97 protein-coding genes (2 of these 97 only partly in view) are annotated in these 115,343 nt (G+C 69.8%); 41 read left to right on the forward strand and 56 right to left on the reverse strand.

Going from position 1 to position 115,343, the window contains the following annotated elements:
- From DMC64_RS33595 to rsmD, 14 genes are all read right to left on the reverse strand, one after another.
- Positions 1-292, reverse strand: the beginning of a protein-coding gene (locus DMC64_RS33595; protein ID WP_125736766.1) for an MAB_1171c family putative transporter. 893 nt of this gene lie to the left of the window's left edge; 292 of the gene's 1,185 nt are visible here — the first part of the coding sequence; it begins with the start codon at positions 290-292; its stop codon lies beyond the left edge, outside the window.
- Positions 289-852, reverse strand: coding sequence for a hypothetical protein (locus DMC64_RS33600; RefSeq protein WP_125736767.1), 564 nt, complete (start codon positions 850-852; stop codon positions 289-291). Before DMC64_RS33600 ends, DMC64_RS33595 begins: the two co-directional genes overlap by 4 nt.
- Complete coding sequence (locus tag DMC64_RS33605) at positions 853-1,293, reverse strand: helix-turn-helix domain-containing protein (RefSeq protein ID WP_125736768.1); 441 nt, start codon at positions 1,291-1,293, stop codon at positions 853-855.
- A 67-nt stretch (positions 1,294-1,360) separates the two neighbouring features.
- Entirely contained in the window at positions 1,361-2,221 is an 861-nt protein-coding gene (gene mutM, locus DMC64_RS33610) for a bifunctional DNA-formamidopyrimidine glycosylase/DNA-(apurinic or apyrimidinic site) lyase (RefSeq protein WP_037342130.1), read from the reverse strand.
- A 42-nt stretch (positions 2,222-2,263) separates the two neighbouring features.
- Entirely contained in the window at positions 2,264-3,622 is a 1,359-nt protein-coding gene (locus DMC64_RS33615) for a polysaccharide lyase 6 family protein (protein WP_125736769.1), read from the reverse strand.
- Positions 3,623-3,733: 111 nt separating this feature from the next.
- Positions 3,734-4,480, reverse strand: a complete 747-nt coding sequence (gene rnc, locus DMC64_RS33620) for a ribonuclease III (RefSeq protein ID WP_081975895.1) — start codon at positions 4,478-4,480, stop codon at positions 3,734-3,736.
- A gap of 15 nt (positions 4,481-4,495) precedes the next feature.
- Positions 4,496-4,678 (reverse strand): 50S ribosomal protein L32, encoded by a 183-nt coding sequence (gene rpmF, locus DMC64_RS33625; RefSeq protein ID WP_005160412.1) that lies wholly within the window; start codon positions 4,676-4,678, stop codon positions 4,496-4,498.
- A 72-nt stretch (positions 4,679-4,750) separates the two neighbouring features.
- Positions 4,751-5,368, reverse strand: a complete 618-nt coding sequence (locus DMC64_RS33630; protein ID WP_037342128.1) for a DUF177 domain-containing protein — start codon at positions 5,366-5,368, stop codon at positions 4,751-4,753.
- Positions 5,369-5,714: 346 nt separating this feature from the next.
- A complete protein-coding gene (locus tag DMC64_RS33635; RefSeq protein ID WP_125736770.1) occupies positions 5,715-6,440 on the reverse strand; it encodes a DivIVA domain-containing protein in 726 nt (241 codons plus the stop codon).
- A gap of 119 nt (positions 6,441-6,559) precedes the next feature.
- On the reverse strand, positions 6,560-7,318 hold the full coding sequence (locus tag DMC64_RS33640; protein ID WP_125736771.1) for a hypothetical protein: 759 nt from the start codon (positions 7,316-7,318) through the stop codon (positions 6,560-6,562).
- Positions 7,318-7,833 (reverse strand): SigE family RNA polymerase sigma factor, encoded by a 516-nt coding sequence (locus DMC64_RS33645; RefSeq protein WP_037342126.1) that lies wholly within the window; start codon positions 7,831-7,833, stop codon positions 7,318-7,320. Before DMC64_RS33645 ends, DMC64_RS33640 begins: the two co-directional genes overlap by 1 nt.
- Before the next feature lie 67 nt (positions 7,834-7,900).
- Positions 7,901-8,593 carry a ribonuclease domain-containing protein gene (locus DMC64_RS33650; protein WP_125736772.1) on the reverse strand — a complete coding sequence of 231 codons (693 nt, stop codon included), beginning with the start codon at positions 8,591-8,593 and terminating at the stop codon, positions 7,901-7,903.
- Between the two features lie 99 nt (positions 8,594-8,692).
- Positions 8,693-9,175 carry a pantetheine-phosphate adenylyltransferase gene (gene coaD, locus DMC64_RS33655; RefSeq protein WP_125736773.1) on the reverse strand — a complete coding sequence of 161 codons (483 nt, stop codon included), beginning with the start codon at positions 9,173-9,175 and terminating at the stop codon, positions 8,693-8,695.
- Positions 9,176-9,227: 52 nt separating this feature from the next.
- The gene (gene rsmD, locus DMC64_RS33660) at positions 9,228-9,782 is read right to left on the reverse strand and encodes a 16S rRNA (guanine(966)-N(2))-methyltransferase RsmD (RefSeq protein WP_199755179.1); all 555 of its coding nucleotides are present in this window, start codon (positions 9,780-9,782) and stop codon (positions 9,228-9,230) included.
- A gap of 122 nt (positions 9,783-9,904) precedes the next feature.
- Between rsmD and DMC64_RS33665 the strand changes: the two genes are divergently transcribed.
- Positions 9,905-12,019 (forward strand): AAA family ATPase, encoded by a 2,115-nt coding sequence (locus DMC64_RS33665; RefSeq protein ID WP_037342119.1) that lies wholly within the window; start codon positions 9,905-9,907, stop codon positions 12,017-12,019.
- A gap of 257 nt (positions 12,020-12,276) precedes the next feature.
- Here the strand turns inward: DMC64_RS33665 and DMC64_RS33670 are convergent, their stop codons facing one another.
- Positions 12,277-16,071 (reverse strand): hypothetical protein, encoded by a 3,795-nt coding sequence (locus DMC64_RS33670; RefSeq protein ID WP_199755187.1) that lies wholly within the window; start codon positions 16,069-16,071, stop codon positions 12,277-12,279.
- Positions 16,072-16,256: 185 nt separating this feature from the next.
- Here DMC64_RS33670 and DMC64_RS33675 point away from each other — a divergent pair, with 185 nt between their 5' ends.
- The 12 genes from DMC64_RS33675 (at position 16,257) to DMC64_RS33730 (ending at position 27,586) form a co-directional block, all read left to right on the forward strand.
- Positions 16,257-17,252: an LLM class flavin-dependent oxidoreductase gene (locus DMC64_RS33675; RefSeq protein ID WP_172843578.1), complete on the forward strand. Its 996-nt coding sequence runs from the start codon at positions 16,257-16,259 to the stop codon at positions 17,250-17,252.
- A 407-nt stretch (positions 17,253-17,659) separates the two neighbouring features.
- Positions 17,660-18,454, forward strand: a complete 795-nt coding sequence (locus DMC64_RS33680; protein WP_037342604.1) for an ABC transporter permease — start codon at positions 17,660-17,662, stop codon at positions 18,452-18,454.
- Complete coding sequence (locus tag DMC64_RS33685) at positions 18,454-19,305, forward strand: ABC transporter permease (RefSeq protein ID WP_037342116.1); 852 nt, start codon at positions 18,454-18,456, stop codon at positions 19,303-19,305. The genes DMC64_RS33680 and DMC64_RS33685 overlap by 1 nt, the downstream gene beginning before the upstream one ends.
- Positions 19,302-20,567, forward strand: a complete 1,266-nt coding sequence (locus DMC64_RS33690; RefSeq protein WP_125736774.1) for an MCE family protein — start codon at positions 19,302-19,304, stop codon at positions 20,565-20,567. Before DMC64_RS33685 ends, DMC64_RS33690 begins: the two co-directional genes overlap by 4 nt.
- Positions 20,564-21,571 (forward strand): MCE family protein, encoded by a 1,008-nt coding sequence (locus tag DMC64_RS33695; protein ID WP_125736775.1) that lies wholly within the window; start codon positions 20,564-20,566, stop codon positions 21,569-21,571. Before DMC64_RS33690 ends, DMC64_RS33695 begins: the two co-directional genes overlap by 4 nt.
- Positions 21,568-22,557 carry an MCE family protein gene (locus DMC64_RS33700; RefSeq protein WP_037342601.1) on the forward strand — a complete coding sequence of 330 codons (990 nt, stop codon included), beginning with the start codon at positions 21,568-21,570 and terminating at the stop codon, positions 22,555-22,557. The genes DMC64_RS33695 and DMC64_RS33700 overlap by 4 nt, the downstream gene beginning before the upstream one ends.
- Positions 22,554-23,546, forward strand: coding sequence for an MCE family protein (locus DMC64_RS33705; RefSeq protein ID WP_125736776.1), 993 nt, complete (start codon positions 22,554-22,556; stop codon positions 23,544-23,546). The genes DMC64_RS33700 and DMC64_RS33705 overlap by 4 nt, the downstream gene beginning before the upstream one ends.
- Complete coding sequence (locus DMC64_RS33710; RefSeq protein ID WP_125736777.1) at positions 23,546-24,601, forward strand: MCE family protein; 1,056 nt, start codon at positions 23,546-23,548, stop codon at positions 24,599-24,601. The genes DMC64_RS33705 and DMC64_RS33710 overlap by 1 nt, the downstream gene beginning before the upstream one ends.
- Positions 24,601-25,794, forward strand: coding sequence for an MCE family protein (locus tag DMC64_RS33715; RefSeq protein WP_073849164.1), 1,194 nt, complete (start codon positions 24,601-24,603; stop codon positions 25,792-25,794). The genes DMC64_RS33710 and DMC64_RS33715 overlap by 1 nt, the downstream gene beginning before the upstream one ends.
- On the forward strand, positions 25,779-26,282 hold the full coding sequence (locus DMC64_RS33720) for a hypothetical protein (RefSeq protein WP_125736778.1): 504 nt from the start codon (positions 25,779-25,781) through the stop codon (positions 26,280-26,282). The genes DMC64_RS33715 and DMC64_RS33720 overlap by 16 nt, the downstream gene beginning before the upstream one ends.
- Positions 26,279-26,887, forward strand: coding sequence for a hypothetical protein (locus DMC64_RS33725; protein WP_125736779.1), 609 nt, complete (start codon positions 26,279-26,281; stop codon positions 26,885-26,887). Before DMC64_RS33720 ends, DMC64_RS33725 begins: the two co-directional genes overlap by 4 nt.
- 39 nt (positions 26,888-26,926) lie before the next feature.
- Positions 26,927-27,586, forward strand: a complete 660-nt coding sequence (locus DMC64_RS33730; protein ID WP_037342108.1) for a hypothetical protein — start codon at positions 26,927-26,929, stop codon at positions 27,584-27,586.
- Between the two features lie 64 nt (positions 27,587-27,650).
- Here DMC64_RS33730 and DMC64_RS33735 read toward each other — a convergent pair whose 3' ends face one another.
- A complete protein-coding gene (locus tag DMC64_RS33735) occupies positions 27,651-28,565 on the reverse strand; it encodes a hypothetical protein (protein ID WP_125736780.1) in 915 nt (304 codons plus the stop codon).
- Positions 28,566-28,910: 345 nt separating this feature from the next.
- Between DMC64_RS33735 and DMC64_RS33740 the strand changes: the two genes are divergently transcribed.
- Together DMC64_RS33740 and DMC64_RS33745 are read left to right on the forward strand one after the other, a co-directional pair.
- Positions 28,911-29,537, forward strand: coding sequence for a DUF6801 domain-containing protein (locus DMC64_RS33740; RefSeq protein WP_016336411.1), 627 nt, complete (start codon positions 28,911-28,913; stop codon positions 29,535-29,537).
- A gap of 73 nt (positions 29,538-29,610) precedes the next feature.
- Positions 29,611-30,984 (forward strand): DUF6801 domain-containing protein, encoded by a 1,374-nt coding sequence (locus tag DMC64_RS33745; protein WP_125736781.1) that lies wholly within the window; start codon positions 29,611-29,613, stop codon positions 30,982-30,984.
- A 72-nt stretch (positions 30,985-31,056) separates the two neighbouring features.
- On the opposite strand, the gene DMC64_RS33750 is transcribed toward DMC64_RS33745, so the two are convergent.
- From DMC64_RS33750 to DMC64_RS33770, 5 genes are all read right to left on the reverse strand, one after another.
- Positions 31,057-32,340: a CdaR family transcriptional regulator gene (locus DMC64_RS33750; protein WP_125736782.1), complete on the reverse strand. Its 1,284-nt coding sequence runs from the start codon at positions 32,338-32,340 to the stop codon at positions 31,057-31,059.
- A 231-nt stretch (positions 32,341-32,571) separates the two neighbouring features.
- Positions 32,572-33,366 carry an arginase family protein gene (locus DMC64_RS33755; RefSeq protein WP_125736783.1) on the reverse strand — a complete coding sequence of 265 codons (795 nt, stop codon included), beginning with the start codon at positions 33,364-33,366 and terminating at the stop codon, positions 32,572-32,574.
- Between the two features lie 89 nt (positions 33,367-33,455).
- Complete coding sequence (locus DMC64_RS33760) at positions 33,456-36,833, reverse strand: pyruvate carboxylase (protein WP_125736784.1); 3,378 nt, start codon at positions 36,831-36,833, stop codon at positions 33,456-33,458.
- Between the two features lie 88 nt (positions 36,834-36,921).
- Positions 36,922-37,821 carry a S8 family peptidase gene (locus DMC64_RS33765; RefSeq protein ID WP_125736895.1) on the reverse strand — a complete coding sequence of 300 codons (900 nt, stop codon included), beginning with the start codon at positions 37,819-37,821 and terminating at the stop codon, positions 36,922-36,924.
- A gap of 69 nt (positions 37,822-37,890) precedes the next feature.
- Positions 37,891-39,051: an erythromycin esterase family protein gene (locus DMC64_RS33770; RefSeq protein WP_125736785.1), complete on the reverse strand. Its 1,161-nt coding sequence runs from the start codon at positions 39,049-39,051 to the stop codon at positions 37,891-37,893.
- A gap of 31 nt (positions 39,052-39,082) precedes the next feature.
- Here DMC64_RS33770 and DMC64_RS33775 point away from each other — a divergent pair, with 31 nt between their 5' ends.
- Together DMC64_RS33775 and DMC64_RS33780 are read left to right on the forward strand one after the other, a co-directional pair.
- A complete protein-coding gene (locus DMC64_RS33775) occupies positions 39,083-39,700 on the forward strand; it encodes a TetR/AcrR family transcriptional regulator (protein WP_125736786.1) in 618 nt (205 codons plus the stop codon).
- A 130-nt stretch (positions 39,701-39,830) separates the two neighbouring features.
- Positions 39,831-40,238: a hypothetical protein gene (locus DMC64_RS33780; RefSeq protein ID WP_125736787.1), complete on the forward strand. Its 408-nt coding sequence runs from the start codon at positions 39,831-39,833 to the stop codon at positions 40,236-40,238.
- Here the strand turns inward: DMC64_RS33780 and DMC64_RS33785 are convergent.
- The 5 genes from DMC64_RS33785 to DMC64_RS33805 form a co-directional block, all read right to left on the reverse strand.
- Entirely contained in the window at positions 40,228-40,731 is a 504-nt protein-coding gene (locus DMC64_RS33785) for a GNAT family N-acetyltransferase (RefSeq protein WP_037342093.1), read from the reverse strand. The two genes, DMC64_RS33780 and DMC64_RS33785, sit on opposite strands and share 11 nt — an antisense overlap.
- A gap of 2 nt (positions 40,732-40,733) precedes the next feature.
- Positions 40,734-42,797 carry a caspase family protein gene (locus DMC64_RS33790; RefSeq protein ID WP_125736788.1) on the reverse strand — a complete coding sequence of 688 codons (2,064 nt, stop codon included), beginning with the start codon at positions 42,795-42,797 and terminating at the stop codon, positions 40,734-40,736.
- Entirely contained in the window at positions 42,794-43,174 is a 381-nt protein-coding gene (locus DMC64_RS33795; RefSeq protein ID WP_125736789.1) for a hypothetical protein, read from the reverse strand. The genes DMC64_RS33790 and DMC64_RS33795 overlap by 4 nt, the downstream gene beginning before the upstream one ends.
- An 83-nt stretch (positions 43,175-43,257) precedes the next feature.
- Positions 43,258-45,411 (reverse strand): ATP-dependent DNA helicase RecG, encoded by a 2,154-nt coding sequence (recG, locus tag DMC64_RS33800; protein WP_125736790.1) that lies wholly within the window; start codon positions 45,409-45,411, stop codon positions 43,258-43,260.
- Between the two features lie 4 nt (positions 45,412-45,415).
- Positions 45,416-46,999: a DAK2 domain-containing protein gene (locus tag DMC64_RS33805; protein WP_125736791.1), complete on the reverse strand. Its 1,584-nt coding sequence runs from the start codon at positions 46,997-46,999 to the stop codon at positions 45,416-45,418.
- Between the two features lie 133 nt (positions 47,000-47,132).
- Between DMC64_RS33805 and rpmB the strand changes: the two genes are divergently transcribed.
- Positions 47,133-47,324: a 50S ribosomal protein L28 gene (gene rpmB, locus DMC64_RS33810; protein ID WP_007031450.1), complete on the forward strand. Its 192-nt coding sequence runs from the start codon at positions 47,133-47,135 to the stop codon at positions 47,322-47,324.
- 293 nt (positions 47,325-47,617) lie between these two features.
- On the opposite strand, the gene DMC64_RS33815 is transcribed toward rpmB, so the two are convergent.
- Genes DMC64_RS33815 through DMC64_RS33825 form a run of 3 tightly spaced genes read right to left on the reverse strand, consistent with a single transcriptional unit; the run spans position 47,618 to position 49,316 of the window.
- Entirely contained in the window at positions 47,618-48,295 is a 678-nt protein-coding gene (locus DMC64_RS33815) for a uracil-DNA glycosylase (protein WP_016336425.1), read from the reverse strand.
- Positions 48,296-48,306: 11 nt separating this feature from the next.
- The gene (locus DMC64_RS33820; protein ID WP_125736792.1) at positions 48,307-48,837 is read right to left on the reverse strand and encodes a gamma carbonic anhydrase family protein; all 531 of its coding nucleotides are present in this window, start codon (positions 48,835-48,837) and stop codon (positions 48,307-48,309) included.
- A gap of 8 nt (positions 48,838-48,845) precedes the next feature.
- Positions 48,846-49,316: a GNAT family N-acetyltransferase gene (locus DMC64_RS33825; RefSeq protein ID WP_037342085.1), complete on the reverse strand. Its 471-nt coding sequence runs from the start codon at positions 49,314-49,316 to the stop codon at positions 48,846-48,848.
- A 56-nt stretch (positions 49,317-49,372) separates the two neighbouring features.
- Here DMC64_RS33825 and DMC64_RS33830 point away from each other — a divergent pair, with 56 nt between their 5' ends.
- Positions 49,373-50,119 carry a GNAT family N-acetyltransferase gene (locus DMC64_RS33830; RefSeq protein WP_125736793.1) on the forward strand — a complete coding sequence of 249 codons (747 nt, stop codon included), beginning with the start codon at positions 49,373-49,375 and terminating at the stop codon, positions 50,117-50,119.
- On the opposite strand, the gene DMC64_RS33835 is transcribed toward DMC64_RS33830, so the two are convergent.
- Positions 50,116-51,072, reverse strand: a complete 957-nt coding sequence (locus tag DMC64_RS33835) for a thiamine-phosphate kinase (RefSeq protein ID WP_037342083.1) — start codon at positions 51,070-51,072, stop codon at positions 50,116-50,118. The genes DMC64_RS33830 and DMC64_RS33835 overlap by 4 nt on opposite strands.
- Before the next feature lie 133 nt (positions 51,073-51,205).
- On the opposite strand from DMC64_RS33835, the gene DMC64_RS33840 reads away from it, so the two are divergent.
- Positions 51,206-51,439 (forward strand): Lrp/AsnC family transcriptional regulator, encoded by a 234-nt coding sequence (locus DMC64_RS33840; protein WP_007031456.1) that lies wholly within the window; start codon positions 51,206-51,208, stop codon positions 51,437-51,439.
- 19 nt (positions 51,440-51,458) lie between these two features.
- Positions 51,459-52,001 (forward strand): DUF3515 domain-containing protein, encoded by a 543-nt coding sequence (locus DMC64_RS33845; RefSeq protein ID WP_037342082.1) that lies wholly within the window; start codon positions 51,459-51,461, stop codon positions 51,999-52,001.
- A gap of 4 nt (positions 52,002-52,005) precedes the next feature.
- Here DMC64_RS33845 and DMC64_RS33850 read toward each other — a convergent pair whose 3' ends face one another.
- Both DMC64_RS33850 and DMC64_RS33855 read right to left on the reverse strand, forming a co-directional pair.
- Positions 52,006-52,974, reverse strand: a complete 969-nt coding sequence (locus DMC64_RS33850; protein ID WP_125736794.1) for a zinc-binding dehydrogenase — start codon at positions 52,972-52,974, stop codon at positions 52,006-52,008.
- 33 nt (positions 52,975-53,007) lie between these two features.
- Positions 53,008-54,366, reverse strand: coding sequence for a PLP-dependent aminotransferase family protein (locus DMC64_RS33855; RefSeq protein WP_038509521.1), 1,359 nt, complete (start codon positions 54,364-54,366; stop codon positions 53,008-53,010).
- Between the two features lie 81 nt (positions 54,367-54,447).
- Between DMC64_RS33855 and DMC64_RS33860 the strand changes: the two genes are divergently transcribed.
- On the forward strand, positions 54,448-55,101 hold the full coding sequence (locus DMC64_RS33860) for a pyridoxamine 5'-phosphate oxidase family protein (protein WP_125736795.1): 654 nt from the start codon (positions 54,448-54,450) through the stop codon (positions 55,099-55,101).
- 78 nt (positions 55,102-55,179) lie between these two features.
- Here the strand turns inward: DMC64_RS33860 and DMC64_RS33865 are convergent, their stop codons facing one another.
- Both DMC64_RS33865 and DMC64_RS33870 read right to left on the reverse strand, forming a co-directional pair.
- A complete protein-coding gene (locus tag DMC64_RS33865) occupies positions 55,180-56,616 on the reverse strand; it encodes a cell wall metabolism sensor histidine kinase WalK (RefSeq protein ID WP_125736796.1) in 1,437 nt (478 codons plus the stop codon).
- A complete protein-coding gene (locus DMC64_RS33870) occupies positions 56,613-57,308 on the reverse strand; it encodes a response regulator transcription factor (protein WP_037342077.1) in 696 nt (231 codons plus the stop codon). The genes DMC64_RS33865 and DMC64_RS33870 overlap by 4 nt, the downstream gene beginning before the upstream one ends.
- Positions 57,309-57,454: 146 nt before the next feature.
- Here DMC64_RS33870 and DMC64_RS33875 point away from each other — a divergent pair, with 146 nt between their 5' ends.
- From DMC64_RS33875 to DMC64_RS33900, 6 genes are all read left to right on the forward strand, one after another.
- Positions 57,455-58,792, forward strand: a complete 1,338-nt coding sequence (locus DMC64_RS33875; protein WP_125736896.1) for a ferric reductase-like transmembrane domain-containing protein — start codon at positions 57,455-57,457, stop codon at positions 58,790-58,792.
- A 17-nt stretch (positions 58,793-58,809) separates the two neighbouring features.
- On the forward strand, positions 58,810-59,229 hold the full coding sequence (locus DMC64_RS33880; RefSeq protein ID WP_037342075.1) for an FMN-binding protein: 420 nt from the start codon (positions 58,810-58,812) through the stop codon (positions 59,227-59,229).
- The gene (locus DMC64_RS33885) at positions 59,226-59,963 is read left to right on the forward strand and encodes an FAD:protein FMN transferase (protein ID WP_125736797.1); all 738 of its coding nucleotides are present in this window, start codon (positions 59,226-59,228) and stop codon (positions 59,961-59,963) included. The genes DMC64_RS33880 and DMC64_RS33885 overlap by 4 nt, the downstream gene beginning before the upstream one ends.
- A gap of 42 nt (positions 59,964-60,005) precedes the next feature.
- On the forward strand, positions 60,006-60,386 hold the full coding sequence (locus DMC64_RS33890) for a VOC family protein (protein ID WP_125736798.1): 381 nt from the start codon (positions 60,006-60,008) through the stop codon (positions 60,384-60,386).
- Positions 60,383-61,207 carry a bifunctional 2-polyprenyl-6-hydroxyphenol methylase/3-demethylubiquinol 3-O-methyltransferase UbiG gene (locus DMC64_RS33895; protein WP_125736799.1) on the forward strand — a complete coding sequence of 275 codons (825 nt, stop codon included), beginning with the start codon at positions 60,383-60,385 and terminating at the stop codon, positions 61,205-61,207. The genes DMC64_RS33890 and DMC64_RS33895 overlap by 4 nt, the downstream gene beginning before the upstream one ends.
- 262 nt (positions 61,208-61,469) lie before the next feature.
- On the forward strand, positions 61,470-62,483 hold the full coding sequence (locus DMC64_RS33900; protein ID WP_125736800.1) for an asparaginase: 1,014 nt from the start codon (positions 61,470-61,472) through the stop codon (positions 62,481-62,483).
- A 46-nt stretch (positions 62,484-62,529) separates the two neighbouring features.
- Here DMC64_RS33900 and DMC64_RS33905 read toward each other — a convergent pair whose 3' ends face one another.
- From DMC64_RS33905 to DMC64_RS33915, 3 genes are all read right to left on the reverse strand, one after another.
- Entirely contained in the window at positions 62,530-63,009 is a 480-nt protein-coding gene (locus DMC64_RS33905) for a cysteine dioxygenase family protein (protein WP_125736801.1), read from the reverse strand.
- Positions 63,010-63,265: 256 nt separating this feature from the next.
- Positions 63,266-64,279 (reverse strand): NAD(P)H-dependent glycerol-3-phosphate dehydrogenase, encoded by a 1,014-nt coding sequence (locus DMC64_RS33910; protein ID WP_199755182.1) that lies wholly within the window; start codon positions 64,277-64,279, stop codon positions 63,266-63,268.
- Positions 64,279-65,022: a 1-acyl-sn-glycerol-3-phosphate acyltransferase gene (locus tag DMC64_RS33915; RefSeq protein ID WP_125736803.1), complete on the reverse strand. Its 744-nt coding sequence runs from the start codon at positions 65,020-65,022 to the stop codon at positions 64,279-64,281. The genes DMC64_RS33910 and DMC64_RS33915 overlap by 1 nt, the downstream gene beginning before the upstream one ends.
- A gap of 57 nt (positions 65,023-65,079) precedes the next feature.
- On the opposite strand from DMC64_RS33915, the gene cofC reads away from it, so the two are divergent.
- Genes cofC through DMC64_RS33930 form a run of 3 tightly spaced genes read left to right on the forward strand, consistent with a single transcriptional unit; the run spans position 65,080 to position 69,003 of the window.
- Positions 65,080-65,709 carry a 2-phospho-L-lactate guanylyltransferase gene (gene cofC / locus DMC64_RS33920; protein WP_125736804.1) on the forward strand — a complete coding sequence of 210 codons (630 nt, stop codon included), beginning with the start codon at positions 65,080-65,082 and terminating at the stop codon, positions 65,707-65,709.
- A gap of 58 nt (positions 65,710-65,767) precedes the next feature.
- Positions 65,768-68,071 (forward strand): RNA degradosome polyphosphate kinase, encoded by a 2,304-nt coding sequence (locus tag DMC64_RS33925; protein WP_199755183.1) that lies wholly within the window; start codon positions 65,768-65,770, stop codon positions 68,069-68,071.
- Positions 68,068-69,003, forward strand: a complete 936-nt coding sequence (locus DMC64_RS33930) for an NUDIX hydrolase (protein ID WP_125736805.1) — start codon at positions 68,068-68,070, stop codon at positions 69,001-69,003. The genes DMC64_RS33925 and DMC64_RS33930 overlap by 4 nt, the downstream gene beginning before the upstream one ends.
- Before the next feature lie 438 nt (positions 69,004-69,441).
- On the opposite strand, the gene DMC64_RS33935 is transcribed toward DMC64_RS33930, so the two are convergent.
- The 3 genes from DMC64_RS33935 to leuC all read right to left on the reverse strand — a co-directional run bounded on the left by DMC64_RS33935 (position 69,442) and on the right by leuC (position 72,413).
- The gene (locus DMC64_RS33935) at positions 69,442-70,107 is read right to left on the reverse strand and encodes an HU family DNA-binding protein (protein WP_037342062.1); all 666 of its coding nucleotides are present in this window, start codon (positions 70,105-70,107) and stop codon (positions 69,442-69,444) included.
- 253 nt (positions 70,108-70,360) lie between these two features.
- Entirely contained in the window at positions 70,361-70,963 is a 603-nt protein-coding gene (leuD, locus tag DMC64_RS33940; protein WP_063273591.1) for a 3-isopropylmalate dehydratase small subunit, read from the reverse strand.
- A 31-nt stretch (positions 70,964-70,994) separates the two neighbouring features.
- Complete coding sequence (gene leuC, locus DMC64_RS33945; RefSeq protein WP_016336450.1) at positions 70,995-72,413, reverse strand: 3-isopropylmalate dehydratase large subunit; 1,419 nt, start codon at positions 72,411-72,413, stop codon at positions 70,995-70,997.
- Positions 72,414-72,492: 79 nt separating this feature from the next.
- Here leuC and DMC64_RS33950 point away from each other — a divergent pair, with 79 nt between their 5' ends.
- Entirely contained in the window at positions 72,493-73,194 is a 702-nt protein-coding gene (locus DMC64_RS33950; protein WP_007031477.1) for an IclR family transcriptional regulator, read from the forward strand.
- A gap of 65 nt (positions 73,195-73,259) precedes the next feature.
- Here DMC64_RS33950 and DMC64_RS33955 read toward each other — a convergent pair whose 3' ends face one another.
- From DMC64_RS33955 to DMC64_RS33970, 4 genes are all read right to left on the reverse strand, one after another.
- Positions 73,260-73,652, reverse strand: a complete 393-nt coding sequence (locus tag DMC64_RS33955) for a hypothetical protein (protein WP_038509490.1) — start codon at positions 73,650-73,652, stop codon at positions 73,260-73,262.
- Positions 73,653-73,759: 107 nt separating this feature from the next.
- A complete protein-coding gene (locus DMC64_RS33960) occupies positions 73,760-74,425 on the reverse strand; it encodes a response regulator transcription factor (RefSeq protein WP_016336452.1) in 666 nt (221 codons plus the stop codon).
- A gap of 9 nt (positions 74,426-74,434) precedes the next feature.
- On the reverse strand, positions 74,435-76,084 hold the full coding sequence (locus tag DMC64_RS33965) for a right-handed parallel beta-helix repeat-containing protein (RefSeq protein WP_125736806.1): 1,650 nt from the start codon (positions 76,082-76,084) through the stop codon (positions 74,435-74,437).
- Positions 76,084-76,737 carry a helix-turn-helix transcriptional regulator gene (locus DMC64_RS33970; RefSeq protein ID WP_125736807.1) on the reverse strand — a complete coding sequence of 218 codons (654 nt, stop codon included), beginning with the start codon at positions 76,735-76,737 and terminating at the stop codon, positions 76,084-76,086. Before DMC64_RS33970 ends, DMC64_RS33965 begins: the two co-directional genes overlap by 1 nt.
- 159 nt (positions 76,738-76,896) lie before the next feature.
- On the opposite strand from DMC64_RS33970, the gene DMC64_RS33975 reads away from it, so the two are divergent.
- Positions 76,897-77,562: a response regulator transcription factor gene (locus DMC64_RS33975; protein ID WP_199755184.1), complete on the forward strand. Its 666-nt coding sequence runs from the start codon at positions 76,897-76,899 to the stop codon at positions 77,560-77,562.
- Positions 77,559-78,812, forward strand: a complete 1,254-nt coding sequence (locus tag DMC64_RS33980; protein WP_125736808.1) for a sensor histidine kinase KdpD — start codon at positions 77,559-77,561, stop codon at positions 78,810-78,812. Before DMC64_RS33975 ends, DMC64_RS33980 begins: the two co-directional genes overlap by 4 nt.
- A 14-nt stretch (positions 78,813-78,826) precedes the next feature.
- On the opposite strand, the gene DMC64_RS33985 is transcribed toward DMC64_RS33980, so the two are convergent.
- From DMC64_RS33985 to DMC64_RS34010, 6 genes are all read right to left on the reverse strand, one after another.
- A complete protein-coding gene (locus DMC64_RS33985) occupies positions 78,827-79,399 on the reverse strand; it encodes a hypothetical protein (protein WP_125736809.1) in 573 nt (190 codons plus the stop codon).
- Positions 79,400-79,417: 18 nt separating this feature from the next.
- A complete protein-coding gene (locus tag DMC64_RS33990) occupies positions 79,418-94,114 on the reverse strand; it encodes a toxin glutamine deamidase domain-containing protein (protein WP_125736810.1) in 14,697 nt (4,898 codons plus the stop codon).
- A gap of 15 nt (positions 94,115-94,129) precedes the next feature.
- A complete protein-coding gene (locus tag DMC64_RS33995) occupies positions 94,130-94,456 on the reverse strand; it encodes a hypothetical protein (protein WP_125736811.1) in 327 nt (108 codons plus the stop codon).
- Entirely contained in the window at positions 94,453-94,830 is a 378-nt protein-coding gene (locus DMC64_RS34000; RefSeq protein WP_233629903.1) for a YbaB/EbfC family nucleoid-associated protein, read from the reverse strand. The genes DMC64_RS33995 and DMC64_RS34000 overlap by 4 nt, the downstream gene beginning before the upstream one ends.
- Before the next feature lie 144 nt (positions 94,831-94,974).
- The gene (locus DMC64_RS34005; protein WP_125736812.1) at positions 94,975-95,274 is read right to left on the reverse strand and encodes a hypothetical protein; all 300 of its coding nucleotides are present in this window, start codon (positions 95,272-95,274) and stop codon (positions 94,975-94,977) included.
- 14 nt (positions 95,275-95,288) lie between these two features.
- Entirely contained in the window at positions 95,289-95,612 is a 324-nt protein-coding gene (locus DMC64_RS34010) for a hypothetical protein (RefSeq protein WP_125736813.1), read from the reverse strand.
- Between the two features lie 132 nt (positions 95,613-95,744).
- Between DMC64_RS34010 and eccCa the strand changes: the two genes are divergently transcribed.
- The 6 genes from eccCa (at position 95,745) to mycP (ending at position 104,667) form a co-directional block, all read left to right on the forward strand.
- Positions 95,745-99,707, forward strand: a complete 3,963-nt coding sequence (gene eccCa / locus DMC64_RS34015) for a type VII secretion protein EccCa (RefSeq protein ID WP_125736814.1) — start codon at positions 95,745-95,747, stop codon at positions 99,705-99,707.
- A 94-nt stretch (positions 99,708-99,801) separates the two neighbouring features.
- On the forward strand, positions 99,802-100,176 hold the full coding sequence (locus tag DMC64_RS34020) for a hypothetical protein (protein ID WP_125736815.1): 375 nt from the start codon (positions 99,802-99,804) through the stop codon (positions 100,174-100,176).
- A gap of 41 nt (positions 100,177-100,217) precedes the next feature.
- Positions 100,218-101,579 (forward strand): hypothetical protein, encoded by a 1,362-nt coding sequence (locus DMC64_RS34025; protein ID WP_125736816.1) that lies wholly within the window; start codon positions 100,218-100,220, stop codon positions 101,577-101,579.
- Between the two features lie 10 nt (positions 101,580-101,589).
- The gene (locus DMC64_RS34030) at positions 101,590-102,024 is read left to right on the forward strand and encodes a hypothetical protein (protein ID WP_125736817.1); all 435 of its coding nucleotides are present in this window, start codon (positions 101,590-101,592) and stop codon (positions 102,022-102,024) included.
- 10 nt (positions 102,025-102,034) lie between these two features.
- Complete coding sequence (locus DMC64_RS34035) at positions 102,035-103,243, forward strand: hypothetical protein (RefSeq protein WP_233629904.1); 1,209 nt, start codon at positions 102,035-102,037, stop codon at positions 103,241-103,243.
- A 137-nt stretch (positions 103,244-103,380) separates the two neighbouring features.
- Positions 103,381-104,667: a type VII secretion-associated serine protease mycosin gene (gene mycP / locus DMC64_RS34040; RefSeq protein ID WP_233629905.1), complete on the forward strand. Its 1,287-nt coding sequence runs from the start codon at positions 103,381-103,383 to the stop codon at positions 104,665-104,667.
- 105 nt (positions 104,668-104,772) lie between these two features.
- On the opposite strand, the gene eccB is transcribed toward mycP, so the two are convergent.
- Positions 104,773-106,206 (reverse strand): type VII secretion protein EccB, encoded by a 1,434-nt coding sequence (eccB, locus tag DMC64_RS34045; protein ID WP_037342035.1) that lies wholly within the window; start codon positions 106,204-106,206, stop codon positions 104,773-104,775.
- Positions 106,207-106,210: 4 nt separating this feature from the next.
- Positions 106,211-107,593: a type VII secretion integral membrane protein EccD gene (gene eccD, locus DMC64_RS34050; protein WP_125736818.1), complete on the reverse strand. Its 1,383-nt coding sequence runs from the start codon at positions 107,591-107,593 to the stop codon at positions 106,211-106,213.
- 102 nt (positions 107,594-107,695) lie between these two features.
- On the opposite strand from eccD, the gene DMC64_RS34055 reads away from it, so the two are divergent.
- The gene (locus DMC64_RS34055; RefSeq protein WP_125736819.1) at positions 107,696-109,099 is read left to right on the forward strand and encodes a protein kinase; all 1,404 of its coding nucleotides are present in this window, start codon (positions 107,696-107,698) and stop codon (positions 109,097-109,099) included.
- Positions 109,100-109,159: 60 nt separating this feature from the next.
- On the opposite strand, the gene DMC64_RS34060 is transcribed toward DMC64_RS34055, so the two are convergent.
- The 4 genes in view from DMC64_RS34060 to DMC64_RS34075 are tightly spaced (at most 2 nt apart) and all read right to left on the reverse strand, a layout consistent with a single transcriptional unit that may run on beyond the window.
- Positions 109,160-111,331 carry a transglutaminaseTgpA domain-containing protein gene (locus DMC64_RS34060; RefSeq protein WP_125736820.1) on the reverse strand — a complete coding sequence of 724 codons (2,172 nt, stop codon included), beginning with the start codon at positions 111,329-111,331 and terminating at the stop codon, positions 109,160-109,162.
- On the reverse strand, positions 111,328-112,455 hold the full coding sequence (locus DMC64_RS34065) for a DUF58 domain-containing protein (RefSeq protein WP_125736821.1): 1,128 nt from the start codon (positions 112,453-112,455) through the stop codon (positions 111,328-111,330). Before DMC64_RS34065 ends, DMC64_RS34060 begins: the two co-directional genes overlap by 4 nt.
- Positions 112,456-112,457: 2 nt before the next feature.
- Positions 112,458-113,411, reverse strand: a complete 954-nt coding sequence (locus tag DMC64_RS34070; protein ID WP_016336476.1) for a MoxR family ATPase — start codon at positions 113,409-113,411, stop codon at positions 112,458-112,460.
- On the reverse strand, positions 113,408-115,343 hold the 3' portion of the coding sequence (locus DMC64_RS34075) for a fibronectin type III domain-containing protein (RefSeq protein ID WP_125736822.1). It continues 209 nt past the right edge of the window; the window shows 1,936 of its 2,145 coding nt (coding positions 210-2,145); its start codon lies beyond the right edge, outside the window — the gene reads right to left on this strand; its stop codon occupies positions 113,408-113,410. The genes DMC64_RS34070 and DMC64_RS34075 overlap by 4 nt, the downstream gene beginning before the upstream one ends.

Raw genomic sequence — 115,343 nt, forward strand, 5'->3', positions numbered from 1 at the left:
TCCGCTTGCCCTCCCCCAGTTTCAGCGAATGCGCGAACGCGACCGCGAAGGCCATCGCGCCGATCTTGAGCAGGTCGGCCGCGAGGTTCAGAAGGCTGCCGATGGGTTCTTCGACGCCGACGGCGTTCTCCATGGCCGGGGTGAGCAGCATGATGCCGCCCGCGATGCACATCCCGAAGCCGCTGAGGAACCACATCCGCCGTCGAGGCTGGGTGTGCCGGGCCTGGATCAGCTTGTAGCCGAAACCCGCGAAGGCCACCACGCAACAGAAGTACGCGATGGTCTCGGTCACGGCAGGCGCCGTTTCCGGCTGCCGAAGAGATCGTCGACCCTCGCCAAGCCGCCGGCGAGATCACTTCCGCCCTCGTGGGGCCGGGCCGGGCCGCGCACCGACGTCCGCGCGACGCGTTGCGCGAGGAGGCTGGCGAGCAGTTCGGCCTCCTGCTCTTCGACCGCGCTGTAACTCGTGCGGCCGAGGACACGGCGGACGAGCTCGGGCGCCAGATTCGGCATGAGGGCCTTGCTGGCGGCGGCGTCGAGCGCGATCCCGTCGGCTCCCGCGTTCGCCCCGACGTGACCGCACAGCAGGTGGCCGACCTCGTGCAGCAGGATATGCCGCCGGTGCAGGGCCGTGGTGTTGGTCGGATAGAGGATGTAGTCCGCGCGCTCGGTGCTCATCAGCAGCCCGCACGGGCCGCTGGAGGGGACGCTGACCTGCATCAATTCGATCGGGCGGCCGCGTCCGGCGGCCAGTTCGGCGACGAAGGACTCCGCGTCGAAGGGTTCGGGAAGCGCCACGCCGTCGGCGAGACTCCGGCAGCGGCGCCACAACTCCTTACGGCGGCGATCCACTCACGACTCCTTCTTCTGGCCGCCCCGTCCGGATTCCCTGCGGGCGATCGCGTCGATCATGTCGCTGATGGTGTCGAGTCCGTCGGGGGAAAGCGTTACGGCCCGGAGCGCGACGTCGCGGACGCCGGCGTCGCGGAGGGCACCGAGGAGCGCGAGTTCCTCCGCGATCTTGGCGCTCTGCTCGTCGTCGAAGAAGTACGCGGCCGAGACGCCGAAGAACTGGGCGAGCGCCTCGAGATGGCGTTTCGTCGGATTGTCGCGACGACCGGTGCGCAGTTGCCACAGGTACGTCGTCGAAAAGCTCTCGCCGGTGGCCTCGCGGCAGGCCTTGGCGACCTCCTCGTGGCTGTACGGCTCGCGATCGGGTCTCAGCACGATCTGGAACAGCTTGTCGATCTTCTCGGCGAGCGTCGTCTTACCGGGCTCGGTCGCGGCCACCATCCCACTCCCTACATGTCGTGCCCGTTCATGCTAGTTGACGCGGGCCCCGCGCCGTACACGACAGTTTTCACCTCGTGCGCGGCTTCGGCTGGCAACGCGGGCAGGAGAACGACGAACGGTTCATGAAGGGATCGCGCCGGATGGGCGTCCCGCACCGTCCGCAGGGCAGTCCTTCCTGGCCGTACGCGTCGAGCGAGCGGTCGAAGTATCCGGACTCGCCGTTGATGTTGACGTAAAGCGCGTCGAACGACGTCCCGCCGACGACCAGCGCCTCGGCCATCACCTCGCTGGCTGCGGTGAGCACGGTGCGGCCGTGGGCCGCGGTGAGTCTGTCGGTCGGGCGGGCCCAATGGAGCTTGGACCGCCAGAGCGCCTCGTCGGCGTAGATGTTGCCGATCCCGGAGACGAGCGTCTGGTCGAGCAGGGCGCGTTTGAGTTCGGTCCGCCTCGACCGCAGCGCGCGGACCGCCTGGTCGAGGTCGAACCGCGGATCCATCGGGTCGCGGGCGATATGCGCGATGGTGCCCGGCAACGCCGTCCCGTCGACCTCGGTGAGTTCCGCGAGCGCGAGCCCGCCGAAGGTCCGCTGGTCGACGAAGCGCAGCTCCGGCCCTTTGTCGGCGAAGCGGAATCGCACGCGAAGGTGCTTCTCGTCCGGCGCGTCCCCGGGCTGGACGAGCATCTGGCCGCTCATGCCGAGATGCGCGAGCATGGCCTGACCGTCGGAAAGCTCCAGCCACAGGTACTTGCCGCGGCGCCGGGCGGCGGCGATCTTCACGCCGGAAAGCCGTCCGCTGAAGTCCTCGGCGCCGAGTTCGTGGCGGCGGATCGCGCGGGCGTGGAGGACTTCGACCTCGGTGATCGTCCGGCCGGAGACATGCGCCTCGAGCCCGGCACGGACGACCTCGACCTCGGGGAGTTCGGGCATACCGCCGATTCTCCCACCGGCCCCCGTGAACGGTGAGGACGGTCAGGGAGCGAGAGGCCCGACATCCGCCCGCGTCAACGCTTTCCGCGCCCCGCCGGGCAAGAGTTCGTCGGCTCCGACGTCGTACTTCCCCGACCGCGTCTGCAGATCGAAGTCGGTGCCCGCGTACGGGTAGGAGCCGACACCGGCGTCGATCGCCGGGCTTCCGGCGGACAGCCGGTACAACCCGTCCTGCACCAGCTTGGGATCGACGGCCTTGTAGCCACCCGAAGGCATTCCGGCCGGCCCGCCCCAGGCGATGTTCCCCTCGTACTTCACGTCCGAACCGCCCGGCATGCTCACGAGCTTTCCGGTCCCCTGCAGGATGTTGTTCGCGAGCACGCAGTCCTTGGGCTTGAAGTCGCCGCCGTCGCCGTGGATGCCGTCGGTGGTCCCGACGACGGTGTTGTACGCGACCACGACCCGGTCGGGCCGGTCGTGGAGTTTGCTGTCCGGCCCGCTGTCCGCCTCGTTGCCCGAGCCGAACACGATCCCGCGGTTCGCCGTGGTGTGCACGTAGTTGTTGACGATCTTGTGGTCGTTGCCGTGGAAGCGGATCCCGGACCGGCCCAGCAGGATGTTGCCCTCCACCACACTGCGATCCCCGTGGCGCAGCACGATGAACCCGCGGCTGTCGCGGATCGTGTTGTACCGGACGACGTTGTCCGAGGACTTCACGGAGATCGCCTCGGAATCACCGTCGGCCTTCTCGAACAGGTTGTACTCGACGACCCCGCCCGCCGAGTACTTCTGATGATGGCTCAGCCCGAACCGGATCGACTCGCCACCGTTCGAACCGGTGAACTTGTGGTTGGCGAAGTAGTTGTGGTGGACCTTGACCCGCTTCGCCATGTCCTTCTCCGGGCCGAGCACCTGCAGGAAGACACCTTGGGTGGTGCGGTTCTGCAGGACGTTGTGGTCGAACTCGGTGTCGTCACCGTTGAGGGTGACCCAGTTGCCGCCGCCGGTGAGCTGGACGTCGAGCCGGGTCAGCCGGTTGTGCGTGCTGCCCACCGGCACGCTCATCGAGCCGCCGTGCCGGAGTTTGAACCCGCGCAGCACGACATGCGAAGCGCCCGAAGAGAACGAGAAGCCCGCGGAGCCCTTGATCTCGGCCTTGCCGACGTGTTCCGCGGTGATGGTGATCGGCGCGTTCGCCGTTCCCGACCGTTTGATCGCGATGGCCGAGCCCGCCGAGTAGCTCCCGTCGGCCAGCCGGATCTCGTCGCCGGGACCGGCCTTGTCGATCGCGGACTGCAACGCGCTCAACGACGTCACCCGGACGACCTGGGCGGCCGAAGCCGTGGCAGGACCTGTCACCAGCGTCAAAAGCGCAGCTGTGACCAGGCAGAAATGACGCATCCGCCGACCTCTCGACAGGCGACCTGAATGGTCGCGTCAGTGGCGGCGGACTGCGATGAGGTTACTGATTCACCGACTCGTGCGTCAACGAACCGTCCCGGTGAAGGGGACTCAGGTCGTCTTCGGCGGCTGCTCGATGTCGAGCTCGGACGAAAGCTGGCGCCAGGCCGTCTCGGCGGCCTTCTGCTCGGCTTCCTTCTTGGTCGTTCCCGAGCCGTAGCCGAGTTCACGCCCGCCGACGAGGACGGTGGCGCTGAACTCCTTGCGGTGATCGGGCCCGGTGTCCTCGACCTTGTACTCGGGCACGCCGAGCCCGGCCGACGCCGTCAGCTCCTGGAGGCTGGTCTTCCAGTCCAGGCCGGCGCCACGCAGCGGCGCCTCGGCGAGCAGGTCGTCGAACAGGTGGTGCACGAGCTTGCGCGCGACGTCGATGCCGTGCTGCTGGTACGCGGCGCCGATGACGGCTTCGAGCCCGTCGGCGAGGATGCTCGCCTTGTCCCGGCCGCCGGTGAGCTCTTCGCCCTTGCCCAGCAACAGGTGCCTGCCCAGCCCGCCTTCGCCGAGGCCACGCGCGACCCTGGCCAGCGCGTGCATGTTGACCACGCTGGCACGGAGCTTCGCGAGCTGACCTTCGGCCAGTTCGGGATGGGTGTTGTAGAGGTGGTCGGTGACGACCAGGCCCAGCACCGCGTCCCCGAGGAACTCCAGACGCTCGTTCGGCGGCAACCCACCGTTCTCATAGGCATAAGAACGGTGGGTCAACGACAACGTCAGCAGCTCGGGCTCGATCGTGATCCCGAGTGCTTCGAGCAGTGGTGCGGGGTCCGCTGGTGGTCCACCGGCCGACTTGCCCCCCATGTCGTCAGCTGCCGATCAGGCGGGCTCGACGACCTGGCGACCGTTGTGCTGGCCGCAGGCCGGGCACGCGATGTGCTGGAGCTTCGGCTGCTTGCAGGCGCGGTTGGAGCAGGGCACCAGCTGAACCGGAGCCGCCTTCCACTGGCTGCGGCGCGCGCGGGTGTTGGATCGCGACATCTTCCGCTTCGGGACGGCCACGAGTAGATCTCCTTCAGACGGTCTGCCCGCGGTCGCGAGCGAACTTGCTTCTCCGGAACGAGCTGGTGCTCGTCAGGCTTGCTTTCCGGGGCCATCGGCCTGGTCATCGCCCGTTTCGTCCTCGAAACGATCGACCAGCGCGGCCCACCGAGGGTCTATCTTCTCATGCCCGTGCCCGGGCTCGAGATCGGCCCACTTGACACCGCATTCGGTGCACAGTCCCCGGCAGTCCTCGGTGCACAGCGGGGCCAGCGGCAGCGCCAGCACCACCGCGTCGCGGACGGTCGGCTCGAGATCGATCCGGTCGTCCACCAGGCGGGGGATCTCGTCCTCGTCGGTGGTCTCCTCGGTCGCGGAGCCGGGGTAAGCGAAAAGCTCGGTCAGGTCGACCTCGACGTCCTCGGTGATCGGGTCGAGGCACCGCGAACAGTGCCCCGTCGCGACGGCGGACGCCGTACCGCTGACGAGCACACCCTCGACGACGGATTCGAGCATCAGGTCGAGCTCCAGGCTGGAGCCAGCGTCGATGGTGATGACGTCGGGCACACCGAGCGCGGACTCGACGGGGATCGAACGTTGGACGGCCTTGCTCAGGCCGGCGTGACGGCCGAGCTCGCGGGTGTCGAGCACCCACGGGTTCCGGTCGTCCAGCTGCGCAGGCCTGGCCTGCGGCGACTTGTTCTCAGACATCGGTCACCAGGGTACGCAGGTACCGCCACTCACTTTCGGGCGGCCGGAGGCCGGGAGGTCCGTGAAGGCCTCCTTGAGGGACCCAGGGTCCCTCGAAGTTCCCCTCACTCATCGCGGAGCACCCAAGCCGCCGGCCAGTGAGCCGCTACTTCGGGAGCCTGTCCGTGAAGGCCTCCTTACCTACCCTGAAGGTAGTGAAGGAGGCCTTCACTACCTTCAGGATCGCCACCTGCGGCTCTTCAACACCGCCGGCCCCAGCAGTCACAACGGCCGCGCGTGAAGGCCCCCTTCACCGCGTCTAGCGCAGTGAAGGGGGCCTTCAGGTACTTCAGAAGGTGCCAGGCGATCAGCTCTGGTAGTCGTACAGCGAGGTCCGGCTGTTGCCCGGCAGGTTGACCGGCGACCGCAGGTGGTTGCGCCCGGAGTCGACCGTCCGCAGCGTGGTCGCCAGCAGTTCGGAGAACTCGGCCAGCTTCCCGTCGACGTAGGCGTCGCAGTCGCCGCGCTGCTTGTCGGCCTCGACGTGCGCCTCGTCGACGATGCGCGCCGCCTCGCCGTGCGCGGCCTGGACGACCTCGGTCTGGGCGACGAGCCGGGCCTGTTCGGCGCGGCCGTCCTCGATGGCGCGCTCGTAGGCGTCGCGACCGGCCTGGATCATCCGCTCCGACTCGGCACGCGAACGGTCGGTGAGGTTCTGGAACTCGGCCTGCCCGGCGGCGACCATGCGCTCGGCCTCGGCGTGCGCGTCGCTCATCATCTGCTCGGCGCGGGCGCGGGCGTCGGCGAGGATGCGCTCGGCCTCGGCCTGCGCGTCGGCGACCGTGCGGTCGGCCTCGGCGTTCGCCGTGGTGATCGTCTCCGCCGCCTCGGTGCGGGCGGTCTGGATCAGCTGATCACGCTTGTCCAGCACGTCCTGCGCGTCGTCGACCTCGCCCGGCAGGGCGTCACGGATGTCGTCGAGCAGCTCCAGGGTGTCGCCACGCGGGACGACGCAACTGGAGGTCATCGGCACGCCGCGGGCTTCCTCCACGATGGTGACGAGCTCGTCGAGCGCCTCGAAAACCCGGTACACGGCCACTCCCTACCTACAGCGATCCCCACATTCCCTGAGTTCAGTTTGCCCTCATCACCGCCGTAAGGGGTGAAAGCGCGCGGTACCGGGCGTGTCCCCGCCGGTACCGCACGCCATGATCACCTCGGAGCGAACGCCGGATCCAGGACCAACGCGAGCAGTTGCTGGTCGGTCAAGGACGGGGCACCGCGGTCGCCGTCGTCCAGCGTGCCGAGATCGGCGATGTTGACCGAGCCACCGCCACCGGGCGGGAAGGCGATCGCACCGCGGGTGACGACCCTCCCGGTCGTGAAACCTTGACCGAGGATGACGTCGCCGTCCGATTCCGCCGACTTCGGCGCGGTTTCGGAGATCACCACGAAGCTCCCGTCCGGCTGGGGAAGTTCCACGCACCGCGTCGGCTTGCGATCCGACCCGATCGCGTCGGCCCTCTTCGCCGGGTCACACCGGTTTTCGCGCGGATATCCGTCCTTCGTGCTCACCGGACCGGCGATCGTGAGGTTGACACCCCGCTGCCGCCCTTCGGCATCGGTGTACCTGACTTCCGAGGTCTTCAGGTCCCCGAACCCCACGAAGTCCCGCACTTGGATGTCCTTCGCGCCGGTGAGCACCTTCGGCATCACATCCTTCAGGTGCTGGAGCGGGTCCTTCGGTGCGGCCTGCGACGACGCCGCCGGTGCCAGCGGCGCGGGGCCGCCCCCGGGCGCCACGAACACCACCGCCGCCGCGATCACCGCCAGCGTCGCGAACCCCGTGGCGACGACCCCTCGCCGGTTTCGCGCCTTCTTCGCCGCCTTCCCGGCGACTTCGTCCGGGTCGAAGCCGAGCGGTGGCTCGGCCAGTGTGATCCCGCGCAGCCTGTTTTCGAGTTCGTCCATCACGCGCTCCTCCCGGAGACAGCCTCGTCGTGCTGTCTCTGCAGGGCCGCGCGGAGGACGTCGAGTCCCCGCGCGGCCTGGCTCCTGACCGTCCCTTCCGAACAGCGCAGCGCGACGGCCACCTCCGCGACCGGGAGATCGGCGCAGTAGCGCAGCACGACGGCGGCGCGCTGTTTCGGGGGAACTTCGGCGAGGGCGCGAAGCAGCGAATCCGAGATGCCGGCCGTTGCCGGAGCAGCGGGCTCGTCGGGGACGACGCCGTCGCGGTTCTCCTTGCTCCGCCAAGGTCGTCGCCGCTCGTCGAGCCAGCAGCGCATCAGGATCTGCCTCGTGTAGTTGTCGACGGGCCCTTTCCGGCGGACCTTCGGCCAGACCCGGTAGAGCTTGATGAGCGCGGTTTGGACCAGATCCTCCGCGAGATGCCAGTCGCCGCAGAGCAGATACGCCGTCCGTCTGAGCGGTAGCGCCTTGTCCCTGGCGAACTCCCTGAAGCTCGCATCGTCCCCAGACCGCATCGTGCCTCCTCGTCCGTGTTCCGGTGTATCTCACGGACGGGGAGGCACGAAACGTTGCACGGACGGGTCAGCCGGCGAGGTTCACCAGCTTGAAGGTGACGTAGCGGTCCGGCGTGTAGACGATCTCGCCGCCCTTGCCGGAGATCACGCGGTCGCTCGTGCCCACCGGGAACAGCTGGTAGTAGCCGGCGGCGCACGACGGCAGCACACCTTCGCGGTTCTCGTAGACGGTGCCGGTCGCGCCGCCGCGGGCCTTGTCCACCACGGACTTGGCCGCGGACGACAGCGTCGAGTAGCCGATCTTCGTCAGCTTCGAGGTGTCACCGCAGGACGGCGCCGGGGTGCCGTCGACGTCGATCACGGAGAAGGTCTTGTAGTGGTCGGCGGTGTAGAAGAACTCCCCGCCGTTGCCGGTGACGATGCGCCGCGCGCCGCGGTCCGGCGAACCGGGCGTCGGGACCGTGTACTCGTGGTAGTAGGCCGAAGCGCATTTCGGGAGGATGTTCTCCCGGTTCGAGAAGACCGTGCCGTCCTTGTCCGGGTACGGGAACGGCCCGCCCTTCTTGATGAGGTCGTAGGTCGTCGACGCCTCGGCGGGCAGCGACGACAACGACACGTGCTTGAACCCGGTGAGATCCCCGCACGGGTTCTGCTGGACGGAGACGGGGGCGGCCGTGGCCTGCGCGGCACTGAGCCCGCCGAAGAAGCTGACAAGCAGAACGAGCAGCGCGGCGGCGATCCGCGATCGTTTGTTGGTCATTTTCGGACCGTAACCCGATCGTGTATTCACCAGAAGGCGTCGAGATGAACTCTTCATCGCCGCCCGCGACTGCCCGACCAACGGCTCCGGCCGTTCGGGTCAACCTCGTTCGGAGTGCTTCTCCGAGAGACGTTTGAACACTATCGGCGGCACCAGGTGCTCGATGTCGCCACCGAGCGCGGTCACCTCTTTGACCAGCGAGCTCGACACGAATCCGTACGCCGGGTTGTTCGCCATCAGCAGGGTTTCGAGCCCGGTCAGCTCACGGTTCATCTGCGCCATCTGGAGCTCGTAGTCGAAGTCGCTGACCGACCGCAGGCCCTTCGCGACCGCGATGATGTCGTTCTCGCGGCAGTAGTCGACCAGGAGTCCTTGCCAGGAATCGACGCGCACGTTCGGCAGCTTCGCGGTGATCTCGCGCAGCATGTCCATCCGCTCCTCGGTGGTGAACAGGCCCTTCTTGCTCTTGTTCACCCCCACCGCGACGACGACCTCGTCGAACAGCTTCGCCGCCCGCTCGATGATGTCGAGATGTCCATTGGTGGCCGGGTCGTAGGACCCGGGACAGACCGCACGCCGCATGGCGCGGACGCTACCAAGGAGATTGGCCCCTTGCGCGCTCATCAGGGCTGCGTCACACCTGATATTCGGCCCAGTAGAGCGCCGTGTCGCCGTAGCGCTTCGTCCGCATCGGCTCGAAGCCCGCCGGCCAGTCCGGCTCGCCGTCGCGCGCCGCCCGCTCGATGACCACCAGCGCCCCGTCCTTGATCCACCGGTTCGCCGCGAGCGCGGCCATGACCTCCCCCAGGCGGGTGGAATCCACAGCGTAGGGCGGGTCGGCGAGGACGATGTCGAACGTGTCCGCCGCCGGAGCGGCCACGACGGACTCGACGGCGCCCGCCCGGACCGCGCCGCCGAGCCCCAGCGCGACGACGTTCCCCTTGAGCACTTCGACCGCGCGCCGGTCCGACTCGACGAACAGCGCGCCCGACGCGCCGCGGGACAACGCCTCCAGCCCGAGCGCGCCCGAACCGGCGTAAAGGTCGAGGACCTGGGCCCCCTGCAGCTCGCCGGCGACCTCCAGCGCGTTGAACAGCGCCTCGCGCACCCGTTCCGAGGTCGGCCTCGTGCCTTTCGGCGGGACCTTCAGCCGCCTGCCGCCCGCGGTCCCCGCCACGATCCTGGTCATGGGAGCATCGTGCCTCAACGCCTTCCGCCGTGACGTTGGCCGGGACTTGGTGAAGCCTCCGTCCAGCTCGCGTAGAGTCGTCCTTCGCCCTCGGAGGCGATAGAAGCGTTTAGGAGCGTTGCGTGTCCGAACCTCGGGTCAGACGGGCCGAGATCGCCATCGAGCAAGCCCATGTGGACACCGTCTACACCCGGCTCGCCGAGCTGCGAGCCCAGGCTGAGGCCATGCGTACCAAGGGCTACGAGATCGGCCATGGCGCCGGGCGGGAAGCCATTTTCGAGCAGGCGTCCATGCTGTTCGAGCGGGACATGATGGTGTACCACGCCAATCAGACCCTCCAGACCCTCGACGCGGAGTACGAGGGCCTGGTCTTCGGCAGGCTCGACCACCTCGACAACGACCACATCTACGTCGGCCGTCTCGGCATCCGCGACGCCGAGTTCGACAACCTCGTCACCGACTGGCGCGCGCCCGCGGCCGCGGCGTTCTACCAGGCGACGGCCGAGGAGCCGATGGACGTCGTCCGGCGCCGGGTGATCCGGTGCTCCGGCCAGACCGTGCTCGACGTCGACGACGACGTCCTGATCGCCGACGCGGTCCCCGAGAACATGCAGATCGTCGGCGAAGGCGCGCTGATGGCCGCGCTCGGCCGGTCGCGCGGCGAGAAGATGCGGGACATCGTCGCCACCATCCAGAAGGAACAGGACGAGGTCATCCGCGCGCCCTGGCGCGGTGTCACCGAGATCACCGGCGGCCCGGGCACCGGCAAGACCGCGGTCGCCCTGCACCGCGCGGCGTACCTGCTCTACCGCCACCGCCGTCAGCTTGGCGGCGCGGGTGTGCTCGTGATCGGCCCGTCCGGGGTGTTCACCAGCTACATCTCGCGGGTGCTGCCGTCGATGGGTGAGACGAACGTCGAACTGCGCGCGCTCGGCGAGGTCCTCGACGGCCTCGAAGCGACCCGGCAGGACCCGGCTCCCCTGGCGGCGATCAAGGGTTCGCTGCGGATGCGGAAGATCCTGCTGCGCGCGCTGCGGGACACGCCGGAAGACGCGCCCGAGGACATGAAGATCGTGTACCGCGGCGAGGTGCTGCGGCTCAACGCGCGTGAGCTCGACAAGGTGCGCCGCAAGGTGCACACCGCGGGCGGGCCGCCGAACCGGTCGCGGATCCGCGCCGCCGAACTGCTGCTCGACGCGCTCGCCGCGAAGGCCGAGCAGCACGCGAAGGACGACGGACGTCAGATCGACAAGGCCGAGCTGATCACCGAGCTCGGCGAGCGCATCGAGTTCCACCGGTTCCTGGTGGTCTGGTGGCCGATCCTGTACCCAGCGCAGATCCTGCGGTGGCTGGGCACCGAGAAGCGGCTCGCCTCCGCGGCGAAGGGCCTGCTCAACCGCAACGAGATCAGCATGCTCGCGGCCGACTTCGCCGACCGCTCGCGCGGCTGGACCATCGCGGACGTCGCGCTCCTCGACGAGCTCCGCGTCCTCATCGGCACGCCGCCGAAGAGCCGCCGGGCCCGCCAGAACATCGAGGTCAACCCGGAGCGCGGTGGCGCCCCCACCCGGCCCGAGCACTACGACGAGTACTCGCACGTGGTCGTCGACGAGTCGCAGGACCTCTCGCCGATGCAGTGGCGGATGGTCGGGCGGCGCGGGAAGTACGCGAGCTGGACCGTGGTCGGCGACCCGGTGCAGAGTTCGTGGCCGGATCCGGCCGAGGCCGCGATGGCGCGGGACCAGGCGTTCGGGCTCAAGACGACCCGGCGCCGGTTCACCCTGCGCACCAACTACCGGAACTCGGCGGAGATCTTCGATCTGGCCGCGAAGGTCGTCGCGGGGCACGCGGAGGCCGACGAGCTTCCGCGCGCGGTGCGGCAGACCGGCATCACGCCGGAGGTCCGGCCCGTCGAGGCGTCCGGACTGGAGGCGGCGACGCAGGCCGCGGTGAAGGAACTGATGGGGGCCGTCGAAGGCACCGTCGGCGTGATCACCGCCATGGACCGGGTGCCCGAGGTCGAGGGCTGGCTCGAAGGGCTTTCGGACGAGCGGCTGAAGGTCGTCGGCAGCCTCGATTCCAAGGGGCTCGAGTACGACGCCGTCGTGCTGGTGGAGCCGAACGACCTCATCACCGAGTCGACCACCGGCCGCCGGGTGCTGTACGTCGCGCTGACCCGCGCGACCCAGCAGCTGACCGTCCTGGCGTCCAACCCCGACTGGATCCCGGCCGCCTGATCCCCTCACGCATTTAGTCCTCTGGATGCGGTGCTTGCGCGTGCAACTACCGCATCCAGAGGACGAAACGCGGGCGAAAAAAGCTGAAGGGCTCCTTCAGGACACTGGTGAATGCCCTGAAGGAGCCCTTCAGACCCCCGGTGAGTGAACGATGTGGGGACGCATCGCACGTCCAGGGGTATTTCTAGCGCCTCTTCGTTGTTCGGTGTCACGGCGATTTCACCGAACAACAACGCCGAACAACGAATCGGCCGTGGTCACGGGCACGGAGGCTGGTAATCGAGCCCCGGCAGGTGTTGTTCCCACTCGCCCGCCGTGATCCGCGGGTACACCGTCGCGCAGATGCGTTCGGCCGCCCGCTCGGGGCTGGTCTCCCACAACCGCACGCTGCCGTCCGCGACCGAGCCCGCGAGGGTGTGCCCATCGGGGGCGAACGCCACGGCGTTGACCCGGTCGACGTCGTCGGTCAGGTTCGCCGATTCGCGGACGGATCCCGGATCGGAGACGTCCCATAGTCGCACGGACCGGTCGTAGCTGCCGGTCGAGAAGGTCTTCCTGTCGCCGCTGAACGCGACCGAAATGACGTTGTCGGTGTGCCCCGCCAGGAGCGCGACCTCGCGGGGCGCCGCCGGATCCGTCACGTCCCAGAGCCGGGCCGTGCGGTCGGCGCTTCCGGTGGCGGCGAGTTTCCCGTCCGGGCTGTAGGCCACCGAGAACACCGTGTCGGAGTGTCCTTTCAGTACCGAAAGCTGCTTCGGCGCCTTCGGCATCGAGACGTCCCACAGCCGCGCGGTGTGATCCCAGCCCCCGCTGAGCAGGGTGCGGCCGTCCGGGCTGAACGCGAGCGAATGGACGTCGTCCTCGTGCCCGGTGAGGGTCGCGAGTTCGACGGGCCGCCGGATGTCGGCGACGTCCCACAGCTTCATCGTGTGCCCGGAACCCGCGGTCGCGAGCGTCCGGCCGTCCGGACTGAACGCGACGGGGTCGATCTCGTCCGCCGGGCGGTAGAAGACGCCCGCGTCGACCGGCTTGCGCGGATCGGTGACGTCGATCAGCCGCATCGTGTGGTCCCAGGAGCCGGCGGCGAGCGCCCGGCCGTCCGGGCTGAACGCGAGACCGCAGACACCCTGACCGAAGCCGGTGATCTTGCTCAGCTCACGCGGGTTCCGCGTGTCGGACACGTCGACCAGGCGCACCACGCCGTCCTGGCTGCCGGTGGCCAGCAGCTCCCCGCCGGCGCTGAACACCGCCCGGCAGGCCGACCTCGCCGGGCCGCTGATCGCCGGCCCCGGCAGATCCCACATCCGCACCGTCTGGTCGTCGCTCGCGGTCACCAGTGTGCGGCCGTCCGGGGAGAACACCGCCCAGACCACGGCCGCGGTATGCCCGACGAGCGCCGGTTTCTCGCGCGGCTTCGCCGGATCGGTGATGTCCCACAGCCGCGCGGCGCGGTCGAAACCGGTCGTGGCCAGCGTCGTCCCGTCGGGGCTGAACGCCACGGACCGCACGATGGACTTGTGCGCGGTCATCGTCCCGAGCGGTGACGGCGCCATGGGATCGGCGATGCTCCACAGGCGCGCGGTCTGGTCGATGCTCGCGGTGGCGAGCGTCCGCCCATCCGGGCTGAACGCCGCGGAGTGGACGCCGGCGGTGTGCCCGTTCACCACCCCGAGCGGCTTGGCCTGGAGCGGATCGGCGACGTCCCACAGCCGCGCGGTCTTGTCGGCGCCGGCCGAGACGAGCGTCCGCCCGTCGGGGGCGTAGGCGAGCCCGTTGACGTTGCCGGTGTGCCCGGTGAGCGTGGCCGCCAGCACCGGTTTCGCGAGGTCGCGGACGTCGAACAGGCGCACCGTGCCCTCGCCGTCCGCGGTGGCGAGCACCGCCGCCTTCGGGCTGAACGCCACCGCGTTGACCCGGCCCGGATGCTCGCCGACCAGCACGCCGGGCCCGGGTTTCGCCGGGTCGGCGACATTCCACAACCGCGCGGTCTTGTCCCAGCCCGCCGTCGCGACCGCGCCGCCGTCGGCGCTGAAGGACACCGAGTTGACGTTGCCGCTGTGCCCGGTCAACGTGGCCAGCTCGCTCGGGCGGTGAGGATCCTTGATGTCCCACAGCTTGGCCGTCTGGTCCCAGCTTCCGGTCACCATCACCTGACCGTCGCCGCGCAGGGCGGTCGCGTTGACGCGATGGCCGTGCCCGCGGACGCGGGTCGAGTACGGCGACTCGAACATCCCGAGCACGCTGCCGCGGGTGTCGACGCTCGGATCGACGCGGTACGCCGCCAGCGCGAGCTGCGCGGCCAGCGCCGGATTCGTCGTCCGCATCTCGATGGCCTGCCCGGCGACCTTCTGCGCGAGGGCGCTGTTGCGCTGGGCGGTCGCGGTCTGCTCGGCCCGAACGGCGTACACCATCGCGGCCGTCGCCAGCACCAGCAGGACGGCCAGGAGCGCGACCAGCTGGCGCAGCCGCCGGGTGCGGCGCCGCGCGACGGCCTGCTCGTGATTCTCGATCGCCGCGCTCGCCTCGAGGAACCGGCGTTCACGCTGGGACAGCGCGCTCTCGTGCTCCTCCGCCCAGTCCCTGGCGATGGACAGCCGCGCGCCGCGGTAGAGCCAGCCGTCGTCGCGGCCGACCGATTCCCACGCTTCGGTCGCCTCGGTGAGCTGGCGGTGCACGCGCAGGCCCTCGCGATCCTCGGCGAGCCATTCGCGCAGGCGCGGCCAGCCCCGGATCAGCGCCTCGTGCGCGATCTCGATGCCGTTGTCGTCGAGGGTGACCAGCCGCGAAGACGCCAGCCTGTCCAGCACGACGGCGACGTCCGGGTCGTCGGCGTCCACCTCGTCGCGGGTGATGCGGCGTTTGGTGTCCTCGGTGCCTTCGCCGAGCGCGGTCATCCGCAGGAAGATCTGGTTCGCCAGCCGCTGCTGATGTTCGCTCAACGAGGTGAAGGTGTGCTCGGAGGTCTGGGCGACCGACCGTTCGATTCCGCCGGTGGACTCGTAGCCGGTGAGGGTGAGCGTGTTGCCGTGACGACGGCGCCAGGTCTCCAGCAGGGCGTGCGAGAGCAGCGGCAGCACGCCGGGCTGCCCCGTCGCGTCGGCGACGAGCCGCGAGACCAGCGCGTTCTCGACGCGGTACCCGGCGTCGATCGCCGGCCGCGAGATGGCCTGACGCAGCTCTTCGGTGCTCATCGGTCCGACGAGGACCTGCGCGTCCTGCATGGCCTCGACCAGCTCGGGATGCCGCGCGCAGTGCGTGTAGAAGTCGGTGCGGATGCCGAGGACGACCCTCGTCCGGCTCTCCGGCTCGGTCGTCGCGGTGACCAGCGCCGACAGGAAGGCCGCCCGCTCGTCGGCGTCCTGGCAGAGCGTGAAGACCTCTTCGAACTGGTCGACGACCAGCACGACGTCGCCCTCGCGGTCGGCGACCAGCTGACGGGCGGCCAGGCCGAGGTTGCGCGGATGTTCGGTGAGTTCGGCGAGCAGCCCGCCCGGCGCGAGCCCGAGCGCGGCGCCGAACTGGACGGCGCACTCCTGCAGCGGCCGCGACCCCGGACTCATCAGCATGGTCACGGAGGTCTCGGCGAGCGCGGGGAGCAGGCCCGCCCGGAGCAACGACGACTTACCGGAACCGGAGGCCCCCAGAACCGCCAAGAATCGTTGATCCGAAAGCCTCGCGACGAGTTTTCCGACAAGTCGTTCGCGACCGAAGAATCGGCTCGCGTCGTCCGGTCCGAATGCGGTCAGGCCGATATAAGGTGCCGATTCCCCATTCAGCGGGGCAACCGGTGAATCATGGACTCCGCCGCGCGTTCGCTCGGTCACGTCGTGCCATCGGGCCTCCCACTCCTCCTCGGGGCCGTCGCACGCCCGGACATAGGCCAACGTCACCGCCAAGCTGGGCATCTTCTTCCCGCCGGCGGCTTCGGAGAGGGTTCCCGCGGAGTAGTGGGCACGCCTGCCCAGCTCGCGGTACGTCGGGTTTCCGGCCTTCTCCCGCAAACGCCGGAGATCGGCGGCGAACTCCAGCAACGGATCGTCCCCGGGGTCCAAAGGTCGCTCCGGACGCGGCACCCTCGATCCTTTCTTTTCAGTGGTTTTCCCACCCTCGCATTCGGGGGCAACCGTACCGTGGAAACGGGGGAACTCCGCCGAGTACCGGGTACATCGAGGTGGTTAATTTCGATCGATCGACAGGCGCGGGAAGGGATCGGGGTCCCACCGCGTTGTACCGGGGCGTGACCTCTTTGCCTGACATCCCGCTGTCCGTGCTCGACCTCTCGCCCGTCGTGGCCGGAGGCGGTGTGGCGGATTCGCTGCGCAACACCCTCGACCTCGCCCGCCGGACCGAGGCGCTCGGCTATCACCGGTACTGGCTCGCCGAGCACCACAACATGCCCGGTATCGCGAGTTCGGCGACCGCCGTGATGATCGGCCAGGTCGCGGCCGCCACCGAACGTATCCGGGTCGGCTCCGGCGGGGTCATGCTGCCGAACCACGCGCCGCTGGTGGTGGCCGAGCAGTTCGGCACCCTGGAGGCGTTCCACCCCGGCCGGATCGACCTCGGCATCGGGCGCGCCCCGGGCACCGACCAGCGGACCGCGCTCGCGCTGCGCGGCCCCGGCGGGCTCAGCGCGGAGAACTTCCCGCAGCAGTTCGCGGAACTGCTGGCCTACTTCGAGCACTCCGACCAGCGCGCCGTCAACGCCGTGACCGCCGAGGGCAACAAGCCGCCGGTGTGGCTGCTCGGTTCGAGCGGCTTCAGCGCGCGGATGGCGGGCGAGCTGGGCCTGCCGTTCTCGTTCGCGCACCACTTCAGCGCCGAGAACACGCTGCCCGCCGTGGCGCTCTACCGCGACGCGTTCAAACCGTCGGATGTTCTCGACGAGCCGTACGTGATGCTCGGCGTCTCCGTGGTCGCCGCCGAAACCGACGAGCGCGCCCAGTACCTCGCCGCCCCGAGCGGCCTGACGTTCCTGAGCCTGCGCAAGGGGCGTCCCATCCCGCTGCCGACGCCGGAGGAGGCGGCGGCGTACCCGTACACCGACATCGAGCGCGTGTTCATCGAGGACCGGGCTTCGAGCAGTGTCATCGGTTCGCCTGAGACCGTCCACAAGGGACTGGAGACCTTGCTGGCGGATACGGGGGCCGACGAGCTGATGATCACGACGATGGTGCACGACCAGGCGGACCGGGTGCGGTCGTACGAGCTGGTCGCCGAACTGGCGCGCTGACGCCGGGCGGTCTCGTCTGCCCGCAGCACCGCGGCACATGTCATGAAAGGGCCGTTCAGGACGAAAGGTGTCCTGAACGGCCCTTTCATGACACGTGACCGACAGGCCGGCCTCACCCACCCCGCGCCCCGAACGGACCAACGCCCCACCGAACACGAAAGAACCGACAAGATCCCCGCCCGCCTTTGTCAGAAAAAGACAAGAATTCACCGGTTACCAGGACGTGACGTCTTGATCACACCGAAGTTCTTGTCACCAGGCAGGCGCGTGATTAGCGTACCGACCAGTAGCAAACAGCACGGTAACACCCCGTTGATCCCATTCAACGATTCCGTTCCGCCATTCGGAGCAAAGGAATTGCGCAAGCTGGGGTGTATTCGCCGTGCCCGGAAAACGGGAGGGTCGGCGTGGGCGTCCGGACTGGCGCACCCTCATTCCCCGGCGCGGGTGCGATCCGGGAGACCGGAAGGCTCTATTCGCTCGGCCTCGACGTCGTCCGCCTGAGTTTCCGGCGGCCCTTCCAGGCACGCGAACTGATCCAGCAGTTCTGGTTCATCGCGAGTGTGTCGATCCTGCCGACGGCGCTGGTCGCGATCCCGTTCGGCGCGGTGATCGCGCTGCACATCGGGTCCCTGACCGCGCAGATCGGCGCGCAATCCTTCACCGGCGCCGCCAGTGTGCTGGCGATCATCCAGCAGGCCAGCCCGATCGTGACGGCGTTGCTGATCGCGGGCGCGGGCGGTTCGGCGATGTGCGCGGACCTCGGGTCCCGCACGATCCGCGAGGAGATCGACGCGATGGAGGTGCTCGGGGTCTCCCCCGTCCAGCGCCTGATCGTGCCGCGTGTGCTCGCCGCGATGGGGGTCGCCGCATTCCTCAACGGAATGGTCAGCGTGGTCGGCGTCCTCGGCGGTTATTTCTTCAACGTCATCATGCAGAACGGGACACCGGGTGCGTATCTGGCCAGTTTCTCCGCTCTCGCGCAGCTTCCGGACCTCTGGATCAGCGAGATCAAAGCGGTCATCTTCGGTTTCGTCGCGGCGATCGTCGCCTCTTATCGCGGGCTCAATCCGAAAGGCGGCCCGAAAGGCGTCGGTGACGCGGTGAACCAATCCGTGGTCATCACGTTCCTCCTCCTGTTCCTGTTGAACCTCGTGCTGACGACGCTTTACCTGCAGCTCGTCCCGGCGAAGGGCAGCTGATGGTCACGACGACACCCACCCGAACGGCGCGGGTCCGCGAAGCCGTCGATCGCCGGTTCGGGTTCCTGGACACGCTCGGCGACCAGATCCTCTTCTTCCTCAAGGCACTCGCCTGGGTGCCGCGCGCGGTGCGCCGCTATCTCCGGGAGATCACCCGCCTGCTGGCCGAGGTCAGTTTCGGCAGCGGCGCGCTCGCGGTCATCGGCGGCACGATCGGCGTGATGATCGGGATGACCGTGTTCACCGGCACGGTCGTCGGGCTCCAGGGGTATTCGGCGCTCAACCAGGTCGGCACGTCGGCGTTCGCCGGGTTCGTCTCCGCGTACTTCAACACCCGCGAGATCGCGCCGCTCGTGGCCGGGCTCGCCTTGTCCGCGACCGTCGGCTGCGGGTTCACCGCGCAGCTGGGCGCGATGCGCATCTCCGAAGAGATCGACGCGCTCGAAGTGATGGGCATCCCCAGCGTCCCGTACCTGGTGACCACCCGGATCATCGCGGGCTTCCTCGCGGTCATCCCGTTGTACGCGATCGGCCTGCTGACCTCGTACCTCGCGTCGCGCCAGATCACCGTCTGGTTCTACGGCCAGTCCGCGGGCACCTACGACCACTACTTCCTGCTGTTCCTGCCGCCGGGCGACGTGCTCTGGTCGTTCGGCAAGGTGCTGGTGTTCAGTGTCGTGATCGTGCTCGCCCACTGCTACTACGGCTTCCGCGCGAGCGGCGGCCCGGCGGGCGTCGGGGTCGCGGTCGGCCGTGGCGTGCGGACCGCGATCGTGGCGGTCAGCGTGCTCGACTTCTTCCTCAGCCTCGCGATCTGGGGCGCGACCACGACGGTGCAGGTGGCCGGATGAGCCGGCGCGGGCTGCGCAAAGCGGGGGTCAGGACGGCCGGGGTGCTGTTCCTCGTGGTGATGTCCGCCCTCGTGCTGCTGTCGATCAAGATCTACCGGAAGGATTTCGTCGACTCCGTGCCAGTGACACTGCAGGCGGACCGCGTCGGCAACCAATTGCGCACCGGCGGGCAGGTCAAGGCGCGCGGCGTGGTGGTCGGTGAGATCCGCGACGTCCGCGCCACGCCGGGCGGTGCGGAGATCGACCTGGCCATGGAGCCGGGGAAGGTCTCCCAGCTGCCGAAGAACGTGTCCGCGCTGCTCGTGCCGAAGACGCTGTTCGGCGAACGCTACGTGCAACTGTCCATTCCGGACGGACCGAAGGCCGGCCCCTTGAGCTCGGGTGACGTGATCACCCAGGACCGCTCGGCCAACGCGATCGAACTGGAACGCGTCTTCGACAATCTGTTGCCGCTGCTCAAGGCCGTGCAGCCGCAGAAGCTCGCGACGACGCTGACCACGGTCGCCACCGCGCTGGAAGGCCGCGGCGACCAGATCGGCGACACGCTCGCCACGGCGGCCGCGTATCTGAAGGAGTTCAACCCGAATCTCCCGGCGCTGAACGACAACATCCGCGACCTCGCCACGGTTTCGAAGCTGTACGGCGACATCGCGCCGGATCTGCTCGACGCGCTGAGCGCCTCGGCCGTCACGCTCGACACGGTCAAGGAGAAACGGGCCGAGCTGGCGTCGGTGTACCAGCAGGTGACGTCGTCGTCCCAGCAGGTCACGACGTTCCTCGCCAACAACCGCGCCAACATCATCGCGCTCGCCGCCGACAGCCGCGCACCGCTGGAGGTCGCCGCGAAGTACTCGCCCAGTTTCGCCTGCACGCTCGACGCGCTCGCCAAACTGAAACCGCAGATGGACAAGGTGCTGGGCGCCGGAACCGACGAACCCGGCCTGCACGCGGAGATCGTCGTGACCCAGCCTCGCGGCAAATACGTCCCGGGCAAGGACGATCCGGTCTATAACGCCACCGGTGAACCACGCTGCTATCCGTCCAACGGGCTGATCGGCCAAGGGATCGCGGCGACCGGCGAGAAGACCGCCGCGCTGCCGGGCGTGCAGGGCGACCTCGGCCTGCCGAACTCGCCGCAGGAACGGGAACTGATCTCCACGCTGGTCGCGCCGTCCATGGGCGTTCCGACGGCCGAGGTGCCCGCCTGGGGCAGCGTGCTCGTCGGCCCGCTCTACCGCGGCACGGAGGTGACCCTGCGATGAGGAACTTCGTGAGCCCCCTGATCAAGGGGCTGATCTTCGTCGTCGTCACGACGCTGGCGACGGTGCTGCTGGCGGTGTCCATCACGAACACCGGCCTCGGCGACACCAAGAACTACAGCGCCAAATTCCTCGACGCGACGTCGTTGAACGTCGGCGACGACGTCCGGATCTCCGGGGTGCGGGTCGGCCAGATCGAGGCGCTCGAGATCGCCGACCACAGCCTGGCCCGCGTCGAGTTCTCCCTCGACTCCCAGCGCAGGCTGCCCGCCGACGTCACCGCGGTGATCAAGTACCGCAACATGGTCGGCCAGCGCTACATCGCGCTCGAACGCGGCAAGGGCACGCGCGAACTCCTGGAGCCCGGCGCGGAGATCCCGCTGGAGCGCACGACGCCCGCGCTGGATCTCACGGAACTGTTCAACGGCTTCAAACCGCTGTTCCAGGCCCTCTCACCCAAGGACGTCAACCAGCTCTCCGGCGAGATCGTCCAGGTGCTGCAGGGTGAGGGCGGCACGGTGGAAAGCCTGCTGGCGCACACCGGTTCGCTGACCACCACGCTCGCCGGCCGCGACAAGGTGATCGGCGAGGTGATCACGAACCTGGACACGGTGCTGAAGAGCATCAACGGCAAGGGCGACGCGCTGTCCACTTTGGTCTCCACGCTGAAGGAGCTGGTGACCGGCCTCGCCGGTGACCGCACCGAGATCGGGGAAGCCGTCTCAGGTCTCGCGGAACTCACCACCGCCACGGCCGGTCTGCTCGAGCAGGGCAGGAAACCGCTCAAGGACAGCATCGAAGGCCTCGGCCTGCTCTCCGGTCAGCTGACGACCGACGAGGCGAAGGCCGAAGTGGACGACTTCCTCACCGTCCTCCCGGGGAAGCTGAACGAACTGGGGCGGATCAGCTCCTACGGATCGTGGATGAACTTCTACCTGTGCTCGGCCGTCCTCAAGGTCACGCCTCCCCGCGGGATCCCGGCGACGGCGGAGAGGTGCACGTCGTGAAACCCTTCAAGGAACGGAACCCGATCGTCGTCGGTCTCGTCGGCAGTGCCGTGGCGGCGGCGGTGCTGACCGCGACGCTCAACTACGAGAACCTCCCGATCATCGGCTCCGGAACCACCTACCAGGCCGAATTCTCCGAAGCGGCGGGCCTGCAGCAGGACGACGAGGTCCGCATCGCCGGGATCAAGGTCGGCGAGGTGAGCGACGTCCGGCTCGCCGAAGACCACGTGGTGGTCAGCTTCCGGGTCAAGGACGCCTGGGTCGGCGACAAGACCGCCGCCGAGATCAAGATCAAGACCTTGCTGGGCCGGAAGTTCCTCGCGCTGCGCCCGACCGGCGAGACGGTGCAGAACCCGAAGCAGATCATCCCGCGCACCAGGACCGTGACGCCCTACGACGTCACCGAGGCCTTCAACGGGCTGGCCGACACCGCGGGCGCGATCGACACCGATCAGCTCGCGGAGAGCTTCACGACGCTGTCCGACACGTTCAAGAACTCGCCCGAGCACATCAAGAAGGCGCTCGAAGGGCTGACGTCGCTGTCGAAGACCGTGTCCTCCAGGGACAGCGAGCTCGCCAGCCTGCTGTCCAACGCGCACGGCCTCACCACCACACTCGCGAATTCGAACGACGACTTCGCCAAGCTCCTTTCGAACGGCAATCTCCTGTTGACCGAACTGGACCGCCGCCGTCAGGCGATCCACGACCTGCTGACCGGCTCGCAGCAGCTCGCCGCCCAGCTTTCGGGACTGGTGAAGGACAACAAGGACCAGCTCGGCGGAGCGCTCAGACAGCTCGGAGAGGTGACCGACATCCTGCAGCGGCAGAACGACAATCTCGCCAAGAGCCTCGACCTCGCCGCGCCGTACTTCCGCGTGGTGAACAACTCGCTCGGCAACGGGCGCTGGGTGGACGGCTACCTGTGCGGCCTCGTCCCGGAGAACCGGGACCCCTGCACCCCGAAGATCCCGGGAGGCCGCCGGTGATCAGCAGATTCGTCACCCTCGCGCTCGTGCTCGCGCTGGCCGTCGTCGGCGGGCTCTGGTGGATCTTCTCCGGCAGCGGGCTCGACCGCGTCACCGTGTACTTCTCGCGCGCGGTCGGTGTCTACAGTGGATCGGACGTGCGCGTGCTCGGCGTCCGGGTCGGCCAGGTGGAATCGGTGGCCCCGGAAGGAGAGCGGGTCAAGGTCGTGCTGACCGTCGACGGCTCGACACCGATCGCCGCCGACACGAACGTCCTCGTCGTGGCGCCGAGCGTGGTGGCGGACCGGTACGTCCAGTTCACGAAGCTCACCCGCGCGGGAAACCGGCTGGACGACGGCGCGGTGATCCCGGTCGAGCGCACCGGCACCCCGGTGGAACTCGACCAGCTCTATTCCAGCCTCGACACGCTCGCCAAGGCGCTCGGTCCCAAGGGGGCGAACGCCGACGGCGCGCTTTCGGATCTGCTGCGCACCGGCGCGAAGAACCTGCAGGGCAACGGCAAACCGTTCAACGAGTCGGTGCGCAACTTCGCCGACCTCGCCAGGACATTGTCCGGGAACTCGCAGAACCTGTTCGCCACCGTCGACGAGCTGCAGCGGTTCACCTCGATGCTGGCGACCAACGACCGCAACGTCAGCGAGGTCAACAAGCAGCTCGCCTCGGTGACCGGGACACTGGCCGCGAACAAGGACGAGCTCGCCCGAGCGCTCAACGGCCTCGGCAGTGCGCTCGCGGAGATCCAGCAGTTCATCAAGGAGAACCGCGCGCTGATCAAGTCCAATGTGGACAAGCTCGCGGTGACGACCGGAACGCTGGTCGACAAACGGGCCGCGCTGGCCGAGACCCTCGACACGATCCCGCTGGCGGTGACGAACGTGCTCGAAGCCGTCGACCCGAAGACCGGCAAACTGCAGAGCCGCGGCAACATGCTCGAATACGCCCCGCTCCCGCTGCCCGTCGCCGGCGACATCTACACCGGGGGGCGATGATGGCCACGAAACGGGCGATCGCCGCGGTCGCCGCGTGCTGCGTCGCGCTCACGGCCTGTTCGTCGGATTTCAAGGGCGTCTACGACCTGCCGCTGCCCGGCGGCGCGGATATCGGCGACCATCCGTACCGGGTGACCGTGCAGTTCGCCGACGTGCTCGACCTGGTCCCGCAGGCCGCGGTGAAGGTCGGCGACGTCCCGGTCGGCCGGGTCGAGACGATCAGGCTCGGCGAGGACGGCTGGACGGCCGAGACCGTCCTGGCGGTCAACGGCGATGTCCACCTGCCCGCCAACGCCATCGCGCGGCTGCGGCAGTCCAGCCTGCTCGGCGAGAAGTTCATCGAACTCGCCCCGAGCGCGGCGAAGGCCGAGGGCAGGCTGGGCCACGGCGCGGTGATCCCCGTCTCGAGCACGAACCGCAACCCGGAGTTCGAGGAGATCTTCGGCGCGCTGTCCCTGCTGCTCAACGGCGGCGGGATCGGCCAGCTCCAGACCATCAACCGCGAGCTGTCGAAGGTGATGGACGGCAACGAGGAGGAGATCCGCTCGTTCCTGTCCACTGTGGAGAAGCTGGTGTCCAACCTGGACTCCCACCGCTCCGAGATCACCTCGGCGCTCGACGGTCTCAACCAGCTCTCGGCCACGCTGGCGAACCGGAAGAAGCAGGTCGAAGGCGCGCTCACCGATCTCACGCCCGGCCTCCAGAGCCTCTCCGATCAGCGCACCCAGCTCGTCTCGATGCTGCAGTCGCTGGACCGGCTCTCCGGGGTCGGCGTCGACGTGATCAAGAAGAGCCGCGCCGACCTCGTCGCGGACCTCACCGCGCTCGCGCCGATCCTGAAACGGCTGGCCGACGCCGGCGAGAGCCTGCCCAAGTCGCTGGAGATCCTGCCGACGTTCCCGTTCACCGACGCCGTCCGCGACGGGATCAAGGGCGACTACCTGAACGTCTACGCCACGATGATCCCCGCGCCGGGCGTCGAACTCCCTCCCCCGGGCGAAGGGGTCCCGCAGGGGCTCCCGACCCTGCCGCTGCCGTCCTCCGGAGGTAGCTGATGCTCACCACCCGTGTCCGGATCCAGGTGATCGCGTTCGTGATCCTCGCCCTGGCGACGACGGCGTTCGTCGGGGCGAACTACGCGGGGCTCGGCAGGCTCTTCGGGGCGAGCGGGTACACCGTGAAGCTCGCGCTGACCGACGGTGGGGGCCTGTTCACCAACGGCGAGGTGACCTACCGGGGCGTCGCCGTCGGCCGGGTCGGCGAACTGCGGCTCACCGACGGCGGGATGGAGGCGGATCTGCTGATCGACGACGGCGCGCCCCCGATCCCCGCGAACTCGCGGGCGGTCGTGGCGAACCGGTCCGCGGTCGGCGAGCAGTTCGTCGACCTGCAACCCCGGACCGGCGACGGGCCGTTCCTCGCCGAGGGTTCGGTCATCCCCCGTGAGGCGACGACCGTTCCGCTGCCGGTGCAGCATCTGCTGACCGATCTGGACTCGCTGACCGCGTCCGTGCCGACCGAGGATCTGCGGACCGTGGTCGACGAACTCGACAACGCCCTGCGCGGTTCCGGCGCGAATCTGCAGGTGCTGCTGGACTCCACCACCGACTTCACCAAACAGGCGTCGGATCACCTGCCGCAGACGGAGAAGCTGATCACCGACGGCTCGACCGTGCTGAAGACCCAGGTCGACTCGTCGCAGGCCTGGCGGCAGTTCAGCGGCAACGCCAAGCAGTTCGCCGAGCAACTGTCCCGTTCGGACGGTGACCTGCGGCGGCTGATCGCGACGGCACCCGACGCGGCGACACAGCTTTCCGGTCTGCTGCGGGACAACGAGCCGGGGCTGCCGATCCTGCTGGCGAACCTGCTCACGACGTCGCACGTGTTCTCGGCGCGCACCGACGGCCTCCGGCAGCTGCTGATCAACACCCCGAAGGCGGTGTCCGCGGTGGACGCGGCCGTCGACGAGCAGTCCGGGAAGATCGGGCTGGTCCTGACCTTCTTCGACCCGATGCCGTGCACCAAGGGCTACGAGGGCACGAAGGTCCGAAACAGCGCGGAGCTCTCGGCCCTGCCGTTCAACACGAGTGCCGCGTGCACGCTCGACAGGGGCAATGCGAGTTCGGTCCGCGGCTCGCAGAACGCGCCGAAGGGCGGCGTCCCGCCCGCCGCGATCCCCGGCGGCTTCGGCGCCGACGGCCAGCCGACGTCCACCAGCCTCGAGGAGATGTTGTGGCTGCGAAACTGAAGATCGCGATCGCGGTGTTCGCCGCGGCCTGCGCGTTCGCGGGATGGGCCGGGTACACCTGGTTCACCGCGACGGCCTCCGAGGCCGTGTCCTACGGCAACTCCCGCGACGAAGCGCTGAAGTCCGGACGCGAACTCGTCGCCCGGTTGACGAGCCTCGATCACCACCGGGTCGACCAGGGCATCGCCGACTGGCTCGCCGCGTCCACCGGCCCGCTGCGCGATCAGCTGGGCAAGACCGACGACGCGACCAGGCAGGCGCTCACCAAGGACGCGACGGTCTCGACGGGCAAGGTGCTCGACGCGGCGATCAGCGAACTCGACGACCACGCGGGAACGGCCAAGATGCTGGCATCGGTGGAGATCACGATGGCGAAGGAAGGCGCGGCGCCGACGACGAAACGCAACCGCTTCGCCGCCGGGCTGACCAGGACGGACGAGGGCTGGAAGCTCAGCGCGCTCGACCAGCTGCCGGTGGGTGCGCGATGACCGCCACGGCCGACACCGACACGGACGCCGATGTCACTGCGGAGACCGAGCCCGAGACCACGGTCGAAGAGACCACCGAAGAGGCCGCCCGGAAGCCGTCCCGCCGGCCGGACCTGTCACTGATCCTGCTGGTCGCGGCGGCCGTGCTGGTGGCGGCCGGGGTGTGGTTCACGCTGGAGGCGAGGTCGATCTCGGCGACGCCGTCGGCGGCCAACACCGCGCTCACCGACGTCGGCGCGACGGCCGAGGTGAACTCCGCGGTGACGGTGGCGCTCGACAAGATCTTCTCCTATTCCTACGACCGGACCGACGTCACCGAAAAGGCGGCCGCCGCGGTGCTCAGAGGAAAGGCACTGGAGTCCTACAACCGGCTTTTCGCCCAAGTCCGGGAAAAGGCTCCGGCACAGAAACTGGTCCTCACCACCCGGGTCTCCTCATCCGCCGTCCAGGAACTCGGCGGCGGTAAAGCGAGACTGCTGGTATTCCTCGATCAAGCGGCCGTCCGGGCCGACAACAATTCTTCGACGGCGGCCGCGGCACAGCTTTCGATCACCGCGGAACGCGAAGGCGACAATTGGGTCATCACCGACCTCATCCCCAGGTGATCCGCTTTGTAAACCAGGAGAGAAAACGAGGAGAATCCCATGTTCGGTCGAACGCGCCCTAAAACAGCCCGTCGCCGTCTCGGCACGGTCGTCGCGCTCACGTCCGCGCTCGCCATGGCGGGCAGCCTCGCCGCGACCCCCGCACTGGCGGACGACCCGGTGGAGATCCCGGTCTCCTACACCGTCACCGGGAAGACCACGGTCAAGAAGACCGGCGGCACCCTCGACCTCGGCCCCGGCCAGCTCAACGGCGCACTGGTCATCGACGGTGACAACGTCGGCATCCGCGGCGATCTGGCCCTGCCGCCGTCGACGGCGAACATCTCGCTGGTCTCGGGGGTCTTCAAGATCAAGGCCCGCGTGCGGATCGAGCCGACCGGCCCGGTCACCGGCACGCTGGCCAACGGCGACCTGACCACCCATTCGCAGGCGAACATGCTGATCGACAACATCGTGGTCGGCCTGTTCTGGCCGGTCATCCCGCTGCCGACGGTGCCGAACGCCTGCAAGACGGTCAAACCGCTCGACCTGACCCTGATCTCGAAGAACGTCGACCTGTTCGCCGAGACGATCCCGTCTTCGGGGACCTTCACCATCCCCGAGTTCAAGGACTGCTTCATCAACGACCTCGCGCTGGGGGCGTTGATCTCCGGTCCCGACAACACGATCAACCTGAGCATGAAGTCGAACCTGTCCTGACGCTCAAGTCCGTGAAGGCCTCCTTGAGGGACCCAGGGTCTCTCAAGGAGGCCTTCACGGAACGTCAGCAGAAGTACGGCGCCGTGGGGTCGACCAGCGCGACGCCGGTGCTGTCACCGGCGGAAACGGCGTAGACCGGAGCGCACACGCCGGAGAACTTCCAGAAGTCCGTCGGCGGTTCCGTGCTGGTGTCACGGCTTTCGGACTTCACGTTGCTGCCCCAGGCGAAGACACTCCCGTCGGCCTTCAGCGCGACGTTGTGGTTGAAGCCCGCGTCGATGGCGACCACGCCGGACTGCGCTTCCGGCGGAACCGTGGCCTGGCCGTAGAAGTTGTCACCCCAGGCGATCACGCCGCCGTTCTTCAGCGCGATGCTGTGCCGGAGCCCCGCCGAGACCGCGCTGACCCCGGAGGTCGCCGCCGCGGGCACCGTGATCTGGCCCTTTCCGTTGCTGCCCCACCCGATCACGCCGCCGTTCTTCAGCGCGAGCCCGTGGTCGCCGCCCGCCGAGATCGCGGTGACCCCGGAGGACACGGACGCGGGGACAGTGGTCCGCGAACCCCAGCTCACCACGCTGCCGTTCGTTTTGAGCGCCAGGTTGAAGTACGCGCTGGTGGAGATCGCCGTCACCCCCGAGGTCGCGGACGACGGCACGACGTTCTGGCCGTAGAAACCGTTGCCCCAGGCGATCACCCCGCCGTTCTTCAGCGCGAGTTCGTGCGCCCAGCCGGCGGCGATCGCCGAGACGCCGGACGTGGCCGCCGCCGGAACCGACAACTGGCCGTAACTGTCGTTCCCCCAGGCGATCACCCCGCCGTCCTTGAGCGCGAGATGGGTGATCGCGCCGGCGGAGACCGCACTGGCGCCGAGCGCGGCGGCCGGTATGGTCCCCTGCCCGTAGTCGTTGCTCCCCCATGGCCGCGCTTCGCCGGTCTGCGCGGCGCTCGCCGTACCGCAAAGGGAAACCGTTGCGATCATTACGGTAATCGCGACGCCCGCTACCCGTCGTGATGCCGATCGTCGATTCTCGGAAGACATGCGCCGAATGTTAACCCGGCTGCACCGATCGGCCGCCTCTTTGTCATCCACGGACAAACTTCATAATCGCATTCAGCGCCCGCTGACAAGAAAGAACGGGCGTCTCACCCACTTCGAAACATGTCGACATGAATCCTTGTTACGTACATAACTCGCGGGTAACCTCGGTTTACCCCACCACCGAGAAAGCCGCTCGAGTCGAGCATATTTGATCAGAAAAATCCGCCGAAAGGCGCATGGGGAAAGCCGCCCGAGACGTAAACTGGATCAAAGGAGATGACAGGTATGTCCCGTAGACTTGGCAAGCTGTCGGCAGGCGTCGCCACCACCGGCATCGTGCTCGGCGCCGTCGCCGTGCTCACCGCCGGCACGGCCGCCGCCGCGACCACCTACGCCACCGGCACCGTCGCCTACATGTGCAACTTCCCCGGCATCGGCCAGCAGCAGCTGGACGTGAAGGCGAACTTCGTCGGGCCGGACTCGGTCGCCTCCGGCGGCACGGCCACTCCGTCGAGTGTCGGCGGCACCGCCACGATCAACGCGACCATCAACGCGCTGCTCAACGCCGCCAACTACGACGGTGTCCGCGGCAAGGCCAACATGCCGATCACCGCCACCAACGCCACCCCGACGTCGGCGACGGTGACCAACCTGGACGTTCCGACCCAGATCAACCCGTACGTGCCCGGCCCCCGGTCGTTCAACATCGTCCAGGACGCCGGCACCAGTGTTCCGACGCTGACCGCGGGCGCTCCCGGCTCGGGCGTGATTTCCCTCGGCACCACGATCAACGCTCCGCTGGACTTCCACAAGAAGGACGGCACCTGGACGGCGTGGAACTTCAACTGCACGGTGAAGAACACCAACCCGGCGCAGAACCGCGCGTTCAGCCCGGCGATCCCGATCACCTGATGAACCACCCGTGCGGGGCGGGGACGCCCGCCCCGCACGGTCTCCATCCGCGCGAGGCACGAGAGGAACACCCATGACGCAGCAGGTTCGCCGGGCACTCGGGAGGTTTCCCGTTCTGGCGGGCGTCATCCTGCTCGTGGGGGTGAGCGGGGCACTGTCCTCTTCGGCCGCGACCGATCCGGACACGCCACCGCCGTCACCGTCGCAGGGCGCCACGTCCGCGCACCAGAGCCTCGCGAACACCTGCGTCTTCCCGGATCCCGCCGGGGAACGGCCGGTCACCATGGACGTCCAGGCGACGCTGCCGAAAGTCGTCCCGACCGGGAAACCCGTTCAGATCAAGGACTTCTCGCTGACCTTCACGATCGGCGAGGGATCGCTCGGAACCGTCGCCGAGGTCACGGGCGGCGCGACCGTCGAACTCACGGCCGCGAACGGGGACAAGAAGACCCCGATCCCGGTGTCCGTGACGATCCCGGCGACGAAGGTACCCGCCACCGGCGAACTGAAACTGGTAGCGACGGGCACCGTCCCCGACATCCTGCTGAAGGTGCCGTCCGAACTGCGGCTGAGCACGGGCGCGCCGTCGCTCGCGCTGACCGCCGCGGAAACGCCGCTCAAACCGATCACCTGCACCCAGACGCCGGACCAGAACACGCTTCTCGGCAGTGTCGCGCTCCTGCCGCTCGGAAAACCCAAGCCGCAGTCCGGCAAACCCGGCGAGCAGAAGAAACCCGGTACCGACGCGCGGGCCGCGGACGACGTCCACGCCGACGCCCTCTTCCCGATCGCGTTGCAGCCGTTCGAACTTCAGGGCACGTCGTCCATCACGAAGCTCGGCGCCTTCGCCCGGCTGAAGCCCGCGTTCATGGTCAACGCGGTGTGGCACGTCGATCTGGAGAACACCGAAGGGCCCGGCAAGATCACCGGCTCCGTCATCATGCCGCCGAGCAAGATGAGCTTCCTCGGCTTCGGGTTCGTCCCGATCACCGCGACCATGGAGCTGCTGCCGGAGGACTACGCGACCGGCAATCACATCATCGACGTCGACGGCGTTTCGATCCCGGAACCGGAGGGCAGCTCGACCGTCCTCACCCCGCTCAAGGTCTACGGGAAACTGAGCGGGGTCACCATCAACGGGGTCGCCCTCGACGTCGGCGACCACTGCCTCACCGCCGAGCCGATCAAGATCAATCTCCGCGGGGAGAAGTACGGGATGTTCACCGGCGGCGTGGTGCGCACCGATCCGAAGTGGACGGATCCCGCCTATCGGGACTTCACGCTCCCCCCGTTCTCGGGCTGCGGCGCGAAGGAGGATCTCGACTCGCTGCTGACCGGGATGGCTTCGGGGCCGGGGAACCAGGCCTGCGTCGGGGTCAACCAGGTCGGGCTGCCCTGGGAACCTGAGCGCAAGTGCCCGAACGTCGAGCCGCCGGCGGGCCGCTGACAAGTGTCATGAAAGGGCCGTTCAGGACGTTTTTCGTCCTGAACGGCCCTTTCATGACATCCAGACGCGCCCCTACGACCCGCTCGGCGTCCACTGTGGACTCTTACGCGGCGACGGCAGCACCTCCGGAAGCGTGAAGCCTTCGGGCGAAGCGGAAAGGCCGACCCCGGCCCGCAGCGCGAGCTCCATCTCGAACCGCGCCCCCGGGTCGCGCAGGTGCTCGCCGAAGGTCGCCTGCAGCTGCCGCATGCGGTACCGGACGGTCTGCGGATGCACCTGGAGCCGCTCGGCGATGTCGACGACGTTGCCCTGGCTGTCGAGCCACGCGCGGAGGGTTTCGAGCAACCGTTCCCGCTGCTTCCCGGTCATCTCGGCGAGCGGGGCGAACAGCCGTTCGCGCAGCTGGCAGGTCAGCGCGGCGTCGGCGTTCACGAGCAGGGTGGCGAGATGGTCTTCGGCGCGGATCACGCGGCGGGCCTGGATGATGCCGCGTTCGGACAGATGCAGGGCTTCGCGCGCCCAGCGGAGGGAATCGGCGACGGAATCCAGCGGACGGCACGGACCGATCGACAGCCGGTACTCCGGCAGCGCGGCCTGCAGGGTGGCCAGACGGGCGATCGAGATCTCGCCGGGGACGAGCAGACGCGGCTCAGCGCAGTCGAGTTCGGCGAGGACGTCCGAATCCACCGCGTTGTGCCGCCGGGGTCTGACGGTTTCGCCGATCGGGTGCAGCACCACCGGGGTGGCGCGTTCGGGCACCGTCCAGCCGGTCAGCTGCGCGAGTTCCGCGATCGCCTTCGACGGCGCGGGCGGCGTCTCCAGCACCAGGTGCAGCAGTTTGCGGCGCCACGTGTCCAGCGCGCCGGCGGTGCGCGCCTTCGCTTCGAGGTACCCGTCCAGCGCGACGGACGCGAGTTCGTCCATGAACGCGAGCATCGCGTCGGCCAGTTGCGACATCACCGCGGACGAGAGCCCGCTGCGGCGCCCGACGCGCATGATGCGCCGCCACGAGACCCGGGCGCCGACCCGGTAGGCCGACTGGAGCGTGTCGAGGCTGCGGCCTTCCCGCATCTCGTTCTGCCCGAGCCGGTGGTGGACTTCGTGCGACTGTTCCTTTGAGACGCTGGGATCCGCGATCTGGGCGACGAAGAGCGTGATCGCGTACTCGACGCCCGCGCGGATCGATTTGCCGTAGGGCCCGTCGAGCGGGCGCGCGTACGCGGGGATGGTCGCCCGGATCTCGTCGACGATCTCGTTGGCGAGACTGCCGAGCTCCGGTCGCAAAATGTCGGCGAGTTTGCGGGGAAGTACCGCGGGAGGCTGCGCAGCGTGTTCGATTCCGCGCTCCACCGACATCGCAGCTCCTTTGCTCCGCCCAGCGTCCAGACATCCCACGATCGTCGTGGGGTGACAACGAACACATCGCGAAGTCGCCCGTGAATGTGTCACCTTTCGCAGAAGAAACCGATTTCTTGTCACCATCGTGACAAAATCACGGGGCAGCCCTGAATTTTGATGACAAGTGCCCGGCAAACGCCTCGCGCGGTACGTACGAACGGCCGAAGTGGATGCGACCGTGACGCAGAGTCATCGCTTTCCGGTGAGCAATTCACCGAGTACTTCGAGCACGGGGGCCAGCACGCGGACCTCGGTGCCGGCGCATTCGGTGATCCCCGCACCGACGACCTCGAAATCGCTCAGGCCGCGAAGCATCGTCACCAGACGTTCGATCGTCAAGCCACCTGGCTCCGGATAGTTCAGCCCGTCGAACTCCGCCGGGTCGAGCACGTCGAGGTCGAGATGTACGTACACCTTGTCCGCACCGGCCAGCCCGGCGGCGACGTCGGCCGTCTCGACTACGAGCCCGCGCTCAACCACGGCCCGCTCGGCGTCGTCGAAGGCCCTCGTCCCGGCGAGCACCACGCGTCCGGGTTCGACCGGCGGATTCGCGGCGAACTCCGGGTCGCCCTCGCCGAGCAGCGACCGCAGCACCATGCCGTGGAACGCGCCCGACGGCGACGTCTCCGCGGTGTTGAGGTCGGAATGCGCGTCGAACCAGGCGACGCCGAGCCCCGGCCCGAAGCGGTAACGCGCGACGCCGATCGGGATCAGCTCGACCCCGCAGTCGCCGCCGATGGTGAGCACCGGCCCACCCGGCGCCTCCAGCGCGGCGAGCTGTGCGGCCCGGTTCGCGCCGGTGAGCACCGCGCGGTTGGCGATGCCGTCGACCGCGGGCGAGGTCTCGCGCGTCTGCCGGATGTGGTGCACCGGCACGCCCAGCACGTGGCCCGCGAGCTCGGCGAGCGCGACGCAGCCCTCGGGCAACTCCGGCGCCCGCTCGGTCAGTGCGCCCTGGAACTGGGGTACGGCGTTGATCAGCACCGGTCCACGTTAGCGACGGCCGCAAGTCCGTGAAGGCCCCCTTGAGGGACTCTGGGTCTCTCAAGGGGGCCTTCACGGACAATCCCGCGCTACTCCAGGACGAGCAGCAGGTCCCCGCCTTCCACCTGCTGGACGGCGTTGATCGCGCGCCGCGACACCTTGCCGCCGGTCGACGCCGTGATCGACGCCTCCATCTTCATCGCCTCGATGGTCGCGACCGTGGCACCGGCCTCGACCTCGTCGCCCTCGGACACCTGCAGCGTGACCACGCCCGCGAACGGCGCGGCGATCTGCTTCGGGTCGCCCTTGGCGGCCTTCTCCGTCGCCGGGATGTCCGACGCGATCGAGGTGTCGCGGACCTGGATCGGGCGCAGCTGGCCGTTGAGCGTGGACATCACCGTGCGCAGGCCGCGTTCGTCGGCCTCGCCGATGGCCTCCAGCTCGATCAGCAGCCGGACACCCTGTTCCAGGTCGACCGAGTACTCCTCGCCCGGCCGCAGGCCGTAGAAGAAGTCCTTGGACGGCAGCACCGAAGTGTCACCGTACTGCTCGCGGTGCGCCTCGAAGTCCTTCGTGGGCCCGGGGAACAGCAGCCGGTTCAGGGTCGCGCGCCGGTCTTCGGCGAGCCCCTTGCGGTCCTCTTCGGACAGTTCCTGCACCGGCTTCGGCTGCGCGCGGCCTTCGAGGGCCTTGGTGCGGAACGGCTCCGGCCAGCCGCCGGGCGGGTCGCCCAGTTCGCCGCGCAGGAAGCCGATCACCGAGTCCGGGATGTCGAACTTGTTCGGCTCCGCCTCGAAATCCGAGGGCGAGACGCCCGCACCGACGAGGTGCAGCGCGAGGTCACCGACCACTTTGGACGAAGGCGTGACCTTGACCAGGTGCCCGAGGATCTTGTCCGCGGCCGCGTACATCGCCTCGATGTCCTCGAACCGCTCGCCGAGGCCGAGCGAAATCGCCTGCGTGCGCAGGTTCGACAGCTGACCGCCCGGGATCTCGTGGTGGTACACGCGCCCGGTCGGCGACGAAAGCCCAGCCTCGAACGGCGCGTAGATCTTGCGCACGCTCTCCCAGTACGGCTCCAGGTCACCGATGGCCTGCAGGTCCAGCCCGGTCGGCCGGTCCGAGTGGTCGGTGGCCGCGACGAGCGCGGACAGCGACGGCTGCGACGTCGTGCCCGCCATGGACGCGACGGCACCGTCGACGGCGTCCGCCCCGGCCTGGATCGCGGCGAGGTACGTCGCCAGCTGCCCACCCGCGGTGTCGTGCGTGTGGATATGCACCGGGAGGTCGAATTCCTTGCGCAGCGCGGAAACCAGCCGCACCGCCGCCGGCGCCCGCAGCAGGCCCGCCATGTCCTTGATGGCCAGGACGTGCGCCCCCGCGCCGACGATCTGTTCCGCCAGCTTGAGGTAGTAGTCCAGCGTGTACAGCTTCTCCGACGGGTCCGACAGATCCGAGGTGTAGCAGAGCGCCACCTCGGCCACGGCGGATCCGGTCTCGCGGACGGCTTCGATCGCTGGGCGCATCTGCTCGACGTCGTTGAGCGCGTCGAAGATCCGGAAGATGTCGATGCCGGTCGCCGTCGCCTCCTCGACGAAGGCGTTGGTCACCTCGGTGGGGTACGGCGTGTAGCCGACGGTGTTGCGGCCGCGTAGCAGCATCTGCAGGCAGATGTTCGGCACCGCTTCCCGCAGCTTCGCCAGCCGCTCCCACGGGTCTTCGGCGAGGAACCGCAGCGCGACGTCGTAGGTCGCGCCGCCCCAGCACTCCAGCGAGAGCAGCTGCGGCGTGGTCCGCGCGACGACCGGCGCGACGGCGAGCAGGTCCTTCGTCCGCACGCGGGTGGCGAGCAGCGACTGGTGCGCGTCGCGGAAGGTGGTGTCGGTGACGCCGATGGTCGGCGACTCCCGCAGCCAGCGGGCGAAGCCCTCCGGGCCCAGTTCGGTGAGCTTCTGCTTCGAGCCGGGCGCCGGTTCGAGGCCCTTGGGCAGCTTGGGCAGTTTGAGCTGCGGGTCGAGGGTGCGCGGACGTTCGCCGTGCGGCTTGTTGACCGTCTTGTCGGCGAGGTAGGTCAGCAGCCTGGTCCCGCGGTCGGCCGAATGACGCGCGGTGAGCAGATGCGGGCGCTCCTCGATGAACGACGTCGTGACGCGGCCTTCGCGGAAGTCCGGGTCGTCGAGGACGGCCTGCAGGAACGGGATGTTCGTGGCCACACCGCGGATCCGGAACTCGGCGACGGCGCGGCGGGCACGGCCGACGGCGGTCTTGAAGTCGCGGCCGCGGCAGCTGAGCTTCACCAGCAGCGAGTCGAAGTGCGCGCTGATCTCGGTGCCGGCGAACGCCGTCCCGCCGTCGAGGCGGATGCCGGAACCACCGGGCGAGCGGTACGCGCTGATCATCCCGGTGTCCGGGCGGAAGCCGTTGGCGGGATCCTCGGTGGTGATGCGGCACTGCAGGGCGGCGCCGCGCAGGTACACCTTGTCCTGCGACAGGCCGAGGTCTTCGAGTGTCTCGCCGGAGGCGATGCGCAGCTGCGACTGGACGAGGTCGACGTCGGTGACCTCCTCGGTCACCGTGTGCTCGACCTGGATGCGCGGGTTCATCTCGATGAAGACGTGGTTGCCGTCCCGGTCGAGCAGGAACTCGACGGTGCCGGCGTTGCGGTAGCCGATCTGGCGGGCGAACTTCACCGCGTCGGCGCAGATCCGGTCCCGCAGTTCGGACGGCAGGTTCGGCGCCGGGGCCAGCTCGACGACCTTCTGGTGCCGCCGCTGGACCGAGCAGTCGCGCTCGTAGAGGTGGATCACGTTGCCCTCGCCGTCGGCGAGGATCTGGACCTCGATGTGGCGCGGCTCGACGACGGCCTTCTCGATGAACACCGTCGGGTCGCCGAAGGCCGACTCGGCCTCGCGCGCGGCGGCCTCGATGGATTCGCGCAGCTGCGCCGGGTCCTGGACGCGGCGCATACCGCGCCCGCCACCACCGGCGACGGCCTTGACGAACACCGGGAAGCCGATCTCCTCGGCCGCGGCGATCAGCGCGTCGACGTCGGAGGACGGTTCGGAAGAACCCAGCACCGGCACACCGGCGTCGCGGGCGGCCTTGACCGCGCGAGCCTTGTTGCCGGTCAGCTCGAGGATGTCCGCGCTCGGTCCGACGAAGGTGATCCCTTCGTCCTCGCACGCGCGCGCGAGGTCCGGGTTCTCGGAGAGGAAGCCGTAGCCGGGGTAGACGGCGTCTGCGCCCGCCTTCTTGGCGGCCGCCACGATTTCCTCGACCGACAGATAGGCCCGCACCGGGTGACCGGGTTCGCCGATCTCATAGGCCTCGTCGGCCTTCAGCCGGTGGAGCGAATTGCGGTCTTCGTGCGGGAACACAGCCACCGTGCCCGCGCCGAGCTCGAATCCGGCGCGGAACGCGCGGATGGCGATCTCACCCCGGTTGGCGACCAGTACCTTGCGGAACATGCCGGTCCTTCCCATCATCGGATCGGTAGGTGAGGCACGTTACCTGCTTGCTCCCGCAGGGCGGGAGTTGTTGCCCAGGTGATGGACATCATCCCTGGCTGAGTTGCGCTCCGGGACTCTGCAGCAACCTGTTCGCGGTGCCCTCGTGGACCCCGGTCAGCACATCGACGGAAGCGAGGTCGACGAGGGCTTTCGCGACGTCCGGTGCCGAGGCGTCCGGGTGCAGGGCCCGGTACAGCGCGGCCACCCCGGCGACGTGCGCGGCGGCCGACGACGTGCCGCTGAGCACCCGGCCACCGCTTCCGCCCGCGTTGGGTCCCGGCACGTCGACGCCGGGCGCGAACAGGTCGACGACCTCGCCGTAGTTCGACGTCGACCCGACCTGGTCACTGGCGTCGGTCGATCCGACGGTGAGCGCCTCGGTGACCCGGCCGGGTGAGAACTTCCCCGCGTCGGTGGCCTCGCCGCCCGCTGGGAGGGCGACCGGGACGACCGCCGCGAGCGCCCGGACGGCGGCGTCGAGCTGGTCGTTGGCCGCACCGCCGATACCGAGGACGGCGACGGCGGGCTGCTGTGCGTTCTGTGTCACCCAGTCGATACCCGCGATGATCTTGTCCGTCGCGCCGCCGCCCTGCGCGTCGATCACCCGGACCGGGACGATCTGCGCGGCCTTCGCGACGCCGAAGGTCCTCGACGCGGCGACACCGGCCAGGTACGTGCCGTGACCGTTGGTGTCGGAGGTGTCCGTGCCGCCGTTCAGGAAGTCCTTACCGGGTTTGACGCGGCCGCCGAAGTCCGGATGCGCCGCGTCGACCCCGCTGTCGATCACGTAGACCGTGACGTCCTTGGCGTCGGTCTCGTAGTGGTAGAGCTGATCGAGACCCGTTCGCTGGTCGATCCGGTCCAGCCCCCAGTTCGGCGGGTTCTGCTGGACTTCCGTCGCGGAAGCGGGCTGCGCCACCAGCACCAGGAGCGCCAGCGCGGCCATGATCCGTACCAGTCGAATGATCATGTCTTGGCTCTACGCCTGTACCTGCGGGGCGGCAACCCCGGAGTGTCACCCGTTCGACTGGTCTTGGCCGATATGGGCGCTGACCGTCGACTTCGGGAAGCAGACCAGCGCGTCGAACGCCTCGACGACGTCGACGGGGTTGAACAGGTGCGCGTGCCGGATGCTCTGGGGTCCAGCGGTTCCCCGCCGTGCGCGGAGATCCATCAACCCAGGGCCTTCGGCTTCGACGCTGCCGTCCACCGGTGCTTCGAGGTCTTGGCGGTACACGGTGAACCCGAGCCGTGCTTCAGGATCGGGCTTGAGCCCGGTGGTCTCGCCCTCGACCGCGGTGAGCCCGAGCGCGAAGTAGTCGTCGCCGAATTCGGCCGCCAGATGTGTCCCCGCCGACGGCGAGGTGAGGCCGGGGAACGGCGAGAACGGCACGCGCTGGAGGTGTCCGTTGTGGAGCATCACGACGATCTTCGTGTCGTCACCGTGAAGCCGCCGGATCAGCCGGACGGTGTCGGCCATGTACGCGTCGCGTGAACCGCTCTGCAGGGCGGGCGCGTCACCGGACATCATCGCGGCGACCTCGGCGAGGTACGCGTCGACGCGCAACGCGCCTTCGACGTGGTGCTCCGCGACGGCGGTGTCCCCGTAAACGGGACGCAGCGAGGTGAGGTGGGTCTTGAGCCGCGTGAGCGCCGCGGTCGCCTTGTCCTTGGCCGCGTCGTCGAGGGCGGCGTACTTGGCGGGCGCGTCCGCGCTGCTGACCGAGGCGTATCCCTTGGTCGCCTCGATCGCCGCGTCGACGAGGCCCGACGCTTCCGGGTCCACAGTGGACAGATAGGCACGGACGGCGTCGAGCGACGGCACCGGCGAGCCCGCCGAACTCGGTACGTCGAGGCCGTAGTACCGGACATCGCCCCGTTCGCGGAGCCACGTCAGCATTTCCTGCGCCTCGGGGGACTCACCGAGCGAGAACGTGAAGCCGTCGCGACCGATGTCGGCGAGGTCCCCGGGCGCGCCCTTCAGCCAGTCTTCGACGAGCTGTCCTTCGGCGAATCCGGATTCGAACGCCAAGAACCGGAAGCCGTGCTGCTCGACGAGGTGGCGGAGCAAACGATTGCGCAGGTCCCCGAACTCGTGGACGTGGTGGTTGTTCTCACCGATGGCGACGATCTTGGCGTCCCCGACGAGTTCGGCGATCTTCGCTGGGTCTGACATACTGGCCACACTAACGCAACAGGAGTAGCAATTGGCAACCTCCGGTACCCAGCGGCCCGGCGGCCGGACCGAGCGCACGCGTCAGGCCGTTCTGCACGCCACCCTCGACCTGCTGGCCGAACGCGGATTCGGCGAGCTGACCGTGGACGCGGTCGCCGAGCGGTCCGGCGTGCACAAGACCACGGTGTACCGGCGCTGGTCCTCACCGGACGGTCTCGTCGCCGCCGCGCTGCAGATGGGCGCGGAGGACGACTGGAAAGCGCCCGACACGGGGTCGCTCGAGGACGATCTGTACGAACTCGCGGCCGAGGTGGTGCGGTATTTCACCGAGCCCGCGCTGAAGGAGTTGCCGACGGCGTCGGTGCTGGCGGCGTTCCAGTCGCCGCAAGCGGCCGAGGCGCTGCACGACTTCTACGCCGACCGGCACGTCCGCATGGCGCCGATCGCGGAACGGGCCGTCGCGCGGGGCGAGATCCCGGCAGGCACGGATGGCGACGAACTGGTGCGGGCGGTGTGCGGGCCGATGTTCTACCGGCTCTTCCTGTCGCGGGAAAGTGTCACGGTGGCGGACGCTCGGGTGACCGCACGGGCCGTGGCCGCCGCTGCCGCCTCCGGCGCCTTCGTCCCCCTCCCGCATTCAGAGGACTAAATGCGGTAGTTCGGGCTACCAACCACCCGCGTTTAGTCCTCTGAATGCGGAAGGGTCGGTCAGTTTTACCGTCAGCGCCGAGAACTTTCCGGGCCAGACTGGTCTCTCCGTGCCACGAGAGGGGACCGTCATGACCGGGGAAGTCCGCAACCCGCCGCGCGAGATGCCGCGCCAGCTCAAGATCGTCCGCGTTTTCCTTTGGGTGCAAGCGGTTCTCAACGTCCTCGTCAGCGTGCTCGTGACCGCGCTCGCGATCAACGAACTCGACCACGGCAACGAGGAAGCCGGCCTCGCCCTCGCGCTGGCGATCCTCGGTTTCGTCGTCGCCGTCGTGCTGATCGCTTGCGCGATAAGGATTTCCCACGGTTCGCCCTGGGTGCGGCCGACGGTCATCGCCGTGGAAGGGCTCTCCGTCGTCATGGGACTGATCAGCCTGGTCAACGGCGGGGCGATCACCCAGCTGATCGGTATGGGCATCGCCGTCGGCATCATCGTCACCCTCAACAAACCCGAAGAGACCGCCTGGTTCAAGCGCTGACGAGATCGATCCGGTAGCGCACTTCGGAAAGCGGGACGTCCTCGCCGGGCATGGTGTCGGTCTTCGTCGCCCCGTCCGGGACCCATCCCCCGGCCGAGTAGAAACGCTGGGCACGTTCGTTGGTTTCGAGCACCCAGAGCGTCGCCTCGCGGTGCCCCGAATCCCGCAGCGCGGCGACCGCGGTGTCGAGCAGCAGCCTGCCCAGTCCGGTGCCCCAGCGCGCCGGTTCGAGGTAGATCGCGCGCAGTTCCCCGCGGATCCGGTCGACGGCGGTGAAGCCGAGCAGCGATCCGTCTTCGACCAGGACCAGGATGTCGCCCCGGTTGGCGGGATCGGCGAGCGTCCGCTGCCAGCGGGCCGCCCGTCCCTCCACGGACAGATCGCGAAGATAAAGCTCGGGCAGCAGGCCCTGGTACGCCGACTGCCACGACCGCACGTTCACCTCCGCGATGGGCCAGGCGTCCTCGACGGTCGCGAGGCGGATCGTGGCCATCGTCAGCCGTTCGCTTTACGGGCGGCGAAACCGGTCACGGCGGCCAGCGCGAGCACCGCCCCCAGCGCGATCCACCAGCCGGCGCCGGTGACGCTCGAACTGCTCGGCATCGCGTAGGAAAGCACGCACACCATGACGATTCCACCTCCGGCCACCCCGCCGAGGAAGGCGATCCCGAAGGCCGCCGGTCGCAGCAGCACACCGAGCAGCGTCCCGATCAGGAGCACCACCGAGACCACGAGGTAGATCGCGGCCTCGTCGGCCCGGCTCGACGAGTAGTCGATCAGTTCGATGGCCTCCGCCACCAGCCCGGCCGTGCCGGCGGCCCCGGCCACGAGGGCCGCGATGGCGAGTCCGTCCCTCGGCTTCCCCAGCCCGAGGCGGAAACTCCGGTCACGCCGCACCGCGATCAGCGCGCAGACTGCGCCCGCGAACAGGCAGCCGTCAGTGAGGGCCAGCAGTACCGGCCCGGACGGGATCGCCGAAAGCAGCGCGAGCCCGCACAGTGCGCCCGGCCCCGTCATCCGGCGGGTGTTCGGCAGGAGCATCAGGATTCCCACCGCGGTCGCGAAGGCGACGAGCGGTAAGACCGTCCAGCCGCCGTCTTCGAAGAAATCCTCCATGCTGTGGCTGAGCGCGAAACTGATGGGCACCAGGTACACCGCGGCGGCGAACGCGAGCAGACCGGCGGCGATGGCGAACGGCTCGGACTTCGCCGCGGCTTCGACCGGCCGCACGGGTTCCACGACCGCCGCTTCCGTGATCTCCACGGGCGGAGCGGGTTCCGGAGCCGGTTCGGGCCGCGACGGCGGCACCGGCGCGGGTTCCGCGACCACCTGGCCCTCGACCCGCACCACGACCTCGCCGGTCGGTCCGGTCACCGTGATCCGCCCGTCGAACGCCCCGAGTTCCGAAAGCTCCAGGGAGATCTCGGCGCCGTCGGCGTCCTCGGTCACCCGCAGCCAGGAATGCGACGAAGCGAAGTGGCACGCCCGCGCGATCGGCGGCCCGGCCAGCCGGACGCGCGCCACCGGCCGCGTTCCCCGGACGACCTCGCCGAACCGGACCACGTCGGACTCGGCCCGCACCCGCGCTTCCGCCCGCGCCAGTTCGGCGGCCTCGGCGATATGCCGGATGTCGGTCTGCGCCATCGTCGTGAGGACCTCGTGCGCACCGATGGCGACCGACAGGTTCTCACTCGTCAGCCGTCGCTGGAGTTCGGTCACCGCGCCGAGGCGGGTGAACATGTTGGGATCCTCGCTCGCCGCGCGCAGATCGGCCGGGACCGGCGACGGTTTGATCCGGCGGCGCCTGCTCCTGGCCAGGTACAGCTCGCCCTGCATCTCGATGTCACGACTGGGTGTCTGATTCGGATTCCGCTCCCGGACGCTGTCGAACAGGTAGTCGTAAAGCTCGCTGAGCGCGATCCAGCCGTCCTCGTCGCGGTCCGCGTCGCCCGTCCGCAGCCCGTCGACCAAGGCCGAGGTGAACACCGACGGCCGCGCGTGGTCGTCGGCGAGCTGATCGCCCTCGAAGGCGTACTCGATGGAGTTCGACGCCGTGATCACCGCGCGGCCGCGGCCGCCGAAACCCCCGCCGGGAAACGCGTCGAGCACGTTGGCCTCGCCGGTGGCGCGCACGGCGACCCCTTGGCTGAAAGCGCCGCCGTAGCAGCAGTCCAGCAGGAGGACGATGCTGCGCGACCGGCTCATCCGCATACAGCGCTGGACGAAGTCGGCGGGGACTGCGGTCGACGCGAGCCGCTCCGGCCGGGTGTTGCGGGCGGCGAAGAACAGCTCGCCCGATTCGCTTTTCAAGCCGTGGCAAGAGAAATGCACCAGCAGGACATCGTCCGGCGCGCTGTCGGCGAACAGATCCTCGACCCGGCCAGCGATCACGTGCGCGGTCTCGTCGCGTACCACCTGGACGTCGAACTCGCTGACGGCACGGTCCGCGAGGACCTCGGCGAGCGCCTCGGCGTCGGCGGCCGGGGACCGCAGCGCGCTCAGCCCGGGGTTGTCGTACTCCCCGTTGGCGATGATCAGGGCCCGCCGTTCGCCGGTCATGACGACGAATGCCTGCGCACGAAGAGATCGACGAGTTTGTCCTGATCGGTGAGCGTCGCTTCGGACAGCTCCAGCACGTCGCCGTCGATCTCCAGCCGGACCGTGCGCTTCACCCGTCCGCCGCGCGAAAGCCATTCCCGCACGGCCACCACCACCGAGCGCAGGCCGTCGGCGGACTTCCCGAGCGTGACGAGCAGGCCGCCCGCGGTCGCCACGTCGAAGCCCCGCGAGCCTGGTGGCGCCTCGCCGGCGGGCAACGCCTTGACGTCGGAGACGCCGCGATCGATCAGTTCCCCTCGGAGGTACCCGGCGAGCCGCTCGACCCGTTCCGCGTCGGCCCCCTCCTCACCGAGCTGGACCCGCACCGCTGCTGTCATCCCGGCCTCCCTCGCCCGTACGGATCGAGGAAAACCCCTCGGCCCGTCCGGCGGCAAGGTCCGATCGGGCAGAGATGTTCACGTCAGCTTTTTTCCAGGTACTCCACGCGATCTTCGTCGACGACGTCCGCGATCATGTGCGCCAGCCCCAAGTAATTCCCCAAGGCCGGGTCCTTTTCGACGATTTCCGACGCGCGGGCCCTCGCCTCGGCGATGACCTCCTCGTCCTGCAGCAACGACAGCAGCTTCAGCGTCGACTTCTTCCCCGACTGCGCGGCGCCGAGGATGTCGCCCTCGCGGCGCAGTTCCAAGTCCATTCTGGACAGTTCAAAACCGTCCGTCGTGGACTCGACGGCGGCGAGCCGCTCGCGGGTGGTCGTGCCGTCCAGGGTTTCGGTGACCAGCAGGCACAGCCCCGGCACACTGCCCCGGCCGACCCGGCCGCGCAACTGGTGCAGCTGGCTGATGCCGAAGCGGTCGGCGTCCATGATCACCATCGCCGTCGCGTTCGGCACGTTCACGCCGACCTCGATCACGGTGGTCGCGACGAGCACGTCCAGGTCACCTTTGGCGAACGCCTGCATCACGGCGTCCTTGTCGTCGGCGGGCATCCGGCCGTGCAGGGCGCCGATCTTCAGCCCCTTCAACGGTCCTTCGGCCAGCTCGGGCGCCACGTCGAGGACGGCGAGCGCGGGCCGCTTGTCCCCCTTGTCCGAAGCCGGTTCGTCCCCGATACGCGGGCAGACGATGTACGCCTGATGGCCCTTGCCGCATTCCTCGCGGACCCGCTGCCACGCCCGGTCCAGCCAGGCGGGCCGCTCCGCGACCGGCACCACCGACGTCTTGATCGGCGACCGGCCGGCGGGCATCACGCGCAGCGCGGACGTCTCCAGGTCGCCGTAGACGGTCATCGCGACCGTGCGCGGGATGGGGGTCGCGGTCATGACGAGGACGTGCGGGCTGGTCTCGTCGGAACCGCGGGAACGCAGCGCGTCCCGCTGCTCCACGCCGAAGCGGTGCTGTTCGTCGACCACGACCAGGCCGAGATCCGCGAAGGACACGGTGTCCTGGATGAGCGCGTGCGTGCCGACGACGATCCCGGCCTCGCCGCTGACCGTCTCCAGCAACGCCTTCTTGCGTTCCTTGGCGCCCATCGAACCGGTCAGCAGGGTCACCCGCGTCGCGTTCTCCGCGCCGCCGAGTTCGCCCGCCTGCCCGAGGTCGCCCAGCATCTCGCGCAGCGACCGGGCGTGCTGCGCGGCGAGGACCTCCGTCGGCGCGAGCATCGCCGCCTGCCGTCCGGAATCGACGACCTGCAGCATGGCGCGCAGCGCGACCACCGTCTTGCCGGAACCGACCTCGCCCTGCAGCAGCCGGTTCATCGGATGCTCGGTCGACAGATCGCGGGCGATCTCTTCACCGATCTCCTGCTGGCCCGAGGTCAGTGCGAACGGGAGCCGCTTGTCGAAGGCGTCGAGGATGCCGCCTTTGGTGTGCGGGCAGGCTTTCGCGGGCCGCGAGACCAGGGAATGCCGTCGCTGCGCGAAAATCAGCTGCACCGCCATGGCTTCGTCCCATTTGAGCCGTCGGCGCGCGGAGTTCAGCGCGTCCCAGCCCGACGGGCGGTGGATACCGCGCAGCGCGCTTTCCAGGCTGGGCAGGCCGTACTGGGCGAGCAGCTCGATCGGCATCGGGTCCTCGTCGACCTCCAGCACGTCCAGCACCTGCCGGACGGCCTTGGCGATCACCCAGGTCGGGATCCCCTGCGCCGCTGGGTACACCGGGATGATCTCGGCGAGGAAGTCGTCCATCGCCTCGGCCTGCCGGTCGGCGTCGAACAGTTCGTACTCGGGGTTCGCCAGCTGCAGGACGTCGCGGAAGGCGGTGACCTTGCCCGCGAACAGCCCGTTTTTGCCGGGCACGAGCTCCTTTTCGCGCCAGGCCTGGTTGAAGAAGGTGCACTGCAGGCGGCGTTTGCCGTCGGTGATCACCATTTCCAGCAAGGTGCCGCTGCGCGCCTTCATCCGGCGCTTGTTGACCCGCTCGATCCGCGCCATCACGGTGGCGTGCTCGCCGAGTTCGAGACCGGCGATGTCGGTGAGCTGCCCGCGCTCGGCGTAGCGGCGGGGATAGTGGCGCAGGAGGTCGCTGACCGTCTCGATCTTGAGGCCCTTGGCCAGCGCCTTCGCCGTCGCCGCGCCCACGACCAGCTTGAGGTCCGCGCGCAGGTTGGTCATGCGGTCACTCCACCCCCATCAGCAGCACGGCGTCGGACTGACCGCCGGCGTAACTCGTCAATTCGACCTCGGGATGCTCCAGGCGGAGCTGGTCGGCCAGCTCACCCGGCAGCCGGACCGGCGCGTCCACGCCGGTCAGCACGGTGACCAGTTCGCCGCCGAGGGCCAGCATCCGGTTCAGCACGCCGACCGCCGCCGCGACCAGGCTCGTCTCCGAGGCGGGCGCGGGCTCGATCAGCACGACCTCGCCGTCGACGAGGCCGACGACGTCACCGGCCTGCGCCCGGCCCACCCAGGTTAGCGACTCCTCCTGCGCGATCCGCAGTTCGCCACGCCTGGTCGCGGCCGCCGCTTCGGCCATCGCGACCACGTCGTCGTTGGTGCGGCGGTCCTTGTCGTGGACGGCCAGCGCGGCGAGCACCTGGACGGGTGAAACGCACGGGATGACGACGACGTCGCGATCCGCCGCCATCGCGTGCCCGGCCGCCGCGTCGGCCGCCGCGGTCAGCCGCTGGCCGCCGGGAAGGACGGTGACGTGATGCCCGGCGGCCTCGTTGATCAGGCCCAGCATCTCCTCGACCGTCGGCTCGCTGCCCTGCGGAACCGAAAGCACCGCGACCCCCTCCGCGCGGAGGAGCTCGGCCAGCTGCCCACCGTGGACCACGGCGACCACGGACCGGTCGATCCCGCCGCCGACCTCGACCGGGGTCGGCGTGATCAGCGGCTCGACCCGGACGCGGCGGGGACGGCCGAGCTCGATCCCGGCCTCCAGCGCCGCGCCGATGTCCGCGCAATGGACATGGACGGCGTACGCGCCCGCGCCGTCCCCGGCGACCGTGACGCTGTCGCCGAGGCCGCTGAGGGTCTTGCGAAGCCCGGGAAGGCTGCCTTCGTCGACGCCGTCGAGCAGGTACATGACCTCCCAGGCCGTCGGCGCGTCGATCGTGTGATGGTGATGCGCTTCGAGCGGGTGCTCCGGCTCGGTGAGGCCGCCGGAGATCACGCCGGCCAGGGCGTCGAGGACCGCGACCAGGCCGCGGGCGCCCGCGTCGACCACCCCGGCCACCGCCAGGACGGGCAGCTGCTTCGGGGTCTCTTCGAGCGCTTCGGCGGCGACGCGCGCGGCTTCGGCGGCCACCTCTTCGAGTGAGCCCGTCGCGTCGCGGACGGCCGCGGCGACGGTGTGGAGGACGGTCAGGATGGTGCCGGCCACCGGACGGCTCACCGCGCCCGTGGCGGCCCTGTCCGCGCAGCCGAGCGCCTCCGCGAGCCCGGGCCCGTCGAGCTCCCTCGCGGCCGCCGACTCGGCGATCCCGCGCACGACCTGCGACATGATCACGCCGGAGTTGCCCTTGGCCGCCGCGACCGCGCCCTTGGCGAACGCCGCCAGCGCCTCGGCGGTCGTCGCGGGCTCGGCCCCCGCCAGCGCGTCGCGGGCCGCGGTCATGGTGAACAGCAGGTTGGAGCCGGTGTCGGAGTCGGCGACCGGGTAGACGTTGATGCCGTCGATCGCCGGCCGCAGCACGGCCAAGCTGTGCACACAGGCCGCGGACCAAGCCGAGACCGCCGCCACGTCCAGCACCCGCACCCCGTAACCTCCTACCTGTTCCAGCGAGGGTATCGACCCGGTGCCGGAGGGCTCTGAGCCACTGGTTACTATGGTCGAGTTGCCCAGCATGCTGGGCGCATCATTCTTTGTCCCAGATCCAGAGGAGTTCGACGTGGCTGCCGTGTGCGACGTCTGTGGCAAGGGACCGGGCTTTGGCAAGTCGGTCTCGCACTCCCACCGGCGTACCAACCGCCGGTGGAACCCGAACATCCAGACCGTTCACGCCAAGATCGGTCTGTCCCAGCGCAAGCGCCTGAACGCCTGCACCTCGTGCATCAAGGCGGGCAAGGTCGTTCGCGGCTGAGCCGGGTTTTTGGGGAATGGCGGGTGCTCTTCGGAGCACCCGCCATTTTTTGTGCTCTGGTGGCGGTCGACCTCTGTCCGTGAAGGCCTCCTTCCCGAGTACATGAAGGACCCCTTCCTTGCGCCTAGGTACAGGAAGGGGTCCTTCATGTACCTAGGAAGCGACCGCCTCAAGCCTGAAGTCCGTGAAGGCCTCCTTCCCTACCCTGAAGGTAGTGAAGGAGGCCTTCACGGACCGCAGCATCGCCTCAGGAGTCACAGCGGTCACTGCTGTCACACCAGTGCCGCAAAAGCTCAGGGAAGCTTCCAGTCCACCGGACCGGCGCCCTGATCGGCCAGCAGCTGATTAGCCCGGCTGAAAGGCCGCGAGCCGAAGAAGCCGGCATGCGCCGAGAGCGGGCTCGGGTGCGCCGACTCGATGCACGGCACCTTCCCCAGCATCGGCTTCAGATTCCGCGCGTTGCGGCCCCACAGGATCGCGACCATCGGCTCGTCCCGCGCCGCGAGGGCCTTGATGGCCTGCTCGGTGACCGCTTCCCAGCCCTTGCCCTGGTGCGAGTTCGACTTGCCCGGCTGCACGGTCAGCGACCTGTTGAGCAGCAGGACTCCCTGGTCGGCCCACGGCGTCAGGTCGCCGTTCGACGGCAGCGGGTGGCCGAGGTCTTCGCAGTACTCCTTGTAGATGTTGATCAGACTCTTCGGGATCGGCCGGACGTCCGGCGCCACGGAGAAGCTCAGCCCGACCGCGTGCCCGGGCGTCGGGTACGGGTCCTGCCCGACGATCAGCACCCGCACGTCGTGGAACGGCTGCTGGAACGCTCGCAGCACGTGTTCACCCGCCGGGAGATAGGTCCGGCCCGCGGCGATCTCCGCGCGGAGGAATTCCCCCATCGCGGCGACCTGCGGCGCCACCGGTTCGAGGGCCTGCGCCCAGCCTGCTTCGACGATGTCCTGCAGCGGTCGTGCGGTCACGGCGTGCGAGCTTACCCACGTCCGTCGAGCCGCCGGAGTTCGACCCGGAACCGAGCCGCCCGCTCGACATACCCGTCCACCACGAGTTTGATCATGTCCGGCCCGAACGACGTGTTCGGCCGGGTCTTCGCCGGGACGCCGAGCGCGATATGCCCACTGTCCACATAGGACCCGTAGGAGAGAACCGCGCCCGCGCCGACCATCCCGCCGTCCTCGACGACGGTTCCGTTCAGCACCACCGATCCCGAAGCGATCAGGCAGCCTTCGCCGATCCGCGCGCCCTCGATGTGCACGGAATGCCCGACGGCGGAGGACTTCCCGATGATCGTCGGCTCCTTGCGGGTGCAGTGCAGGACGCAGCCGTCCTGGACGTTGGACCGCTCGCCGATCTCGATGTACCCGTGGTCGCCTCGCAACACCGCCTGCGGCCACACCGACGCGAACGCCGCGATCCGGACGTCGCCGATCACCGTCGCGTCGGGATGGACGTAGGCGTCCGGGTGGATCGAGGGTTCGAGGTCGCCCAGTGCGTAGATCGGCATCCGTCCTCCTATACCAGCGACTTGCCGTAACAGATGCTTTCCGGCTCGTCCTTGTAGTACCCGAAACCCGGGATCTCCCGGTAACCGGCCGACTCGTACAGCGCGATGGCCTCCGGTTGCTTGTCCCCGGTCTCCAGCACCATGCGCAGCCGCCCGGCCTCGGCGGCCGTCCGCTCCAGATCGGCGAGCAGCGCCCGCGCGAGGCCACGGCCGCGTGCCGAGGCCATCACGAACATCCGCTTGATCTCGGCGTCGCCGGGCCGCAGCGGGTCCGGACCGTCGTGCGCCCGCCAGGCGCCGCACGCGACCGGGACGTCGTCGAGGTAGGCGGCCAGGAACAGTCCCTTCGGCGAGGCGAACTGCGCCGCGTCCATGGGCGTCTCGTCTTCGCTGCCGTACCGGGCGGCCAGCTCGAGCTGGGCTTCGGCCAACAGTTTCACCGCGTCGGGGTGGTCGTAGGCCAGCACACGAAGGTCCATGGGCGCGAGATTAGCGATCCGCCCTCCGGCGGGGAAGCGAGCGCTAGGTTCTGCTCATGTCGATCGAAGCAGGCCTCGCCGAGGCGCAACTCCGCCAGGCCCGCAACTCCGCCGCCTTCTGGGCGGCCACCGGCCGCTCCCGCGGTCACGAAGTGATGCGCCGCAACGGTTTCCTCGCCGTCGCCGGTGACGAGCGCGCGGGATTGCGCGTCCTGATCCAGGAACCCGGCCTCACCGACGCCGAGGTGGCGGAGATCACGGAGCTCGCCGGGCGGGCGAAGGGCCCGGTGGACGCCGAGGATCCCTTCAGCGTCACCGATCTGAGCCACCTCGGCGACATGCGCTGCTGGCGGATGCCCGTCATGTTGCGGCCTCCCTCCCCGGTCGCCGACCCCTCGATGGAGGTGGCCCGGGTCGACCGGGAGGAAGACCTGCGAGCCGCCGAACGCACGGTCATCGCGGGCTTCGAACTCGACCGGTTCGAGCCCTACCGCGCCGGAGAGATGTTCCCCATGGCCCTGCTCCGCGAGCCGGGCGTCGAGGTGTTCGTCGCGCGGCTCGACGGCGAGGTCGCCGGGGCGTGCGTCACCGTCGTCGAGGACGGCTTCGGCAGCCATTACTGGGTCGGCACGCCGCCGGCGTTCCGCTCCCGCGGCGTCGGGCGAGCCGTGATGCTCGGTTCCCTCGTCCCCTTGGCGGAAAAGCCGGTGACCCTCACCGCGTCCAAAGCGGGCAGGCCGCTGTACGAATCCCTCGGCTTCACCGTCGCCGGCGAGTCGACCTGGTGGGCCTCCCGCTCCTAACGCCAGTGCTGCCAGCCGCTGTCGTGGCCGTACCGCTTCCCGTCCACCGTGACCCCCGAATCCGGCATGGTGACGACGCCGATCTCGGTCCAGCCCTCCGGCAGTTCGGCGAACGAGGGGAAGGTGGCCGCGAACGCGTGGTCCTCGCCGCCGGTGAGCACCCATTTCAGCGGGTCGGCGCCGAGCGCGGTCCCGACCTCGGTCAACCTGCTCGACACGTCGAGATCCGCCGTCCGCACGTCGATCCCCACGCCGGACGCCTCGGCGATGTGGCCGAGGTCGGACAGGAGCCCGTCGGACACGTCGATCATCGAGGTCGCGCCGCCGTCGGCCGCGCGGATGCCCGCCTCGTAATCCGGTTCGGGGCAGCGCTGCGCGTTGACCACGCTGACCGGTGACCGGAAACCCCGGCCGAGCACGGCGAGACCGGCGGCCGCCCAGCCGAGCCGTCCGCAGACCGCGACGACGTCGCCGGGACGCGCACCGGACCGCGTCACCGGCTCCCGGCCACCGAGGTCGCCCAGGGCGGTGACGCTGATCACGATCTGGTCGGCGCGCACCATGTCGCCGCCGACGATCCCGATGCCGGCGCGATCGGCTTCGAGCCACATGCCCTGGGTGAGTTCGGTGACGAGTGCCGTCGGGGTGTCCGACGGGCAGGCGAATCCCATGAGGACGGACGTCGGGCGGGCGCCCATCGCGGCGATGTCGGTGAGGTTCACCGCGACCGCCTTGCGGCCCACCTGTTCGGCACTGGACCAGTCCAGCCGGAAGTGGACGCCCTGCACGAGGACGTCGGTGGACGCCACCGTCCGGCCGTCCGGGCTGGCCACGACGGCCGCGTCGTCCCCCGGTCCGAGCAGGGTCGACTCCGGCTGTTTCCGGCCTGCCGTCACCGCTTCGATCAACCGGAATTCACCGGTCCCGGCGACCGTGCCGTCGTTCGGTGACACCCGTCACCTCCACTTTCCCTTGTCCGGACAAATATCGATCACCGATAGTCGGAAGCCCTAGGTTTTTCCCGGGGCTGGCGATACGTTGCTACAACGTTCCTACCTTGAGCCGACTTTTACGAAGGGGCGCGCCGTGGTCCACGCATACATCCTCATCCAGACCGAGGTCGGCAAAGCCGCCGCGGTCGCCGCGGAGATCTCCACCATCCCCGGTGTCACCAGTTCGGAGGATGTCACCGGCCCGTACGACGTCATCGTCAAGGCCGCCGCCGACACCGTCGACCAGCTCGGCCAGCTCGTGGTCGCCAAGGTGCAGAACGTGGAGGGCATCACGCGTACGCTGACCTGCCCGGTGGTGCATCTGTAAGAGGTGGTGTAGTGGTCCGGTGGCTGACACGGACACCGGCGCTCCCCCGAAACCCCTGCTGATCGCGGCCGCCTGCCTGGCGATCCTGCTCGTCGCGGGCGTGGCCGTCTTCGGGCTGACCCGCGGCGCGGAATCCGACGCCCCGGCCGCGGACGGCCCGCTCCCGCTCGTCCCGGTCCCGGCACCGCAGTCGGGGTCACCCGAATGCGCGAAACTTATCGGCGCGCTCCCCCACGAGCTCACGTCGTCCGGCACCACGCTGGTCCGGCGGACGCTGGCCGATCCGGCCCCCGAGGCGACGATCGGCTGGGGCACCGGCGATCCGGTGGTCCTGCGGTGCGGCCTCGGCAAGCCGCCGGAGCTGACCCGGACCTCGCAGCTGCGGACGATCAACACCGTCCAGTGGCTGCAGGTCGAAGGTGAGGGCACCGCGACGTGGTTCGTGGTGGATCGTCCCGTCTACACGGCGCTCACCGTGCCGAACACCGCGGGGACGGGGCCGCTCCAGACCGTTTCGGACGTCATCGCCGCCAACCTCCCCGCGGTGCCGCTGCGGTTCTGAGCGCTCAGGGCAGGAGCAGGCTCTTCCCGGTGTACCGCCGCGCCTCGATGTCCGAGTGCGCGGCGGACGCCTCCGCCAGCGGATACGTCCGGCCGATGACCGGGGTCACCGTTCCTTCGGCCGCCCGCCGCAGGATCTCCCGCACCCGGCGCGGGTTGTCGGGCCAGAACCCGACCAGCTGCGTCATGTCCACAACGGACAGCCGGGCGCGGTCGGCGTCACCGATCACCGTCTCCGCCCCGCTGGACATGCCGTAGCCGGAGAACCGGCCGCCGTTGCCCAGCAAGGCCAGGGAAGCGGCGCCCAGTTCACCTCCGACGCCGTCGAAGACCACGTCCAGCCGGTGGCCTCTCGTGCGGGCGAGGACCTCCCCCGTCCAGTCCGCGGCCGAGTAGTCGACCGGCTCGGCGCCCAGTTTCCGCGCGATCGCCGCCTTTTCCTCGCCTCGGACCGCCGCGACGACCGTCGCGCCCGCGGCGCGGGCGAGCTGCACCAGTACGCTGCCGAGTCCGCCCACGCCCGGCATCACCAGGATCCGCTCGCCGGCGGCGACCGGGGTCTTCTCCAGCAACGCCAGCGCGGTACTGCCGTCGTCGAACAGGGCCACCGCGTGCCGGGGATCCAGCTTCTCCGGGATCGCGAAGGTATCGTCCGGCAGCGCGACGACCGTGTCCGCGTATCCCCCGCCATAACCGCCCGGTGCGTGGGTGAGGACCGTCTTGCCCAGCCAGTCATCGTCGACGCCGTCGCCCACCGCGTCGACGGTGCCCGCCACCGCCCCGCCCGGCACGTACGGCGGCTCGACGGCGAACACGTCGGGACCGTCACCTCGCCGGATGAGGGCGTCGAGCCAGCCGACCCCGGCCGCCGTCACCGCGACTCGGAGCTCCCCCGCGCCGGGCTCGGGAGTGGGCACTTCGACCTGCTCGAGGACACTCGGATCGCCGAACCGGGACACTCTGATCTCACGCATGAACGCAAGCTATGACCTCCAGCTTGGTCGAGGTCAACCGAGCACGGCGATCAGCGGTTTGAGCGCGGTGTGAAGCGCCTCGCGCGAACAGCCCGCGTAACCGATGAGGTTCCCGAACACCGTCGGCGTCCCGGCGAAATGCCGGGCCAGCCCGTCGAGCCGGATCCCGGCGCGTTCCGCCGCCGCCATCCGCGCCGCCTCCTCCGCCGCGGATCCACAAGGGACGACCAGATGCGCGCCCGCGTCGTCGCCGAGCACCGGGATCCCCGCCGACGTCAGCGCGGCCGACACCAGGGACCGGCGCTCCGACAGTTCCCGCCGGAGTTTGCGCAGATGCCTGCCGAGATCGCCGTGCCGCGCCAGTTCGGCGAGCACCCGCTGCCCCGCGGGCGACGGCCGCGTTCCGGTCGCCTCGCGGTACTCCAGCACCGCGGCCGCGACCGGGGCGGGCGCGACCATCCAGCCCGCGCCCAGCGCCGGGGTGAGGATCTTGCTGGTGGTCCCGAGATGCGCGACGACATCGGGCGCGAGCGCGGCCAGCAACGGCAGCGGCGCGACGTCGAACCGCAGCTCGCCGTCGTAGTCGTCCTCGATCACCAGCATGCCTTGGGCACGGGCGAGCTCGACCAGGTCGACGCGGCGCGACGCGCTCATCCGGCTGCCGAGCGGATACTGATGCGCGGGCGAGCAGTACACCGCGCGCACGTCGGCGGGGACGGCGTCCGGGCGCAGGCCCTCTTCGTCGACCGGGACGGGCACGACCTCCATCCCCGCCCGGCGGAACGCCTGTACGGCCCGCTGATACCCCGGCTCCTCGATCGCGACGCGGTCCCCGCGCGAGAGCATCGCGCCCGCGAGTTCGATCACCGCGGCCGTCGTCCCGCCGGTCGCGAGCACCGTTCCGGCCGCGAGACCGCGGTGGCGCAGCAGATGTTCGGACACGGCGTCCCGGTACGCGCGCAGCCCGGCCCGGTCCTCGCGATAGGTCGGGCGCGGATCGGCGGCGGCCCGCCACGCGCGACGCCAGGCGGCCTTCTCGACGCCGTCGGCCCACGGGACACCCGGGGTGAGGTCGACCAGCGTGGGCGGCGCGGCGGGTGTGCCGGGAGCCGGGCCTTTCGACGGCCTGTCCGCGGGCGGCGTGGTGGTGACGTATGTGCCGGAGCCGTGACGGCCGGCGATCCAGCCTTCCGCGTGGAGCTGCTCGTACGCGGCCGACGTCACCGTCCGGCTGACGCCGAGACGGCTCGCGAGCGCCCTGGTCGAGGGCAGCCTGTCCCCGCCACGCAGATGCCCGTCGCCCGCGGCCGCGCGCAACGCGTCGGCCAGCTGGACCGCGAGCGGGACGGCCGAATCGCGGTCGAGACTGACCGGCAGGGCGGTGTCGGACATGGCGTACTCCTGAAGTGGACTTCTCAAGTATAGGAGAATTGGACATTATTACAGGCCACTCTCCTGGGTGAGACTGGTCGCATGTCCACCCCGCTCTCTCCCACCGACCGGACCACCCTCGGCCGCAAGAAGAACCGCGCGCTCACCGACCGCTCGGCGCTGTACTCGGTGCTCGACGAAGGCCTGATCTGCCATCTGGGCGTCGTGCGCGACGGCGTCCCGCTGGTGATCCCGACCGGCTACGGCCGCGACGGGAACACGCTCTACCTGCACGGATCCACCGGAGCGAGGAGTATGCGCGACTCCGACGGCGTCGAGGTCTGCGTCACGGTGACCCTGCTCGACGGCATCGTCTACGCGCGCTCGATCAACAACCACTCGATGAACTACCGCAGCGCGGTGATCCTGGGGAAGGCCGCCGCGGTCACCGATCGCGACCGGAAGATGCACGGCCTCCACGTGCTGACCGACCACCTCGCGCCCGGTTCGTGGGAACACGCGCGGGACATCAACGCGAAGGAGTTCGCTTCCGTTTCGGTGCTGGAGCTGGACCTCACTGAGGCGTCGGTGAAGATGCGCGGCGAAGGTCCCGACGATCCCGAGGACGAGGTCGCGGACGATCTCGCGTGGGCGGGGGTGCTGCCGGTGCGGACCGTGTTCGGGGAGCCGGAGCCGTCGGTGGACCTGGTCGGTGAGTGGACGGTGCCGGACCATGTGAAGCGGCGGGTCGGGTAGCACTCGCGGATGTCATGAAAGGGTCGTTCAGGACATTTTTCGTCCTGAACGACCCTTTCATGACACTCGGGAAGGGGCTTAAGAGCGGTGGCGCGGCAGCCGCACGGTGAACGTCGTCGCCCCCGGCACGCTCTCGACCTCGATCGTCCCGCCGTGCGCCGAAACCAGCGAGAGCACCACCGAAAGCCCGAGCCCCGTCCCGCCGTTGCCGCGCGTGCGGGCGGTGTCCACCCGGTAGAACCGGTCGAAGATCCGTTCCCGCGCCTCCGGCGGGATCCCGGGCCCGGCGTCGCTCACCCGCAGGACGACCTCGGAATCCGACGCCGCGGCCGACAACGTCACCGCGGTCCCGGGCGGCGTGTGTACGGCGGCGTTGGCGAGCAGATTGTCCAGCACCTGCCGCAGGCGCACCGGATCCGCTTGCAGGACAACACCTTCCGGTAACGCGCCGACGCTCAGCGGATGCTCCGGGCGACCGGCCGCGAAGGCCTCTCCCGCGTCGGTGACCAGCTCGGCGATGTCGACGTCGACCAGTCGCAACGGTGGTTCGCTCTCCGGCGCGTCGAGGCGCGCGAGGAGCAGGAGGTCGTCGACGAGCACGCTCATCCGCTGCGTCTCTTCCCGGATCTTCGCCAGATGCGCCTCGCGTTCGGCGGGTTCGTTCGCCGCGGCGTAGCGGAAAAGCTCGGCGTAACCCCGGATCGACGTCAGCGGCGTGCGCAGTTCGTGGGAGGCGTCGGCGATGAACCGCCGCAGTCGTTCGTTGGCTTCCCGGCGCGCGACCAGCGAGGAATCCAGATGCGCCAACATGACGTTGAACGCCGTCCGCAGTTCCTCGACCTCGGCGCCGCCGCCGTTCGCCCGCGCGCGCACCGGGAGATCGGCGTTCGTGGTGAGGTCGTGCGACGCGATGTCGTGCGCCGTCCCGGCCATGTCGCTCAACGGCCGCAGTCCCCGCCGCAGCACGAGCCGTCCCGCGATCACCAATACCGCGAGCGCCAGGAGGAACGCGACGACCTCGACCATGATCAGCTGGCTGACCGTCCGGTCCAGATCCGCCTGCGGCGCGGCGCTGACCAGCACGATGTTCCGCGCCGGCTCGATCGGGCAGGCCCGGACCCGGTACGTGCCCTTGTCCTCGATGTAGACGGTGCGCAGGACCTCGGTCCGCGTCGCGTCCTCGGCGACCTTTTCGAGCGCTTTCGTGTCCGGCGGCAGGGAACCGCCCGCCTGCGGCAGCGCGTCGCCGTTCTGCACCGCGAAGACCGCGGAGAACCAGCCGTAGGCCTGCTGCGGTTTCCCGCCGTGCGTGGTGCGCAGCGACGGCACCTGGCTGATCTGCGTCTTGGCGAGCTGTTCGTCGAGCCGGTCGTTCAGATAGCCCTTCATGATGCCGACCATCACGGTGCCGACGACGGCGAACACGACGAGCGCCAGCGCGCCGAGCCCGAGCGCCAACCGGGTTCCGAGCCTCGACCGGCGCCAGGCGTCGTACCACCGGCGCACCATCTTCATCTCGCCGCCTGCCGCACGACGTAGCCTACGCCGCGCACGGTGTGGATCAGCGGTTCGTCGCCCGTGTCGAGTTTGCGGCGCAGATGCGAGATGACGAGTTCGACCACATTGGACCGGCCGCCGAAGTCGTACTCCCAGACGTGGTCGAGGATCTGTGCCTTCGTCATCACCGTGGGCGAATGCCGCATGAGATAGCGCAGCAGTTCGTATTCGGTCGGGGTCAGGTCGGCCGGTTCGCCGTCGCGGGCGACCTCGCGGGTGTCCTCGTTGAGGGTCAGGTCGCCGACCCGCAGCACCGCGGCCTTGGCCTGATTGGTGCTCCGTCGCAGGACCGCGCGCAGCCGCGCCATCAATTCCTCGACGGAGAACGGCTTCACGAGGTAGTCGTCACCGCCCCGGGTCAGCCCGGCGACGCGGTCCGCGGTCGCGTCCTTCGCGGTGAGGAAGACCACGGGCACCGCCGTCCCGGCTTCGCGGAGCTTGTCGAGCACGGTGAACCCGTCGATCCCGGGCAGCATCAGGTCGAGCACGACGATGTCGGGCACGAATTCGGCCGCCTTGGCCAGCGCGGCCTCGCCCGATCCGGCGGTCACGGCCTGCCAGCCCTCGTAGCGGGCGACGGTGGCCACCAGATCGGCGATATGCGGCTCGTCGTCCACCACCAGCAGGCGCACAGGGTTCTCGGTGTTCACAAAAGCCATCCTCCGTGAACGCGCGCGCGAGGGCGAGGCGGGACCGCACACGACAGCAAGCCGACAGCTTCCGCCAAGAAAGGTCACAGGTTGGCACAGCAGGCTCGGCACTTGAACCGGACCGGAAGGGACCACGTGTGACCACCATGACGCAGACCGCCGTGAGACCGCGCCCGGCGATCCGGCCCAGGATCGCCGCGCGCGCCGGGCTCTTCCTCTTCCTCGGGGCCAACGTGGCCGCCGTGACCGTGCTGTTCTTCGCCGCCGGGCCGTCGGACAACGTGCTCATCAGCATCGGCAGGCTCGCCGGGCTGTACGGGGCGCTGACGATGGCGTTCCAGCTGCTGCTGGTCGCCCGGCTGCCGTGGCTCGACCGCCGCCTCGGCATGGACCGGCTCACCGGCTGGCACCGCTGGACCGGATTCGGCCTGCTGTGGACGCTGCTCGCCCATTTCGTGTTCATCGTCTTCGGCTACGCACAGGTCGAGGACAACGGTGTGGTCGACGAGTTCGTCACGATGGTGACCAAACTGGAAGGGATCCTGCGCGCGGTCGTCGCGTTCGCGCTCATCCTGCTCGTCGGCGCCGTCTCTGCCCGGTTCGCCCGGCGACGGCTGGCGTACGAGACCTGGCATTTCATCCACCTCTACACCTACGCCGCGGTCGTGCTGGCGTTCACGCATCAAATCGCGCTGGGCGGATCGTTCGCTTCTTCGCTGGGAGCCCAGGTCTACTGGTGGGCGGTGTGGGGTGTCGCGCTCGGCTCCGTCGTCGCCGGCCGGGTGGTGCTGCCGCTGGCGCGGAATCTGCGGCACCGCTTGAAGGTCGTCGCCGTGGTCCCCGAATCCCACGACGTCGTCTCGGTGTACATCTCCGGCAAGGACCTCGACAAGATGCCCGCGAGGGCGGGCCAGTTCTTCCTGTGGCGCTTCATGACACGGGATCGTTGGTGGCAGGCGAATCCGTTCTCCCTCTCCGCCGCGCCGGACGGCCGCACCCTGCGGCTGACCGCGAAAGCCGCCGGCGATGGCAGCGCGTCCCTGCGGTCGCTCAAGGTCGGCACCCGCGTGTTCGCCGAAGGCCCGTACGGCGCGTTCACCACGATGCACCAACAGAAGCCGGACGCGCTGCTGGTCGCGGGCGGCGTCGGGATCACGCCGATCCGCGCGCTGCTGGAGGAGATCTCCGGGCACGTCGTGGTGCTCTATCGCGTCCGCGACGAACGCGACGCCGTCCTCCTGCCGGAGCTGATCGGTTTGGCGCGGGCGCGCGGCGCGGCCGTCCGAGTCCTCAGTGGACCGTCCGATCAGGCCGGTCCGGTACTCGGCGCCCCCAATCTGCGGCGGCTGGTGCCGGATATCGCGGACCGGGACGTCTTCGTCTGCGGCCCGCCCGGGATGACTTCGGCGACCCTGCGCAGCCTGCGGGAACTGCGGGTGCCGGGCAGCCAGGTCCACGCCGAACGTTTCAGCCTCGCCGCCTGAACCAGGGAGACCCGATCATGAAGAAGACCATCGTCGCGGCCACGGTCGCGCTGTCGGCCGCCGGGTTCCTCGGTGTGTGGCTGTACGAACCGGGACCGCTCGGCTCGGAGACCGTGGCGGTCGCGGCGCCCGCTCCGGCACCGTCGTCGAGTGCGGACGGTGGAGCATCCGAGGGCGCCGAACGCACCCTCGACGGTTCGGTGGAGAGCAACCGGTACGGCACCGTGCAGGTGCGGCTGGTGATTTCGGCCGAGGACAAGATCGCCGAAGTCCGCCTGCTGCAACGGCCGACGAGCGGCCGAGGGGTCGACGCGATCCCGATCCTGCAGGAGGAGACGCTGACCGCGCAGAGCGCCGACATCGACACCGTTTCCGGGGCGACGTCTACGAGTGAGTCGTACGTCAAATCGCTGCAGGCGGCACTGGACGCCAGATGAACCGCGTCGAACAGGTGATGGGGCTGCCGGTCTCGGTCGACGTCCGGGCGGGCGGCGGGCTCGTCGACCACGCCATCGACGGCGTGTTCGGCTGGCTGCGGGAGGTCGACGCGCGGTTCAGCCCGTTCAAGGCCGACAGCGAGGTTTGCCGTTACGACCGCGGCGAACTCTCGCCTTCGGAATTGAGCAACGACCTCCTGGAAGTGCTTTCGCTGTGCGACCACTACGAACGGCTGTCCGGCGGGGCGTTCACCGCCCGGCTCCCCGGACGGCGGCTCGATCCGAACGCGGTGGTCAAGGGCTGGGCGGTGCAGCAGGCGGCGTCGCTGTTGCTGGCCGAGGGGTTGGACGTGTTCTGCATCAACGCCGGCGGCGACGTGATCACCTCCGGCGAACCGGAACCCGGGCGCGCCTGGCGGGTCGGCATCCGGCATCCCGAACGGCCCGACGCGGTCTGCGCCGTGGTGGAATCCTCCGGCGGCGCGGTCGCGACGTCGGCCGAATACGAACGCGGCGCGCATATCCTCGACGGCCGGACCGGGCGCCCGCCCGTCGGGCTGCTGAGCGTGACGGTCGCCGCCGACGACCTCGTCACCGCGGATTCCCTCGCCACGGCCGCCTTCGCGATGGGGACGGAAGGGATCGCGTGGGTCGCGTCGCGGCCGGGCTGCCAGGTGCTGGTCATCGACGCGGACCGGCAGGTGCACCGGTCGCCCGGGCTGCGGCTGGCGTAAACCGTTGGCCGGGTTCCGCGGGCTCGGGCAGACTGCGGCGTCATGACCTCTGTCGTACAGAACTTCTTCTTCGACTGCGCCGACGCCTACGAACTGGGCCGGTTCTGGAGCGGTGTCGTCGGCAAACCGATGGCGGACGACGATCAGCCCGGCGATCCCGAGGCGATCATCGAGATGGACAACGGTGTCACGCTGTTCTTCGGGCAGGTCCCGGAGCCGAAGACGGTGAAGAACCGGATCCATCTCTGCCTCACCCCGGACATCCCGCGCGACGAGGAGGTGGAGCGCCTGCTGAAGCTCGGCGCGACCCTCCTGCACGACCGGCGCAATCCCGACGGCACCGGCTGGGCCGTCCTCGGAGACCCCGAAGGCAACGAATTCTGCGTGCTGCGCAGCGCCGCCGAGAAGGCCGCGACGTCGTGACGGATTACGTGACGGTCAACCGGGCGAACTGGGACGAACGCGCTCCCGCGCACGCCGCTTCGGCCGACTACGGCTACAAGAAATTCGTCGCGGATCCGACGCATCTCAGCGGCGTGGTCACCTTCGACCAGCCGCTGCTCGGCGATGTCTCCGGGGCGCGCGGGGTCCACCTGCAATGCCATATCGGCACGGACACGCTTTCCCTGTCCCGCCTCGGCGCCCGGATGACCGGTCTCGACTTTTCCGCGCCCGCGCTGGAGATCGCGCGACGGCTGGCCGCCGAGACCGGCGCGGAGATCGACTACCACGAGTCCGATGTGTACAGTGCCGCCGACGTGCTGGGCGCCGGGGAATTCGACCTCGTCTACACGGGGATCGGCGCGATCTGCTGGCTGCCGGACATCGCCCGCTGGGGACAGGTCGTCGGAAAGCTGCTGAAGCCGGGCGGACGGCTGTTCATCCGCGACATGCATCCGATGCTGGGCACCCTCGACGAGACGCAGCCCCAGATCACGCCGAAGTACCCGTATTTCGAGCAGGCCGAACCGCTGGTGTTCGACGAGCCGGGGACCTATGTGGACACCGACGTTTCGTTCCAGCACAACCGGACGCACGAATGGAACCACGGGCTGGGCGAGATCGTCATGTCGCTGCTCGACGCGGGGCTGACCCTGACGCGGCTGGTGGAGCACGACAGCGTGCCGTGGAACGCGCTGCCGGGGTTCATGACGCTGAACGAGGCGACCGAGGAATGGCGGCTGACCGAGGATCCGCAGCGGCTGGCGGCGAGTTTCACCATCGAGGCCGTCAAGGCACGGTGAGCCTTGGGCTCGGAGGTCGCTACCCGCAACACCACCGGTCCCAGTAGTCACAGCGGCGGCGTCCTGAAGGCCACCTTCGGGACGCTGGATGTCTCAAAGGTGGCCTTCAGGACATCGCTTCTGTCCGCGCCGCGGCGCCCAGCGGCCGTGTCGCGAAAGCCACTTTCGGGACATCAGACGTCGCGAAAGTGGCTTTCGCGACGCGCCTCGGCATCGCGCCACATTCGCCTTGCCCTCCACAAAGTTTTGGGAAGATGTCCGTATGAGCGTCTCCCCTGAGAAACGGCCCCTTGTCGCCGTCGCCGCCCTGGGCGGCACCATCTCCATGGTTCCCGGTGACGGCGAAGACCACGCCGTCCCCCGGCTCACCGCCGCCGACCTGCTCGGCGAACTGGGCGAGAACCTCGAGATGGACGTCCGCGCGGAGACGCTGGCGGGGATTTCCAGCGCCTCGATGGACTTCGCGACCCTGATCAGGACGCGGGACTGGGCCGCCAGGGCCATCGACGAAGGCGCTGAAGGCGTCGTCGTGATCCAGGGCACGGACACGCTCGAAGAGACGGCGTACTTCTTCGAGCTGACGTGGGCTTCCGAGGCGCCCATCGTGATCACCGGCGCGATGCGCAACCCCAGCCTGCCCAGCGCCGACGGCGCGGGGAACATCCTCGCCGCGCTGACCGTCGCCGCCGATCCCCGCAGCCGGGGCCGCGGCTCGCTGGTCGCGTTCAACGACGACGTCCACGCCGGACGCTGGGTCCGGAAGACGCATTCGAGCCACGTCGAGGCGTTCTCTTCGGCCCCCGCCGGCCCGCTCGCCCTGGTCAGCGAGGGTTTGGTGCACTACTTCCACCCCGCGGCCGCCCGTCCGGCGGCGTTGCCGCTGGAGAACGCGGACTTCTCGGGGCTGGTGCCGATCGTCGAGAGCGGCGTCGAGGACACCGGCGAACTCCTGGAAACGCTGGTCAAGGCCGGGGTCAAGGGAGTGGTGCTCGCCGCCAACGGCGCCGGGCACGTTTCGGCGGGGTCCGCCGACGTGATCGAGCGGGCCCTGGCGGAGGTGCCGATCGTGGTCGCCGGCCGCACCGGTGCCGGGCCGACGTTCCGCGGCACCTACGGCTTCCGGGGTTCGGAGTCGGATCTGATCGCGATGGGCGCGACGATGGCGGGCTGGCTGGACCCGCGCAAATCCCGGCTCCTGCTGCACACCCTGCTCGCCACCGGCGCCTCCCGGGAGCGCGTCGAGGCCGAATTCCGCCTGCGCGGCGACCTCGCCTGATGCCCGCATTTAGTCCTCTGAATGCGTATAGAACGCATTCAGAGGACTAAACGCGAGAGGGGCCGGAGATGGGGTCCAGGTGGTACGGCCGCATGGCGCGGGGCCCGTGCCGGTAGACGTGCACGCTGACGGCGGGATCCGGGCCGTCGTTGCGCACCTCGTGGATGTAGCCGGGGCCGAAGACGCGGGACTGCCCTTCCGACAGCGAGTGCAGTTCGGTCACGGCCCGTCCGTCGGCCGCCCGCCGGGCGACGGTCTCGCTCAGCTTCCCGCTGACGACGGTGAACGCGCCCGCGGCGAACTCGTGGTCGTGCAGGTCGGTGTGCTGGCCGGGCAGCCAGCTCATCAACCAGATCTCCTGCAGTTCGTCCGCGTCGACGAGCGCCGAAAAGCGCTCGTCGGGGTCGTAACGCAGCAGGTGCCGCCAGCGGTCACGGTCCGCGGCGAATTCGAGCGCGACGCGCACCGGGTGACGCAGGGCGGGGTTTTCGGGAATGACGAGCGTGTTGTCCGGGACGGCGAACATGGAGGTGTCCTCGCAAGCAGAAAGAAGGTGTCGAACTGGGCCGGGGCTGGGTTCACCGACAACAGCGACACGCGCACGCGACCGCACCAAGACCCGAGAGGCCCCGCGACACAGTCATCCCACGTGCGAACATGCGCTCAGCGAACCAGTGCGGAGCCCGGCGGTCAACAGATCTCATACCGTGGACCGTGAGTTCTGCACCTGACGTCCATGCTCGCAACACGGCTCCGCCCCGGTCTGTCGCGATATTGCGGTCTCAGGACCACTCGTGCTTCTGCGACCGTCCGAGCAGTTCGGCTCCCGCACGCCGCGGGTCGACACCTTCGTGGCACACGCGGTGCATCGCGTCGGTGATCGGCATGTCGACACCGAGCCCCATCGCCAGTTCCCGGATCGACGTGCACGATTTGACGCCCTCGGCGACCTGCCCGCCGGTGGCCGCCAGTGCCTGCTCCAGCGTCTCGCCCCGGCCGAGCCGCTCGCCGAAGGTCCGGTTGCGCGACAACGGCGACGAACAGGTCGCCACCAGGTCGCCGACACCGGCGAGCCCGGCGAAGGTCAGCGGGTCGGCGCCGAGTTTCGCGCCGAGCCTGGCCATCTCGGCCAGCCCGCGGGTGATCAGCGTCGCGGTGGTGTTGGTGCCCAGCCCCAGCCCCGCCGCCATCCCGCAGCTGAGCGCGATGACGTTCTTGCACGCCCCGCCCAGCTCGCAGCCGACGACGTCGGTGTTGGTGTACGGCCGGAAGTACTGGTTGAAGCTCGCCTGCTGGATCGCCTTGGCGTTGTCGTGGTCGGTGCACGCCAGCACCGCCGCCGCGGGCTGCCCCAGCGCGATCTCCTTCGCCAGGTTCGGCCCCGACACGACCACGATCTGCCCGTCGTCGACCCGCGCGATCTCGGCGATGACCTCGCTCATCCGCTTGAGCGTGCCCAGCTCGACACCCTTCGCGAGGCTCACGAGGATCGCGTCGGACGGCAGCAGACCGGACCACTCCGAGAGATTGGTCCGCAACGTCTGGCTCGGCACCGCGAGGACCACGGCCTGCGCGCCGTCGAGGGCCTCGGCCGGATCGGCCGTCGCGGTGATCCGCTCCGGCAGTTCGATACCGGGTAAATAGGACGAATTGAGATGGCGCTCCCGGATATCGGCCGCGACCTCGGGCCGCCGGGCCCACATGGTCACGTCGCGACCGGCGTCGCCGAGCACCTTGGCGAACGCCGTCCCCCACGATCCGGCGCCGAGCACGGTCACCCGCTGGACCTCGGCCATCAGGCGTCGTCCTCCGGCTTCTTCGCGGGCGGTTCCTCCTGCCGGATCTCCGCGAGCAGCGCGGTGATCTCCGTCATCATCAGGTCGGTGACCTCGCGCAGCTTGGACGCGCTGCGGGTCGAACCGTTCTTGTAGGCCGAAAGGTCCATCGGCTCGCCGACCAGGTGCGTGATCTTCTTGCGCGGGAACGGCGTGAACTTCTTCGTGTAGCCGTTGAAGATGTGGTTCGTGCCCCAGCGGGCGATCGGGATCACCGGCACGTCGGTCTCCAGCGCGAGCCGCGCGGCCCCGGTGAACGGCTTCTTCGGCCAGCCGTCCGGGTCCTTGGTGATCGTCCCCTCCGGATAGATCACCACGACCTTGCCGTCGGCCAACGCCTGGTGGGCGGCCTTGAGGCTGTCGCCGGCGGCGGCCGAACCGCGGGACACCGGGATCTGCCCGGCGCCGACGAAGATTTTGCCGAAGAGCGGCGTCCTGGTCAGGCTCTCCTTGCCGAGGAACCGCGGCACCCGCTTCTGCCGGTGCACGAACACCGCGTCCACCGCCGGGTCCATGTGGGACACGTGGTTGAGCAGGAGCAGCGCGCCGCCTTCGCGGGGGATCCGCTCGGCGTTGCGGTAGACCCGCTTGCCGATGGCCGTCGCCGGGTAGAACAGTGCGGCGGCGATGCCCACCCAGATGCCGCCCTTCTCACGCCGGGCCAATTCGTCCTCCTCGAAGTCACACGTGTCGTCCCAGGCCATTGATCCTGCCGCGCGCATACGAGCGCGGTCCAGGGAGGGTCGGGTAAGAAGTGAGATGTGGACGTGGACCTGATAGTGCCGATGAAACGCCCCGCCGAGGGCAAGTCACGGCTTCGCGGCGCCGTAGTGCCCGAGCGGCACGCCGAACTGGTGCTGGCGCTGGCCTACGACACGTTGTCCGCGGCGACCTCGGCGGACGGGGTCCGGCGGGTGCTGGTGGTCGCCGCCGACCCGGCGTCGGTGGCGGATCTCACCGAGCTGGGCGTCGAAATCGTCACCGAACCGTCGCGCGGCGGATTGAACGCGGCCCTGCGCCACGGCGAGGAGCTGCTGCGCCGGGACAGGCCGTCCGGACTCGTCGGCGCCCTGCAGGCGGATCTGCCCGCGCTGCGGACCGAAGACCTCACCGCCGCGCTGGCCGGGGCCGCCGGACGACGGGCGTTCGTCGCGGACCGGCAGGGAACGGGCACCACCCTGTTGCTCGCGGGCGCGGGGCAGGCGCTGGCACCCCGCTTCGGCACGGGTTCCGCGCGGGCGCACACCGCCTCCGGTGCGACCCCGCTCACGATCGCCGCGGAATCGCTTCGCGCCGACGTCGACACCGCGGATGATCTCGCTCACGTCCGCACCCTCGGTGTCGGAAAGCGCACTTCAACGCTGTTGGGAACACCCTGCGTGCCGATGTGACGAGAGTTCACCCTGCCGACCCGCGCGCGGCGCACATAATCGCCCCGAGTGGTGAACAATGAAGCCCGTGAGCACAAATGACGGCGGCACCCCGAACTCGGCAAGGAAGCGGAAGACCTCCGCCGCGAAACCGGAACCGGACAACGGCACGGCGAAACCCGTCCGTGCGCGGAAGACGAACAGTTCGACCCCGCGCACGGCCGTCCGCGCGACGCGTGGCGGCTCGGCGAGCCGTCCCGCCCAGGAGTTCCGCGCACTGCCCGCCGCGCCGCCCGCGGTGACGGCGGCGCCCACGGCCGCCGGGAGCCTTCCCGACGACCGGTACTTCAACCGTGAGCTGTCGTGGCAGGACTTCAACGCGCGCGTGCTCGCGCTGGCCGAGGACGAGTCGCAGCCGCTGCTCGAACGCGCCAAGTTCCTGGCGATCTTCGCGTCCAATTTGGACGAGTTCTACATGGTGCGGGTCGCCGGGCTGAAACGCCGCGACGAGACCGGCCTCCCGGTCCGCAGCGCGGACGGGCTCACCCCGCGCGAACAGCTGGCGTACATCGCCAAACGCAACCAGGACCTGGTCGAGCGGCACACGAACGCCTTCGAGCTGCACCTGCGGCCGCAGCTGGCCGACGAGGACATCCACATCGTCGGCTGGAACGACCTGACCGGCGCCGACCAGCTCCGGCTGTCCAACTACTTCAGCGAGCAGATCTTCCCGGTGCTCACACCGCTGGCCGTCGATCCCGCGCACCCGTTCCCCTACATCTCCGGCCTTTCGCTCAACCTCGCGATCACGGTCCGGGACCCGGAGGCGGGCACCGAGCGGTTCGCGCGCGTCAAGGTGCCGAGCAACGTGCCGCGCCTGATGCGCATCGAGCAGCAGCCGCGCGAGGTCCGCACCGCGACGTTCCTGCCGCTGGAGGAACTGATCGCCGCGCATCTCGGCGAGCTGTTCACCGGGATGGAGGTCACCGAGCACCACGCGTTCCGGGTCACCCGCAACGCGGACTTCGAGGTCGAGGAAGACCGGGACGAGGATCTTCTCCAGGCGCTGGAACGCGAACTGGCGCAGCGGCGGTTCGGCCCGCCGGTGCGGCTCGAAGTGGCGCAGGACATGAGCGAGCACATGCTCGAACTGCTGCTGCGCGAACTGGAGGTCGACCCGCGCGACGTCGTCGAGGTCCCCGGTCTGCTGGATCTCACCTGCCTGCACCAGTTGTCCGGCGTCGACCGGAAGGAACTCAAGGACCGCCCTTTCGTTCCCGCCACGCATCCGGCGTTCGGTGAACGCGAGACGCCGAAGTCGGTGTTCGCGACGCTGCGCGAGGGCGACGTCCTCGTGCACCACCCGTACGACTCGTTCTCCACCAGCGTCCAGCGGTTCATCGAACAGGCCGCCGCGGACTCGAAGGTGCTGGCGATCAAGCAAACGCTGTACCGCACCTCCGGCGACTCCCCGATCGTCGACGCGCTGATCGACGCCGCCGAGGCGGGCAAGCAGGTCGTCGCGCTGGTCGAGATCAAGGCGCGGTTCGACGAACAGGCCAACATCACCTGGGCCCGCACGCTGGAACGCGCGGGCGTGCACGTGGTCTACGGGCTCGTCGGGCTGAAGACGCACTGCAAGGTGTCGATGGTGGTGCGCCAGGAGGGTTCGACCATCCGCCGCTACTGCCATATCGGCACCGGCAACTACAACCCGAAGACGGCGCGGCTGTACGAGGATCTCGGCATCCTGACCGCCGACCCCACGATCGGCGCGGACCTGACGGATCTGTTCAACGTGCTGACCGGGTACTCCCGCCAGGACACCTACCGCAACATCCTCACGTCACCGCACGGGATCCGGCGCGGCATCGTCCGCGCGATCGGCGAGGAGATCGAGCTCGCCAGGGCGGGCCAGACCGCCGGGATCCGGATCAAGTGCAACTCGCTCGTCGACGAGCAGGTGATCGACGCGCTGTACCACGCCTCGCAGGCCGGAGTCCCGGTCGACATCGTGGTGCGCGGGATCTGCGCGCTGAAGCCGGGTGTGGAGGGACTGAGCGAGAACATCCACGTGCGCTCCATCCTCGGCCGGTTCCTGGAGCACTCGCGGATCTTCACCTTCCTCGCCGGCGGCACGCGCTGGATCGGCAGCGCGGACATGATGCACCGCAACCTGGACCGCCGGATCGAAGCGCTGGTGCGGGTCAAGGATCCGAAACTCACGGCGCAGCTGGACTACATCTTCGAATCCGCGCTGCACCCCTCGACCCGGTGCTGGGTACTGAACTCGACCGGCGAATGGACCCCGTTCCCCGCGTCCGGGGACGACGTCCGCGACCACCAGGTCGAACTGGCGAAGCGGCACGGAGCGGCGGGATGAGCGGGACCGTGCGGGCGGCGGGAGCCGTTCTCTGGCGTCGTCAGGGAGACCGGATCGAGGTCGCGCTGGTCCACCGGCCGCGCTACGACGATTGGTCGCTGCCGAAGGGAAAGCTGGATCCGGGCGAGACCATCGCGGGCGCGGCGGTCCGGGAGATCGCCGAGGAGACCGGATTCGAAGCGGTGCTCGGCCGGTATCTGGTCCGGACCGAATACACCGTCGCGGGAGCGCCGAAGACCGTCGACTACTTCTCCGCGCACGCGGTTTCCGGCGCGTTCGCGCCGAACGAGGAGGTCGACGAGCTGCGCTGGCTCGACCCGGAGTCGGCGGAGAAACTGTTGACGCGGCCGGGCGACGTCCGGGTGCTGCGCGAGTTCTCCGCGCTGCCGCCCGAACTCACCACGGTGATCCTGGTGCGGCACGCCAAAGCGGGTAAACGCGACGAGTGGAACGGCGACGACGATCTGCGGCCGCTGTCGGACGCGGGCCAGCGTCAGGCCGAGGCATTGCGTTCGCTGCTGCGGCACTACGCGCCCGGCAGGGTGCTTTCGGCGCCGCGGCTTCGGTGCGTCCAGACGGTGAACGGGCTCGCCGAGGATCTCGGGGTCGAGATCCGGCACGAGCCGCTGCTGTCGGAAGAGGGCTACTGGCCGGACCCGGTGCTCGGTGTCGCCCGGCTGCTGGCCATCGCCGGAGACGGTGGGACGCCGGTGATCTCCAGCCAGGGCGGGGTGATCCCGGACGTCGTCAGCGCGCTGGCCGACCGCGACGGCGTCGACCTGACCGCCGCGCGCGGCGGTGTGGTGCCGTCGAAGAAGGGTTCGTTCTGGGTGCTGTCGTTCCGGGCGCCGACCGAAGAAGACGGGCCGGTACTGGTGGCCGCGGACTATTTCGCGTCGCCTTTGCCCACGCCCGCGCCCGCCCATCCCTGAAACCGGTTCACGCGTGATTGAAGCCGGATCACGCGTGTTTGGGGGCGGATCGCCTCCAATCACGCGAGTTCCGGCTTCAATCACGTGAGTTCGGTGTCCAGGCACGGAAGAAACGTCGTGCGGCTCCCCCACGTGGGTGACGCGCCTACTCCGGCGGTGTCGAGGCGAACCGGCGCACGTCGCTCCACTGTGGAGCCGATCATCGGGACCATGCGTCCATCGGAGTGACGATCGAAGCGGATTCTTTTCCGCGACTTCGGCCGGAAACGCGAGAATCGCGTCACATTCGCCCATAGGCCCGCCGCGGATCCGTGGCGGGACAAGATCCCCGCAGACCGCGCGCGAGCGCGTCAGGGCTGAACAGAGGCCCCGGAAAATGCGGCAAGGCCCCGCGCGGTGCGCGGGGCCTTGCCGTTGGCTCACTCGTGGAGAGGGAGCTTACTTCTTCTTCGCGGCAGCCGAAGTCCGCTTGGCCGGAGCCTTCTTCGCGGGAGCCTTGGCAGCGGTCGCCTTGGCGGCCGGCTTCGCGGCGGCCTTGGTGGCGGTCGCCTTCTTGGCCGTGGTGGCGCGAGTCGTGGCCTTGGCGGCGGTCTTCGGCGCGGCCTTGGTCGCGGTCGTCTTGGCCGCGGCCTTGGTCGCGGTCGCCTTGGCGGCCGGCTTCGCGGCGGCGCGCGTCGTCGTGGCGGCGGCGCGGGTCCGCGTGGTCGTGGAACGCGTCGCGGCCGGGCGGCTGGCGGCCGTCCGGGTCGTCGTCGCGCGGGTGGCGGTGGAACGAGTCGCGGTGCCGGCGGTCGCGCGCTTCACAGCGGTGGCCTTCGGCAGCTTCTTCGAACCACTGATGACGTCCTTGAAGGTCGTGCCGGCGCGGAACGCGGGCACGTTGGTCTTCTTGACGCGAACGGTCTCACCGGTGCGCGGGTTCCGCGCGGTGCGGGCGGCGCGGGCGCGCTTCTCGAACACACCGAAGCCGGTGATGTTCACCTTCTCGCCCTTGTTGACCGTCCGGATGATGATGTCGACAAGGCCATCGACGGCCTCCGACGCGACCTTCTTGTCGCCCAGGCGCTCCGACAGCGCCTCGATCAGCTGGGCCTTGTTGGCCATTCCAGTCCTCCAAGAAGAACTACTTGTACACGGCCCCGTCGGCCGACTTAGCGCACACGGTATTACCAATGCAGCACAAATTCCAAACGACGCGCGGAAATTTCCCTTGTCTCGGGGGCTGTTCCGCCTCCCGAGGGACCCCTTGAGGGCCTCCGGAGGTGCCGTTCGGTGTGGTTTCGGGGCGGTGTCCAAGACCCCCGGCCGGGGTGCGGATTCCCTGCTCAGCAAGGGAATCCGCCCCCTTCGACCGGCCCTAGGAGGAGGCCGCCGGGAGGGTCACCGGCTTCCAGGAGGGGCGCTGGGTCTCGAAAGTGTCGATCTCATCCGCGTGGCGGAGTGTCAGGGCGATGTCGTCGAGCCCTTCGAGGAGCCGCCAGCGGGTGTAGTCGTCGATCTGGAAGGGCGCGGTGAAGTCCTTGGCCCGTACCGTCTTCGACTCGAGGTCCACCGTGACCTCCGTGCCGGGCTCGTTTTCGAGCAGCTTCCACAGCAGTTCGACGTCCGCCTGCTCGACCTGAGCGGCGACAAGGCCCTGCTTGCCCGAGTTGCCGCGGAAGATGTCCGCGAACCGGGAGGAGATCACGACCCGGAAGCCGTAGTCCATCAAGGCCCAGACCGCGTGCTCGCGGGAAGAACCGGTGCCGAAGTCCGGGCCCGCGACCAGGACCGACCCGTTCTTGAAGGGCTCTTGGTTGAGGATGAACGACTCGTCGGACCGCCAGGCGGCGAAGAGCCCGTCCTCGAAGCCGGTGCGGCTCACGCGCTTGAGGTAGACCGCCGGGATGATCTGGTCAGTGTCCACGTTGGACCTGCGCAGCGGGACCCCGACGCCGGTGTGGTGGGTGAACGCGTCCATGTTGGGAACTCCTTCGCGGATGTCAGCGATGTCAGCGAGCGACGGCGGGCTGGAGGTCTTCGGGGCTGGACAGCGTTCCCCGCACAGCCGTGGCGGCCGCCACGAGCGGCGACACCAGATGCGTCCGGCCGCCCTTGCCCTGCCTGCCTTCGAAGTTGCGGTTCGAGGTCGACGCGCTGCGCTCGCCCGGCTTGAGCTGGTCCGGGTTCATGCCGAGGCACATCGAGCAGCCCGCCTGACGCCATTCCGCGCCCGCTTCGGTGAAGACCTTGTCCAGCCCTTCGGCTTCCGCCGCCTGGCGGACGCGCATCGAGCCGGGGACGACGAGCATCCGCACCGAATCGGCGACCTTGTGCCCGCGCAGGACGTCCGCGGCGGCCCGCAGATCCTCGATGCGGCCGTTCGTGCACGAGCCGAGGAAGACGGTGTCCACCGCGATCTCGCGCAGCGGCGTGCCCGGCTTCAGGTCCATATAGGACAGGGCCTTTTCAGCGGCGATGCGCTCGTTCTCGTCGCCGATGCGCTCCGGGTCGGGCACCTCGGCGCCCAGCGGGAGCCCCTGGCCCGGGTTCGTGCCCCAGGTCACGAAAGGCGTGAGCTCGTCGGCGTTCAGGCGCACCTCGGCGTCGAAGACGGCGTCGTCGTCCGTGCGGAGTTCGCGCCAGTTCTCGACGGCGGCGTCCCAATCGGCGCCCTGCGGCGCGTGCGGACGGCCCTTCAGATACGCGAACGTCGTCTCGTCCGGCGCGATGAGCCCGGCGCGCGCGCCGGCTTCGATGGACATGTTGCACACCGTCATCCGGGCTTCCATCGACAGCTTTTCGATGGCTTCGCCGCGGTACTCGAGGACGTAGCCCTGCCCGCCGCCGGTGCCGATCTTCGCGATCACCGCGAGGATGATGTCCTTCGCCGTGACACCGGGACGCAGTTGCCCGTCGACCGTGATCGCCATCGTCTTGAATGGACGGAGCGGCAGGGTCTGCGTGGCCATCACGTGTTCGACCTCGGAGGTGCCGATGCCGAACGCCATGGCGCCGAAGGCACCGTGCGTCGAAGTGTGACTGTCGCCGCACACCACGGTCATCCCGGGCTGGGTCAGGCCCAGCTGCGGGCCGATGACGTGCACGATGCCCTGCTCGGCGTCGCCCATCGGGTGCAGCCGGACGCCGAACTCCTTGCAGTTGGCGCGAAGGGTGTCGACCTGGGTGCGGGAAACGGGATCCGCGATCGGCAGCTCGATGTCGATCGTCGGGACGTTGTGGTCCTCGGTGGCGATGGTGAGGTCGGGGCGGCGCAGTTTCCGTCCGGCCAGGCGGAGTCCGTCGAACGCCTGGGGGCTGGTGACCTCGTGCAGCAGGTGGAGATCGATGTAGAGCAGGTCGGGCTCGGCCCCCTCGCCGCGCCGCACCAGGTGCGACTCCCACACTTTCTCGGCCAGTGTCCGGGGCATTTCCGGCTCCTCACATGCGATGGAATAGGTGCTTCCCACCATCTGGACATCTCAAACTTCGGGAAGATAGTATCGGCTTGTGGGACAGCATAGCGGTATCGGAGTACTCGACAAGGCCGTGGCCGTGCTTCAGGCCGTGGCCGAAGATCCTTGTGGCCTGGCGGAACTGTGCACGCGGACCGGTTTGCCGCGCGCGACGGCGCATCGGCTCGCGGTCGGCCTCGAAGTGCATCGCCTGTTGCGGCGCGGCCCCGACGGCCGCTGGCGCCCGGGTACCGCACTCGCGGAACTGGCGGGCGGTTCGACCGACCCGCTGCTCGACGCGGCGAGTTCGGTGCTGCCGAAACTGCGCGACATCACCGGCGAAAGCGTTCAGCTGTACCGCCGCGACGGCGTCCAGCGCGTCTGCGTTTCGACGGCGGAACCGCCGAGCGGGCTGCGTGACACGGTGCCGATCGGTTCACGGCTGCCGATGACCGCGGGCTCCGGCGCGAAGGTACTCGCCGCGTGGTCGGATCCGCACACCCAGCGCACGATCCTCACCGAGGCGGTGTACGGGGAGCGCACCCTGCTCGAAGTCCGCCGTCGTGGCTGGGCCCAGAGCGTGGCCGAACGGGAACCGGGTGTGGCGAGTGTCTCGGCGCCGGTACGGGATTCGACGGGCACCGTCGTCGCCGCGGTGTCGGTTTCCGGGCCCATCGAACGGATAGGGCGTAAGCCGGGGGCGCGCTGGGCCGCGGACCTCCTCGCCGCCGCGGACGCGCTGCAGGAGCGCCTCTGACCCCTCGAAACGAGTGAAGGCCCCCTGCGGCGCAGGGGGCCTTCACGTACTTCCGAAGGGTCCTATCAGAACTCGTCGGCCTTGGTCAGCTCGTGTTCGAGGGTGTCGGCACGCGTGACGAGGGACTTCAGCGGATGTTCGAATTCGTTGACCAGATTCAGGTCGACCAGCGGGATCGTGTGCTTGAGCAGCGCGACACCGTCGACCACCGCCGCGCCGCCGACCGAATCACCGCCCGCCAGTTCGAGCAGGCGCCGCAGGTCGATCTTGTCGGCCCAGCCGACCGGAGACGAGATCTCCACCCACTCCGCGCCGTCGTGGTCGGGCAAGTGGTGCAAGGACACCTGCTGGCCGCGGCCGTCGCCGGTGTCGACGCGGAACCGGAGCCAGCCGTCCCGCTCTTCGAGCACCTCGTACCGCGCCCGGACGAAATTGATCACGCCTGCCCAGATGGACACCCTCGTCACCTCTCGGTTTCGCCGCCTCGTGCGCTGTCGAGCATGGCACATCCGGGGCACGCGGGGTGTCGACGGTCTCATTCGGGCGGGGTTCCAGCGGCTGCGGCCTACTGAAGCGGCGCCATGCGGTAACCGGACCCTCGCACCGTGTGGATCAGCGGCGGGTCCTTGAGCTTCCGCCGCAGGCGCGCGATGACGACGTCCAGCACGTTGGACGCCGGATCGGCCATCTCGTCCCACGCGTACCGGATCAGTTCCCGCCGCGAGACCGGCCGCCCGGTCGCGGCCATCAGCCGCTCCATGACGAGATACTCCTTGCGGGTCACGGTGAGCAGCACGCCCGCCCGCGAGATCTGGTGCCTGCCGGTGTCGAGTTCGACGTCGGCGCAACGCAGGATCACCGCCTGCCCGGCCATGTCGCGGCGGCACAGGCTGCGCACCCGCGCGATCAGTTCCGGCATCGCGAACGGCTTGACCAGGTAATCGCCGCCGCCGACGCGTAAACCGTCGATCCGGTCGGCGACGCTGTCGCGGGCGGTCAGGAACAGCACCGGCATCGGCCAGCCGGCGCTGCGCCGGTTGCGGACGTAGGCCAGTGCGTCACCCGAAGGCAGCATCCGGTCGAACACCGCGCAGTCGTAGGCGTTCACCATCAACGCTTCGTCCGCGCCCGGCAGATCGGCGGCGGTGTCCACCGCGAAGCCGTCGCCGCGCAGCGCGAATTCCAGCGCCACCCGCAAGTTCTCGTCGTCCTCGGTCACCAGCACCCGCACACCCGAACGTTATCGCGTGATCGCGGCCTCCACGTCGGCCACGTGCAACCCGCGCAGTTCTTCGATCGCGGGCATCCGGCCCAGCAGCCGCAAACGTTGCGACTGAGCCGTGCGCGCCTTCTCGAACAAGAGGCGCGCGTCCCGCGCGTTGCCGAAGTTGACGTCGCCGGAAACGCGCCGGAAATGGCCGGTCAGCACCGGGCCCGCGGCGGGATCGAGTTCGTAGTCCCCGGCCGACGCCATCCGCCCGAAGATGGCGAGCAGTTCGTCGGGGCTGTAGTTCTCGAACTCGATCGTCTTGCCGAAGCGCGACGCGAGACCGGGGTTGGCGGCGAGGAAATCGACCATCTCGCCGGTGTAGCCGGCCACGATCACCGCCACCTCGTCGCGATGTTCCTCCATCAACGGCACCAGGGTGTCGATCGCCTCCTGGCCGAAATCGCCGCCGGAACCGGCGAGCCGGGTGAGCGTGTACGCCTCGTCGATGAACAGGACCCCGCCTTTGGCCTCCTCGAAGACCGTCGCGGTCTTTTCCGCGGTGTGCCCGATGTACTGCCCGACGAGATCCCGGCGCGACACCTCGCGGAACTGGCCGACCGGCAGGACTCCCAGCGCCTTCAGCAGTTTGCCGTAGATCCGCGCGACCGTCGTCTTCCCCGTGCCGGGCGCGCCCGCGAAGATCAGATGGTGCCCGGCCGCCCCGACCGGCAGCCCGGCCCGGCGGCGCCATTCGTTGACCTGCAACTCGTCGACCAGCGACCGGACTTCTTCCTTCACCCCGGGAAGGCCGATCATCGAGTCGAGTTCGGCGAGCATCTCCTCCAGGGCGTCGTCCCCCACCGCGCCGGGCTCCGCGATCTCCCCGACCGTCGGCGTCGCCCCTTCGGCGATGGCGATCCCCGGTTCCGCCGTGTTCGAGACCCGGCAAGCGGAGATCTCGCCACCGCAACCGGACGCGAACGAGATCCCCGGGCCCCGGGTGTCGGTGACCGTGCACCGTTTGATCACCGGCACCCCGTGGTGCGCCACGGCGATGCCTTCGTGACCGGTGTGCGAGACGGTGCAGCCTTCGACGACCGGCCGGGCGTATTGGTAGACGTAGACGCCCCTCAGCCCGCAGCCGGTCACCGTGCATCCGGTGACGACCGGATCCGCGCCCTGCCCGACGGTGATCCCGTCCCCCAGCACGTCTTCGACGGTGGTGTCCTCGATCCTCCCCGGCGAACCGTCGACGAGGATCCCCTGCTCCGCCGCCGAAATCACGCAACCGCTCACGGCGAACGCCGTCGTGCCGCGGATCGCGATCGCCGGACCGCGGCCGCCGGAGACGGTGCAGTTCCGGACGGCCAGTTCCGTGTCGTCGGCCTGGATCGCGGACGCGCCGCCCGCCAGGACTTCGATCCCGTCGAGCGCGAGAGCTCCTCCTGTGGTGCGGAAAACCGGCCGGTCGGCCCCTCGGCCGTCGACGACGACGGTGGCGCCGTCCGCCGCGGCCAGGGTCACCCGGAGACCGGCGAGTTCGACGGTCTCGGCGTATTCGCCGCCCGCGATGGTGATGACGGCGCCGTCGGACGCGTCCACCAGCGCGTCGCCGATGGTCGGGTACGCGCCTGGCCGCTGGGCCACCAGCAGGACGCGGCCGGAGGTCGAGGTGGTCATCAGCCCGCCTTCGCCATCAGCCAGCCGCGGTCGACGGCCTTGGCGCCGGCCTGGAACCGGCTGCGGGCACCGAGCCGGTTCATGATGTCGGCGACCATCCGGCGCACCGTCCGCACCGAGACGCCGAGCCGCGCGGCGGCGGATTCGTCGGTCGTGCCGGAGAAGAGCAGCGTCAGCAGTTCCTGTTCGCGGCAGGTCAGGATCGAAGCGTTCTCGGATTCCGGGAGATCCAGCGGGACGAGCGGGGCGGCGGCCTGCCAGATCCGCTCGAACAGCCCGACCGTCGCGGTGACCACACCGGGCAGCCGGAACACCGCGGAACCGGCCTGCCTTCCTTCCGCCGGGAGGACGACCGAGGTCCGGTCGATCACCAGCGCGTCCATCGGGACCTCGGCGTCGGTCCGCACCTCGGCGCCCGCCCGCGACATCCGGTTCAGCGCGCCGGACATCCGGGCGGAGTCGGGGAAGAGCACCTTGTGCCGGACGCCGGGGCGTACGTTCGCGAGCGCGATCCGCTGGAACGCGGTGTCCGTTCCCGTGCTCATGACGAGCACCTCGCCGGTCGCTTCCGCGAGCAGTTCGCCGAGCCCCGCCCGGTCGCCGCCCGGGCCCGCTCCCGTGACCAGACTGAGCTGGCCGGTCTGCACGGTCATCGCAGGTACCTCCCTCTTCCCCCGGCGCGGTGCCGCCGACGACGTCCTGTTCATGCCAGTTCCCCGCCACCGGGGCGGTCACGGGCACCCGACGCGTTAGCGTTCAGGGGCACCGGGAACTGCACGCGTCTACTTTCGCTGTCCGAACATGAGGTTTTGATGACACGGGTGATGGTCGTCGAAGACGACGGGAATCTGCGGCTCGCACTGGTCACGCAGCTGCGCGCGGCCGGCTTCGTCGTCGACGAGGCGGGCGACATCGCGACCGCGGACCGGCTGCTGCGCGGAACGCACCACGACTGCGTGGTGCTGGACCGGATGCTGCCGGACGGCGACGCCATCGACTACGTGCACATGCGCCGGCAGCTGGGCTGGCGGGCACCGGTGCTGTTCCTCACCGCGCGCGACGCGCTCGCCGACCGGGTGGCGGGTTTCGAGCACGGCGGCGACGACTACCTCGTGAAGCCTTTCGTGATGGCCGAGCTGACCGAGCGGGTGGCGAATCTGTGCCACCGGTCGGCGTTCGACCGGCCATCGGTGCTGCAGCACGAAGATCTGGTGATGGACTGCGCGCGGCGTGAGGTGCGGCGCGCGGGTGTGCTGCTCACCTTGACCAACAAGGAGTACGCGGTGCTCGAATACCTGCTGACCAGGGCGGGCCTGCCCGTGCAGCGGGCCGATCTGATCGAGCACTGCTGGGACGCGCAGGCCGATCCGATGTCCAATGTGGTCGATGTGGTGGTGAAGCGGTTGCGCCGCAAGCTGAAGGAACCCGAGCTGATCCACGCCGTCCGCGGCCTCGGCTACCGGCTGGGCGCCCGGTGAACACCCACTCCTCGGCCGACCGGCTGCGCAGGCTGCGCTGGACGCTGACGGCGTTGTTCACCGTGATGAACACGCTGGGGCTGGTCGTCTTCGCGTGGCTGCTCATCGGCGAGGACGGCGACCAGGGCGACGAACGGATCGACGCCGCGCTGACCCAGGTCACGTCTTCGGTCAGCAGGCTGGTCGAGTTCGACGGCACCGTCGGCTTCGGTCTGGTCAACACCGACGTGCTGAACGACCGCTGCCCCCAGTTCGCGATCCTGTCCGGCGGGGCGCCCGCGTTCCAGCCGCATTTCTCCCGGGCGAACTGCGTCCCGATGGGCACGCAGCTGCTGAACGCCCTGGCGACCGAGGCGGTGAAGACCGGCAAGCTCGTGCAGGGACACCAAAAGGCGTCCGACGGCGCCATGGTCAAGGTCCGCGCCGAACCGCTGCGCGACGGCGACGGCAAGACGTTCGCGGCCGTCGTCGCGGTGCAGTCCACCGAGGCCGAGGACTCCGCGCACACTCGGTTCACGCTGCTGGTGATCGGTGGCACCGTGCTGCTGGTCGCGATCCTCGGCTTCGCGGGCCACCTGCTGTCCGGCCGCTCGATCCGCCCCGCGGCGGCGGCCCTGCAGCAGCAGGAGGTCCTGCTCGCCGAAACCGCGCACGACCTCCGCACCCCGGTCGCCGCCCTGCGCGCGCTCGCCGAAACCGCGATGGCCAACCCCGCGCAGTCCGCGGAACTCCTGCCGCGCACCGTCCGGCTCGCCGCGCGTATGGGCGGGATCATCGACGACCTGCTCGTCCGCGCCCGGCTGGCCGCGGGCGTGGAACAGCTGAGCATCCAGCCGATCTGGCTCGATCAGCTGGTGGTGGGCATCGTCGAGGACACCGCGACGGACGGCGCCGAAGTCACCGTCACCGCCGCGCCCACGAAGGTCAACGCCGATCCCGCGCTGCTGCAACGGGCGATCGGCAACCTTCTCGACAACGCCATGCGCTACGGCCGCCACCCGGGCGCGAAGGCGTTCGTGCACCTGACCGTCGCCGGCGGCACCGTGACCGTCGCCGACCACGGCCCGGGGATCGACACGACCATGGCGGGCGACGCCTTCGACCGGTTCGCCAGCACCGGCGGGTCTTCCGGGCTCGGGCTGTCGATCGTGCGGTGGGTCGCGCAGGCGCACGGCGGCACGCTCGCGGTGTACAACGCCGACGAGGGCGGCGCGATCTTCGAACTGCGGTTCCCGGTCAGCGCGAACTGAGGAGGGAACGTGTCCTAGCCGAGTTCCGCCTCGATACCGGTCAGCTCCCCGAACGCGGCCACAGTGGACACAGGGTCGTCGTAGGTCATCAGGTCGACACCGGGCTCGGCGAAGGGACGCGAAGCGCGCAACGCGAGCTGTTGCCCGGTGCCCAGTCGCAGGATCAGGATCCGCACGTCGCCGACACCCGGCGGCTCCTCGGCGAAAACGCGGTTCAGCGAGGCTTCGATCTGCCGGTCGGTCAGGGGGACGCGCGCGACCACGGGGGCCTCCCTCAAGGCGGTCCATTCGCTGGTGCCGCTGGTCGAGTAAGGCGGTTCGGGCCACGGTCCGCGGTCGTCGAGGGCCCGCACCAGCCGAGCGAGGAAATCGCGGGTGACGTCTTCGTCGTCCTGTTCACCGGCTATCCGCTCCCCTGAGCCGAGGGCCGCCGTGACCGCTCGGTGGTAGTCCGCGACGGGGAGCGTGAAGAACCGTTGCCGGATCAGCTCGTCCGCGACCCGCCCGACGAACTCGTCGTCCACCCGGTGCCGCAGGTCTGCCGCGTGGGTGAGCTGGTTGACGTATCCGCGCCACGGGAACCGCACTTGCCTGTTTCCTTCCTGCTAGAACTGGAGACCGGTGTCCACCTGGGAGACGTCCACGCCTTGCTCGGCGAGGATGTCCAGCCCGGTCGCCAGCTGCTCTTTCTCCGGCTGATAGTGCCCGCTTTCGCGGGTCAGCTTGGTCAGCCTCCCGTTCACCACTTCGATATGGCCCGCCACGGCGACCGGCGCCCCGGCGAGGAGGCTGGAATGGTGCAGCCGTCCCGAGACGCAGGTCAGCGACACGTACAGGTTCCCTTCCGGATCCATGGCGAAGATCGACTTGTCGAACGGCCCCGTGACGGCGGGCGTGTTCAGCGGAGAGCCGTCCCGCGCCCAATAGAGCCTGCCGTCCCGCACGAAGACCCGGTGTTCCTCCCTGCGCTCGGGTGAAAAGTACTCGACGACGTCGGGTGCGAACGCCCGGTCGGGATCGTTCGGATCGTCCTCTCCCCGGAAGGACGCCCGCAGTTCCGACGACGGCAACGGCTCGTCCCGGTGCTGTGGCCCGGGAACGTCCTCGATCGGGATCCAGTCGGCCTCGGGTTCGGCGGGCTCCGGTTCCGGCTCCTGATCGATCACCTCGTCGGTACGGGGCGGGAGCGCGTGAAAGGTCGTCGGCGGCAGGTTCAGGAAGTCGGGGGCAGACCCGACAGGATCGAGCCCGGGGTGAGCTGCTCCGCGTCCCGCCGGTCGATCCGGATCGTCCGCCGGTCGGTCCCCCGCTGGTTCGGGCCGGCGAATTCCAGGCCGAGGATCCGGATCCGCCCGCCCGTCGTCCGGTGCCGGAGGTTCGAACCGCTCTCCAGCGTGCCTTCGCGCAACCGGCCGACCACCAGGATCCCGTCCCGGCCCGGCAGGTCGAAGGTCTTCTCCACCTCGAACATCGTGGTCGTCATGATTCCGGAACCTTTCCAGGGCGGGCCTTTCAGCGGCTTCCGCCTCTTGTTCGAGACGCTCAAGCGTCTGCTCGGTCGGCGTGATCCCGGCTCGAAGCTGGCGCACATGCGTCATTTCGTGTGCGAGCACCGCCACCAGGGTCTCGACGTCGGCGAAACCGGCCGGGCCCAGCCAAATGGTCTTGCCCGCAAACTCCGGCGGGGTGGACGCACAGGCCCCCACCTCGTCGAGGTATTCGATCACCTCGGGTGACTCGACCAGCCGGACATGGACGCCGGTCAGGTCGATCCCGGCGGCTTCGGCCGTGCGGGCGACGGTCTCCTGAGTACGAGGCAAACCGTCGCCGCTGTCGACGATGTCCCGGTTGCTTCGCGCCGCCCGGCGGCTGAACAGATCGGCGGCCGGACCGGGGTTCCTGGCCGCGGCCACTTCGAAGTCCGCGAAACCCACCTGACGCAGCACAACGTCCGCACCGATCCCGACCAGCCCCTCGGCCAGTTGCGAAGTGAGCCCCTCTGCGAACAGGTACACGAGTTTCGTGCCGGGCGCGGCCACCGCCCGGTCCCTGATGATCCGGCCGGACAGGACATCGAAGTCCCGAACGTCCGCCGGGCCGGCGTTCAGCACGTCGATCCGGACCGCCGTCCCGTCGGCCAGCGAGCCGTGCAGGAGGGTGGGCCGGTCGGCATCGACGCCGTCGATGACCAGCCCCGGCAAGGCCAACCGCCCGGTGTCCGCTTCGCCCAGCGCCCCCGCGACCTGGCCGGGATCGGCGGGGCGAACGGGCGCTTCGAGCACCGGCTGTGGCTCGACCGGGCGGCCAGGGCGTTCCGGCAGATTGTGCTTCCCCGCCTCGCCGTAGGTGATCGGCAGCAGGGAAATCGAGAGTGGATGTGCCGGCAACAGCATCAAGGTTCCCGGCACCGGGGACAGGAACACGACCCCGCCGTCGGTCCACCGCACCAGTCCCCACTTCTCCACGATCTCCCCGGACCGGGGATGGGCGTAGGTCAGACGCAGCGCGGCGGTCGGCGGCAGCGGGGAAGGACTCGCCGCCGCCCACCACGCGCCGTGGATCTCGTCGATGACGCTGTCGTAGCTTTCGTGTGCCTCCCAGACTCCGTGGAGCCGCTCGGCGACATACGCCGCGCCGTCCACCCGCCACACGTCCTCGGGCCGGACCGGTTCGACATTCATCTCTTGGCCGAGCATGCCGCGGAAATAGCCGACGACGGCCTGCGGACCGTTGGTACGCCAGCCTTCCGCATAGGCGTCGGGAGCGTTGAAGTTCGGGTTGACCCGGCGCAGCAGCGGGTGATGCTGTTCGATCTGCCACGCCTGTTCGGCCGGGGTCACCACGCCCGCGTGGATCGACGGCAGTGCGTTGACCTCGCTCGTCCGTGCCAGCGGCGAGAGCTCGGGCATCCGGAAGTACTTCAGTGCCTCCGGATGTTCCTGCGCCCACCGCACGAGCTCGGCATCATAGGTCGCCCCGGCCGAGATCTGCCGTGCGTTGTACAACATGCCGTACGCCGTCTCGATCAACGACGTCCAGCGCAGCAGGCCGGCCGCAGGCCGTGGCGGGCCGTTCACGATGTTCGTCGCCGCCGCCACGATCCCGCGGGTGTGCCGGTGCCATCCCGGCTCGACGCTGGGCGGAATCATCCCGCGGGTCATCGCCGCGACGTCGCGATACACCTTCCAGCGGCGGCCACCCGAGGTGGTGCGGCGCGCGGGCGGGGCGCCGGTCGCCGGGTGCGGCGCGGGCACCGCGGCGCCGGATCCCGCCGGACCGTCCTGCCCGGACGGCTCCGGGTTGATCACGTCGTCGATACCTCTCGGCGCGGCGGGATCCTTGTGCAACCGGGCGAACTGTTCGCGGGCCGAAGCGATCGCCTGCGCGTAGGCGTTGCGCAGTAGGAAAGGCACCGGACGGCCCGCCCACCGGCGAGCCTCCTCACCGTTGTCCTCGGTGATGAGCACCCGGAATCCGTCGCGGTAGCCCGCCAGGTCGGCGAACAGGGTGATCTGACCGTCGATGAAGTAGACCTCGCCGTCCAGATTGGCCACGTTGAACAGATGCGTGCCACCCGCGCGCTCGCCGTGCACGATCGCGCGGGCACCCGGGCCGAGAACACGCAACCGTTGCGCCACGTCGTTGGCCGACGCCATCGGGACGAATCGCGCCCCGGCGACCCTGGCCGCCATGGCGACCCGGTCCGCCCAGCCCTCCCGACCGGTCAGCCCGGCCAGCGTGCGCGGCGGGATCGCCCGTCCCGGCGGCCTGCCCGCCGCCCGATCGGCGAGATGCCGATCGGTGAGCACGGCCGCCACCTGGCAGGGCACCACCTCGCCGGGTTCACCGCCGACCGCGTCCGACAGGTCGGGAAACAGCTGACGCACCTGCTGCGGCGTGCCGTTTCCCCGATGCACCCCGTCGAAGGCGTCGTCGAGTCGCAGCGGGTTCTCCGCGAGTTCGTTGTACTGCTGGATCGCCTCGACGAGTTCGTTGCGCGCCAGCACTTCCGGGCGGGTCTGCCCGGTCGTGGCCGCCCAATCCGCACCCCTGGTCACCCGGTCCGCGGCGGCGATGACGGCCTCCAGAGCGACCAGCCGGTCCGGCAGCGTGGTGAGTTCACCCGGATGTTCGAGCAGGCGCAGATAGGACGCCTCGGCGGCGGCCTTGAGCCGTCCCGGCATCGAAGACGGAGCGGCTTCGGCAGGGGGTGCGGCGGGCGCCATCTTCTTCATCAGACCGGCGATCTGCCTCGGATCCCACCACTGCCGCTGTCCGCCGGGCTGCTCCGGGACCCCGGCCAGACCACGGTCCAGCAGCCGGAACAGGTACCGCTCGAGCGCGTCGGCCCTGGCCCGCGCCTCGGCCTTCCGCAGCTCGGCGGCAGGCTCGGCGGCCGCGTCCTCGGCGGCGAATTCCCGTTGGGTCAAGGATCGATGGAACAACGGGATCAGTGTTTCGGCCGCCGCGGCCACCGCGTACGGGCCGAGGCCGCCGATACCGAACAGCGTGAAGCCCGCGGTGGTCGCGCCGAGGGAGGCGGAGGCGATCACCATGTCGGCGGTCAGCCAGGATTTCGACGCGAGCCACGGCGGCCGGTCCCCTTCGGGCTCGATCTCCGGCTCCGGCCCGGGGGCGGACAGGCCGTGCTCGGCCAAGAAGCGGCGAAGCCGGTCGCGGTCTTCCTCCTGTGGCGCGGTTTCGGCGAGCCGGTTCAGCACCGCGCGCAACACCCGCGTGCGCAGCCCGCTGTGCTCGTCCACCTGCGCCAGCAGGTCGTGCAGCCTACGGGTGTGCTCCGCCTCCTGAGCGGCCCGGTACGCGCTGTGCCCGGTCACCCCGCCGGCGATAGTGCCGACGATCGCCTGGAGCACCCCCAGTCCGAGGTATTCCAGGTAACCGGTGAACATCGCGGACAGCCAGGTCGGGTCGGACGAGTCCGGCAGATTCCGGTCCGGGAGGCGGTAACCGATCGGCGGGAGCGCCGAGTCGTTGCCCACCCCGCTGAAGGTCGCCAGCGGGCTCGCCCGGTGGCCGGTTCCGTTCGGTTTCCCCGGTTCGGGCGCGAGCCCAGGGGTTTCCGTCAGCCTCGCCTCGATCAGATCGAGGAAGGCGTGACCGAATTCGGCCAGCTCCCGTTCGTTGTCCGCGGTCGCCTGATCGGCCGCGTCGAGCCGCTCCGAGGCCCGTGCCACCCGCTCGTCCTGGCGGTGCCGCCCCCGGAAAGCCTCGGCGAACGACCCGAACACGGCGGGTGCCCAGAGCGTCGCGAGCAGCGCGCCGGCCATCATCGGCTGCATGCCGACCGACGCCATCGCGAGCGTCCCGAGCGATCCGGCGGAGACCCCGGCCGCCCGGCGCACCGCGTACGGCGTCAGCCCGACGTACTCGGCTTCCTGAGCTTCCGGTCGTGGCGTGGCAAGGGTCTCCGGCATCGATGTGCCGCTCCGCAGCCTGCCGGAAATCGCGGTCCAGCGGTCGAAGAGCGGCCGGAAGAGGGCCTCCCGCCTGGCCGCGGCCCGCTCGGCGACCGCCCGCTCGACGGGTGCTTTCGCCGCGTTCTCCGCGTTGACCTCACGGGCCACGACCGACCGGTCGTAGAGGCCGGCGGCCAGCGAACGAGCGGCCGCGCCGCTGATCATCGCGGCCGCGACCACCGGCGCGGTGGCCACGATGGCACCACCGAACGCGACCGACGACGTGCTGCCCGCGAGCAACCGGGTCATCGCGTAGTCGAGCCTGCTCGCGTAGCCATCGGGTGCCGGTGCGTACCGGCGCACCACCTCGCGCATCCGCTCGTCCGGCAGCGCGGCCAGCCGCCGCGCGGCGCCGGGGTCGTTCGGCCGCAAACCCATGTCCGCGATCAACGCCCGTAGCGCCGTGCTCAGCCCGGATCGTCGAAGCGGCAACGGATTGCCCGCCAGGGCATTGCCGAACGCCAGCAACCGCGCGGCCCGTCCGTGATCGGCCGGGCTCAGCAACGGGTCAGCGGCGGGATCGGCGTGGGCGCTGAGGAAGTCCTCTCCGTGCGGCGTCCCGGACAGCTCGGCCGCCGCCGCACCCAGCGCCGTCGCGACCGCGGCCCGCGTCGCGTCTTCGGTGGCGAACTCGGAGATCACGATCTCCAGCGAGTTCTGTGCGGTGTCCACGCTGTACTCGGCGACCAGGCCGGTACTGGGCGTCCCCGCCCGCACCGCGACGTCGAACGTGTTCCCGACCGGGCCGGTGACCACGTAGCGGCTGCCGCCCGGCGGGCGCTCGACCGCCCGCATGCCGGCGTCGGGCACGGCGCGCCCCAACGCATGCCGCGCGTCGGCGTTCACCCCGACGGGATCGGGATTCTCCTGTGAGGGCAAGGAATTCGAGGCCGGGATGCCTACGGGTCCGGTACGCGGCGCAGTCGTCCCGTGCGGCTGCGGCGGATTCGTCCCGGAGTCCGGCTGGTTCGAAGGACCTGCCGGACGCGGAGGCGTCGGTGGCGTCGGCCCGGGCGACGGCGTTCCGCCGGGATCGTCATCCGGCGTATCTGGATCGTCGGGATCGTTCTCGGGATCACTGGCAGGCTCGATGAGCTTCGGCCCCGGTGGCGTGCGCGGCAGGCTCAGGTCGACGGCCGCGCCGATACCGAGCACCGGGACGTTCGACGTGTACACGATTCCCGAGGGAGTCCGCGCCAAGTACACGCCGTACACCCGGTTCCAGGCGGCTCGCACGGCGTGGATCACCGGGCCGGACACGGCGAGCGCGGTGCCCGCGGCGGCGGCCAGCGGCGCCGCAGACAGTCCCATGATGCCCAGCCCGACCAGTGAGGACGCGGTGACGTAGAGGGTCGCCGGGCCCTTGCGGGCGGCCTGGCGACCGAGCCTGAGCTCCAGCTCGGCACCGAGTTTGGAGATGTAGAAGGTCGCACCGGTCAGGGTCGTCGCGGCGATCGCCTTCAACCATTCCCCCTGACTCACTTCGAGTGCGACCAGCATGCCGTTGGCCACGGTCAGCATCGGGAAAGCGACGGCGTTCTGCAGTCTGCGGTACAGCGGCCGGAGCGCGTTGTCGTAACCGGCGATCCCGCCGATGACGTTGGACAGCGCGGTGAAGAGGAACAGCCCGTCCGCGACCGCGTAGGCCCCCGCGACCCCGGCCGCCAGCCCGCTCAGACTGGCCGCCTGCGCGACGTGCACCGGCAGATTGACCAGGAAGGTGGCGGCGAGACCCCCGGCCATCAGCTTGCCCAGCCTGCCCGCGTGCGGGTTCATCTTGTTGATCGACTCAGGTGCCGCGCCGTATTGCCTGCCGACCTCGTTGAGGTACCGGGAGACCTCGAGACTCACGTCTTCCTGCCGCTGAGAGGGGCGTTCCCCGACCGCCAGCGGGGTGTGGATGATGGCCTGGAGGTCGATCAGGAACTGCCGGGTCCGCGCCTCGACGTCGTCCCGCACCTTCTCCAGGAGGGCGTCGAACAAGCCGCGAGGGTTGACGTCGTACTCCAGATAGTCGCGGATCATCCTGGCGAGCGCCTCGGCCGATCGCTGATCGAGCCTGCCCCGTTCGAGCATTCCTTCCAGGCTCACCCGGTTGCTCTGCGCGTGCCCGGTCTTCGCGATGTTGAGCATCCCGCGGACGACGAAGGCCGCGTTGCCCGCCACGATGCTCACCCCAGCCGACAGCGCGAAGGGAACGCCCATCGTCGCGCCGATCCCGAGCACCGTCGCCGCGGCGGCGCCCGCCACCGCCCAACCCTTCAGATCGCGTGCGAGCCAGGTCGACCGCAGCCGGGAGATGCCCTGGAGCGCCGCGAGCTGTTCCCGCTCGGTCTTCTCCACGCTCTCGATCAGCGACGCGAGCATGGCGTCCCGTTCGGCGGGCGCCAACGGCAGCGTGGCGAGCCGCCCGGGGGTCATGGCCAGCCGCCCGCGCGAGAGCTCCCCCGCGGTCAAGGCGGCCCTGATCCGTTCGCCCGCCATCAGCGCCTGGGTGGTGACCGGACGGCTGAGCAGCGCGTCGGCACCGCTCACCGGGCGCAGTCCACCACGTTCGGCCCAGCGGCGCTTCACCCGCTCGAAGGCGGATTTGACCCCGGCCGCGGTTTCGGCGGCGGAGATCTTGGCCGCGGCCGCCTGCAGTCGCCACGGATTGGCGTTCGGTTCGCCGTTCGGATCGGCGGCGGTGTACCAGAGTTTCATCGTCCGCAATTGCGGATTCGCCAGCCACGGCTGGTCTTTCGCACGTTGCTCGTCGGTCAGGTCCAGCCCGGACAATGGTCCTCGCGGCCGGTAGGCGGGATCCGCGACCCAGCCTTCGGCGATTCTCGCCTCGACCCATTCGTCCACCTTGCGCTGCCAGTGCGGGCCGAACGACTCGATGAACCCGTCCCAGGCTCCCGACAGGATCTCGTTGAACACGAACGCCGTGACCCGCTGCCCCGCCTCGTCATGCAGCCGGGCGAAGTTGCCGTGCAGGATCTTCGCGACCGCCGTTTCCCCACCGGGCCTGCGCGCGGCCTCGACGAAAAGCGGATCCATTTCGTTGCGGTGGCGGACATAGTGCGCACCGGGTTGCGGATTCACCGTGTCGGTACCGAAGATCAGCCGATCCTGGTTCACGATCAGGAACCGGATCAACGCCTCCCGGACCTCGGGAGCCGCTTTCGCGTGCTGCGCGAGGACGTTCCAGGAGATGTCCATGGCGGTATTCGTGGTGTCCAGCAGCCATTGCAGCCGCTCGATGTGCTCGACGGTGAGTGTGGTCCAGTGCCCGATACCGAGATGCGCCCAGATCACCCTCGCGCCGGCGAGGCTCTCCTGCTGGAGGAGGTAGGCCATCGGGCCGAGGTTGCGCCCGTCCGACGGGGCGGCCTCGTACGTCCCGTTGCCACGCAACCTGGCCAAGCCCATGTCGTCGTGCAGGATCAGCACCTGCCCGGTGGCGGCGATCGTCTCCAGCAGTTCGACGGTGTTCTGGTTGTACATCTCCGGCGCGTCGTCCGGCAGGCTCCGCAGCTCGGCACGCAACCCCGCCGCTTTCAGCAACGCCTTGATCTCGCCGGCGTTCGCGATGAGCGCGTCGTAGAACTCCATCTCGGTCAGGGCGCTCGGGCCGCCGTCCGCCGGGAACAGTTCGGCCATCGGCGAGCCGTCGGCAAGGTATCCGGCGAAGAACTCCGGCGCGATCCGTCCCTTGTGGATCGACTCTTGGACGAGTTCCGCGGCGGCGATCAGCTTCCCGAAGTAGTCGACCCACTCCGGGTTGATCACCTCGCTCGCCTGCCGCCCCAGCATCGACTGGACCATTTCCTTCACGAAAGTGGTCTCGGCGAGGTAGCGGGCCGCGTCGCCGAACAGCACCGCCATCGCCATCAGGTAACCGCCGACCCCGGGAACGTCCACCCTGGCCCCGGAAACACCAGGGAACCAATGTGACTTCTGTTCTTCCGACATCCGGTCGCGCGCGGAGAAGAACCGCATATCGGACAGCTGGCCGTGCAAGCCGAGCATCTTCTTGCCGAAGACGGTGGTCATCCGGACCACGTTGGTGAGGGCGTAGTAGAAGGAACCGCTGGAACCACCGATCACGCCGAGTCCGCTCTGCGGGATCGGCGACGCCACCAGGATGTTCGGCAGTCCCTGGCCGATCAGCCAGTTCACCAGGTCCCCATAGCCGATGTTGGCGGCGTCGTACCCCTTCGGGTGCATGTGGACGTCATGGAAGAAGTGGAGGGGGCGGGGCTTGCCGAGCCGGTGCGCGAGTTCGGCGTCGACGCCGAGTTCCATGGCTTTCGCCGCGTACTCCGGGCTGTCCGGGTCGAGTGCGGCGAACTGGGCGCCGAGGCTGGGGGCGAGGGCGTCGCGGCCCGCGACCCGGTCCCCCACTCCGATCAGCCAGCCCCGTGCGTCCACGTAGGCGTCCACCACCGGCTTCCGGCTTCCCGGCAGGTTCTCCGCCCGCCGGGTGATGCCGGCGACCTCGCTGTCGAGCAGTTTGACGATCCTGGCGATCTCCACATTGGACAGACCGCGGCCTGCTGCCTGTTCTATCACCGGGACCAGCGCCCGGACGTATTCGGCGTGCGCCTCGGTGCGAGCGGCGTCGGCAAGGCGCATACGCTCGGTCGCCCGTTCCAGCCGATCCTGCCGTGCGGCGACCTCGGCCCGCACCCTGGCCTGCACGTCCTCGGTGGTCCCGTCCAGGGAAAGACCGGGCGCGGCACCCGGCAGCAGCCGGTGCGCGGCCGCGCTTTCCACCGGCAGTCCCAGTGCCTCGGCGACGTCGGTGCGGTCACCCGCGGCGAGCAGATGCGGCACCCAGTCGGTCAGCAGGCGGACGTCTTCCCTCGCCGCCCGCAGCTCGGCCATCGCGGCGTGGTAGGCGACTTCCGCCGCGTACCGGGATTCCTCCACCGCCCGGGTCGCCGCGGCGAGCGTGGCGCGGATCCCCGCGAAGTCCCGCACGCTCCGGCCGCGCGGGCGCGCCGGCTCCGGTACCGCCGGATCGTCCTCCGGCCCGACCCGCGCCCTGGTGGCCACCGATCGGAGCTCGGCGACGAATCCGGCGGCGGCCTTGCGGCGTGCCCATTCCGGCAGCCCGGTCGCGACCGCTTCGTCACCGATCCGCGCGACTTCGGCCAGCGCGTCCTCCCGGACCCGCAGCCATTCCTGCTCCGCGAACTCCAGTTCCTTCGCCGTGTCTTCGGTTTGCCTGAGCAGTTCCTCGTAATGCGTTCGCGCCTTGGTCAGCACGTCGGAGAAGTCGTCCAGTTCCTGGATCGAGGGCATCAGCTCACGCGGCACGCGAGAACGCACCGAAGGATCGGTCACCATCGCGGCGACCATCGCCGGTGACATCCCGTAGGCCGCCGCCACGGCATCGATCAGCTGGTCCTTCCCGACATCCATGAGCTCGATTCCACGCTGGACAAGCCATTTGACGTCGGGAAGTCGTTCATCGAGACGCGCTGCGGCCCTGGCATACCGCTCCAGCGCGTGCGTCAGGGCCCGCTGCTGGGGCCGGCAGGCGCGGTTCACTTCGATCAGCGCCTCGATCAGCGCCAGGCCTTTGCGCAGGTGCAGACCGGTGAAGGTGATCCGCGCCAAGGAGAACCGGCCTCCTCGCCCGGCGGGCGCGGGCCGCGTTTCCATTTGCGGCGAGCCCGTGGTGGGGAGCAGGATCTCCGGTTCGAACAGCGCGCGGGTGAAGGTGTCGTCCCGATGTACGTCCAGAGCGGACGGTTCGGTGCCCGCGCTCAGGTGGTAGCTCTGCACCACCACCGGTGATCCCGGATCGCCTGAGGGATGCAGGTCGAGCGTGAGGTCCGGAACCGTCGACCCCGCGTAGTGGGAGCGTCCCTCGCCGTTCTCCCCGCGTCCGTCGAGGCCGAACGCGACACCGGCGCCGAGCCGGTACCGGCCGAAGTCCTCTCCGAGAATCTCTTGCTGCCTGGCGAGCACATCGTCCGCGAAGATCTGCCGGATGAGCCGATCGCGCCTGCCGGGGGTCATCGTGCCGTCGCGGATCTCCTTCCGGACCTGCCAGGCCCGGTTCCGCGACGATTCCGAATTCACTGTGGGTGCTTCGCCACGAGCCAGCCGCTCGAATTCTTGGATCGCGTTGTCGAGTGCGGCTCGCAGCGCGGGTGCGATCCGGGTCCGGACCCGGGCGCCGTCCAGGACGCGTTCCACGTCGCGCGGGCGCAGCGGCCGCGAGTCGGCGGGCAGCAGACCGTGTTCGAGCAGCAGCAACCGGAGGTCGTTCCACGCCAGCCGTGACTTGCCGATCAGCGCCCGCAGCGCGCGCTCACTGTGCCTGCTCGAGGCGAGCTCGGCGTCGGTGAGGTCGCTGTCCGGCCTGGGATGGGTCTCCCGTTTCGGGTTCTCCGGATGGTAGAAGCGTTGCGCCGCGGCAGACGGCGGTTCCTGCCGGTTCCCTGGAGGTGTCCGATCCGGCGGCGGAGGTGGTGTCGGCGGCGTCTGCTCAGCCTCCGTTCCCTTCGCCGCGACCTTGGTGAACACCTGGAAGCCGTCGTACTGGATGACCAGGTCGGCACCCTTCTTCACGGCTTTCTCCGCGAACCCCGGATCGACCCGGTTGGTGGCGAGCAAGACGACCTTCGGGTCAGGCCCGGCCAGGTCCCGTTGTCTCGCCGTCTGGCCGAGGTCGACGTCGAACAGCGCGGTCCGGTCCTTGACCTCGAAGCGGACTTCGGTGCCGTCCCCGAGCTCGCCGCGAATGTCGATGTCGGTTCCGTCGCTGTTCTCGGCGTCCGTGCCGGCCCGTCCCTCTTCGTCCACCGGCACCTCGAGACCGGTGATCCGCAGTCCGGGCAGCCCGATCCCGGCCAGCAGGGACTCGTGCAGGTTGGCCAGCGCCAGCGCGACGTCGGCCGCGGCGTACTTCGCGCGGACGTTCTCGTAGTTGGAATCGAGCGCGCTCACCGGAACCTGGGTGTTGCCGTCCAGTACCCGTCGCGCCTTGCCCAGCTCTTCCCGCAGGCCCTCCTCCGCGGCGCGGACGTCCACGCCGAGCGCGGCGAGCTCGTCCAGCTTGGCCTGGATCCCCGCGGCCTCGAGCAGAAGGCCCTTGCCCCGGTCCGTCTTGGCCAGGTCGGCCGGAGTCGCCGGTACCGCGTTCGACTCCTTGCCTTCGACCGGCTTCCTGACCGGGATCCGGTCGGCAACGGCCCTCACCTGTTCGGCGAACGCGGCGAGCTGGTCGGCACTCATCGCGGAGACGCGCTCGCCGAGTGAAAGCCCCTTCGGCCCTCTGGCCACCCGCCCGGCGAGATCGGTCAGCCGCTTCACCAGCTTGTCCGGATTCATCTTGGCCGCGAGGCCCACGACCGCTTCCCGCGCCGAGGGCGACAACGCGTCCCATGCCTCGGCCAGTTCGGGTGGTCTGGCCAGCAGTGACGCGAGGCGGGCGAGGGTGGCTGCGGCTTCCGCCGGGTGCAGGCGGCCGAGCAACTCGGACATCGCTTCCCTGGCGGCCGGGACCGCGCCCCACAACCGGTGCACGGTGGCTTCGGCGGCCAACCGGCCACCCAGCTCCTGCAGCGCGGATTCCCTCATCTCGCCGAGGATCTCGCCGAGGGAGCGGTCCATCCTGCCCGGCGAAAGGCGCGCCGCGAACTCATGCACCTGATCGGCCAGCGCATCCGGGCCGACCGAGCCCAGGAGCTCGGCGATCGCCTGCCGTGCGGCCGGCGGTAGCAGGTCCCATACGGCGGCGAGTCGCGACGGCAGGCCGTCCGGGACATCCGGCGATTCGCCGGTGCCCGGCGGCGGGCCGGGCGGCCGCCGGGGCGGCTCGGCGGGTGGGTCGCCCTGCGTGCGCCGGGGCTCGGCGGCTCGGCGCATCGTCGTGTGAGCGGGGGTCGGGGCCGGTTCGGCGGGCTGGGTGGTGTCCGGCCGCTGAGCCTGCTGAGCCGCCGCGGCGGCCGGTGCGGCGGCGGCCAGTACCTGCCCGGTCTCGTTACCGGGGCCGGGGCGCCCACCCGTTTCTCCGGCCGGATCGTCCACTGTGGACTCGGGTGCTTCCTCCTGCTGTTCGTCTTGTTCCCGAGTTTCGGATTCGGGCGGCGTGGGGCCGTCGTCGTCGGGTTCCGGCGCGGTTTCGGCCTGGTCGGCTTCCGGCTCGTCCTTGGTGGACTTCGCGGCGGTGCCCTGGTTCGGGCTCGCGGGTGTCGCGCCCTGCTGCTGAGTCGAACCGGGTTGCGGTGAAGCCGGTTGTGCCGCACCGGATTGCGCGGCGGCCTGGGTCGCGGCGGCAGGGGTCGACGCGTTCGCGGCCACCTGCGCCGATCCGGTCGACGGGGCGCCCGCCGCCGGTACCGACGTGGTCTGGGCCGCCGAAGCCGGCGTGGCCGAGCTGACGGTCGCCGTCGGCGCGCCGGCGGGTGCGGCGACCGAGGTCGCGGCCGGCGCCGCGACGACGGTCGCCTGCGGCACCGAACCGGCCACCGTCTGCGACACCGAGGAACCGATCGTCGCCTGGCCTGGCGACGACCCCACCCCGGCGTGCTGGCGTGGGCCGGCGGCCGAACCGTCCACAGTGGAGTTCGTGGAACCGCCGCCGCGACCTCCGCTGTCGGCGCCCGGCGTACCGCCCAGGTCCGAGGCGGAACCACCAGGCTGACCAGGCGCGGCCCCGGCCTCACTCTGTCCCGGCGCCAAGCCGCTTTCGCCTTGCCCCACCGCGGTGTCGGTGGTGCCTTTCCCCGCGCCGACGTCGGCCGACTCCGGCGCTCTCACCTCACCCGGTGGGTCGGTCGGTGGCGGGCCGCTGGACGAGGTTCCCATGTCCATCGCCGGCGACGGCTTCTGCAGCCCGAGTTTCTCCCTGCCGAGGTCCATCACCTGCTCGCCGGCGAGGTGCGTGTTCCCCCGGATCGGCCCGATCGCGGCCGAGGTGAGCCAGTTGTCCTTGATGGCCTGTCCATAGCCGGCGAGATCGGTCGGAACCCCGTTCCCGTCCATGATGCTTTGCGCGGCATGGCTGGAGATCGGCGAGGACACCGCGTTCGTGCTCGCCGAGCTGACCGCCGTGGTGGCGTGTTTGCCGAGTCCGCTGTCCAGCGCGTTCTTGACGCCCGGGTTCTTCCTGGCGAGAGCGCCGATGGCCTTGCCCGGCGCGCCGACGATGCCGCTGACCGGGGCGCCGATGGCCCCGCCGAGCGCGTTGGTGGCGCTTTCCTTCCAGCTGAACCCTTCCTGGTTGCCCTGCCAGATGTTCAGGCCCTGCTCGATGCTGTTGGTGACGACCTCGTCGGCCGCCTCGCGTGCGACGATCGTGACCAGCTTGCCGATCTTGCCGAATTTGTTCGCCGCCTGGGCGATCGACTTGGCGGTCTCCACCAGCTTGGCGATCCGCATCGCCATTCGTCCCGCGAACAGCCACTGTCCACCGGGGATCGCGGCCATGAGGGCGAATTCCACACTGGCGTGGATGATCTCCGACCAGATCTGGTTGCGCACCCGCTCGATCTGATCCGCGTAGTTGTGGCAGAACGTGGCCATCTTGCGCATGCTCACGACGAGATCCCGGTGGCCGGAACCACCACCGCCGTACTCACCGTCGTTGGCCTCTTTGATACGCGCCTGGACGAAGGCACCGTTCGCGTCCGGCCAGGTCTCACGCAGCCGGTCGTGAACGGTCGACGATCGGGTGATCGCACCCTCCAGCAACGTCGCGGCCTTGTCCCACGCGTCCCCGAGGTCGTCGGCCGCGTGCGGGTTGTCCGGCGGCCAGATGTCGTCGATGACGCCGCCCATCCACTCCCAGGCGGCGACGGTCATGCTCCACAGATCGGCCATCGTCGGCGTACCCGTTCAGGAACCGAGCTGGTCGGTCGCCTCGGTCTGCGCGCTCTCGTAGACCTTGACGCCCTTCTCCGCGTTGTCCGCCAAGTTGACGAAGTTGTCGTCGACCCCGTTCGCGCTCTTGATGAGGTCGGGGGTGTTGTCCGCGCAGTCCTGGAACGCCTCCCCCAGCTTCCCGAAACCCAGCAGCGGGGTGATGTCCTCGATGGCCTTGCGGCATTTCGCCCACTCGGTCTCGAAGTCGGTGCCCGCGGCCTTCAGGTTCGCCAGCTCCTGCCGGGTCGGCGCGAAGAAGATGTCGACCTTGCCGTCGTGATTCCGGTCCACTCCGCTCACCGGCCGTACCCCCGCTCCGGCCGGTCCAGCCGGCGCAGCACCGGATCGAACCGGAGATCCGCGGCGTCGGCGTCCATCCCGGGTGGCAGGAATCCCGCCGCGATCGCCAGTCCCTGTTCGGTCGACGACTCGACCGCCTCATGGATGGTGTCGGTGATGTCCTTGGCCAGCGCGGCCGAGTCGGCCGTGCGGTAGATACGCGGATCGAGCGAAAGTTCGAGAAGTTCACCCGCGCCACCGACGGTCGCACTGATCAACCCGTCGGCGGATTCGGCGGTGGCGCGGATGCCTGCCATTCGCCGTTGCATGGTCCGGACGTCCTCGGCCAGCTGTTCGTAGTCCGCGTACATATCCGGTTTCATCGGTGGCTCCACGATTCCTCCTTGGCGCGTAGGGCAAGTCTCACGTGGACACGGGTGTGCGGGGGACGCCTGACCTGTTCCGGCCAAAGCACGAGCCCTGTCCCGAAAGGAACCCCGGCGGGCTCGTGGCTCGCCGGGGTCCCGTCGATTCGGTCGTCAGATGCCGATGATGTTGTTGACGTGCGACTCGCACGTCTGCCCGATTTCCCTGACGTTGCCGTACGCACCGGCGGTGCCGTGTGCTTCGTCCCCGTAGGAACCGGTGTTCTTGCAGACCTGCGCGTACTTGATGCCCATCGCCTCGGCGTTGCTGCCGTTCCACGCGAAACCCGCGACGTTGCGCATCTGGCTCAGGTCGTCATCGGCCGCCTGGACGAGGTTTGTGGCCATCTTGTTCATGTCGTTCGCGGCAGCGTCGACGATGTGGTACACGGTCTTGTAGTGGTCGTCCATCATGGGAAGCCTCCTTGTCAAACGGACGGGTTGATGGCCTTGGCGATCATCGCCTGCGTAGCGTCGGCCGCGGCTCCGGCCGAAACCTTGACGACCGAGTTCCCCGTGTCGACGAGTTGCTGCGCGAACGGATGAACCTGGTTGTTGAAGAGGTCGACGCGGTCCATGTTCCCGGTGATGCCCGCCTGTTTCACGGCTCCGCCGAGCCCCGTGCTGAGGGCGTCGAGATCTCGCGCGGCGTGCGCGCGATGCGCGGCGAGCTGTTGCTGGATGCTGTCATCGGTCTTGTTGATCAGGTTCTGTACGACCGGTAATTGAATATCGACGAGACCGTCGCTCATACGTCCCTCTCTTTTCTTTCCGAACCGGACCCTTGCGCCTCAAGCTAGCCAGGGCATCGGCGCGTTCGGCGGGGTTCGGCACGTTCCTGCCATCACGCCCCGTCCGCGCCCCGACCGGCGAACGATCGTGGTGTGACGACCATCGTGGTGAAGAGACCGGCCAGGAGGCCCGCACCGGAGTTGCCGGCGGGTGAGCTGATCCTGCAAGCACCTCCGGAGATCCCACCGCCGCCCGCACGGCAATGGATGCAGGTGCTGACGGTGGTGCCGATGGTGGCCATGATGGGCGCGATGATGCTGATGTTCTCCGGCAGCATGAACGGATCGATCCGGTTCGTCGTGTACGGCCTGATGGGCGTCGGCATGCTCGGCATGGTGGTGACCGGTTTCCTGCAGGGCGGCGGCCCGAGCAAACGGGAAATGGGACATGCCCGGCGCAAGTACCTTCGCCAGCTGGCCCAGCACCGGCTGCGGCTGAGGCGTTCGGTGCGTGGGCAGCGCGACGCCATGGACTATCTGCACCCGGATCCGGTGTCGCTGTGGTCGCTGGCCGCGAGCTACCGGCTGTGGGAGCGGCGCAAGGACGACCCGGATTTCGGCATCGCCAGGATCGGCACCGGCGCGCAAGCCCCAGCGACCACGCTGGTCTCGCCGGACACCAAACCGCTCGAAGAGCTGGAACCGTTGTCCGCGCTGGCCTTACGCCGGTTCATCACCACGTACACGACGATCGACGGGTTGCCGCTGGGGATCGCGATCAACGGCTTCAGCCGGATCTACCTGCGCGGTGACCGGACACGACAGCTCGGCATGCTGCGCGCGATGCTGGCTCAGCTGTCCACTTTCCACTCGCCCGACGACCTGCGGATCGCGGTGTGCGTCGGCGAGCGGGAGCGCGCGGACTGGGAATGGATCAAGTGGCTGCCGCACGCACTGCACCCGGAACGCACCGACGCGCTCGGCCCGCTTCGCCTTGTCGCGCCGACGATCCCGGCACTGGAGTCGATGCTGGAAGAGGAACTGGCCAGGCGCCCGAGGTTCGACCCCGAGGTGGACACCCGGGTTTCCGGCCCGCAGCTCGTGGTCGTGCTCGACGGCGGCTCGATGGCCGGGTCGGACCACCTGATGACCGGCGGCGGCGTCGAGGGGGTGACGGTGGTCGACCTGACCACGATGCCGCCGAGGGCGCTCGACCGGACGACCGTGGTGCTGGCCGTGGCCGGGAACGGCGATCTGGTCAGCGAGACGATCGACGGCGAGATCCCGCTCGGCAAGGCGGACGCGCTCGGCGCGGTGGCCGCCGAAGGGCTCGCCCGGCAGCTCGCCCCGCTGCGGCTCACCGCGGGTGTGCGTGGCGACGCGCCGATGACCAACGAACTCGGCCTCGCCGAGCTGCTCGAACTCGGCGACCCGTTCGAGTTCGATCCGGCCGACACCTGGACGCCCCGCCCGAACCGGGACCGGCTCCGGGTCAAGATCGGGATCCACCCGGACGGGGCCCCGATCGAGCTCGACCTCAAGGAATCCGCACAAGACGGCATGGGCCCGCACGGCCTGCTGATCGGCGCGACCGGTGCGGGTAAATCCGAGCTGCTGCGGACGCTGGTGCTGGCGCTGGCCGCGACACATCCGCCGAGCTCGCTGAATTTCGCGCTCGTCGACTTCAAGGGCGGCGCCACCTTCACCAGGTTGGACTCGCTGCCGCACACCAGCGCGGTGATCACCAACCTCGCCGAGGAACTGCACCTCGTCGACCGGATGACCGATGCCATCAACGGCGAACTGGTCCGCAGGCAGGAACTGCTGCGCGCGGCCGGGCAGTTCGACTCGTTGCGCGACTACGAGAAGGCCCGCGCGGCGGGTGCCCCCTTGCCCGAGGTCCCGACCCTGCTGGTGATCTGCGACGAGTTCTCCGAGCTGCTTTCCGCCAAGCCGGATTTCATCGACATGTTCGTCCAAATAGGCCGGTTGGGCCGGTCGCTCGGAGTGCATCTGCTGCTCGCCTCGCAACGGCTGGACGAGGGCAGGCTGCGCGGCCTCGAAGGACATCTCTCCTATCGGATCGGCCTGCGGACCTTCTCGGAGATGGAGAGCCGGACGGTACTGGGCATGCCGGACGCGTTCCGGCTGCCGAGGGCACCCGGCCACGGATTCCTCAAGGTGGGTACCGAACAGCTCGACCGGTTCCGCTCCGCCTACGTTTCCGGCGTCTACCAGCGTCAGACCGGACGCGCGGCATCCCTCACCCCGCAGGAACAACTGGTGTTACGCGAATACACCACCCACTATCTGGCCGCCGAGCTGGACACCGGAGACGAATCGGCGACCCCCGAACAGGACCCGGACACCGCGGTCGGCGAGACCTTGCTCGACATCCTGGTGGACCGGTTGCAGGGCCAGGGCACACCGGCTCACCAGGTGTGGCTGCCGCCGCTGGACGAGTCGCCCACGCTCGACGCGCTACTGCCCGCGCTCACCACCGATCCCGCGCGCGGACTGACCACCGGGCGGCAGGGCGATCTGCGTCCGGTGATCGGCATCGTGGACCGGCCCTACGAGCAGCGCCGTGATCCGTTACGGCTCGACCTTTCCGGCGCGGCCGGGCACGTGCTGGTGATCGGCGCGCCGCAGACCGGTAAGAGCACCACGCTGCGCACGCTGATCTGCAGCCTCGCGCTCACCCACACCCCGCGTGAGGCGCAGTTCTTCTGTCTCGACTTCGGCGGCGGCACCCTCGCCTCGATCGCCGGCCTTCCCCATGTGTCCGGGGTGTCCGGGCGGCTGGACACCGGCGCGGTGCGCCGGACCGTCGCCGAGGTGGCCACCGTGCTGGCACAGCGGGAACGGCTGTTCGCCGAGCACGGGATCGACAGCATCGTCACCTATCGCAAGCTGCGTGCCGAGGGCCGGTTCGCCGACCAGCCCCACGGCGACGTTTTCCTGGTCGTCGACGGCTGGCAGACCCTGCGCGGCGAATTCGACCAGCTGGAGGAGACGGTCGGGGACATCGCCGCCCGCGGCCTTTCCTACGGTGTGCACCTGTTGGTGAGCTGTTCCCGTTCGTTCGATCTGCGCATGAACGTGCGGGACCTGTTCGCCAGCAAGCTGGAATTGAAGGTCGGCGACCCGATCGACTCGCTGATCGACCGCCGCGCCGCCATGGGAGTGCCCTCGGGCGCCCCCGGCCGGGGCATTTCGATGAGCAAGCACCAGATGCTGGTGGCGCTCCCCCGGATCGACGGGGCCTCGCGCACCGAGGACCTGATCGGCGGGATCGGCGCCCTCGTCGACGCGGTCCGGTCCGCCTGGCCCGGTGAGTCCGCGCCACCGGTCCGGCTGCTGCCGGGAACGTTCCCGTTCGAGGAGCTGCCCGAGACCGACCAACCGACCGGTGCCGAAGCCGGGCTCTCGGTCGGCATCCACGAGAAGGACCTTTCCCCGATGCGGCTGGATTTCGCCGCCGATCCACACTTCTTCGTGCTGGCGGACACCCAGTCCGGCAAGACGACGTTCCTGCGCACACTGGCTCGCCGGATCGAGGGCGCGTACACGCCGAGCGAAGCCCGGATCATCCTGATCGACCACAGGCGCGGGCTGCTCGGCGAGGTCGGCGAGGACTACCTGCTCGGATACGGCACCAACGACGCGCACAGCGGCGAGCTGCTGGCCGAAGTGGCCGCGTCGATGGCGAAGCGGCTTCCCGGCGCGGACGTCACGCCGGAACAGCTGCGGGCGCGTAACTGGTGGCACGGGCCGGAGATCTTCGTGCTCGTCGACGACTACGACATGGTGGCCACGCACGAGAAGCATCCACTGATGTCGTTGCTGCCGCTGGCGGCGCAGGGTTCGGACATCGGCCTGCACGTGGTGCTCGCCCGCCGCTCCGGCGGCGCCGGCCGGGGGCTGTTCGAGCCGTTCCTTTCCCGGCTGCGGGAGGTCGGCACGCCCGGCCTGATGATGTCCGGCGACCGGGACGAAGGGCCGTTGCTCGGTGGCATGCGTGCCCAGGTGCTTCCGCCCGGCCGCGGCTGGCTGGTGGATCGCCGTGGCCACAAGGGTTTGGTCCAGCTCGCCTGGCTACCGCCGAAGGCTTGAGCCATGGCCGGAACCTGCCGGTGCCGTCATCGCGACCACCCCCGGTGTTTGGCTTGGGAACACGAATATCCGAGGAACGGCACTGGAGGTGTGCATGGGCGGCAAGGTCGACGTGTGGATTCCCGCGCTGGAATCGTTCGCGAGCGAGGTGCAGAGGATCAGGGCCGCTCCGACGATCGATCGGGAGCCGATCAAGGAATGCGGTGGTATGCCGGAATGCGCGGCACTGGCCGGCGCCGACCAGTACATCACCGGCGCACTGAAGTCCTTTCTGGAGAAGGCCGGTCCCGGCGTGCAGATCTTCGGAGCCATGGCGGGGAAGAGCGCTAGCGCCTACCGGGCCGCGGGCGAGGCGGCGCAATCGGCGGTGCTGGCCACCACCAGCCGCCCCCCGGCGGCGGAAACGGGTCCCGCGGAGGTGCCTCCGGACATCCCGTACCTGGGGAACCCGTCGGGACCACTCGTATGACCGGACATCCCGCCCCGAGACACCCCGACAGGACTTGACCGATGAGCTACAAAGACGTCAATTTCGACGTGCAGGTGAAGATGTTCCAAGCGGAGATGCAGAACACCTACCCCGCGCTGACCGAAGCCAGGGACATGTGGGCACAGGCGCGGATGTGGGTCGACGACACGCACGGACTCCTCCGCTCGGCCAACAACGAACTCCGTGGCCCCAACTGGGACGACGAGGTGGGCAGGGCCTTCGTCAACTGGGTGGACGAGGCATGCGAGTCGGGGCTCGGCTCCTGGGGAGGGCAGGAGAAGGCACCGGAGGGCGCACCGCAGAGGTCCACCGGCAGCATCGACGAATCCCATCTCTTCCAGCAGATGGGCATGCTGCTGGCCGAGATGGAGGCGACCCGGTCGGTCATGAACGTGTGGGTCGGGATCGTCAACTCCAAGACCGACCCGGACGAGCAAACGCAGGAAGCGAAAAGGGCCCAGGAGAAGGTGGGCGGGCTGCTGGACCTGGTCGCACAGCAGTACGTGCGCACCGGGCACGCCATGCTCGCCGCACGGGGCCGTCCCTGGAACGGGCCGACCCAGCTCGGCACGGGGCAGGGCTACGATCCGGAATCCGGGCTGGGCAACGGCTCGGGTGCGCCGAACGCCGGAGATCTTCCCGGGGAGGTCCCGGGAACACCGGATCCCGGAACGCCCGAACAGCCGAGCGAGCAGAACCCCACCACCAATCCGATGGAAGAGGCCACGGAAACCCTCAGCGCGCTGAGTGACGCGCTGTCCGCCGCTGAGCAACTACTCGGCGGATCGGGCAGCGAGACTCCCCAGCTCCCCGATCTCTCCGGGATCGACCCGTCGAAACTAGGCGATTACTCCGACTACGCGGACTACGCCGGTTACGTCGACCCGGCCGGCACCTCCGGTCTTCCCTCGCTGGCCGGGATGCCGGACGCCGCGGGGCTTTCCGGTGCGGGTGGCGGCGGTGTGGGCGGCGGTGCCGGAGTGGGCCCCGGTGCGGGTAGCTCCCTGCCGGGGAACGGGCTGAACGCGGGTGCCGCACCGGTGGCGTCCGGGCTGGGCCTCGGTTCGGCCTCGGCCGCGGGCGCGGCGGGCTCGGGTGGGATGCCGCCGCCGATGATGCCGCACAACGGGGCCGGGAAAGGCGAGAACGGCGGCATCAAACCCGGTGACGCGGAACGCCCCGCCGGCCGGCAGCGTGGCAAACCCGCGGGAACACCGGGGGTGCCGCTGCTCGGACGGGCGGTCAACGGGAAGCGGAAGTCGCCGCCCGCCGCGCCGCAACGCCAGTGGGATCCGGAAAGCACCACGGTGCAGCTGCTCGACGAGGAGCTGTGGCAAGTGAACCAACAGGACAACGCGGCGAAATTCCGCTCCGGACACTGAGGAGGGGCATATGCCCGGAACAGAGATCAATGGCAATCCCGACGCGATGAGCGCGTTCTCCAAACACCTCACCGCGCCCACGATGCCGCCGTCGCTGATGCAACGGCTGGGCACCATGCCGAGCATGGCCGGCTTGTTCGAGGGCGTCGCGATGTCCTTGCTGGACAAGGCGGCGACCGCGAGCATGCTCGCGCTGCTGACCAAGATGACCGAGGAGATGGTGACCTACTCCGGAAAGGTGGGCGCGGCGGCGGGCGCCTACTCCGCCGCCGACGTGGCCAGCGCGCTGGAACTGGCGAGCGCGACGGTCAAGGTCGCGAACCAGGGGTTGTCGATCCTCAAGCAGACCGCGAGCACGCTCGACCAGGCGGACTCCGCCACCGGTGCCACCGAGGACACCGGCGCGGCCGCGCAGCCGTCCACCGTCCAGCCCGAGTCGGTCTGAGGAGCGAACCGTGATCCCCTACAACATGCTGCCCATCGAAATGCACGTGAAGATGATCGAGGCCGAGGCGCGCAACGTCTCGGCGCTCACCGAAGCGGCACGGATGTGGACCGAGGTGCGCGGCTGGATCGACGCGGCGCAGGTGGAGTTGCACACCAGGGTGGCCGAGCTTTCTCCACAGTGGACGGACGAGAACGGCCGGGCGATGGAGGAGAAGACGCAGCGGACCCTCGCCGAGCTGAAGATGTGGGGCGAGCGGATCGACGCGGCCCAGCCCGCCGCGGCGCTGACCGCGCTCGCCACGTCGATCCCGGCGACCGCCTCGGCCGTCGCCAGTGCCTTCGGCGGCTATGCCGCGGTGGGCGGGCTCCCGCTCGGCGCCGGCTTCCAGCAGTTGTCGGCCACCGCGATGAACGCGCTCGCCGTCGAATTCGACGTGTCCATCGGCCAGGTGGTCGCCGCGTCCGGCGTGCGGAACCCGGCCGAAGTGCTGCCCGCGCAGCAGATCTCCACGGAGGGCAACTCACCGACCGATGTGCTCAAGGCGGCCACCGCCGGCATGACGACGCTGCAGGAGCTGCAGGATCTCAGCTCGTCGCTGACCTCCGGCGGTTCCGACGGCGCGACAGGACTCGATTCGTCGGCGCTGGGCCAGAACGTACCCGGCTGGTCCGCCGGCGGCGGACCGTCGCTGGCCGGGCTGGCGCCCACCCCGCCACCGGTCGCGCCCGGCTTGTCCGGCGGTCTCCCCGGGGCGGGTCTGCCCCCGGTGGGGGGCGCGCCGGTCGCCTCGGGTCTCGGCCTGCTCGGCGCCGCCGGGGTGGGCACCGGCGGCCTGCCGATGTCGAAAGCGGCCGTGGCGAAACGCGCCGCCACACAGAACATCGCCGAAGGTGCCCCGACCGCGGCCGGATCGAACACCGGCGCGACCGGTAAGCAGGCCACCGGTGGTGGTACACCGCCGATGATGCCGCCCGCCTCCGGCCAGACCTCCCCGCCCGGAACCCTCCAGCCCGGCTCCGCGAACCAGCCGACGGGCCGCGCCGGCTCGTCGAGGAAGACGGCCGAGGGGACCGAAGGCGTACCGGCCGAACTCCGTGGCAGGTCGGGCAACGGAGATCCGTCTTTCGGCCTCCGGCAACCGAAACGCCCGCGTACCGGCGAATCGGAGTCCGCCTCGGTGCAACTCCTCGACAAGGAGTTGTGGCACACCACGTGATGAGCTGATCGGGATCGGCGACGGCCGAGGGACGACGGGCACCGGAAACGCCCGCGGTCCCTCGGCCGTCGTCGTTCGAGTGGCCGGTTGCGGCCAGGAGCCTGTCTGCGGGCGGCATCCGCGCGGACGATTGCACCATGAGACGACACCGGATGTCCGCCGTCGCCGCCGTCATGGCCGCGGCGGCCGTTCAGTCCCTCGGCGGCGGGGGGACGGCGCACGCGGCGCCGCCACCCGGCGTCTGCCACGATCCGGACCCGGCGCGGCCTCCGGTACGAGCACAGCCATGGGCCCAGCAAACCCTCGCCCCACAACGGGTATGGCCGTACAGCAAGGGTTCCGGGGTCCTGGTCGCGGTGGTCGACTCCGGGGTCGACGCCGATCACCCGCAGCTCGCCAGGCCGGGCAAGGTCCGCGCCGGCCGCGACTTCCATCAGGCGGGTGCCCTTCCCGGCGCGTTCGACTGCGTTTCGCACGGCACCGGCGTCGCCGGCATCATCGCCGCCGATCCGGCGGCCGGTATCGGTTTCCACGGGGTGGCCCCGGACGCGGAGATCCTCCCGGTACGGATCAGTGACCGCGACTTCGACAGTCAGGGCGGATCCCTCCGGATCGATCCGCGGGTGGTGGCCGACGGCATCCGCTACGCGACGGATCAGGGAGCGAAGGTGATCAACCTTTCCCTGGCCGGTCAGGACGACTTCGCCGTCATCCGGGAGGCGGTCGCGTACGCGGTGTCCAGGGACGCGTTGGTGATCGCCGCTGTAGGCAACACCCAGCGCGGATCGGCCACCGAACTCCCGTCCTACCCGGCCGCGTACGACGGGGTCCTCGGTGTCGGCGCCATCGACATCGACGGGGCCTTGATGCCCGGCTCCCAGATCGGCCGGTACGTGGACATCGTCGCTCCGGGCGCCAAAGTACTGGCTCCGACGCGGGCGGGCGGGCACGTGTACACCGACGGCACCAGCTATGCCGCGCCGTTCGTTTCCGGCACCGCGGCGCTGGTCCGGTCGGCCTGGCCCAGGTTGACCGCTCCGGAAGTGGCACGACGTCTGATGGCGACCGCGGACCCGGCGCGCGGTGGCCTGAACAGTCAAGCGTTCGGGGCCGGGGTGGTCGACCCCTACCGGGCGGTGACCGACAGCATGGACACCGAGACCCCGGGAGCCCTGCCCGCCCTCGTTCCCACGCCGCCGGACCAGGATCGGCTCGATCGGGCCGCGGCCCGCGAGAACAGTGCGACGACGGCGAAGTGGCTCACCGTCGCCGCGGCCGGCGCGATCGTGCTCGCACTGCTGGTGGCAGTGCTCCAGCCTCGCGGACGCAGGCGCGGCTGGCGTCCCGGCCGCGCGGCGGCGGTGGCCGCCGAACCGGCCGCCGTCGAGCCTCCCGAACAGATCTTCCTGCTTTCCAGGGACTGACCGGCCGTTTCGCGGGCGCACGACTGAGCGGGGTAAGGCAACATGTCGTTGCCTTACCCCGCTCAGCGTCATCGTGAGTGGCGTTTCCCCATCGAGTGGGTCCCGTCAGCCGCCCAGGGTCTGGCGCCGCGCGGCGGCCGGGTCGAGACTCGGTCCCTCGGGCAGCCGCGCCACCAGACCGGCGGGCAACCGCACCGGCCGCGCCGACGGGTACCCCAGCATCTTCAGCACATCGGGCGAAGCCAGCGGATAGCGGCGCCCCATGTCGGTCACCACGGTGAGCGTTCCGGCAGCCGCGGAAGGGGAGGGCATCGCTTCGACGACGATCGCGCTGCCGGGCGGCACGTGGACGCGGTCCGCGAGCGGGGTTCCGGAGGCGGTCCGGCGGGCGGTGGTGGACATCGGGTCCGCGGGCGGCATCGAGGGGTCGACGGTCAGCGAAGGAGCCGCGGAACCGTCGCCGAAGGTCGCGCACACGGTGGTGTCCTGGTCGCGCAGGCGCGCGATGGCCGGACGTGCGGCGGGTGCGGCACCCGCGTCGGCCTGGACGGGGTCCAGTTGCCGGGACATGGTCGCCAGCGAAGGCGGCAGCGGCACGGTTTTCGGTTCACCGCCGGGATAGGCGGCGAGCATCTGGGCGCTCGCGCGCTGGACGTCGTACTGCAGTTCGCTGATCGGCCGCAGGGCGTCCCGTTCGGCCAGATAGTGCTGCTGCCCGCCGCCGGAGGTCTGCACCATCAGCAGCATGCCGTTCCGGATGTCGGTCCGGCCCGGTACGGCGGTGGACACCTCGCCCGCCGCCGCCACCGGCAGCGGGCCGATCGGCGTGCCTTCCGGGAGCACGTCGAGCCACGCCCGGCCGACGCGCGCCCACGGCTCGGCGGTCAGTGCGAGGCCGGTGCCGACGGCGCCGTAGTCGGTGATCCGGTGCCGGTGCCCGCGCCACACGACGAACCGGTCGCCGGTCGACGTCGATTCCACCAGCAGCGCCTGGTCGCCCAGTTCCGCGCCGCCGGACGGCGAGGCACCGGCCAGCAGCACCGATTCCTCGATCCGGCTGCCCGCCAGATCGCTCGCGGGCGCGGAGCACAGCGACCACGATCCGGTGAGCAGTTTTTCGGGGCCGGGCAAGCCGTCCGGCGCGTCGGCGATGCCGATCCGGGGCCCTCGCGGGACTCCGGCGAGCGACTCGCGCGAAACCCGTTCCGTGGTGCCGTGTTCGCCGAGCAACAACAGGGCGGACGCGTAGTTCGCGACGGGATGCAGCCGTTCGTCCAGGTAGACGTAACGGGTCCCGCTCTCCTTCTCCACGATGACGGCGGCGTTCTTGCGCCACGCGTTGTTTCCGCCGGGCACGATCATCCCGTAGACCCCGACGCACGCCAGCGCCACGATCGCCAGTGCGACACCGGCGAAAGCGGCGCCGGACGGGCGGCGGAACGGCGGCTGCTCCGGGTCGGTCTCCCTCGTCACCAGCGCGGAGATCGCGCGCTGCACCAGGAATTGGTAAGCCTGCAGCTGATCCCGTTTGGACGCCATGGGTTCAGCCCCCCAGTCCGCGCACGTAGCCGTACAGACCGAGCACCGAACACGCCACCGGGACGACGGCGATCGTCACCAGGATCTCGAAGTACTCGGCGATCCGGCCGAGATACGGGTTGGCGGCGCGGGTGCTCAGCACGACACCGGAGGCGATCACGCCCGCCGCCACCGCCAACGAAAGCGGCCCGGCCAGGACGAGCAGCAGCGAGCGGTCCGCCATGAGCGGGCCGGCCAGCAGGCAGCCGGCGCCGAAGATCCCGGCCACCAGGATCGGCGTCCGTTGCCGCAGGATCGGATACAGCCGCGCCCGCACCAGGAATCCGGCCGCGAGGAGGGCGACGAGGACGACCGCGGCCTCGCTGTCGCTACGGATCAGTTGCAGCTGGCAGTACATGGCGACGATCGCCGCCCCGCCCAGCATCCCGGTGAGCAGCGCGTCCGCTCTGGCGACGGCGGCGTGCACGAGGTCGAGCGGCGGCTGGGGATCGTCGCGGACCAGATCCGCGGTCGACCGCGGCAGCACCGGCATCGGCACCCGGCCGAGCCGCAGCGAAAGCGGCGCGAACGTGGTCGAGAGCACGAGCACCGCGCCGCCGATCACCGCCGCCGACCGATAGCCCGCCAGGTCGTCGAAGGTGGCCAGCCAGCCGCCGAGCACGCCGAGCAGGCCGACGGTGGCGGCTCCGGCGAACAGGGCGGGCGCGGCGGTCACCCCCAGATGGCCGACGACGGCCGCGAGCAGCAGGGCCGCGCTCGCCAGCAACAGGTGACCGGCGGACAGCTCGCCGATCGGGTCGTCGCCCGCCAGCAGCAGACCGCCGCTGGCGAAGGCGAACGGGAGGGCGACGGCGGCGAGTACCGCCCCGGCACCGGCATCACGCAGTGCCCGCGCGAGCAGCACACCCGACGCCAGCAACAGCGCGGAAACCGCCAGCGCCCAGGCCGCCGGTGACGTCCACGGCGGGCCGGCGCGTAGTACCGCGAGCAGACCGAACGACGTCGACACCGCGCCGACGGCCAGCCCGGCCTGTCGCGTGTGCCGCGGCCCCCAGGCCTTTCCGGTGCGGCCGGAGCCGGTGGCGATCGCGTCCACGAGGTCGTCGTACTCGGGCTCCGGCCATTCGGCGCGGCGCGGCGTCAGATGGAGGATCTCCCCGTCCCGGACCCGGTGCGCGCCCAGCGTCCGGTCCAGATCGAAGGCCGTCCCGTCGGCGCGGCGCAACTGCCAGCCGCCGCCGGCGACCCCGTCGTCGGCCATCCCCTCCCCCGCCCGCGCGAGCAGGCCGGGGAGGATTTCGGCGACGGACGCGTGTTCCGGCAGCGCCATGTCGACGCGCCGGTGCGGAGTGGTGATGGTGACCCTGACCAGGCCGGCAGTCTGCATGGGAAAAGGGTCGGCCAGCGACGGGTCCGCCGGGCACCGGCGGCAGGAACCTGCCGCGGTGAAAGTGCTCCGGATCCGGACTTCTTGCGCGACAATGGGGTCATGAGCATCGAGACAGGGCTGCTCGCCCAGGGCCCCATCGCGACCGTGTACGCGGGCAAGGATCCCGCCACGGGCAACGACTTCGCGATCAAGATGTTCCCCGGCACCTTCGACCGCGAGACCTCCGCTTGGCTCGAACGTGAGCGGAAGGCGCTGGCCGCGGTGCGCTCGACGCGTTCGATCCTGCAGATCGACGACGTCCTGACCCATCCCGACGGCCGGTCCGGTGTCCGCCGCGAACTGTGCCCGGGTTCACTCGCCGGTGTGCTGGATTCCGGTGCCCGGCTGGGAATTCCCGACGTGCTCGCCCTCGGCGCCGCGATCGCGTCGGCACTCGCCGCGGCGCACGGCGCGGACGTCCTGCACGGCGGCGTGAACCCGCACAACGTGTTGTACCGCGCGTCCGGCGAGTTCGTGCTCGCCGACTTCGGGGTGGCCCTGCGGCGGCGATTCCCGCGCGACCCGATGTACGCGGTCGAGTACACCGCGCCGGAAACCCTGCGCGACGACACGCTTTCCCCCGCGTCCGACCTTTATGGACTCGGCGCGGTGCTCTACGTCGCGTTGACCGGGACGCCTCCGTTTCCCCGCCACACCGGGCAGCAGCCCGGCGAACGCATCCTCCAGGTACTGCGGGAGCCGGTCGCGCCGATCCAGGATCCGGCCGTCCCCGGCGAACTCGCCGCCACGATCCTGCGGTTGCTGGCCAAGGAACCGGCCGACCGGCCGCAGGACGTCGCGTCGCTGGCACGGCTGTTCACGAAGCTGAGCCGACCCGGTGGCGAGGTCGTCACGGGCGATTCCTCAGACCTGACAAGCGAAGATGAAGACGTCGAGGTCGAATTCGACGACTTCGCCGCGGTCCACCGGCCCGCGGTCCCGGTCCACGCGGCCCCGGCGCCCGTCCAGGTGGTGCAGGCGCCACCGAGGGGCGGTCGCACCCTGATCCGCGAGTTCAGCGGTCCGCTCAAAACCGAACGCGGGTTTCCGTGGAAACCCGTCGCGCTGGCGGGCGGCGGCGTGCTCGCCGCCGGGCTCGCCGTGCTGCCGCTGATCCTCGGCCCGGCGGAGATCGGCGGGCAGGCCGTTCCGGTGGCGGCCGCGATCCCTTCTCCCGCAGCGGCTTCCGCGCCGGCGCCGGACGTCAAACTGGCGCTCGCGCCGCCGCAGGACCAGAGCGATCACGTGCAGCTGACGTGGACCGCGGAAGGCGAACTGGACTTCGTCGTGATCATGGCCGGCGAGCGGCTCGAGACGAAACAGCTCGTCGCTCACCGTCAGCGCAGCCTCGACATCCCCGTCGACCCGGCGCGCCGGTACTGCTTCCAGCTGAGGGCGACCGACGGACGGCACATCTACACCACCGAGCCGGTCGCGATCCGCGGCGCCCGCTGCAACCCGTAGTCCGTGAAGGCCTCCTTGAGGGACCCTGGGTCCCTCAAGGAGGCCTTCACGGACAGGGCCTCACCCCTCGCGAGAACCCCGGCCGCGGATCGGCACCAGGGTCCGCGGCTCGAGTGCCGCCAGCACCCGAGCCGCGAACGGTCTGGTGGCCAGCCCGCGCCGCACCTCGCCGACCTCCTGCCACGCCCGCCGGACCGAACCGTCCCCCACCGGGACCCCGGACCACAGCGTCACGTCCAGCACCTTGGCCAGCCGTGCGACCGGCTCGCGGATCCCGTCCCCGGCAAGCGATCCGGCCGATTCGGCGAGATCGCGCGGGGTCATCCCGATCCGGAACGGCACACCGTGCGCGCGCAACCGGTCGCGGATCTCGTCCCACGCGCCGAGCACGCCTTCGGCACCGGACCGGCGACGACGCCGCCGGGCGCGGACGACCTTCGCCGCCGGAACCCCGACGAGCCAAAGGAGTCCGAAAAGGACGATCGCGGCGACGAGCGACGGCCACCACCAGCTCATCCCCGCTTCGGTGCTCTGATCCTCGCCGGATTCCGCGGGCGTGCCCGGTGGAAGCTGGGGCGGCCGCAGTTGCTGTTCGGCGGGCAGCTGCGCCCGCGCACGAGCGACCGCCTTGCTGGGGCCTGCCTGACTCCGCTCCGCCTTGCCCGCCGCGGCGGTCGGGTCGAGTGCTACCCAGCCCGCTCCGGCGACCGCGACTTCGGGCCACGCCAGGACATCGCGGTTGCGGACGACGTGCATCCCGCCGTCGGTCTCGGCCGATCCCCGGAACCCGACGACGAGCCGGGCCGGGATACCGCTCATCCGCGCCAAGACGACGTACGCGGCGGCGAACTGCTCGCTCGTCCCCCGCTTGCTCTCCAGCAGGAAATGCCTCAGCTGCGGCCAGCCGTGCCCGGTCGGCAGCTCCTCCGTGCCCGTCGCGACCTGATAGTTCGTGCTGAGGAAGCGTTCCAGCTGCAAGGCGGACTGGAACGTCGGGCGCAGACCGCGCACGGCGTCCTTCGCCACGTCCTCCACGTCGGGCGGCACCGCGCCGAGCCCGCCGAGCGGCGCCCGCGGGTCGATCTCCCCGGCACCGAGATCGACCTCGGGTGACGACCAGCTGAGCCGGTAGTTGCGTTCCTGGCCGGTCGACGGCGATTCCGTCATCAGGGTGCCCGCGGACTCGTCCACCAACGGCGTCAGACCGTCCACACCGGTCAGATCCTGGTGGCTCGGCAGCCACGGCCCGGAGAGCCCGCGCACCTTCAGTTCCGCGCTGCCACGCACGCCGGGCGCGCCTTCGAGGCCCGCGCCGAGCCGCCGGAGCCGGGAGTCGGACAGCCAGTTCGCCCCGTCGAAACCGTTCAGCACGATCAGGCGCCACTGATCGACCGGGGTGTCCCCGCGGTACCGGAACACCTCCTCGCCCGGCCGGATGAGCCGCTGGGCGATCTCGTCCAGCGGGTTGCCGACCCGGCTCCTCGGCGGTGGCGCGGCCTGGGTGTCCTTGAGCGTCAACGGATCCCGGCCTGCCGGATCGAGCCCGGCGAGCGCGACCGCGCCGGCGACGAGGGCGACCACAGTGGACAGTGCGGGCCAGATCGCCGAGCCGGTCAGCCGCCAGGAGAACCGAGGTCCACCGGGTGCCCGGCTCACCGACCGGACCCGACTGCCCGACCACAGCAGGAGCCCCGCGGGCAGCGCGTAGCCCAGTGCCGCGACCACCGCGAAAACCCCCGTCAACGCCTGATACGCCTGGGCGAGGCAGGCGACGGCCAGGCTGGGCACGAGCGCCACGAGCGGCTTCTTGAGACGCAGCAACAGTTCCAGCCCGAGCACGACGGCGATCAGCACCGAAAGCGGCACGAACAACAGCTGTTCGGGGATCGGCCGCGCGGGCCAGGTGGACTGCAGCGTGAGCCGCCAGCCTTCGGTGAGGCCGCGCGCCAGCCCCTGCAGCGAAGTACCGGTCGGCAGGAAGGCGAGCGTGGTCGAGGTCAGCACCGTCTCGATCAGCCCGAGCAGGCCGAGCAGCGCGACGAACAACGGCCGGTACGGGGTCAGCTTGGGAAATTTCGCGGTCAGCTCGGCGCAGCCGTACGCGACGAGAACGACCACGAGCACCGGGACGAGCAGCGCCGCCCAGCCGAACACGGGCGCGAACAGCAGCCCGGCGATCCCGGTCGCGGCGAGCAACGCGGCGACCGCGATCCGGTCGAATCGGTCGCTCATGACTTACCCACCAAGGAATTCCACTGCGCCGCGGCACCGGCGGCGTCGACCGCGACGATCAGGCCGCGGGAGCCCGCCGACGGCCGGAGATCACCGATCCGGACCACGGTGTCGGGCCGCCAGCGGGCGGCGTGACCGAGATCGGCGTCGGGGCCGGTGATCAGCACCAGCACCCCGCCAGGACGTTCGGCGGCGGCCAATGCCGAGGGCAGCAGCGGCGCGTCGTCCGCGGCGTCCTGGGTGACGAGCGCGAGTTCGTCCAGCAGGGTCCTCGCCGCGCGCACCCCGCTGTCGGTCGGCGTGTCCGCGCCCGCGGAGGTGATGAAACGGCAGTGCTGCCCCGCCGACGCCGACGCGTAGAACAGGGAGGCCGCCACCTCGACGGCTTCTTCGAAAACGGCGGGGCTCATCGACGCGGGCCGCGTGTCGAGCACGGCGGTGAACCGGGGCTGGGCGGGGTCGGCGTATTCGCGCACCATGAGCCGCCCGGTCCTGGCGGTCGCCTTCCAGTGCAGATGCCGGACCTCGTCGCCGACCACGTACTCCCGCACCGCGCGCAGATCCGCCGAACCACGCAGCGGCGGGTCGGTGATCGGGCCTTCGTGGTGGTGGCGCGGATGTCCGGCCTGCGCCGCGCGTACCGCGTGCCGTCGCGGGTGCACCCACAACCACGCGGAACTCCCGACGGTCTGATCGCCGCGCGCGAGATCGAACAGGTCGGGCCGGTGCACGACGAGCGGGCCGACCCGGAGTTTCCCGCGTTTCGTCGTCGGAAGTTCGTAGTGGTACGTCGCTTCCGCGCCGGGCGCGAGCGGGCGGACCCGCAGGCTGTGCGTCTCGCCGCCGATGCCGTCCGCCGCGGCGAAACCGCCGTGCCGCCGCGAATCGGTGTTGCGCACGACGAGCGAGGCCAGCGCGGGTTTCCCGCGTTCGACCCGGTCCGGCTGGACGGTCCGGCCGATCTCCACCTTCGGCCGGAACCTGGTGGTGGCCAGCGCGATCAGCACCGCGCCGGCCGAGATCCCCGCGAAGGCACGGAAAAACGTGTACCCGGCCAGCTCGCCGAGGGCGTAGAACCCGGCGGCGAAGGCCAGCACGATGACGCCGCGGCGGGTGAGCCGCACGCCTACCTCCCCATCGCGGCCATGGGAGCGGCCGTCGCGCCCAGGAGTTCGTCGACGATGTCCGCGGTCCGCCGCTGGTTGAGTTCGGCGTCGGGGGTCAGCACGAGCCGGTGGTCGAGCACCGGATGCGCGACGTCCTTGACGTCGTCCGGGGTGACGAAGTCGCGTCCGAAGGTGGCGGCGAGTCCCTGTGCCGCCCGGATCAGCGCGATGCTGCCGCGCGGGCTCGCGCCGTAGCGGACGTCGGGATGCGATCGGCTCGCCGCGGCCAGCCGGACCGCGTAGTTGACGATCTCCGGTGCCAGATGGGATTTGCGGACCTCGTCGATGACCGACTGGACGTCGGCGATGCCCAGCACCGGCTTCAGCTCGTCCGGCGTGACCCCGGCGCAATCCCCCATCACCACCCGCATCTCGGATTCCAGATCCGGGTAGCCGACCGAAATACGCATGAGGAACCGGTCGAGCTGCGCTTCGGGCAGCCGGTAGGTGCCCTCCAGCTCGATCGGGTTCTGCGTGGCCACCACGAGGAACGGCCTCGGCACCGCCTGGCCGACCGAATCCACGGTGACCCGGCGTTCGGCCATCACCTCCAGCAGCGCGGCCTGTGTCTTGGGCGTGCCCCGGTTGATCTCGTCCGCCAGCACCACGTTGGCGAAGATGCCGCCGGGGTGGAACTGGAAACGTTCGTTGTTCTGGTGGTAGACCATCACGCCGGTGATGTCGCCGGGCAGCAGGTCGGGGGTGAACTGGATCCGGCTCCACCGGCCGCCGATGCTGGCGGCGACGCAGCGCGCGATCGTCGTCTTGCCGACGCCGGGCACGTCCTCCATCAGCAGATGCCCTTCGGCGAACAGCGCCGCCACGGTGAGCCGGACGACCTCCGGTTTCCCGCGTACCACCGATTGCACGTTCTCGGCGATCTGCTCGAAGGCGACCCTGGGTGTGAGCGTCACAGAAGTTCCTTTTCCTTTCGTCGGCGCAGGCCGACCATCGCGATCGGGCCGAGCCAGATCAGCGAGCCACCGGGGGCGCCACCGCCCGCACTGGGCACGCCGGTCCAGCTGTCCTTGCCGGTCCCCCCGGACGTCTTGATGGTGGCGTTCACCGTGATGGCGCCGAAATAGACCACATTGTTGATGTTCAAGCTGGTGGCGCCCGAGCAGGACTTCGAGGCCGACATCGCGCCGTTGAACTCCGCCTGGCAGGTCGCGGGCGCGCCCTTCCCGTTGGCGTTCACCGAAACGATCAGTCCCGTGGTCCCGACGCGGACACCGGAGATGGTGATGGTCGGCGGGTCCGACGGCACCGGCACGGTGACCTTCCGGCTCCCGGCGGCGCCGTTGATCGCCGCTCCCGAGCCGAACTTCGTCACCGCGCGGACCGTGACGGTCGCGGTGCCGGTGACCCCGGTGAACTCCGCGGACGTGGCCGAGACCGTGCGCTGTCCCTTGCCCGTCACGCTCACCAGGTAGTGCACCAGCGTGCCGCCGCGGAGGTCGGGCTGGGTCCAGCTCACCGAAACCTTCCCATCCGCACGGGCGTTCGCGGTGACGACCGGTGCCGTGGCAGGCCTGTTCACGGGTCCCGGGATGACCGCCTTGGCGCTGGCGCCGACCCCGAGGCCCGCCGAGTTCTCCGCGACCACGGTGACCACGTACGGGGTTCCGTTGGTCAGCCCCGAAATCGTGGTTCCCCGTGACGATCCGCCCACCCGGGTCGAACCGCCGGTCCAGGACACCCGGTAGGCGGTGATCCGCGCGCCGTTGTCCGCCGCCGGGCTCCACGAGACCTTGATCGAGCCGTCGCCCGAACTCGCGCTCAGCTTCCTCGGCGCGCCGGGCGGCGTCGCCTTCGCCACCGGCGGGGGCGTCTGCTGGGTGTTCGGCGGCGCCTGCTGTCGCTGGTCCTGCTGGGGCGGGGGCTGGTCGCCGGACGGTTCCGGATCGGCCGACGGCGCGCCGGCGGTCTGGGTGTTGGCCGCCTTGTCGACGTCGACGTCGACCACCGTGCCGTCGTCACCGTTGACGACCAGCACGTGCGAGCCGTCGGAACTGTCGACGTAGATGCGGTTGTCCTCACCCTTGGCGAGCCTCGGCGGCGTGCCCTGGCCAGGCACCTTCGCGGTGGACTTGAGCTTGCCCGCGGCGTCGTAGGTCAGCACCTCGCCGCGGGTCTCGTCGACCATGGCGACGACGTTCGAGGACGAGAGCGGGCCGTTGAACCGGCTTCCCTTGGTGAGCTCGACCGAAATCGGCTTCGCGGAAGGGCGGTCCTGGTCGAGGCCGCTGATGTCGATGAGGTGGAGCTGGTTGCGCTCGGGGTCGGCGATGGCCAGCCGGTCGCCGACGGCGCTGTTGGCGACCTGTGCCGACGGCGAAAGCTTGATACCGAGCGGAAGTCCGTCGCCGAGCCCGTCCGGGCCGACGCGGTGAAGGCTGTCGCCGGTGGTGTCGAGCACGACCGGCCGGTCGCCGACGAGGGTGAGCCCGCCGCCGTGCCCGGGCGGAAGCTGCGCGGGACAGGTCATGACGGCGGCGCCCTTGGGCAGATCGCAGATCGCGCCGCTGTCGACGCGGTGCGCCCACACCGTCCCGTCGGTGGTCGCGACCGGCCGGGACAGTGGCCCCCCTGCGGGCACTGTCGCGGCCGGGTCCCCGAGCCGCACGATCTGCCCGGCGTTGCGGTAGACCAGGTACGGGCCACCCGCGATCTCCATCACGAACGGCGTTTCCGGCGCGGGCGGCGGCGTGGACTCCTCCACGCTCAACGTCGCCTTGTCGAACTCCGTGATGCGGTTCCGCTCGACCACGTAACCGGAGCCGTCGCCCTGCGCGACCTGGCTGCCGTTCGCGCCGGGCACGTCCGCGCGCGCGTCGACGCGGTTC

It is taken from the genome of Amycolatopsis sp. WAC 04197 (genome assembly GCF_003947475.1).
GTDB classification, from domain to species: domain Bacteria; phylum Actinomycetota; class Actinomycetes; order Mycobacteriales; family Pseudonocardiaceae; genus Amycolatopsis; species Amycolatopsis japonica.

Bases quoted from the DNA above. Each gene is read 5' to 3' on its own strand.
- DMC64_RS33785 (WP_037342093.1), bottom strand. From the start codon at position 40,731: ATGGCCACGATCCGCCTCGCGACCGTCGAGGACGCCTGGCCCATCGCG.
- coaD (WP_125736773.1), bottom strand. From the start codon at position 9,175: ATGCGGCGTGCGGTCTGTCCCGGGTCCTACGACCCGGCCACCAATGGA.
- DMC64_RS33650 (WP_125736772.1), bottom strand. From the start codon at position 8,593: ATGACCAACAAACGATCGCGGATCGCCGCCGCGCTGCTCGTTCTGCTT.
- DMC64_RS33990 (WP_125736810.1), bottom strand. From the start codon at position 94,114: ATGGCCGATCTGTGGAGCATGACCGTCGCCGCCTGGGAGTGGATGGGC.
- DMC64_RS33880 (WP_037342075.1), top strand. From the start codon at position 58,810: ATGAAGAAGACCATCGTCGCGGCCACGGTCGCGCTGTCGGCCGCCGGG.
- DMC64_RS33630 (WP_037342128.1), bottom strand. From the start codon at position 5,368: ATGTCTGAGAACAAGTCGCCGCAGGCCAGGCCTGCGCAGCTGGACGAC.
- DMC64_RS33860 (WP_125736795.1), top strand. From the start codon at position 54,448: ATGTCCACCCCGCTCTCTCCCACCGACCGGACCACCCTCGGCCGCAAG.
- DMC64_RS34025 (WP_125736816.1), top strand. From the start codon at position 100,218: ATGAGCTACAAAGACGTCAATTTCGACGTGCAGGTGAAGATGTTCCAA.
- DMC64_RS33975 (WP_199755184.1), top strand. From the start codon at position 76,897: ATGACACGGGTGATGGTCGTCGAAGACGACGGGAATCTGCGGCTCGCA.
- DMC64_RS33725 (WP_125736779.1), top strand. From the start codon at position 26,279: ATGACCGCCACGGCCGACACCGACACGGACGCCGATGTCACTGCGGAG.
- DMC64_RS33685 (WP_037342116.1), top strand. From the start codon at position 18,454: ATGGTCACGACGACACCCACCCGAACGGCGCGGGTCCGCGAAGCCGTC.
- DMC64_RS33875 (WP_125736896.1), top strand. From the start codon at position 57,455: ATGACGCAGACCGCCGTGAGACCGCGCCCGGCGATCCGGCCCAGGATC.
- DMC64_RS33850 (WP_125736794.1), bottom strand. From the start codon at position 52,974: ATGCGTGAGATCAGAGTGTCCCGGTTCGGCGATCCGAGTGTCCTCGAG.
- DMC64_RS34030 (WP_125736817.1), top strand. From the start codon at position 101,590: ATGCCCGGAACAGAGATCAATGGCAATCCCGACGCGATGAGCGCGTTC.
- DMC64_RS33965 (WP_125736806.1), bottom strand. From the start codon at position 76,084: ATGACCACCTCGACCTCCGGCCGCGTCCTGCTGGTGGCCCAGCGGCCA.
- DMC64_RS33765 (WP_125736895.1), bottom strand. From the start codon at position 37,821: ATGGCCGCGCTGGCGCTCCTGGTGCTGGTGGCGCAGCCCGCTTCCGCG.
- DMC64_RS33830 (WP_125736793.1), top strand. From the start codon at position 49,373: ATGTCGATCGAAGCAGGCCTCGCCGAGGCGCAACTCCGCCAGGCCCGC.
- leuD (WP_063273591.1), bottom strand. From the start codon at position 70,963: ATGGACGCGTTCACCCACCACACCGGCGTCGGGGTCCCGCTGCGCAGG.
- DMC64_RS33930 (WP_125736805.1), top strand. From the start codon at position 68,068: ATGAGCGGGACCGTGCGGGCGGCGGGAGCCGTTCTCTGGCGTCGTCAG.
- DMC64_RS33730 (WP_037342108.1), top strand. From the start codon at position 26,927: ATGTTCGGTCGAACGCGCCCTAAAACAGCCCGTCGCCGTCTCGGCACG.
- DMC64_RS33795 (WP_125736789.1), bottom strand. From the start codon at position 43,174: ATGACAGCAGCGGTGCGGGTCCAGCTCGGTGAGGAGGGGGCCGACGCG.
- DMC64_RS33790 (WP_125736788.1), bottom strand. From the start codon at position 42,797: ATGACCGGCGAACGGCGGGCCCTGATCATCGCCAACGGGGAGTACGAC.
- DMC64_RS33760 (WP_125736784.1), bottom strand. From the start codon at position 36,833: ATGTTCCGCAAGGTACTGGTCGCCAACCGGGGTGAGATCGCCATCCGC.
- DMC64_RS34020 (WP_125736815.1), top strand. From the start codon at position 99,802: ATGGGCGGCAAGGTCGACGTGTGGATTCCCGCGCTGGAATCGTTCGCG.
- DMC64_RS33885 (WP_125736797.1), top strand. From the start codon at position 59,226: ATGAACCGCGTCGAACAGGTGATGGGGCTGCCGGTCTCGGTCGACGTC.
- DMC64_RS34055 (WP_125736819.1), top strand. From the start codon at position 107,696: ATGAGCATCGAGACAGGGCTGCTCGCCCAGGGCCCCATCGCGACCGTG.
- DMC64_RS34005 (WP_125736812.1), bottom strand. From the start codon at position 95,274: ATGATGGACGACCACTACAAGACCGTGTACCACATCGTCGACGCTGCC.
- DMC64_RS33910 (WP_199755182.1), bottom strand. From the start codon at position 64,279: ATGGCCGAGGTCCAGCGGGTGACCGTGCTCGGCGCCGGATCGTGGGGG.
- DMC64_RS33770 (WP_125736785.1), bottom strand. From the start codon at position 39,051: ATGTCAGACCCAGCGAAGATCGCCGAACTCGTCGGGGACGCCAAGATC.
- DMC64_RS33605 (WP_125736768.1), bottom strand. From the start codon at position 1,293: ATGGTGGCCGCGACCGAGCCCGGTAAGACGACGCTCGCCGAGAAGATC.
- DMC64_RS33905 (WP_125736801.1), bottom strand. From the start codon at position 63,009: ATGTTCGCCGTCCCGGACAACACGCTCGTCATTCCCGAAAACCCCGCC.
- DMC64_RS33935 (WP_037342062.1), bottom strand. From the start codon at position 70,107: ATGGCCAACAAGGCCCAGCTGATCGAGGCGCTGTCGGAGCGCCTGGGC.
- rnc (WP_081975895.1), bottom strand. From the start codon at position 4,480: ATGGGGGGCAAGTCGGCCGGTGGACCACCAGCGGACCCCGCACCACTG.
- leuC (WP_016336450.1), bottom strand. From the start codon at position 72,413: ATGCCCCGGACACTGGCCGAGAAAGTGTGGGAGTCGCACCTGGTGCGG.
- DMC64_RS33900 (WP_125736800.1), top strand. From the start codon at position 61,470: ATGAGCGTCTCCCCTGAGAAACGGCCCCTTGTCGCCGTCGCCGCCCTG.
- DMC64_RS33615 (WP_125736769.1), bottom strand. From the start codon at position 3,622: ATGCGTCATTTCTGCCTGGTCACAGCTGCGCTTTTGACGCTGGTGACA.
- eccB (WP_037342035.1), bottom strand. From the start codon at position 106,206: ATGGCGTCCAAACGGGATCAGCTGCAGGCTTACCAATTCCTGGTGCAG.
- DMC64_RS33715 (WP_073849164.1), top strand. From the start codon at position 24,601: ATGCTCACCACCCGTGTCCGGATCCAGGTGATCGCGTTCGTGATCCTC.
- DMC64_RS33690 (WP_125736774.1), top strand. From the start codon at position 19,302: ATGAGCCGGCGCGGGCTGCGCAAAGCGGGGGTCAGGACGGCCGGGGTG.
- rsmD (WP_199755179.1), bottom strand. From the start codon at position 9,782: ATGACCAGGATCGTGGCGGGGACCGCGGGCGGCAGGCGGCTGAAGGTC.
- DMC64_RS33740 (WP_016336411.1), top strand. From the start codon at position 28,911: ATGTCCCGTAGACTTGGCAAGCTGTCGGCAGGCGTCGCCACCACCGGC.
- DMC64_RS33915 (WP_125736803.1), bottom strand. From the start codon at position 65,022: ATGGCCTGGGACGACACGTGTGACTTCGAGGAGGACGAATTGGCCCGG.
- DMC64_RS33820 (WP_125736792.1), bottom strand. From the start codon at position 48,837: ATGCCGATCTACGCACTGGGCGACCTCGAACCCTCGATCCACCCGGAC.
- eccD (WP_125736818.1), bottom strand. From the start codon at position 107,593: ATGCAGACTGCCGGCCTGGTCAGGGTCACCATCACCACTCCGCACCGG.
- DMC64_RS33865 (WP_125736796.1), bottom strand. From the start codon at position 56,616: ATGAAGATGGTGCGCCGGTGGTACGACGCCTGGCGCCGGTCGAGGCTC.
- DMC64_RS33640 (WP_125736771.1), bottom strand. From the start codon at position 7,318: ATGGACGAACTCGAAAACAGGCTGCGCGGGATCACACTGGCCGAGCCA.
- DMC64_RS33645 (WP_037342126.1), bottom strand. From the start codon at position 7,833: ATGCGGTCTGGGGACGATGCGAGCTTCAGGGAGTTCGCCAGGGACAAG.
- DMC64_RS33710 (WP_125736777.1), top strand. From the start codon at position 23,546: ATGGCCACGAAACGGGCGATCGCCGCGGTCGCCGCGTGCTGCGTCGCG.
- DMC64_RS33855 (WP_038509521.1), bottom strand. From the start codon at position 54,366: ATGTCCGACACCGCCCTGCCGGTCAGTCTCGACCGCGATTCGGCCGTC.
- DMC64_RS33890 (WP_125736798.1), top strand. From the start codon at position 60,006: ATGACCTCTGTCGTACAGAACTTCTTCTTCGACTGCGCCGACGCCTAC.
- mutM (WP_037342130.1), bottom strand. From the start codon at position 2,221: ATGCCCGAACTCCCCGAGGTCGAGGTCGTCCGTGCCGGGCTCGAGGCG.
- recG (WP_125736790.1), bottom strand. From the start codon at position 45,411: ATGACCAACCTGCGCGCGGACCTCAAGCTGGTCGTGGGCGCGGCGACG.
- mycP (WP_233629905.1), top strand. From the start codon at position 103,381: ATGAGACGACACCGGATGTCCGCCGTCGCCGCCGTCATGGCCGCGGCG.
- DMC64_RS33745 (WP_125736781.1), top strand. From the start codon at position 29,611: ATGACGCAGCAGGTTCGCCGGGCACTCGGGAGGTTTCCCGTTCTGGCG.
- DMC64_RS33750 (WP_125736782.1), bottom strand. From the start codon at position 32,340: ATGTCGGTGGAGCGCGGAATCGAACACGCTGCGCAGCCTCCCGCGGTA.
- DMC64_RS33780 (WP_125736787.1), top strand. From the start codon at position 39,831: ATGACCGGGGAAGTCCGCAACCCGCCGCGCGAGATGCCGCGCCAGCTC.
- DMC64_RS33735 (WP_125736780.1), bottom strand. From the start codon at position 28,565: ATGATCGCAACGGTTTCCCTTTGCGGTACGGCGAGCGCCGCGCAGACC.
- DMC64_RS33695 (WP_125736775.1), top strand. From the start codon at position 20,564: ATGAGGAACTTCGTGAGCCCCCTGATCAAGGGGCTGATCTTCGTCGTC.
- DMC64_RS33825 (WP_037342085.1), bottom strand. From the start codon at position 49,316: ATGGACCTTCGTGTGCTGGCCTACGACCACCCCGACGCGGTGAAACTG.
- DMC64_RS33925 (WP_199755183.1), top strand. From the start codon at position 65,768: ATGAAGCCCGTGAGCACAAATGACGGCGGCACCCCGAACTCGGCAAGG.
- DMC64_RS34010 (WP_125736813.1), bottom strand. From the start codon at position 95,612: ATGAGCGACGGTCTCGTCGATATTCAATTACCGGTCGTACAGAACCTG.
- DMC64_RS33970 (WP_125736807.1), bottom strand. From the start codon at position 76,737: ATGACCGTGCAGACCGGCCAGCTCAGTCTGGTCACGGGAGCGGGCCCG.
- DMC64_RS34060 (WP_125736820.1), bottom strand. From the start codon at position 111,331: ATGAGCGACCGATTCGACCGGATCGCGGTCGCCGCGTTGCTCGCCGCG.